This is a genomic window from Duganella aquatilis (assembly GCF_009674565.1).
Lineage (GTDB): Bacteria > Pseudomonadota > Gammaproteobacteria > Burkholderiales > Burkholderiaceae_D > Rugamonas > Rugamonas aquatilis.
This window is the reverse complement of the sequence record NZ_WKJL01000012.1, coordinates 1-115,343: the sequence shown is the minus strand read 5'-3', so window position 1 is coordinate 115,343 and position 115,343 is coordinate 1. Positions and strand designations below refer to the sequence as shown.

Sequence of the window (115,343 nt, the reverse complement as noted above, 5' to 3'; positions counted from 1 at the left end):
CCTTGTCGCCGGCCTTGAAAGTTGTCACATCGTCAGCGACCGAGCGGATCACGCCGGCCACTTCGCTGCCCGGCACGAACGGCAGTTCCGGCTTGAATTGATACTTTCCTTGCACGATCAGCACGTCCGGAAAGTTGACGCCGGCGGCTTGCACATCGATCACCACCTGCCCCGGACCCGGTTGCGGGTCTGGTAATTCTTGCACCGTCAGGGTGTCCGGCACACCCCAGGCCTGGCATACGACTGCTTTCATTCTGGTCTCCTCGATTATAAAAAAGAACGCTCGTTATATTTTTATCTTACCTGAAAGCGCCAGCCGTTTGCGCAAAGTTCGGCCTGCCGCGCGTTTGTTCTGGCTCAAAGTGTCTGCTGAAAGGATTGTTAGAGTTGGTTAAACGTAGGGGGGATATCATGACTATCCGTCACGGCTGTTTTTTCAGTTATGCACACGGCCAGCATACTTATATGAGCAAGTTCAAGGACGACCTGGTGGACGCCCTGAAATGCTATCTGGAACCGCACTTCGACAACGAGAACGAATTGTTTGTTGATAGTGAGCAACTTGGGGGCGGTGACGACCTCGATAGCAAGATCGCGCGCGCCTTGTGCGAGAGCGTTTGCATGATTGTCATTTATACACCCAAATACGAAGCGCACGGCTACACCCGCCGTGAGTTTGCAGCAATGCAACTTATCGAAATGGAACGCCGGCAGTGGTACACGCTGCCCAGCCATTTGATCATCCCCGTCATCATGACCCGCCACCCGGTCGGCCTGCCGCCGCAAATCACCGGGCTGGGCATGTACGTGGACTTTTCCCGCTACACGCTGGCCAGCGGGGAGTTGAAAACCAATCCAGATTTCATCCCGGACATCGAAAAAATCGTCCACCGCATCGCCGAGCATTACCACTGTCTAAAACGAAGCACGCCGCCGGGGCACGACTGCAGCCGTTTCGTCCTGCCGGAGATCCCGCCTGAATGGCGTGCCATTCCTCCTCCACATTTTCCACGCTAAAGGGTTGCCATGGAACTCACGTCCCTGCCACTACCGCCGCTGAGCGCCGGCGGCGAAGTCATCACTTTCTATTCTTACAAAGGCGGTACGGGCCGCACCATGGCGCTGGCGAATATCGCGGTGCTGCTGGCGCGGCAGCAAAACGCCACCGCGCCGGTGCTGATGATCGACTGGGACCTGGAAGCGCCGGGGCTGCACCATTATTTTGCGCACCAGCAGGAGAACAAGCCGGGCGTGCTGGAATTCTTCGAGGCCTGCCGCGAGCAGCTGCTGCGCCGCCGCAGCACCGGCCTGAGCATCGATGACGACGAGCTGGCGCACGAGGTGCTGGCCGCCGTCGGCTGGGAACAATACGTCACCCGCGTCGACGAAAGCAGCCAGTTGTACATGATGCGCGCCGGCCGCTTCGACGACAGCTATCCCGACCGGCTGGCCTCGATGCAGTGGGAGGAGCTGTTTTATGCCTGTCCGGCGCTGTTCCGCTGCTTCGCCGACCGTCTGTCGCGCCATTTCCGCTACGTGCTGGTGGATTCGCGCACAGGCCGCACCGACAGCGCCGGCGTCTGCACCACCTTGCTGCCCCGCAAGCTGGTGCTGATGTTCACGCCCAACCGCCAGAGCCTGGAAGGCTTGCAGGCGCTGGTCACGCGCGCCACCACTTACCGGCGCAGCCACGAAGACGAGCAGCGGCCGCTGCTGATCTATCCCTTGCCGTCGCGCGTGGACACCGGCGACGGCGGCGAACGCGCCCAGTGGCGGCGCGGCGACGCCGCCCAGCACATTCCCGGCTACCAGCCCGGCTTCGAGGAGCTGATACGCGAGTGCTACGGCTTGCAGCAGGTGTCGCTGGAGAGTTATTTCGATGAAGTCCAGCTGCAGCAGAACCGCTCGGTGGCCTACGGCGAGCAGCTGGCGGTGCGGCTGGATCAGGGCGGCGACCGTTTTTCCATGACGCGCACCTTCGAAGCCTTCCTCGCCTGGCTGGCGCCGGGCTATTTTCCGTGGCAGTCCAGCGGCGAAATCGCGCTGCTGGGTTCGATCGGCGCCGCGCGCCACGCCTTGGAGGCGGGCGGCAGCGCGGCGCGCGCGGCCGTGCAGCCGCTGGCGCACGATCTCAACCTGCTGGGCGAGTTGTACTGGCGCGAAGGCAAGCTGCGTCAGGCGCTGGCCGCGCTGGAGGAAAGCCTGTCGCTGCGCCAGCGCAGCCTGGGCGAAGACCATGCCGACACGCTGGCCAGCAAGACCAATCTGGCCGGCGCGCTGCGCCAGCAGGGCCGGCTGGACGAAGCGCAATTCCTCGACGAATGCATCGTCGAAGCGCGCGAGCGCATGCTGGGCACGGAACATTTCGACACGCTCACGGCGCGCGCCAACCTGGCCGCCACGCTGGGGCTGCAAGGGCGGGTGGCCGAAGCGCTGGTGTTGCAGGACCATGTGCTGGATACCTACAGCCGCCTGTTCGGCCCCGACCACCTGCAAACCCTGGGCGCCAAGGCGGCGCGCGCCGAGCTGCTGTTGCAGCGGGGCGACCTGCAGCATGCCCGCGCGGTGCAGGAGCAGGTGCTGGCGGCGCGCAGGCGCTTGCTTGGCGCCGAGCATGCCGACACGCTGCGCAGCAAGACGTCGCTGGCGTATACCTTGCTTCAAATGCAAGAACTGGATGCGGCGCGCAGCCTGCTGGACGCCGTGCTGCAAGCCCATCTTCGCCGCCTGGGGCCGGAGCATCCGGATACCCGCCGCGCGCGCGAGCAGCTGATTGATGTTCAATTGCAACTCGGCGTGCCGACCGACGAAGCGCCGCTGGTGCCGGAATTGCATCAGGACGCCGCCATGGACGACTACGGCGATGCGCTGGTGCGGCCGTTGCGGCGCCCCGTGCAGGCCACCGCCAGCAGCGCCTGGTCAAGGGCGGCGGATGAACTGCTGGCGCTCGACGGGCATCTGTACGGCGGCCGTAACCCGCCGCGTTGACGAAAATTTATACGCAAAGGGGGCGGCCGGCATGCGCAGTGCGGCCATTGCTTCAGGTAAAATCCTTTGAATGAGAATCCTGATTAGCAATGACGACGGCTATCTGGCGCCGGGCATCAATGCGCTGGCCAACGCGCTTGCCCCCATCGCCGAGATCGTGGTGGTGGCGCCGGACAGCAACCGCTCGGGCGCGTCGAACTCCCTGTCGCTGGACCGGCCTTTGTCGGTGCAGCAGGCGAGCAATGGTTTTTATTTTGTCAACGGCACGCCCAGCGATTGCGTGCACGTGGCGCTGACGGCGCTGCTCGATTACCGGCCGGACCTGGTCGTCTCCGGGATCAACAATGGTCCCAATATGGGGGACGACACGCTGTATTCCGGCACCGTGGCCGCCGCCACTGAGGGCTATCTGTTCGGCATCCCGGCCATCGCCTTCTCGCAGGGCGCTTACGGCTGGGAGCATATCGACGATGCCGCCCGTCATGCGCGCGACATTGTCCAGCGTTACTATGAAGCGTTGCCGCAGCCGTATCTGCTGAACGTGAATATACCCAACCGTCCTTATGATCAGCTTAATCAGGTGGTCGCCACCCGCCTGGGCCGGCGCCACCAGTCCGAGCCGGTGATCAAGGCCAAGGACCCGCGCGGCCGGGATATCTACTGGATCGGCCCGCCGGGCGCCTGCAAGGACGCCGGCGAAGGCACGGACTTCCACGCCTGCGCCAACGGCCGCACGTCGATCACCCCGCTGCAGATCGACCTGACGCACACCTCCCAACTCAATGCATTGGCAAAGGCCTTGGCATGAACGAAAAAAACCGTACCTTCCCTTTGCCGCTGTCCTCGGTAGTCGACCAGGGGGCCAGGAAGGCAACGGTATTCAAGCCGGTGGCGACACCGCAAACCGCCACCCAGAACGCTGCGCGCCATGCGCCGCCCCAATATCCGGCGCCGCGCGCGGTGGCCACACCGTCCAAGTCGCACAGCTACGCCATGGAGCGCGCGCAGCCGGCGCCGGCCCAGGCGCCGCGCCAGAATCCGCTGGTGTCGGACGCGGTGCGCCGCGCCATGGTGCAGCGCATCGCCAAGCAGGGCGTCAAGGACCCGCTGGTGCTGGGCGCGATGGAAACCGTGCCGCGCCATCTGTTCATGGACGAGGGCCTGGCGCCGCAAGCCTATGTCGACGCCTCGCTGCCGATCGGCCATCACCAGACCATTTCCCAGCCCTACATCGTGGCGCGCATGATCGAGGTGCTGCGCAACGGCGGCCAGCTGAAGCGCGTGCTGGAGATCGGCACCGGCTGCGGCTACCAGGCGGCGGTGCTGTCCTGCGTGGCGCAGGAGGTGTATTCGATCGAGCGCATCAAACCGCTGCACGAGCTGGCCAAGGCCAATCTGCGGCCCCTGCGCGTGCCGAACCTGCGTCTGCATTACGGAGATGGTATGCTTGGCCTGCCGCAAGCGGCGCCGTTTGACGGTATCATTCTGGCCGCGGCCGGAATGGAGGTGCCGCAAGCCTTGCTGGAGCAGCTGGCCGTCGGCGGCCGCCTGGTCGCGCCGGTAGGCGTCCGTACCCAGCATTTGGAACTGATTACGCGCATCGGCAAGACGGAATGGACCAGCGAAACGCTGGAAGATTGCCACTTCGTGCCCCTGCGTCCGGGCGTGGTCTAGCCCGAACCACTAGATGAAAATGAGAATGACGAATAAAAGCAATTTGCTCGCCCTGGGCTTTGTGCTCGTATTATTGAGCGCCTGCCAAAGCCCCCCTAATCAAGCCCCGGTTGTAGACCGCACGATTCCGCCCGCCGTCAAACCCGCCACGCCAAGCGAAACAGCGCAGATCGCCCGCGACGAGCGCGGCCTGTACACCGTCAAAAAAGGCGACACCCTGATCCGCATCGCGCTGGAATACGGCCAGAACTACCGCGACCTGGTGACCTGGAACAACTTGAGCAACCCGAACGACATCAAGGTCGACCAGGTGCTGCGCGTGCTGCCGCCGGACAGCGCGCCAAACGGCCCGGGCGTGGAAACCGCCGCCGTCATCATGCCGCCGTCCGACAAGACGCCGCCGCCGGCGCCGGTGGTCAAGAAAACCGGGCCGAAGGGCGACAAGAAGCCGTATTCGGAAGCCAATCTGGCCGAGCTGCAACGTAGCGACAATGGCAAGGAAGGGGCCGTTGCATCGTCGTCAACCCCTGCGCCGGCCGCCGCCGCGGCCGCCCCGCGCGCCTCGGCGCCGCCTGTGGCGCCGGCCGCACCGGCGCTGGCCGCCGACGACGCCAGCGTCAGCTGGATCTGGCCGGCCGAAGGCAAGGTGGTGGCCACCTTCGACGAAGGCAAGAACAAGGGCGTCGACATCGCCGGCAAGGCCGGCCAGCAAGTCGTGGCGGCCGGCGCAGGAAAAGTGATGTATGCCGGCAGCGGCATCCGTGGTTATGGTAATCTCGTTATTGTGAAGCACAGTACTAATTTGTTGTCCGCCTATGCGCACAACCGGACCATCCTGGTCAAGGAAGGTCAGAGCGTGAACAAGGGACAAATGATTGCGGAAATGGGCGACTCCGATACCGACTCCGTCAAGCTGCACTTTGAAATCCGGCAGCAGGGCAAACCGGTGGACCCGTCGCGCTTCCTGCCTAACCGCTAGCTGAGCCATGTAAAGCCATGACCTCGACGCCGCACGATCAGATGGATGACGATTCGCTCCCGGACGATTTTCGCGACGAGGAGGCTGCGGTCGACGATGCCGAGGAAGGCGACGCGCCGGAAACCGGCGCGGTGCTGGAAAGCGTCGACGAACTGAAAAAAGTGCTGGCCGCCGAACTGTCCACCGACACCACCCAGCACTACCTGAACCAGATCGGCACCCGGCCGCTGCTGACGGCGCCGCAGGAAGTCCACTACGCCACGCTGGCCAAGGCCGGCGACTTCAGCGCGCGCCAGACCATGATCGAGCACAACCTGCGGCTGGTGGTGTCGATCGCCAAGCACTACATCAACCGCGGCGTGGTGCTGCTCGACATGATCGAAGAAGGCAATATCGGCCTGATGCGCGCCATCGACAAGTTCGAGCCCGAGCGCGGCTTCCGTTTCTCGACCTATGCGACCTGGTGGATACGCCAGAGCATCGAACGCGCCATCATGAACCAGGCGCGCACGGTGCGGCTGCCGGTGCACATGGTGCGCGAGCTGAACCAGATCCTGCGCGGCAAATACCACCTCGAAGCCCAGCACCACAACGGTAAGGACGCCACCGCCGAGGACATCGCCGAACTGGTCGGCCGCCCGGTGGAAGAGGTGCAGGATATCCTGGCGCTGTCCGAGCACGCCACCTCGCTCGATGCGCCGCTGGACAACGACCCGCAGTCGTCGCTGATGGACATGCTGCCCGGCGACAGCGACGACAGTCCCGACGCCCGCGCCGAGCACCACGAAATGACGGTGCTGGTGCGCGACTGGCTGACCAAGCTGCCGGACAAGCAGCGCATCGTCATCATGCGCCGCTTCGGCCTCGATAACGACGACCCGGCCACGCTGGAAACCCTGGCCGAGGAGATGGGCGTGACGCGCGAGCGGGTGCGCCAGATCCAGCAGGAAGCGCTGGTCAAACTCAAGCGCGCCATGGCCGCGCGCGGCGTGGTCCGCGATTCGCTGCTGTAGTCACTTCCCATTCTGCTATCATATTGGCCCCGGCGCATCCGCCGGCGCCTATCTTTTGTCATTCAAACTTAAACGTTATGCAAGAAAATACCATCGACATCAAATCGCTCGACATGGACGCCCGCGGCGTCGGCCACATTGAGAATGAAGACGGCTCGCCGGGCAAGGTGGTGTTTGTGGAAGGCGCGCTGCCGGGCGAGCGCGTCAGCTTCGAGACGTTCAAGAAGAAGAAAAACTGGGAAGCGGCGCGCATGACCGTGCTGCACCGCGAATCGTCGATGCGCGTGGCGCCGAAGTGCGAACACTTCGACTACTGCGGTGGCTGCTCGATGCAGCACCTGGAAGCGACCGCGCAGGTGGCGATCAAGCAGCGCGTGCTGGAAGATAACCTGTGGCACATCGGCAAGGTCCACGCCGACAACATCATGCGGCCGATGTACGGCCCGACCTGGGGCTATCGCTACCGCGCGCGCCTGTCGGTGCGCTGGGTCGAGAAGAAGGGCACGGTGCTGGTCGGCTTCAAGGAAAAGCGTTCGGTGTTCGTGGCCGACATCAAGAGCTGCCAGATCCTGCCCAAGCACGTGTCGGACATGCTGCTGCCGCTGCGCGCGCTGATCGGCTCGCTGACGCTGTTCAACCAGATTCCGCAGATCGAACTGGCGATCGGCGAAGATGTCACCGCCATGGTGCTGCGCATCATGGCGCCGATGACGGCCGACGACGAAACCAAGGTCAAGGCCTTCGCCGACCAGTACGGCGTGCAGTTCTGGCTGCAGACCAAGGGCCCGGAAACGGCCGCGCCGTTCTACCCGCTGGCGCCGCAGCTGCACTACCTGCTGCCGGAATTCGGCGTGCGCATGCCGTTCAAGCCGGTCGACTTCACGCAGGTCAACCACCACATCAACCGCGTGCTGGTGCACAAGGCGCTGCGCCTGCTGGACGTGCAGCCGCAAGACCGCGTGGCCGACCTGTTCTGCGGCCTGGGCAACTTCACGCTGCCGCTGGCGACGCTGGCGCGCGAAGTGGTCGGCATCGAAGGCAGCGAGACGCTGACCGAGCGTTCGCTGAGCAACGCCAAGGCCAACGGCCTGGATGGCAAGACCACCTTCTACAACCGCAACCTGTTCGAAGTGACGGCGGCGGACCTGGTCGCGCTGGGCAAGTTCGACCGCATGCTGATCGACCCGCCGCGCGACGGCGCCATGGCGCTGGCTTTGGCGCTGGGCGAGCTGCGCAACACCAATCCGGAGCTGCTGCCGACGCGCATCGTCTACGTCTCGTGCAGCCCGTCGACCCTGGCGCGCGACGCCAACGCGCTGGTCAACCTGGCCGGTTACAAGCTGGACAAGGCTGGCGTGGTCAATATGTTCCCGCACACCTCGCACGTCGAATCGATGGCGGTGTTCGACCTGACGTAACCCAAACCGGGGTCAGTGCCGACATTCGGACACAAGCACAGCCGTAGCAGTCGCTACGGCTGTGCTTGTGTCCGAATGTCGGCACTGACCCCGGTTTTCATGTTTTTCTTCTAAGATTATTGACTTTGCAGGAGGCGTGCGCAACACTGGGCTGATTGTTAATCAGCGCCTGGAGTTGGCATGCGCCTCCTGTCCCGCATCATCGCGCTGGCTGCCTTGTGCAGCCTGCCGCTGGCCGTTCTGGCCGATACTTCCGTCAGCGCTTTTTCACCGTCGGGCACCGTCAAGGGCGTGCGCCAGGTGGCGGCGCGCTTCAGCGGCCAGATGGTGCCGCTGGGCGATATGCGCCTTGGCGACCCGTTCAGCGTCGACTGTCCGGAAGAGGGCAAGGGCCGCTGGATCGATGGCCAGAACTGGAGCTACGACTTCGCGCGCGACCTGCCGGCCGGCGTGGCCTGCCGCTTCACGCTCAAGGACGACCTCAAGGACATCGCCGGCAAGCCGCTGAGCGGCGAACGCCATTTCGCCTTCGACACCGGCGGCCCGGCGGTGGTGGAAGCCGCGCCGCGCGAAGGCGCCAGTTCCATCGACGACCAGCAGATCTTCGTGCTGGGCCTGGACGCGCCGGCCAGCGAGGCGACGGTGGCCGCGCATGCCTGGTGCCAGGCCGAAGGCATCAACGAAAAAATCGGCGTACGCGTGCTGCAAGGCGCGGAACGCCAGCGCGTGCTCGACCTGCGCAAATCCTTCACCGAGCGCTATCTGTCGCTGTACTTCAAGGCGCGCGGCGTGGTGTGGCGCGCCACCGCAAAGCTGAACAACCAGCGGCTCGACAAGCTGCCGATCGTGGTGCTGCAATGCCAGCGCGCGCTGCCGGCCGAGGCGCAGGTGACGCTGGTGTGGGGCGCCGGCATCGCGGCCGACAGCGGCATCGCCACCACGCAGGATCAGACGCTGAGCTACAAGACACGTCCCGACTTCAACGCGCGCTTCAGCTGCGACAGATTGTCCGCCGACGGCGGCTGCATCCCCTTCCTGCCGATGCGCGTGCAGTTCTCGGCGCCGGTCAAACGCGCCGACGCGCTGGCCGTGAAAATCGCCGCGCCGGGCGGCAAGGTGTTCAAGCCGGTGCTGAGCAAGGAAGAGGAAAACAGCGAATACCTGCAATGGCTGAACATCAACGGCCCGTTCCCGGAACAGACGAAACTGACGCTGTCGCTGCCGGCGGGCCTGAAGGACGACGCCGGCCGCACGCTGGTCAACCAGGCCAGCTTCCCGATGGCGATCCGCACCGATGCGCAACCGCCGCTGGTCAAGTTCCCGGCGCGCTTCGGCATCATCGAGGCGAAGGGCGACAAGCTGCTGCCGGTCACGGTGCGCAATGTGGAGGCGCGGCTGGCGGCCGGCAAGGTCGATGGCGGCGCGCTGCGCGTCAACGACGGCGAGGCCTCCGCCGATCAGCAGGACCAGCAGGTCATCGCCTGGCTCAAGCGCATGGGCAGCAGCTACAGCTGGCAGCCGCAGGAACTATGGGGCGATAACCTGTACAAGCAGCTGCTGGACGCCAGGGCCGGCAAGGTGGAGCGCTTCGCCATGCCCAAGCCGAACGGCGGCAAGGCGTTTGAAGTGGTCGGCATCCCGCTGCGCAAGCCGGGCTTCTACGTGGTGGAGCTGGCGAGTCCCCGGCTGGGCGCCGGCCTTGGCCTGCGGCGCGGCACGGCGTATGTCGGCACCGCCGCGCTGGTGACCAATATGGTGGCGCACTTCAAGCACGGCGCGGAATCGTCGGTGGTGTGGGTGACGTCGCTGGACAAGGGCAAGCCGGTGCCGCAGGCGCAGGTGGCGGTGCGCGACTACGACGGCAATGTGCTGTGGCAGGGCATCACCGATGGCGGCGGTCTGGCGCACATCCGCAAGGAGCTGCCGGTGTCGCGCCGTTCCAAGGACGGCCGCTACTTCATCAGCGCGCGGCTGGGCAACGACATGACGTTCACCCTGTCGGACTGGGATCGCGGCATCGAGACCTGGCGTTTCAATCTGCCGAGCGGCGAGGGCGGCGCCGACAACGTCATTGCCACCACGGTATTCGACCGCACGCTGCTGCGCGCCGGCGAGACGGTGCACATGAAGCACTTCCTGCGCCGCCACGTCGAGCAGGGCATCGTGCAGGCGACCAAGGAACAGGATGGCACGCTGCACATCATCCACGAGGGCAGCGGCCAGCAGTACGAGCAGCCGCTGAAGTGGAACGCCAACGGCTCGGCCGAAAGCACCTGGACCATTCCGGCCGACGCCAAGCAGGGCTGGTATGAGCTGATGCTGAGCGGCCGCAGCGCCGGGCGTTTCCGCGTCGAGCAGTTCCGCGTGCCGACCATGAAGGCGCTGCTGCAAGGGCCGAAGACGCCGGCGATCCAGGCTGCGGCGGTGGATCTGGATGTGCAACTGAGCTACCTGTCCGGCGGCGGCGCGGGCGATGCGCCGGTGCAGCTGCGCACCGTGGTGCAGGACAAGAGCATCAGCTTTGCCGACTACGCGGACTTCAGCTTCAGCAACGGCGACGTCAAGGTCGGCGCCGAGCGCACGGCAGGCAGCTTCGATGACGACGAAGGCATGTACGACGGCGAAGGCGAAGGCGAGGACGGCGCTGTCGCCGGCCCGGCCGCCGTCAAGACCCGCAGCCTGACGCTGGACAAGGCCGGCGGCGCGCGCATCACGCTCGATCAGCTGCCGACCGTGCAAACGCCGCACGAGCTGATGGCCGAGATGACCTACCAGGACGCCAACGGCGAAACGCTGTCCGCCGCCACCCGCATTCCGCTGTGGCCATCGGGCTATGTGATCGGCATCCAGCCGGATGGCTGGGTACTGAGCAAGGACGCGCTGAAGTTCACCGTGGCAGTGCTGGACCTGGAAGGCAAGCCGGTGGCCGATGCGCCGGTGGCGGTGGACTTCTTCCAGCGCCTGTCGTACTCGCACCGCCGGCGCTTGATCGGCGGCTTCTACGCCTACGAGAACAGCAGCGAGGTGAAAGCGCTGGGCGCGGCCTGCGAAGGCAAGACCGACAACAAGGGACTGCTGATCTGCCAGGTGAAGGCGCCGGCATCGGGCAATTTGATCCTGCGCGCGAAAACACAGGATGCGCAGCAGCGCGTGGCCGTCGCCAACCGCGAAACCTGGGTGGCCGACGGCGCCGACTGGTGGTTCGCCGCCACCGACAACGATCGCATCGACGTGCTGCCGGAGAAAAAACGCTACGAGCCAGGCGAGACGGCCAGCTTCCAGGTGCGCATGCCGTTCCGGGAAGCCACCGCGCTGATCACCGTGGAACGGGAGGGCGTGATCGACACCTATATCCGCCCGCTCAGCGGCAGCGAGCCGGTATTCACCATCCCGGTCAAGAAGCAGTACGCACCGAATGTCTACGTCTCGGCGCTGGTGGTGCGCGGACGCGTGAACAGCGTGCAGCCGACGGCGCTGGTCGATCTGGGCAAGCCGGCCTACAAGCTGGGCATCGCGCCGCTGCGGGTCGGCTGGTCGGCCAATGAACTGAAGGTGCAGGTCACGGCGGACAAGCCGGTGTACAAGGTGCGCGACAAGGCCACGGTGGCGGTCAAGGTCGCGCTGCCGGATGGCTCGGCGCCGCCGGCCGGCGCGGAAGTGGCGCTGGCGGCGGTGGATGTCGGCCTGCTGGAGCTGATGCCGAACACCAGCTGGGATCTGCTGGAAGCGATGATGGCGCAGCGCAGCCTGCAAGTGACGACATCCACCGCGCAGATGCAGGTGGTCGGCAAGCGTCACTTCGGCCGCAAGGCGGTGCCGGCCGGCGGTGGCGGCGGCAAGGGCGCGGGGCGTGAGTTGTTCGATACGCTGCTGTTCTGGAAGGCGCGCGTGACGCTGGACGCCAACGGCGAGGCCACGGTGCAGGTGCCGATTAACGATTCGCTGACGGCGTTCCGCATCGTCGCCATCGCCAGCGCGCAGGCCGATCTGTTCGGCACCGGCCGCACGGAGGTGCGCAGCTCGCAGGATCTGATCCTGCTTTCCGGCCTGCCGGCGCTGGTGCGCGAGGGCGACCGCCTGCGCGCCAGTTTCACGCTGCGCAATACCACCGATGCGGCGGTCAATGCCACGCTGACCGCCAATGCCGGCGGCAAGGCCCTGGCGCCGCAGTCGGTGGCGCTGGAACCTGGGCAGGCGCGCGAGATAGGCTGGGATGTGCAGGTGCCACTGTCGGTCAGCACGCTGGCGTGGGATGTCAGTGCGGCGGTGGAGGGCGGTGGCGCGGCGTCGACGGATCGCATCAAGATCAAGCAGAAGGTGGTGCCGGCGGTGCCGGTAACGGTGATGCAGGCGACCTTGCTGCAACTGGATCGCAAGCAGTCGATGCAGGTCAGGATGCCGGAGGACGCGGTGCCGGGACGCGGCGGCGTGCGGGTGCAGTTTACCCCTGCGCTGGGCGGCGATCTGCCGGGCGTGCAGGACTATATGCAGAAGTATCCCTACCGCTGCTTCGAGCAGGTGACCTCGCGTTCGATCGCGCTGCATGACAGGGCAATGTGGCAGGCGGCCATCGACACCTTGCCGGCGCATCTGGATGCGGATGGCCTGGTCAAATACTTCGCGCCGATGTACGAGGGCAGCGATACCCTGACGGCGTATGTGCTGTCGGCGGCGGCCGAAGCGGGCTACGAGATTCCGGATGCGCTGAAGGGCCGCATGGAGTCCGGGCTGCTGGCTTTCGTGCAGGGCAAGGTGATGCGCTACTCGGCCTTGCCGACCACCGATCTGGCGGTGCGCAAGATCGCCGCGCTGGAAGCCTTGTCGCGTTCGCGGCCGGTGCAGGCGGCCGATCTGGAATCGTTCACGGTGCAGCCGAATCTGTGGCCGACGTCCGCTGTCATCGACTGGTATCAGATTCTGGAACGTTCGAAGGCGCTGCCGCAGCATGCGCAGCGTATCAAGGAGGCGGAGCAGATCCTGCGTTCGCGCCTGAATCTGCAAGGCACCACCATGACCTTCTCCACCGAGCGTACCGATGACTGGTGGTGGCTGATGTCCTCCGTCGACAGCAACGCCAACCGCCTGCTGCTGGTCATGGCCGACAATCCGGCGTGGAAGGATGACATCGGCCGCCTGGCGCGCGGCGCGCTGGGACGCCAGCAAAAGGGCCGCTGGGGCACGACCGTCGCCAATGCCTGGGGCGTGCTGGCGATCGACAAGTTCTCGCGCCTGTTCGAGAAAGAGAAAGTGGATGGTACCGCCGGCGCCACGCTGGCCAACGCCAGCAAGAGCATCGCCTTTGGCGGCGATCCGGCTGGCGGCACGGTGATGCTGCCATGGCCACGCGGTGGCGGCGGCCAGCTGGCACTGGAGCACGCGGGGGCCGGCAAGCCGTGGGCGACGGTGCAGGCCTTGTCGGCTGTGCCGCTCAAGGCGCCGCTGTCGAGCGGCTATCACGTCGCCAAGACCATCACGCCGGTGGAGCAGAAAGTGAAAGGCGTGTGGTCGCGCGGCGATGTCTACCGCGTGCATCTGGACCTGGAGGCGCAGTCGGACATGACCTGGGTGGTGGTTGACGATCCGATTCCGGCCAGCGCCACGGTGCTCGGCTCCGGCCTGGGCGGCGATTCGCAGCTCATGAGCGGCGACGAGCGCGCCAGGGGCTGGGCGACGCCGGCCTTCCAGGAACGCACCTTTGAGGGCTTCCGCGCGTTCTATCAGTTCGTACCGAAAGGGAAGTGGAGTGTCGAATACACGGTGCGCCTGAATAATCCGGGCCAGTTCAATCTGCCGCCGACGCGGGTCGAGGCGATGTACAGTCCCGAGATGTTCGGCGCCTGGCCGAATGTTGCCATCACAGTCAAATGAAGACTATCATTTTTACCATTGCGCTGGCGCTGGCCGGCGCCGTCCACGCCGCTCCGACCTTTGATGAGGTGCGGGCGGCGTATCGCTCGTCGGATGCGGAACTGCTGGACCGTCACGGCGAGGCGATCCAGTCGCTGCGCATCGACATGCAGGTGCGGCGTTTACCCTGGGTGGCGCTGAACGATATCTCGCCCGCGCTGCCTGCGGCGGTGCTGCAGGCGGAAGACCAGCGCTTCTACCAGCACGATGGCGTGGACTGGAATGCGGCGGCCAAGGCGGCGTGGGACAACCTGTTCCGCACGCGGCCGCGCGGCGCCTCGACCATCACCATGCAACTGGCGGCGCTGCTCGATCCGGCCTTGCAGTCATCGGCCCAGGGCCGCAGCTGGGGCCAGAAGTGGGATCAGGTGAAGGCCGCGCGCGAACTGGATGCGCAGTGGTCCAAGCAGCAGATCATGGAAGCTTACCTCAACATGGTGTCGTATCGCGGCGAGCTGCAAGGCGTGGGCGCGGCGGCGCGCGGCATGTTCGCCAAGGCGCCGTCCGGATTGGATGCGAGCGAGGCGGTGATATTGGCCAGCCTGTTGCGTGGACCGGCGGCGGGGCAGAAGGTGGTGTCGCAGCGGGCCTGCGCGCTGTCGCAGGAATTGCGCCTGCCGTCGACGTGCAGCGAGATCCAGCTGCGCATCGTCGTTGCGATGGGACGTCCGCAACTGGCGGCGAACCTGCCGCCGGCGCCGCAGGTGGCGCAGCAGCTGCTCACGCGCAGCGGGCAGGCGGTGCGCAGTACGCTGGATGCGGGCTTGCAGCGTTATGCGCAGGGTGTGCTGCGCCAGCAGCTGGCGGCGCTGCAGGGGCGGAATGTCAACGATGGCGCGGTGGTGGTGCTGGATAACGCCACCGGCGAGATTCTGGCCTACGTCGGCAATGCCGGCGGCGGCGAGGTCGATGGCGTGGCGGCGCTGCGGCAGGCCGGCTCCACCCTGAAACCGTTCCTGTACGAGCTGGCGCTGGAGCGCAAACAGCTGACGGCGGCGTCGCTGATGGACGACACGGCGATCGATATCTCCACGCCGTCCGGCATGTACATCCCGCAGAATTACGACAAGAATTTCAAAGGCTATGTCAGCGTGCGCACCAGCCTTGCCAGTTCGCTCAACGTGCCGGCGGTGCGCACGCTGGTCATGTCCGGCATGGAGCGCTTCCATGAGCGTTTGCGCGCCGTGGGACTGAGCAGCCTGACGCAGCCGGCGGAATACTACGGCTATTCGCTGGCGCTGGGTTCCGCCGAGGTCTCGCTGCTGGAGTTGAGCAACGCCTATCGCACGCTGGCCAACGGCGGCATGTATGGCGCGGTGACGCTGGCGCAGGTGCAGCAAGCGGCTGGTGCGCCGCATCGCGTGCTCGATGCGCGCGCCAGTTTCATCATCAGCGACATCCTGGCCGACCGCGCGGCGCGCAGCATCACCTTCGGCTTGAAGAACGAGCTGGCGACCACGTTCTGGGCCGCCGTTAAAACCGGCACCAGCAAGGACATGCGCGACAACTGGTGCGTGGGCTATTCGGACAGGTACACGGTGGGCGTCTGGGTCGGCAACTTCGACGGGCAATCGATGTGGGACGTGTCCGGCGTCAGCGGCGCCGCGCCGGTGTGGCGCGACGTGATGGACTACCTGCATCGCGGCCAGCCGAGCCGCGCACCGAAGCCGCCGGCCGGCGTGGTGCGGCAGCAGATCGCCTACGAACCGGCGCTGGAAGCGGCGCGCGGCGAGTGGTTCATCGTCGGAACCGAAAGCCCGGTGATCGCGCTGGCCCAGGACCAGCACCGCGGGCCCAAGATCCTGTATCCGGGCGAAGCCAGCACCATCGCCATCGATCCCGACATACCGGACGCCATCCAGCGCGTCTTCTTCCAGGCTCGCGCCGGGCAGGGCCTGAACTGGCAGCTGGACGGCGAAGCGCTGGGCCAGGCCAACACCAGCTACGCCTGGCGCCCCACGCCCGGCCCCCATCAGCTGGCCCTGATCGACGCCCACGACAAGCCCATCGCCACCACCAACTTCCAGGTCCGCGGCGCCAGCGACGCCCAGCACCGCGAATGACGATAATTAAGGCAGGCGCAGGCGTGTGACGACCGGGAAGTGGTCGGACGGATAGCGCGCGTCGACCGAGTCGGTGAGCACCGCATAGCGTAGCACCTGCCATTGCGGGCTCAGGAACACGTAGTCGATCCGCTCCAGCGCCGGCTTGCTCACGTTGAAGTCGTTGAAGGTGCCGGACGGTCCGTAAGGCGGCGTCTGGCTGATGGTCCTGGCGTCACGCAGCCCGGCGCTGACAGTGGCATAGGCTTCGCTGTCGGGCGTGCTGTTGAAATCGCCCGTAACGATCAGCGGCAGATCGCCGGCCAGCGTCCGCCCGCGCGCCAATAGCAGACGCGCCGACTCGCGCCGCGCGACGTCGCCCTCATGATCGAAGTGGGCGTTCAGCACCACGAACACGCGGCCGCTCGGCTTGTCGCGCAGGCGCGCCCAGGTGGCGAGACGCTTGCAGCAGCGCGCGTCCCAGCCCATCGACGGCTTCTCGGGCGTGGTGCTGAGCCAAAAGTCGCCATGGTCTTCCAGGGTAAAACGCTCGCGGCGGTAGAAGATGGCCGAGTGCTCGCCGGCCTCCTTGCCGTCGTCACGACCGACGCCGACGTGGGCATAGTCGCCCGTCGCATCCAGATCGGCCAGCTGGTTGGACAGGCCTTCCTGCGTGCCCCACAGGTCGAACTCATGGTAGCGCACCAGCGCGCGCATGGCGTCGCGGCGGGCGGTCCAGACGTTCTGGCCATCCTTGGGATTGTCGAAGCGGAGGTTGTAGGAGGCGACGTTCAGGTCGACCTGGGCCAAGGCGAAGGGGGCGAGCAGCAGAAGTGAAAGCAGGGCAAATCGGCGCATGGGAATGATCGGAGAGTTGAACCGAAATCCACTGTAGCACGCCCTTGGCGGGAATGAAAAAAGCCGGCGCGAAGGCCGGCTTTTTTAGTGCTGCGCGCTAAACACGCATCCAGCACTTAGTCGCGGTTGCCGCCGAAGATGCCCAGCAGCGACAGCAGGTTGGCGAAGATGTTGTACACGTCCAGGTACAGGCTCAACGTGGCGCGGATGTAATTGGTCTCGCCGCCGTTGATGATCTGCTGCACGTCATACAGGATGTAGGCCGAGAAGATGGCGATCGCCACCACCGACACCACGATCGCCAGCGCCGGGATGTGCAGGAAGATATTCGCCACCGAAGCCAGCAGCAGAATGATCACGCCGGCGAACAGCCAGGTGCCCATGCCCGAGAAATCACGCTTGGAAACGGTGGCCACCGACGCCAGCACCGCGAACACCGCCGCCGTGCCGCCGAACGCGGTCATGATCAGGAAGCCGCCGTTGGAGAAGCCGAGGATGCGCGACAGCAGCGGCGTCAGCCACAGGCCCATGAAGAAGGTGAAGCCCAGCAGCAGGGCGACGCCGACGCCGGAATCCTTGTTCTTCTCGATACCCCAGATGAAGCCGAAGGCGATTGCCAGGAAGGCCAGCGCCATCAGGCCGCCGTGCAGCGGCAGGTGCAGGGCCACGCCCAGCACGGCGCCGAAGACGGTCGGCACCATCGACAGGGCCAGCAGCCAGTAGGTGTTGCGCAGCACCCGGTGCTGCACCGCCTGGCGGCTACCCGACAGGTCGTAGGTGTTTTGCATATTGTTCATAGTGCCTCCATTAAAGGATGAAAGTTTACAGCTTTGATAAAAGCATAGCACGTCAGGATCGCCCAAGTCTTAAAACATGCCTTAATTGCACTTAAATCGGGCTTAAACTGCTTTCATTGCCGTTTCTGCGCCCTAAAAACGGGCAATTTATAGCTGTATTGCAAGCTTATCTACCACCGGTTCTCGGAATATGGGGTGTTCTATGGTAAAATCAAAGGTTGATTGGATTATCAATTTCGTTTTAAACCTTTCTTTTTATTGGAGTTTTTCAAATGGCAATCGAACGCACCCTGTCGATCATCAAACCAGACGCAGTTGCAAAAAACGTGATCGGCCAAATCTACAGCCGCTTCGAGAACGCTGGTCTGAAGATCGTCGCTGCTCAAATGAAGCAGCTGTCGCGTGAAGAGGCTGAAGGTTTCTACGCTGCGCACAAAGAGCGCGGTTTCTTCAAAGATCTGGTGGACTTCATGGTTTCGGGTCCAGTCATGATCCAGGCTCTGGAAGGCGAAAACGCCGTCCTGAAAAACCGCGAACTGATGGGCGCTACCGATCCTAAGAAGGCTGACAAAGGCACCATCCGTGCTGACTTCGCCGACTCGATCGACGCCAACGCTGTTCACGGCTCCGACGCTGTGGAAGCTGCTGCAGTGGAAATCGCTTACTTCTTCGGTAAGTAATTTGATGTAATTCCGCTTCCGCGTATCGCGCGGAAGCGGTATCTTTTTTGTACTGTTTTGAACCTTAAATGAATACGCCCGTGAACGCACCCCTGACCAACTTGCTGGACTTCGATCCCGCGCAGCTCATCGCTTATTGCGCCGAGTTGGGGGAGAAGCCGTTCCGCGCCAAACAGCTGCAGCGTTGGATCCACCAATTCGGCGCGTCGGATTTCGACAGCATGACCGACCTGGCCAAATCGCTGCGCGACAAACTGAAAACCCGCGCCCACATCGTGGCGCCGCAAATCATCAGCGACCACACGTCCACCGACGGCACCCGCAAATGGCTGGTCGACGTCGGCAACGGCAACGCGGTCGAAACCGTGTACATCCCGGAAGAGAACCGAGGCACGCTGTGCATCTCGACCCAGGCCGGCTGCGCCGTCAACTGCCGCTTCTGCTCGACCGGCAAGCAGGGCTTCAGCCGCAACCTGAGCGTCGGCGAGATCATCGGCCAGCTGTGGATGGCGGAGTTCGAACTGCGCCGCACCAAGGGCATCGAGCCGGGGCCGAAAGGCGAACGCCAGATCACCAACGTGGTCATGATGGGCATGGGCGAGCCGCTGCTGAACTTCGATCCGACCGCCACCGCGCTGAAGATGATGCTGGACGATAACGCCTACGGCCTGTCGCGCCGCCGCGTGACCCTGTCCACCTCGGGCGTGGTGCCGATGATCGACAAGCTGTCGCAGGAAGTGCCGGTGGCGCTGGCCGTCTCGCTGCACGCCTCCAACGACGAGCTGCGCAACGGCCTGATCCCGCTGAACAAGAAATACCCGCTCAAGGAGCTGATGGCCGCCTGCAAGCGCTACCTGGAATTTGCGCCGCGCGACTTCATCACCTTCGAGTACTGCATGCTCGACGGCGTCAACGACAGCGACGAGCACGCGCGCGAACTGGTGGCGCTGGTGCAGCACCCCGAGTTCGGCGTCAACTGCAAATTCAACCTGATTCCGTTCAACCCGTTCCCGGAATCGGGTCTGCTGCGCTCGAAGAATCCGCGCATCAAGGCCTTCTCGCAAGTGCTGCTGGACGCCGGCATCGTCACCACCATCCGCAAGACGCGCGGCGACGACATCGACGCCGCCTGCGGCCAGTTGGCCGGCGAAGTGCAGGACCGCACCAAGGTCCAGCAGCGCATGGAGAAAATGGCCGAGTACCAGCAAAAATTCGGCGCCAACTTCGGCAAGATCGTGGAGATCCACTCCTGATGACCTTCCTGGCGCAGCGTAGCCGGCTCAGTCTCCTCGCGCTCTGCGCGGCAGGGATGCTGGCCGGCTGCGCCTCGTCGGGGCCGGAAAAAGGCAACAGCGGCAAGGCCGAGCTGACCACCGCGTCGGACCAGACCGCCGCGCAGCGCAAGGTCGAGATCCGCATGCAGCTGGCGATCGGCTACTTCCAGCAGGGCCAGTACCCGGTGGCGCTGGACGAGGTCAAGCTGGCGCTGGCGGCCGATCCGAACAATGCCGACGCCTACGGCATGCGCGGCCTGATTTACCAGCAGATGGGCGAGAACGCGCTGGCCGAAGACAACTTCGTACGCGCCCGCAAGCTGGCGCCGGCCAGTCCGGACCTGGCCAACAACTACGGTTCCTTCCTGTGCCAGGAGAACCGGGTGAAAGAAGCGTTGCCGCTGTTTGATGCGGCCCTGGGCAACCGCAGCTACCGTTCGCCGGCCAGCGCCGCGAACAACGCCGGTTCCTGCGCCCTGAAGATCAAGGATTACGCCAGCGCGGAGCGTTATCTGCTGCAAGCCTTGCAGTTGACGCCTGACCTGCCGGCCACCAACGCCAATCTGGCGCGGGTATATTTTGAAAAAGGCGATTATGTGCGCGCCAATTTCTTCATCACCCGTTTGAACAAGGTGGCAAAGATGGAGAGTCTCACGGCCGATGTGCTGTGGCTCGCGATTAAGGTGCAGCATAAGCTGGGCGATACGGATGCGGAGACCGGCTGGGCGACGCAATTGCGCCGCCACCACTCCGGCTCGGCCGAATATGCTGCTTATCAACGTGGGGCGTTTGATGAGTGAAACAGGGGTACCAATGAATTCTGAGTGGGCAGAACCGCCGCAAGAGCAGGGCAGCACCAGTACCGGCAAGGCGACGCCAGGCGCCTTGCTGGCGGCCCAGCGCGAGGCCATGGGCTGGACGGTCGAACAGATTGCGGAACAACTGAAGCTGGCCGTGCGCCAGGTGAAGGCATTGGAAGCCGGCGATTACGCCGCGCTGCCCAACATGGCGGTCACGCGCGGCTTTGTGCGCGCCTACGCCAAGGTATTGAAGATGGACGCGGCGCCGCTGGTGGCGATGATCGACGCGGTCGCGCCGCCTGCCCCCGAGGTGGTGGTGCCGCGCAAGGATTTGTCGGCCTCGTTCTCGGAATCGCGCTTCCCGTCGATGACCAGCCGTTCATCGGCGCCGGCCGGCTGGCTGGTGGGCCTGGCGGTGGTTGTGGTGGTCGGCGCCGCCGGCGCCTATGCCTACCAGAGCGGCATGATCCCGGCCTCGCTGTTCCAGCGCAAGGACGCCGCGCCGGAAGAGGCCAAGCCGGCCGACGTTACGCCGCCGATCGAGACCACGCTGGTCAAGCAGGATCAGGAAACGACCGTGCAGTCGCCGAACGTGCCGCTGGTTTCGGTGCCGCCGCAAGGCGAGCAGACCGCAGCCGCACCGGCCGCTGAAACGCCGGCCACCGCGGCTGTCGCGCCGCCTGCCGCCGCGCCAACGCCGGCGCCAGCGCCGGCACCAGCGCCGGTCGCCGCCGCGCCGGTTGCCGCGCCGACGCCAGCTCAGGCTCCAGCCGCGGCGCCTGTCGCCGCCGGCGTGGGCCATCAGCTGGTACTGAAGATGAACGAGGATTCGTGGGTCGAGATCCGCCGTCCGGGCACCACGTCGCTGATTTCGCGCGTGGTGAAGGCCGGCAGCACCGAGACCTTCGACATCAAGGATCCGGCGCTGCTGATCGTCGGCAAGCCGGGCGGCGTGGAAGCGACGCTGGGCGGCGCGCCGCTGGCGCTGCCGACCATCCCTGGCGGCACGATTTCGCGCGTGAATATCAAATAAGATCAAGTAAGAACGAGTTAACAGCCATGACGCAAACTGCTATTCCATCGGGACCGACCGACCGCCGCGCCAGCCGCCGGGTGTTGATCTCGCACGGCGAACGCAAGATCTGGGTGGGCGGCGACGCCCCGGTGGTGGTGCAGTCGATGACCAACACCGACACCGCCAACGCGATCGAAACCGCGATCCAGATCCGCGACCTGGCGCGCGCCGGTTCGGAACTGGTGCGCCTGACCGTGGACCGTCCGGAAGCCGCCGAAGCGGTGCCGTACATCCGCGAACAGCTGGACAAGATGGAGGTCGACGTGCCGCTGGTCGGCGACTTCCACTATAACGGCCACACGCTGCTGAACGATTATCCGGAGTGCGCCAAGGCGCTGTCGAAGTACCGCATCAATCCGGGCAACGTCGGCAAGGGCGCCAAGCGCGACACGCAGTTCGCGCAGATGATCGAAGTGGCGGCGCGCTACGACAAGCCGGTGCGCATCGGCGTCAACTGGGGCAGCCTGGATCAGGCGCTGCTGGCGCGCATCATGGACGAAAACGCCGGCCGCGCAAATCCGTGGACCGCGCAGCAGGTGATGTACGAAGCGCTGATCACCTCGGCCATCGAGAACGCCGTGCGCGCCGAAGAACTGGGCCTGGGCCGCGACAAGATCATCCTGTCGTGCAAGGTCTCGGGCGTGCAGGATCTGATCGCCGTGTACCGCGAACTGGCCAAGCGCTGCGACTATCCGCTGCACCTGGGCCTGACCGAAGCGGGCATGGGCAGCAAGGGCATCGTCGCCTCGACCGCCGCGCTGTCGGTGCTGCTGCAAGAGGGCATCGGCGACACCATCCGCATTTCGCTGACGCCGGAACCGGGCGGCGACCGCACCAAGGAAGTGGTGGTGGGGCAGGAGATCCTGCAGACCATGGGCCTGCGCAAGTTCACGCCGATGGTGATCGCGTGCCCAGGCTGCGGCCGCACCACGTCGACCACCTTCCAGGAGCTGGCCGACAACATCCAGACCTTCCTGCGCGACCAGATGCCGGAATGGAAAAAGACCTATCCGGGCGTGGAGGCGATGAACGTGGCCGTGATGGGCTGCATCGTCAACGGCCCCGGCGAATCGAAGCACGCCAACATCGGCATCAGCCTGCCGGGCACCGGCGAATCGCCGGCCGCGCCGGTGTTTGTCGACGGCGCCAAATTCGCCACCCTGCGCGGCGAGCGCATCGTCGAGGAATTCCAGGAAATCGTACTGAATTACGTCCAAAAGAACTACAGCAAAGAACATGTCCAAAACTGAAAAAATCGTCGCCGTCAAAGGCATGAACGACATCCTGCCGGCGGACTCGCATCTGTGGCAGCTGTTCGAGAACACCGCGCAGTCGGTGGTGCAAAGCTACGGCTTCCAGCAGATCCGCACGCCGATCCTGGAAGACACCGCGCTGTTCGCGCGCGCCATCGGCGCCGTCACCGACATCGTCGAGAAGGAGATGTACTCCTTCGAAGACTCGATGAACGGCGACAAGCTGACGCTGCGTCCTGAAGGCACGGCCGGCGCGGTGCGCGCGGTGATCGAACACAATCTGGTCTACGAAGGCCCGAAACGCCTGTGGTACACCGGTCCGATGTTCCGCCACGAGCGTCCGCAGCGCGGCCGCTACCGCCAGTTCTACCAGTTCGGCTGCGAAGCGGTCGGCTTCAGCGGCCCGGACGTGGACGCGGAAATGATCATCATGTGCCGCCGCCTGTGGGATGACCTGGGCATCGTCGACGACGTGCGCCTGGAGCTGAACTCGATCGGCGACGCCGAAGAGCGCGCGCGCCACCGCGTCGACCTGATCGCCTACCTGGAAAGGCACGAGGACATCCTCGACGCCGAGGCCAAGCGCCGCCTGCACAGCAACCCGCTGCGCATCCTCGACACCAAGAATCCTGCGATGCAGGAGATGGTCAACGGCGCGCCGAAGCTGCTGGACTACCTGGGCGAGGAATCGCTGGCGCACTTCAACGGCGTGCGCAAGATCCTCGATCACAACAACATCCCGTACACCATCAACACCCGCCTGGTGCGCGGCCTGGATTACTACAACCGCACCGTGTTCGAATGGGTCACCGATTCGCTCGGTTCGCAGGGCACCGTGTGCGCCGGCGGCCGTTACGATCCGCTGATCGCCTCGTTCGGCGGCAAGCCGACGCCGGCCGTCGGTTTCGCCATGGGCATCGAGCGTCTGCTGGAGCTGCTGAAGGCGGCCGGCGAACCGGAGGCGCCTAACCAGTGCGACGTCTACCTGGTGCACCAGGGCGAAGCGGCGCAGCTGCAAGCCTTCGTGCTGGGCGAGCGCCTGCGCGATGCGGGTCTGGACGTGGTCATGCACGGCGCCACCGCAGCCGGCGCCGGCAGCTTCAAGTCGCAGATGAAGAAGGCCGACGGCAGCGGCGCCGCCTACGCCGTCATCATCGGCGAAGATGAAGTCGCCAACAACACCGCCGCCGTCAAGTCGATGCGCGCGGCCGAAGGCGAACCGCAGCAAACCACGGTGCCGTTCGACGAAGTCGTGAACTTCGTGGTCGACCAGATCACCGACAGCGGCGACCATCATCACCACGTGCACGACGAGCACTGCAACCACTAAGCATCCCATTTAACTACAACGGCAGACGAATACCATGGCATACGATCTTGAAGAACAAGAACAAATCGCGTCCCTCAAAGCTTGGTGGGACAAATACGGCAACGCCACGACCTGGGTGCTGATCGCGGCGCTGGCGTCGTACTCCGGCTGGACTTACTGGAAGTACCACCAGCGTAACGAAGCCTCGCAGGCGTCGGCGCTGTACGAAGAGCTGCAGTCGGCGGTGGAAGCCAAGGACAACGCCAAGGTGCTGCGCGCCGCCGGCGACATGGAAGCAAAATTCGGCAGCACCGCCTACGCGCCGATGGCCGCGCTGGTCGCCGCCAAAAGCTCGTTCGAAGCCAACGACCTGAAATCGGCCAAGGCCCAGCTGCAATGGGCGGCCGACCACGGCGCCGACGAGTTCAAGGCCGTCGCCAAGATCCGCCTGGCCGGCGTGCTGCTGGACGAGAAAGCCTACCCTGAAGCGCTGAAGGCGCTGGAAGGCGACGTGCCTGCGCAATTCGCCGGCGCTGTCGCCGACCGCAAGGGCGACATCCTGGCCGCGCAGAACAAACTGGCCGAAGCCCGCACCGCCTACCAGGCAGCGCTGGACGCGACCGACAAGAAGAATCCTGGCCGTCAACTGATCCAGATGAAACTGGAAGCGATCGGCGGCACCGTGCCGGCCGACAAAGGCGCTGCGTAACTCATCCGCACCACGTAACGATCAAGGTTTATAAATTATGCGTATTACCGAAAAAGTAGTTGCAGCAAGCGTGTTTGCGATGTTGGCCGGTTGTTCCTTGTTCGGATCCAAAGATACCAAGAACCAGCCGGCGCCGCTGGTGGAACTGAAAAATCCATCGCTGACGCCGAAGGTGATGTGGAAGTACTCGGCCGGCAAGGCCGGCAACGCGGTGTTCACGCCGGCGACGGCGGGCGACAGCGTCTACGTGGCCGATGCCGGCGGCGCGCTGGTGCGACTGAATGCCGCCACCGGCAAGGAAATCTGGCGCACCAAGACCGGCGTCGACCTGACGGCCGGCGTCGGCACCGACGGTGAAGTGGTCGTGGTCGGCGGCGCCAAGGGCCAGGTGCTGGCCTACGACATCAACGGCAAGCAGCTGTGGAAGGCGCAAGCCACCAGCGAAGTGCTGTCGTCGCCGGAAGCGGGCGGCGGCGTGGTCATCGTGCGCAGCGTCGACAACATGATCACCGCCTACGACGCCAAGACCGGCGACAAGAAATGGAACGTGGCGCGCACCACGCCGGCCCTGACCCTGCGCAACGCGCCGGGCATGGTGATCAGCGGCCCGAACGCCTACATCGCCCAGCCGGGCGGCAAGCTGCTGGCGCTGGCCCTGGCCGGTGGCCTGAACCGCTTTGAAGTGGTGGTCGGCGAACCGCGCGGCGCCACCGAGCTGGAACGCGTGACCGATATCGCCGGCACCCCGGTGATCTTCGAAAAAGATGTGTGCGCGGTGTCGTACCAGGGCCGCGTGGCGTGCTTTGACGCCACCACCGGCGCACCGCACTGGAGCAAGGCCACTTCGTCCGACAAGGGCGTGGCCGTGGACCAGCGTTTTGTATTCGTCTCGGACGAGAATGGCGCCGTGGCCGCCTATAGCCGTGAAAACGGCGCCAACGCCTGGAAGAACGACAAACTGTTGTACCGTGTGCTGTCCACTCCCGTGTCCTATGGACGCGCGGTGGCGGTGGGCGACTACCAGGGCTATATCCACTTCCTGTCGCGGGAAGATGGCGCATTTATTGGTCGTGTGGCGACCGACGGCAGCCCTATCCAGGCTGATCCCGTCATCGCTGGCACGAATTTGATTTTCCAAACCCAATCAGGGACAGTGACCGCTCTCGCGGTCGAGTAATAAAATGAAGCCGGTAATCGCACTAGTGGGTCGACCCAATGTAGGGAAATCGACCTTGTTCAATCGTCTGACCCGCTCGCGCGATGCGCTGGTGGCGGACTTGCCTGGGTTGACGCGCGATCGTCACTATGGCGAGGGCCGTGTCGGCGAACGTCCCTTCCTCGTTATCGACACCGGCGGCTTTGAGCCGGTGGCCAAGGAAGGCATCCTCCACCAGATGGCCAAGCAGACCAAGCAGGCCGTGGCCGAAGCTGACGTCGTCATCTTCCTGGTCGACGGCCGTCAGGGCCTGACGCCGCACGACAAGACCATCACCGACTTCCTGCGTAAAAGCGGCCGTCCGGTGCTGCTGGTCGTGAACAAGGCGGAGGGCATGCGCTACAACGCAGTGGTGGCGGACTTCTATGAACTGGGACTGGGCGAACCGGCGGTCATCTCGTCGGCCCACGGCGACGGCGTGCACGACCTGGTCGAGCTGGCGCTGGACACGGCGTTCGAAAAGCGTCCGGAAGATCCGGAAGAGCTGGAGCCGGCCGACCGCGGCATCAAGATCGCCCTGGTGGGCCGTCCCAACGTCGGCAAGTCGACCCTGATCAACACCCTGGTCGGCGAAGAGCGCGTGATCGCCTTCGACATGCCGGGCACCACCCGCGACTCGATCGAGATTCCGTTCGAACGCGACGGCAAGCAGTACACGCTGATCGACACCGCCGGCATCCGCCGCCGCGGCAAGGTGTTCGAAGCCATCGAGAAGTTTTCGGTGGTGAAGACGCTGCAATCGATCTCGGAAGCCAACGTCGTCGTGCTGATGCTCGACGCCCAGCAGGACATCTCCGAGCAGGACGCCCACATCGCCGGCTTCGTGCTAGAGACCGGCCGCGCGCTGGTCATCGCCGTCAACAAGTGGGACGGCCTGCGCACCGACGAGCGCGACGAGATCAAGATCGACATCGACCGCAAGCTGGACTTCCTGTCCTTCGCCAAGATGCACTTCATCTCGGCGCTGAAGGCGCAGGGCATCGGCCCGCTGATGAAGTCGCTGGACCAGGCCTACGCCGCCGCCTTCGCCGACCTCTCGACGCCGAAGCTGACCCGCGCGCTGATCGAAGCGGTGGAAAAGCAGGAGCCGCGCCGCAAAGGCTCGATCCGTCCGAAGCTGCGCTATGCGCACCAGGGCGGCATGAACCCGCCGGTGATCGTCATCCACGGCAACGCCCTGGACGCGGTGGCCGAGCCCTACAAGCGCTATCTGGAAAAGCATTTCCGCGAGACGTTCAACCTGGTCGGCACGCCATTGCGGATCGAGCTGCGCACCGGTAAGAATCCGTTCGCAAAAACTTCCGGAAAATAACGTGTTTTTTTGCAGGAACTGCCTGCAAAAAAAACCAAAACAAGGTACAGTGGCTTAGAAGCACCACTTTTGACGTGGCGAGCGGTGTTTCAGCGAAAATTATTTGACTTTTGTAAGAGTTTTCGCTGGGCCACGACCTTGAAATCAAGCGTTTCGCCTCCACTTCCAACACAACAACATAAAATGGAGCTGTTATGAGCAACAAAGGGCAACTGTTACAAGACCCATTCCTCAATGCCTTGCGCAAGGAACACGTTCCTGTATCGATCTATCTGGTCAACGGCATCAAGCTGCAAGGCCATATCGAATCGTTCGACCAATACGTCGTCTTGCTGCGTAACACCGTGACCCAGATGGTGTACAAACACGCCATCTCCACCGTGGTGCCGGCACGCGCCGTCAACCTCAATATTGAAAACGAAGCGGAATAAGCATTTGCAGCATCGCTTCTTCCCACATAGCCTGACCGTCGTATGCGCGCAGCTCTAGTCGGTATCGATTTTGGTCAGGGCGACTTTGCCGCCAGCGTCGAGGAACTGAACCTGCTGGCCCGTTCAGCAGGTGCGGAACCGGTGACGACCATCACGGCAAAGCGGTCCTCCCCGGACGCGGCTTATTTCGTCGGCAGCGGCAAGGCCGACGAAATCGGCCAGGCCGTGCTGGCCGATCGCATCGAGATCGTCATCTTCAACCACGCGCTGTCGCCGGCGCAGCAACGCAATCTGGAAAAGCGCCTGAACATCCGCGTGCTGGACCGGACCAGCCTGATTCTTGATATCTTCGCCCAGCGTGCCAAGAGCCACGAGGGCAAGCTGCAGGTCGAGCTGGCGCAGTTGCAGCACCTGGCCACGCGCCTGATCCGCGGCTGGACTCACCTTGAGCGCCAGAAGGGCGGTATCGGCCTGCGCGGTCCCGGTGAAACGCAGCTGGAGACCGACCGCCGTCTGATCGGCGAGCGGGTCAAGGCGCTGCGCGCGCGGCTGGCCAAGCTGCGCAAGCAGCACGAGACGCAACGCCGTTCGCGCAACCGTACCCAGACTTTCTCGATCTCGCTGGTCGGCTACACCAATGCCGGCAAGTCGACGCTGTTCAACGCCGTCACCAAGGCCGGCGTGTATGCGGCCGACCAGCTGTTCGCCACGCTGGACACGACCTCGCGCCGCGTCTACATGGGCGAGGAGGTCGGCAACGTGGTGCTGTCCGATACCGTCGGTTTCGTGCGCGAGCTGCCGCACCAGCTGGTGGCGGCGTTCCGCGCCACGCTGGAGGAGACCATCCACGCCGATCTGCTGCTGCACGTGGTCGACGCCGCGTCGCCGGTGCGCATGGAGCAGATCGAGCAGGTCAACCTGGTGCTCAAGGAAATCGGCGCCGATCACATTCCGCAGATTCTGGTGTGGAACAAGATCGACGCGGCCGACCTCGAACCATCGGTTGAGCGAGATGAATATGATAAGATTTCTCGCGTCTTCCTCAGTGCCCGCACCGGCGAGGGACTCGATCTGCTGCGCGAGGCCATCACCGAATGGGCCAAGGCGGCGCCGGGCGCGCGCCTGAACGAGACCTATGAGTCTCAACAGGACCTAGAACAAGAATTAGAAGAAGTAGAGAGCAGTCCCACCCTCACTGACGTTGGATCACACTAATGCGTGTCTCCTCACTTATGAAACGACTTGGCATCAAGCTGTCGCTGAACGACCCTCGCTGGGGGAAGGACGACAAGCCGCAAGCCAATGAAGGCAAGAAGCCGGGCGACGGCGGCCCGCCGGACATGGAGCAACTGTGGCGCGATTTCAATCAGCGCCTGAACGGCTTGTTCGGCCAGAAGCGCCCGCCCAACAACAATAACAACGACAACAACAGCGGCGGCGACGGCGGCGGCAATCGCCCCGACATCAGCGGCGGCGTGCGCGCCACGGCCGGCGCCATCGGCGCGGTGGTCGCGCTGATCTGGCTCGCCAGCGGTTCGTTCATCGTGCAGGAGGGCCAGACCGGCGTGGTCTACACCTTCGGTAAAGTCAGCCACACCACCGGCTCCGGTTTCAACTGGCGCTGGCCGTACCCGTTCCAGAGCGACGAGACGGTGAAGGTGTCGCAGATGCGCATGGTGGAAATCGGCTACCGTGGCAATATCAAGAACAAGCAGGCGCGCGAATCGCTGATGCTGACCGACGATGAAAACATCATCGACATCCAGTTCGCCGTGCAGTTCAAGCTGAAGGATCCGGTTGCGTGGCTGATGAACAACCGCGACGAGGAAGACACCGTGCGTCAGGTGGCAGAAACCTCGATCCGCGAAATCGTCGGCAAGAACAAGATGGACTTCGTGCTGTATGAAGGCCGCGACAAGGTCGCCTTTGAAACCCAGCAGCTGATGCAGCAGATCCTCGACCGCTACGCTTCGGGCGTGCTGGTGTCCAGCGTCACGCTGCAGGCGGTGCAGCCGCCGGAGCAGGTGCAGATCGCCTTCGACGACGCGGTGAAAGCAGGGCAGGACCGCGAGCGTCAGAAAAACGAAGGCCAGGCCTACGCCAATGAAGTCATTCCGAAGGCGCACGGCTACGCTTCGCGCCTGATGCAGGAAGCCGAGGGCTATCGCTCGATGGTGGTGGAAAACGCCACCGGTAACGCCTCGCGCTTCAAGCAGGTGCTGGTCGAGTACCAGAAGGCGCCGGGCGTGACGCGCGACCGCATGTACCTCGACACCATGCAGCAGATCTTCTCCAGCGCCAGCAAGGTGATGGTGGACGCCAAGTCCGGCAGCAACCTGCTGTACCTGCCGCTCGACAAGCTGATCGCCCAGGCGGCGGCCACCGATGCACAGGCCGCCGCGGCCCGCGCCGCGGCGCAGGCTGCGGCCAATCCGCCGGCCGCCAGCGCCACGCTGCCGTCCGACCTGATGCCGTCGGTGGAAGTGAACCGCCAGCGCGATCCGCGTTCGCGCGAAGCCTTACGTGACCGGGAGAGCCGTTAATGAATCGCATAGCTAGTACCGTTGTCCTGGCGTTTATCGCGCTGATGCTGCTGTCGTCGACCGTGTTCGTGGTCGACCAGCGCAAGTACGCGATCGTCTTCGCGCTGGGCCAGATCAAGGAAGTCATCCGCGAGCCTGGCCTGCACTTCAAGCTGCCGCCGCCGTTCCAGAACGTGCTGCTGCTGGATAACCGCATCATGACCATCGAATCGCCGGACGCCGAGCGCTTCATCACCGCCGAGAAGATGAACATCCTGGTGGACAGCTTCGTCAAATGGCGTATCGGCCGCGGCGAAGCGCAGCCGAAGCTGTACTACGTCACCTTTGGCGGCGACGAAAGCCGCGCGCGCGACCGCATGTCGCAGATCATCAAGGCGGCGCTGAACGAGGAAATCACCAAGCGCACCGTGTCGGAAGTGATCTCCGGCCAGCGCGGCAAGGTGATGGAAGGCATCCGCGCCAAGGTGGTGCAGGAAGCCGCGCAGATCGGCGTCGAGATCATCGACGTGCGCCTGAAGCGCGTGGAATACGTCGAGCAGATCAACAACTCGGTGTACGACCGCATGAAGGCCGAGCGCATGCGTGTGGCCAACGAGCTGCGTTCGACCGGTTCGGCGGAATCTGAAAAGATCCGCGCCGACGCCGACCGCCAGCGCGCCGTGATCCTGGCCGAAGCCTACCGCGACGCCGAGGAAATCCGCGGCGAGGGCGACGCCAAGGCGTCGGCCATCTACGCCGATGCGTTTGGCCGCAATCCGGAGTTCTACAAGTTCTACCGCAGCCTGGAGGCCTACCGCGCCACCTTCAAGAACCATGGCGACGTGATGGTGATGGATTCCAGCTCGGACTTCTTCAAGTACTTCAAAGGCTCGGGCGCCGGCGGCGCCGCCCCGGCTCCGGCCAAAAAGTAAGGCCGTACCTGCACCGGGAAGCCGCGCTGGCTTCCCGGATCGCATCTTTTTCCCCTCCGTAGGCGCATTTTCGCGTAAAATATCAGGTTCGGCTGTCCAGTTCGCGGCCGTGGGCCTGCGCGCCCCATTGTTCATTTCTTAATTAAATAGTCCCATGCCAAATTGGCTGCTGCCCGAGAATATCGCCGACGTTTTGCCGTCGGAAGCACGCAAGATTGAAGAGTTGCGTCGCCTGATGCTGGATAATTTCCGCCTGTACGGCTACGAGCTCGTCATGCCGCCGCTGCTGGAGTATCTGGAATCGCTGCTGACCGGCGCCGGCGCCGACACCGATCTGCGCACCTTCAAGCTGGTCGACCAGCTGTCGGGCCGCATGCTGGGCCTGCGTCCGGACATGACCACCCAGGTCGCCCGCATCGACGCCCACCTGCTGAACCGTGCCTCCGTCACCCGCCTGTGCTACGCCGGCAGCGTGCTGCATACCCGTCCGTCGGGCCTGCATGCCACCCGCGAGCCGCTGCAGATCGGCTGCGAGATGTACGGCCACGCCGGCCTCGAAGCCGACGCCGAGATCCAGGAACTGGCGCTGGCGTCGCTGGCCCTGGCCGGCTTCACCGCCGTGCGGCTGGACCTGACCCACGTCGGCGTGCTGCGCGCGCTGCTGGAAAACTGCCCGGCCGCCAAGCGCGACGAGGCCAAGCTGTATGCGGCGCTGCGCGCCAAGGACGTGCCGGACCTGCAGGCCCTGACCCACGACTACGCGCCGCTGGTGCGCGATGCGTTGCTGGCCCTGCCGAGCCTGTACGGCGACATCGACGTCTTGAACAAGGCGCGCGAAGTGCTGCCGGACCTGCCGGGCATCGCCAAGGCGCTGGCCGAACTGGCCGCGCTGGCGGCGTCGGCCATCGGCCGCGCCCAGGTCGCCATCGACCTGGCCGACCTGCGCGGCTACCAATACGAAAGCGGCGCGATGTTCGCGCTGTATGTGCCAGGCTTGCCGAACGCGGTGGCGCGCGGCGGCCGATACGATCACGTAGGCGAGGCCTTCGGCCGGGCGCGTCCCGCCACCGGCTTCTCGCTCGACCTGCGCGAACTGGCGCGCCTGTTGCCCACTGCGGAACGCAAGCATTCGATCCGCGCGCCGTGGGGCAATGCGCCGGAATTGAAGGAAAAAATCGCCGAGCTGCGCAAGTCCGGCGAAGTGGTGATCCAGAGTATGCCGGGTCACAGCCACGAACTGGACGAGTTCGAGTGCGATCGCGCGCTGGTCCTCGAAGAGCATGGTAGTAACTGGATTCTTAAAAACTTAGGTTAATGTGATGTCAAACAAAAACGCAAAAAACGTCGTCGTCATCGGTACCCAATGGGGCGATGAAGGTAAAGGCAAAATCGTCGACTGGCTGACCGACCACGCCCAGGGTGTGGTGCGCTTCCAGGGCGGCCACAACGCCGGCCATACGCTGGTCATCGGCGGCGTCAAAACTGCGCTGCAACTGATCCCGTCGGGCATCATGCGCCCAGGCGTGGCCTGCTACATCGGCAACGGTGTGGTGGTGTCGGTGCCGGACGTGCTGCGCGAAATCGACAAGCTGGAAGCCGTGGGCGTCGAAGTCGCCTCGCGCCTGAAAGTGTCGGACGCCGCCCCGGTGATCCTGCCGTACCACGCTGCCCTGGACCACGCGCGCGAAGCCGCCCGCGGCGACGCCAAGATCGGCACCACCGGCAAGGGCATCGGCCCGGCCTACGAAGACAAGGTGGCCCGCCGCGCCATCCGTATCGCCGACCTGCTGAACGAAAAGCGTTTCGCCGAGAAGCTGGAAGCCAACCTGGACTACCATAACTTCGTGCTGGAAAACTATCTGAAGGCGCCGAAGGTCGACTACCAGAAGACCCTGGACGACGCGCTGGCCTACGTGCCGCGCCTGCGCCCGATGGTCACCGACGTGTCGAGCGCGCTGTACAAGGCGCACAAGGCCGGCGCCAACCTGCTGTTTGAAGGCGCGCAAGGCTCGCTGCTGGACGTCGACCACGGCACCTATCCGTTCGTCACCTCGTCGAACTGCGTGGCCGGCAATGCCGCCGCCGGCACCGGCGTCGGTCCGAACATGCTGCACTACATCATGGGCATCACCAAGGCCTACACCACCCGCGTGGGTTCCGGTCCGTTCCCGTCGGAACTGCCAACCGACGCCGGCGTGGGCCACCACCTGGCGCAAGTGGGCCACGAGTTCGGCACCGTGACGGGCCGCGCCCGCCGCTGCGGCTGGTTCGACGCCGCGCTGCTGCGCCGCTCGGTGCAAATCAACGGCGTGACCGGCATGTGCCTGACCAAGCTGGACGTGCTGGACGGCCTGGAATCGCTGAAGCTGTGCACCGGCTACACCATCGACGGCGAAGCGGTCGACATCTTCCCGTCGGGCGCCGAGGAAGCCGCGCGCTGCGTGCCGGTGTACGAAGAAATGCCGGGCTGGAAGGAAAGCACCGTGGGCGCCAAGACCATGGAAGCCCTGCCGGTTGCCGCGCGCAACTACATCAAGCGCATCGAAGAACTGGTCGGCGTGCCGATCGACATGGTATCGACCGGTCCGGATCGTGAAGAAACGATCGTGCTGCGTCATCCGTTCGCCTAATCAAGGAAATTTATGACCACTCCACAATCGAACGAAAAACACCTCTGGGTCTCCTGGGACGAGTACCACCGCCTGATCGAGCGCCTGGCGCTCAAGGTGCACGAGTCGGGCTGGAAATTTGACATGGTGCTGTGCCTGGCGCGCGGCGGCGTGCGTCCGGGCGACGTGTTCTCGCGCATCTTCGACGTGCCGCTGGCGATCCTGTCGACCAGCTCGTACCGCGAAGACAAGGGCACCACCCAGGGCGACCTGGACATCGCCAAGTACATGACGATGACCAAAGGCCCGCTGAGCGGCAAGATCCTGCTGGTCGACGACCTGGCCGATTCCGGCGTCACCCTGACCAAGGTCATGCAGCACCTGAAGGACAACTTCGAAGGCGTGACCGAAGTCAAGTCGGCGGTGATCTGGACCAAGGGCAGCTCGGCTTTCCGTCCGGACTACCAGATGGAAGAACTGCCGCACAACCCATGGATCCACCAGCCGTTCGAAGACTACGACGGCCTGCGTCCGCACCAGCTGGCGGCGTGGATCAAGAAAGGCGAAACGGCCGCCTAAGCCGTTGTAACAAGGGAGCTGCGGCTCCCTTTTTTCTTTCGAGAGCTTATGACCCAGGACTTCTTCCAGACTTTCATCCTGCTGGTGCTGGTGACCGACCCGTTCGGCAACGTGCCGCTGTTTGCCAGCGTGCTCAATCCGGTGCCGGTGGCGCGCCGGCCGCGCATCGTCATCCGCGAATGCGCGATCGCCTTTGTGCTGCTGCTGATCTTCATGTTCTTCGGCCGCCATTTCTTGAGCGCGCTGCACCTGTCGGAAGTGGCGCTGCGCATCGGCGGCGCCGTGATCCTGTTGCTGATCTCGATCCGCATGATCTTCCCGCATCCCGATGGCGTGCTGGGCCGCACCGACGGCGCCGAGCCCTTCATCGTGCCGCTGGCGATCCCGGCGCTGGCCGGGCCGTCGGCGCTGGCCACGGTGCTGCTGTTCTCGCGCGAGAGCACGGGGGAGGTGCTGGTGCACGTGGCGGCGCTGTCGGCGGTGGGCGTGGTGTGGCTGGCGGTGTTCCTCAGTGCCGAGAAGCTGCAGAAAGTCCTCGGCCCGCAAGTGATGACGGCCTTCGAGCGCCTGATGGGATTGATCTTGACGGCGATGTCGGTCGAGATGCTGCTGGGCGGGATACGCGAGTTTGTCAAATCGCTGTAAAGTGGTGCTTTTGCGGAGGTATGCATGCATCAGGTAACGCAATGGGACATGATCGGCCGTTTGGCGCTGTCGGCTTTGCTGGGCAGTTTTATCGGCTATGAGCGCGAGCGCCTGGCATGGGCTGCCGGGCTGCGCACGCACATGCTGGTGTGTGTCGGCTCGACCCTGATCATGATCGTGTCGGCCTACGGTTTCGCCGACGTCACGGCGCCGGGCGTTGGACTCGATCCTTCGCGGATGGCGGCGCAGGTGGTGTCCGGCATCGGCTTCCTTGGCGCCGGCGCCATCATGGCGCGCGGCGAGATCGTGCGCGGCCTGACGACGGCGGCCAGCGTCTGGTCGGTGGCCGGCATCGGGCTTGCGGTCGGTGGCGGCCTGTATATTCCGGCGGTGGCGGCAACCGTCATCATTCTGATCATCCTGGCCGGCATCAAGCCGCTGGAGCGGCGCTTCATCGCCAGCCGCCAGCTGCGGGCGATCGTTATCTTCACCGAACGCGATGCGCTGTCGTTGCCAAGGCTGCACGAAGCCCTCGGTCCTGGCAGCGCCCGCGTCAAGACTTTCGTCATGCGCCACAAGGCTGGCGCACCCGATATCGACGAAATCCAGATCACGCTGTCGCGCCTGACGCAAGGGCAGTTCAGCGCCGTCAGCAAGCGCCTCGGCGAACTACCCGGCGTGCTCGAAATCAAAGAAGGCGAAGTCTCCACCTGACATTGCAAAGTGGCGACGCCAGCTGATATGCACAATCTTGTAAAAAAAGCTTTGGTGCGCGCTGAAATTGCGAGTAGACTTTATTAGGTATTGATGTAACCGGTTACATTCGTTGTCTGGATAGCCGGTTTTATTTTTTGATATCAATGTAACCGGTTACATTTTCAAAAAGGCGGAACATGGCAGTGACGATCAAGGATGTGGCGCAGGCAGCCGGCGTGTCGGTGGCGTCGGTGTCGCGCGCGCTCAACGGCCATGCCAGCATCACCGACGACACCCGCAAGCATGTGCTGGACGTGGTCAAGCGCATGCGCTACATGCCGCACGTGGGCGCGCGCAGCCTGACCACCAGCACCACCAACACCATCGGCGTGCTGCTGCCGGACCTGTACGGCGAATTCTTCTCGGAAATGATCCGCGGCATCGACGGCGCCGCACGCCAGCGCGGCCTGCACCTGATGGTCTCCAGCCTGCACGGCGACGCCGACGAGGCGGCGCTGGCCCTGCGCGCCATGCGCGGCCGCGTCGACGGCCTGCTGGTGATGTCGCCGCACGTCGACGCCGCCTTCTTGTCGGACAACCTGCCGGACGAGCTGCCCATCGTGCTGATGAACACCGCCGGTGGCGACGGCCATTATCCGTCGCTGTCGGTCGACAACTACAGCGCCGCCCACGCCATGGTGGCACACCTGGTCGCATGCGGCTATCACGAGATCGCCTTCGTCGCTGGACCGGCCGGCAACTACGAGGCGCAGGAACGCCTGCGCGGCTACCGCGCGGCGCTGGCGCGGCTGGCGCCCGGCGCGCAGCCGCGCGTGTTCGACGGCGACTTCTCGGAGCAGTCCGGCGAAGCGGTGGGCCGTGCGCTGCTGGCGATGCCGGCTGAACAGCGTCCCGCCGCGCTGTTTGCCGCCAACGACATGATGGCCATCGGCGCGCTGCTCACCCTGACCCAGGGCGGCGTGCAGGTGCCGCGCGACATGGCGCTGGCCGGCTTCGATGATATTCCCATCGCGCGCTATGTCAGCCCGGCGCTGACCACGGTGCGCGTCCCCATCGCCGATCTCGGCGTGCAGTCGCTGGAGCGCCTGCTGTCGGCCATCGGCCATGCCGGGCGCGGCGCGGCCAGCACCGAAACGCTGGCCGCCGAGCTGGTGCTGCGCGCCTCCACGGGAGAGTCCAGTTCACCTTAAGCACGTCTGTACCACCACAGCTTCATGACCTAGATACATACAAAAAAATCAGGAGACAAGCATGAAAACAGCGACACACCGCAGCCCCGCATTACGTCTTTCCGTCATGGCCGCCGCCCTGGCGGCCGCCTTGCTGGCCACGCCCTACGCCAGCGCGCAACTGAGCAGCGCCACCATCCAGGGCCAGATCACGCGCGGCAGCACCGCCGCCGCCGGCACCGCCGTGGTGGCGGTCAACCAGCTCAATGGCTACGCCTACAACGCCGTCACCCATGCCGACGGCAGCTATGTGCTGACCGGTGTGGCGCCGGGCACCTACCAGATCAAGGTCGGCGACCAGGCGTCGGAACTGGTGACGGTCAGCGTCGGCCAGACCAGCCAGGTCGACCTGCAATTGCAGGAAGGCGTGACGCAGGTGGTGATCACCGGTTCGGCCACGCGCCGCGATGTGGCAGGCTCGGAAGTCGGCACCTCGGTGTCGCGCCAGCAGATCGAGAAGCTGCCGCAGGTGACGCGCAACTTCCTGTCGTTCGCCGACCTGGCGCCGGGCGTGCGCTTCAACGTCGACCAGAGCGGCAACGTCAAGCTGCAGAGCGGGGCGCAGAACCAGGACAACGTCAACGTCTTCATCGACGGCGTCAGCCAGAAGAACAACATCCTGCGCGGCGGCGTGTCAGGCATCGATTCGAGCCGAGGCAATCCCTTCCCGCAGTCGGCGGTGGCCGAGTACAAGGTGATCTCGCAGAACTACAAGGCGGAGTATGACCAGGTGTCCAGCGCCGCCATCACGGCCGTCACCAAGTCCGGCGGCAACGAGCTGCATGGCGACGCCTTCTGGGACCACACCGGCACCAACCTGACCGCGCTCGATCCGTTCCAGAAGGACGCCGAGAAGCAGGGCATTGCGCGGCCGGCGTCGTCGCAGGACCAGTATGGCGTCACGCTCGGCGGCCCGATCAAGAAGGACGTGGCGCACTACTTCTTCGCCTACGAGGGCAAGAAGATCGACAGCCCGCGCCAGGTGATCGCACAGCGCACCGACCTGCTGCCGAACGCCGGCATCGTGCCGTCGCTGCTGGCGCAGCAGGGCGCCACCGTGTCGTCGTTCAAGGAAGACCTGTTCCTGCTGAAACTCGACGCGCAGATCAACAACGAACAGCGGGTCGAGGCCACCGCGCGCATCCGCCGCGAGACCGACCTGATCCCCGAAGACATGAAGCTCAGCGTGGCGGAGAATACGCTCAACCGCAGCAACGACGAAGACCGCTTCGACTTCAAGCACGAGTGGAGCAGCAATGGCTGGCTGAACGAAGCGCGGCTGGGCTACGAGAAGTACACCTGGAATCCGCATTCGACCGCCGTCAATCCCTACATCCGTTACCAGGTCTCACCCAGCAACACCGACAACAACGTGGTGGACGTGCTGATCACCGGCGGCTCGCCGAACAACCAGTTCCGCCAGCAGAGCGGCCAGCTGTTCCAGGATGACCTGACCTACACCGGCCTGAAAGGCCACACGATGAAGGGCGGCTTCAAGGTCAAGCACATCAGCTACAACCTGTCCGGCACCGCGCGCGCGGTGGACCAGTTGTACGAACGGATCGACACCGTCACCGGCCTGGCCAGCATCATCCGCACCGATCCGGCGATTCCGGCGGCCGGCGTCGACTTCGACAACAACCAGTACGGCATCTACTTCCAGGACGACTGGCAGGTCAACGACAAGCTGCTGCTGAATCTCGGCCTGCGCTACGACTACGAAGACAATATGCTGAACGACAGCTATGTCACGCCAGCCGACCGCGTCGCCATCTTCAACAAGCAGGATCCGCGTGACGGCGCGCCGGCCGGCCAGACCTATGCGCAGTCGCTGGCCAAGGGCGGCATCAACATCAACGACTACATCAGCACCGGCAACAGCCGCAAGCCGTTCAAGAACGCCTGGGCGCCGCGCCTCGGCATGTCCTACGATATCAAGGGCGACCGCGCGTCGGTGCTGTTCGCGGGCTGGGGCCGCGCCTACGACCGCACCATCGCCAACCACGCGCTGGACGAAACGCAGAAAAATGCACAGGCCGGCGGCGAGATCTGGATGATCAAGAACGATCACAAGATGGCCTACACCGACCAGTACAGCCTTGGCCTGCGCCAGGCGCTGGGCGTGTGGAACGGCGAGGTGGGCTACACCAACTCGCGCAGCCACAACCAGTTCAACTGGTTCGGCGGCAACCGCGATCCGCAGGGCGGCTGGGCGCAGCAAAGCCCGATCGATCCGCTGTGGGGTTCGGTGCCGGGCTACTCGACGCTGGTGCTGGGCGACTTCATCACCGAGGCCAAGACCGATGCGGTCTACCTGAAGGCGGACAAGCCTTACACCAAGGCCTCCACCTGGAGCCTGGGCGCGACCTATACCTACAGCCGCGGCGAGACCACCAACAAGGAGTGGACCAACGATATCTTCAACTGGACCTACGGCCGCTTCGCGCGCGCGTGGAATCCGTCGACCGACGTCGAACGTCACCGGCTGGTGGTGGCCGGCGTGTCGGACGGCTGGCTGCCGTGGGGCCTGATGATGTCCGGGAAGCTGACGCTCGGCTCCGGCCTGCCATACCGCATCACCGACTGCTCCAAGGGCTTCGACCAGTGCGTGTCGGCCAAGGGCGACGGCGCCGCTTTCCACCAGGTGGACGTGGGCCTGTCGAAGGACGTCGTGTTCCGCTTCGGCCGCGTGTCGCTGCGCGCCGACGTGCTCAATCTGTTCAACAGCATCAACTACGGCGGCTATGACGGCTGGGTCGGTGGTCCGGGCAATCCGCAGAACCGCTTCGGCGGCGACAACAAGAACCTGGGCACGCCGAATTCCGTCGGCGGTCCGATGCGCACCGTGAAGTTCAGCGCCCGTTATGCTTTCTGAGTCCCTTATGCGAAACCGTACCGTCCTCAATTTGCTGGTGGCCTCCTGCGCGCTGTTGGGCGCAGGCCAGGCGTTGGCCCGCGATGCTTCCTTGCCGCCGGTGTTCGACGACATCGAACAGCGCACCTTCCGGTTTTTCTGGGAGACCACCAACCCCGCCAATGGCCTGGTGCCGGACCGCCATCCGACGCCGTCGTTCTCCAGCGTGGCGGCGGTGGGCTTCGGCCTGACCGCCTATCCGATCGGCGTTGAACGCGGCTACATCACGCGCCAGCAGGCGCGCGACCGCGTGCTGGCCACGCTGCGCTTCTTCCGCAATGCGCCCCAGGGGCCGGACAAGGGCACGGTCACCAGCGGCTACAAGGGTTTCTTCTACCACTTCCTCGACATGAAAACCGGCTTGCGCTACAACGACAAGGTGGAACTGTCGACCGTCGATACCGCGCTGTTCCTGGCCGGTGCGCTGTTCTGCGAATCCTACTTCGACGGCAGCGACGCCGGCGAACAGGAAATCCGCAAGCTGGCCAAGGAGATCTACGAGCGGGTCGACTGGACCTGGGCGCAGACGCGCAAACCGTCCATCGCGCTGGGATGGGAGCCGGAATCCGGCTTCCACGGCTACGACTGGAAGGGCTACAACGAAGCGATGCTGATCTACGTGCTGGCCCTCGGCTCGCCGACGCATGCGGTGCAGCCGGACGCGTGGAAAGCCTGGACCAGCACCTACGACAAAAGCCTGGAGGGCAAGCGCGGCGAAGAACATCTCGGCTTCCCGTCGCTGTTCGTGCACCAGTACAGCCATGTGTGGATCGACTTCCGTGGCATCCGCGACGAGTACATGCGCGGACGTGGCTACGACTATTTCGAGAACAGCCGCCGCGCCACTTATGCCCAGCAAGCCTACGCGGTGGCCAATCCGCTGCGCTGCAAGGGGTATGGCCTGAACGTCTGGGGTATCACCGCCAGCGACGGTCCGGTCGACCAGGTGCTGGAGTACAACGGCACGCAACTGCCGTTCCGCACCTACTCGGCGCGCGGCATCGGCGGCCTGAAAACCTACGACGACTGCACGCTGGCGCCGACAGCCGCCGCCTCTTCGCTGCCGTTCGCGCCGGAGATCGTGGTGCCGGCGGTGCTGGAGATGAAGCAGCGCTACGGTGACTTCATCTACGGCGAATACGGCTTCTACGACGCCTTCAATCCCAGCTTCACCTACAACCTGCCGGTGTCGCAAGGACAGGTGGTGGCGGGCAAAGGCTGGGTGGACAAGGACTACCTGGGCATCGACCAGGGACCGATCATCGCCATGACGGAGAACTATCGCAGCGAGCTGGTATGGCGCGTGATGCGCAAGCATCCGGCGATTCGCCTTGGACTGCAACGCGCCGGCTTTACCGGCGGCTGGCTGGAAAAATGACGCGACGCTTTTCCATTGCATTGCTGCTGTCGCTGGCCACGCTGCTGTCGTCCTGCACGCAGCGGCAGGAGCAGGGCGTGGTGCTGAAGTTCTGGGCCATGGGCCGCGAGGGCGAAGTGGTGACGGCGCTGATTCCGGAGTTCGAACGCACGCATCCCGGCGTGCGGGTCGAAGTCCAGCAGCTGCCGTGGACCGCCGCTCACGAAAAGCTGCTGACTGCCTTTGCCGGCGAAGTGATGCCGGATGTTTTCCAACTTGGGAATACCTGGATACCGGAGTTCGAAGTGCTCAACGCGCTGGCGCCGCTGGATCGTCACGTCGCCGCATCGGCGGTGGTTAAACAGGACGATTATTTTCCCGGCATCTGGGATACCAATATGGTCGACGGCAAGCTGTGGGGGCTGCCGTGGTACGTCGATACGCGCGTGATGTTCTACCGCCAGGATATGCTGAAACGCGCCGGCTTCGCGACGCCGCCGCAAACCTGGACCGACTGGATGAAGGCGATGACCGCGATCAAACGCATCGTCGGTCCGGACAACTACGCCATCCTGCTGCCCAGCGATGAATTCGAACCGCTGCTGGCGCTGGCGCTGCAGCAGAACGAACCGCTGCTGCGCGACGGCGACCGCTATGGCAATTTCCGCAGCGCCGGCTTCCAGCGCAGCCTGCAGCTGTATGCCGACATGTATGCGCAGAAGCTGGCGCCGCTCAACCGCATCACCAACGTCTATCATGAATTCGGCATGGGCTATGTGTCGTTTTATATTTCCGGCCCGTGGAATATGGGCGAGTTCAAACGCCGCCTGCCGCCGGAGCAGCAGGACAAGTGGATGACCGCCATCCTGCCGGGTCCTGCGGGACCGGCCGCCTCGGTGGCCGGCGGTTCCAGCCTGGTGATGGCGTCGTCGTCCCATCACCAGACCGAGGCCTGGCAGTTGATCGAGTACCTGTCGCGCACCGAAGTCATGGCGCGCTTCAACGAACTTACCGGCGACCTGCCGCCGCGTCGCAGCAACTGGACCATGCCCAAGCTGGCGCAGGACGTCTATGCGCGCGCCTTCGCGCAGCAGTTCGAACGCGTGCGGCCGACGCCCAAGGTGCCGGAGTGGGAGCAGATCGCCACCGAGATGCGGCTGGTCGCCGAGCGCGTCACGCACGGCGAGCTGACCGTCGCGCAGGCGGCCGCGCTGCTGGACGCCAAGGCCGATCACATCCTCGAAAAGCGCCGCTGGATGCTGGCGCGGAAGGAGGCGCGATGAATTCGCAACGCGCCGCCTGGTGTTTCGTCGCACCGGCGCTTCTCGTCATCACCGTGTTCTTCTTCCTGCCGGTGCTGGCCGCGCTGGTCATGAGCCTGACCGATTTCGACATCTACGCGCTGTCCGACTTGCGCAACCTGCGCTTTGTCGGTCTACGCAACTACATCGAGCTGCTGCAAACGCCGCTGTTCTGGCAGGCCCTCGGCAATACGCTGTACTTCGTGGTGGTTGGCGTGCCGCTGTCGATCGCGGCGTCGCTGGGCGCCGCGCTGCTGCTGCATTCGCGGCTGACGTGGTTCAAGGGCCTGTTCCGCACGGCGTTCTTTGCACCGGTAGTGACCTCGCTGGTGGCGGTAGCTGTGATCTGGCGCTACCTGCTGCACACGCGCTACGGCATGATCAACTACGGCTTGCAGGGACTGGGTCTGCCGGCGATCGACTGGCTCAATGATCCGCAGTGGTCCATGCCGGCGATCATCCTGTTCGCGGTGTGGAAGAACTTCGGCTACAACATGATCATCTTCCTGGCCGGGCTGCAGAGCATTCCCGAGGATCTGTACGAGGCCGCTGGCCTGGACGGCGCCGGCACCTGGCAGCAGTTCCGCTTTGTGACCTGGCCGATGCTCGGGCCGACGCTGCTGATGGTCAGCATCCTCAGCATGACCGGTTACTTCCAGCTGTTCGCCGAGCCGTATGTGATGACGCAGGGCGGTCCGGTGCAAAGCACGGTCAGCGTGCTGTATTTCATGTATGAGCAGGGCTTCAAGTGGTGGAACCTGGGCGCGGCGTCGGCGGTGGCCTTCGTGCTGTTCGCGATCATGTTTGTCGTCACGCTGCTGCAGCTGCGCTTTGCGAAAGGAGGCGAGGTATGAAGCCGCGTGCCTTGCTGCTGAATGGCCTGATGCTGGGCGCAGGTCTCCTGACGCTGTTCCCGCTGCTGTGGATGTTGTCCGCGTCGCTGATGGCGCCGGGCGAGTCGAGCGGATTCCCGCTGCGGGTGCTGCCGCAGTCGCCAACGCTGTTCAACTACCGCGAGCTGTTCACCCATGCCGGCATTGGGCAGTATCTGCTGAACAGCGTGCTGCTGTCGTGCGCGGCCACGGTGCTGTCGCTGCTGTTCAACGTCAGCGCCGGCTATGCGTTCGCCAAGCTGCGCTTCCAGGGCCGCGAGCGGATCTTCAAGGTGATGCTGGGCGCGCTGGTGATTCCAAGCCAGGTGGCGATGTTGCCGCTGTTCCTGCTGCTGAAATATATGGGGCTGGTGAACAACTACGGCGCCGTGCTGGTGCCGGCAATGGCGGGCATCTTCGGCATCTTCCTGGTGCGCCAGTACGCGCTGACGATACCGGACGCTTTGCTGGAAGCGGCGCGCATGGATGGCGCCAGCGAATTCCAGATCTTCCGCATCATTGTGCTGCCGCTGCTGACACCCATTCTGGTCACGCTGGGGATCTTCACCTTCCTCGGCACGTGGAACGATTTCATGTGGCCGCTGATCGTGTTGACCGACAAGGAGCTTTACACGCTGCCGGTGGCGCTGGCGTCGCTGTCGCGCGAGCATGTGCAGGACAATGAGCTGATGATGGCCGGCTCTGTGTTGACCGTGCTGCCGGTGCTGCTGCTGTTCCTCGGCCTGCAACGCTATTACATCCAGGGCTTGCTGGTGGGGAGTGTCAAGGGATGAAGCAGTTGCGCATATTCCTGGCACTGATGCTGACCTCTGCCGTCGCCCTGGCCGCGCCATCGCGCATGCTGGACGACTTCTCCAATGTCGCCGCATGGCAGGCGCAGGCTTCCGACGGCGTGCAGTCGCGCGCCAGCGCCGCCGATGGCGGTCTGCGGCTGGATTTCGATTTCGCCGGCAGGGGAGGCTACGCCTTCGTGCGCCGCGGCCTGCCGCTGGACCTGCCCGACAATTACGAGATATCGTTCTACTTGCGGGCGGACGCGCCGGTCAATCATTTCGAATTCAAGCTGACCGACGCCAGCGGCGACAACGTCTGGTGGTTCCAGCAGCAGAACTATGCGTTCCCGAAGCAGTGGCAACTGGTGCGCATCAAGAAGCGCCAGATTGCCTTTGCCTGGGGACCGACCAAGGACCGCAACCTGACGCACGCCGACAAGCTGGAATTCGTGGTCAGCGCCGGCAGCGGTGGCGGCAAAGGTTCGGTCTATCTGCGGCAGCTGACGATCCGCGAATTGCCGCCAGTGCCGGCGACATGGCCGCAACCGGTGGCGCGCGCATCGTCCGCATTGCCGGGCGCTGGCGCCGCACTGGCGGTGGATGGCAAGCCCGCCAGCGCATGGATCAGCGCCGGCGGAGAGCGGCAGCTCATCATCGATCTTGGCGCGCAGCGCGAATTCGGCGGCCTGGTGCTCCACTGGCAGGGACGCCGTCATGCGAACCGCTACGACATTGAGTTTTCCGACGACGCCCGGCACTGGCGCACGGTGCGTCGCGTTAGCGCAGGCAATGGCGGCGACGATCCGCTGCGCCTGCCGGAATCGGAAACACGCTACATCCGTCTGGCGCTGCACGCCGGGCCAGCCAATGGCTATGCGCTGGCGGAGGTGGTGCTGAAAGACCTGGACTACGGCGCGACGCCGAACCAGTTCCTGTCGGCGGTAGCCGCCACCGCGCCACGCGGCCTGTATCCGCGCGGCTTCAGCGGCGAGCAGCCTTACTGGACGCTGGTCGGCGTCGATGGCGGCGGCGATCATAGCGCGCTGATTTCCGAGGACGGCGCGCTGGAAGCGAAGCAGGGCGGCTTCTCGCTGGAGCCTTTCGTGCGCGATGGCGGAAGGCTGTTCAGCTGGGCCGATGTGCAGGTCAGCCAAAGCCTCAAGGATGGCTATTTGCCGATGCCCACGGTGACGTGGCAGCATCCATCGTGGACGCTGAGCGTCACCGCTGCCGCCGCCGGATCGCCCGCTTCGTCGCAACTGCTGGCGCGTTATGAGTTGAGCAATCTGGAAGCGACGACGAAAAAACTGACGCTGGTGCTGGCCGCGCGCCCCTTCCAGGTCAACGCGCCGCGCCAGTTCCTCAACACGCCGGGCGGCTACAGCGCGATCAACGATCTGCAATGGGATGGCAAGGCGCTGACGATCAACGGCAGCGGCAAGGTCTATCCGCTGCGGCAGCCGGCCGGTGTGACGCTGGCGTCGTTCGACGCGGGTCTGCTGCCGGCCGCGCAGCCATCGCCGGGCGGCGGGCGCGCTCAGAAAGTACATGACGATGCAGGCATGGCATCCGCCGCACTCAGTTACGACATCACCTTGCCCCCGCACGGCAGCGTGGTGCTGGGCGCCATATTGCCGATGGCCGGCGCGGCCGCCAGCCCGGCGCCACAGGGCGATCCGGCCATCTGGCTCTCGGTCCAGCAGGAGCAGGTGGCAGCCGACTGGCGCGCCAAACTCAATCACGTCACGCTGACGCTGCCGCCAGCAGGGCAGCACATGGCCGACACCTTGCGTTCGTCGCTCGCCCACATCCTGATGACGCGCGAAGGCCATGCACTGCAGCCGGGAACGCGTTCCTATCGCCGCTCGTGGATACGCGACGGCGCCATGATGTCCGAAGCCCTGCTGCGCCTGGGGCAAGCCGAAACAGCCGCCAGCTATCTGCGCTGGTACGCGCCTTACCAGTTCGACAACGGCAAGGTGCCATGCTGCGTGGACCTGCGCGGCGCCGATCCGGTGCCGGAAAACGACAGCCACGGCGAACTGATATTCCTCGCCGCTGAACTCTACCGCTACACGCAGGACAAGGCGGCATTGGCTGCCGTGTGGCCGCGCGTCGAAGCCGCCGCCAGCTACATGGAAACACTGCGCCAATCGGAACGCACGGCGGCTAACCGCGCCGCCGGCCGAGAGTCCCTGTTTGGCCTGATGCCAGCGTCGATCAGCCACGAAGGCTACTCGGAAAAGCCCATGCATTCCTACTGGGACGACTTCTGGGCCATGCGCGGCTACAAGGATGCCGCCGACATCGCCGCCATTCTTGGCCACGGCGATGCGGCCCGGCGCCTGGACGCGCAGCGCGACGAATTCCGCGGCGACCTCTACGCATCGCTGGCGGCCAGTACGCGCGCACATGGCATCGACTATATGCCCGGCGCGGCTGAACTGGGCGATTTCGACCCGACATCGTCCACCATCGCCCTGACGCCGGGCGGCGAACAGCAGCATCTGCCGCCGGCGATGCTGCAGGCCACCTATGAAAAATACTGGGACTTCTTCCGCGCGCGCCGCGATGGCAGCAAAGCGTGGGAAGACTACACGCCCTATGAACTGCGCAATGTCAGCGCCTTCATCCGCCTGGGCTGGCGCGAGCGCGCGGCCGATCTGCTGGACTACTTCTACGCCGACCAGCGCCCACGCGCCTGGAACCAGTGGGCCGAGGTAGTGGGCCGCGATGCGCGCGCGTCACGCTTCCTGGGCGACATGCCGCACGGCTGGATCTCGTCCGACTATATCCGCGCCACCCTCGACTCCTTTGCCTACGAGCGCGAAGCCGATCACGCGCTGCTGCTGGCCGAAGGCGTGCCCACCGCATGGCTGGCCGGCGACGGCGTCGGCCTGCACGGCCTGCTCACACCATACGGGCCGCTCAGCTACACGCTGGCGCAGCAGGGCGGTAGCGTCACGCTGCGCATTGAGGCGATGCCGCACATGCCGCCGGGCGGCTTGGCCTACACCTGGCCATGGCCGACCGCTCCTGGCGCGGCAAGCCTCGATGGCCGGCCGGTGGCGTGGCAAGGACGCCAGATCACCATTACCAGTCTGCCAGCGGTACTGCACATCGACGGCGCACCGCTTTAACTTTCAGGGATATCGACACCATGAGCCAAACCATTCAATTTCCGCCTGACTTCCTGTGGGGCAGCGCCACCTCCGCCTACCAGATCGAAGGCTCGCCGCTGGCCGACGGCGCGGGACCGAGCATCTGGCAGCGCTTCTGCGCGGTGCCCGGCAATATGCGCGACGGCGATACCGGTGACATCGCCTGCGATCACTACAAGCGCTACAAGGACGATGTGGCGCTGATGGCCAAGCTGGGGCTGAAAGCCTACCGCTTCAGCGTATCGTGGAGCCGCATCCTGCCGCAAGGGCGTGGCGCGGTGAATCAGGCCGGCCTGGATTTCTACGGCAAGCTGATTGACGAGCTGCTGGCTCATGGCATCGAGCCGATGGTGACCTTGTACCATTGGGATCTGCCGGCGGCGCTGGACGATCGCGGCGGCTGGCTCAATCCCGACATCGCCGACTGGTTCACCGACTATGCACGCATCCTGTTCCAGGCCTTCGATGGCCGCGTCAAATCCTGGGCCACGCTGAACGAACCGTGGGTGGTGACGGACGGCGGCTACATGCACGGCACGCTGGCACCGGGCCACCGCAACCTGCATGAGGCGGCGCTGGCCAGCCATAACCTGATGCGTGCGCACGGCAGCGCGGTCAAGGCCTACCGCGAAATCGGCCGCCATCAGATCGGCATCGTTGTCAACATCGAGCCGAAATACCCGGCCAGCCAGTTCCAGGAAGATCTGGATGCGACACGGCGTGCCGACGCCTACATGAATCGCCAGTATCTGGATCCGATCTTCCTCGGCAGCTATCCGCCGGAACTGAAGCAGATGTTCGGCGACGCCTGGCCCGAATGGCCTGCCGCCGACTTTGAGCTGATCGGCCAGAAGCTGGACTTCGTCGGCATCAACTACTACACCCGCAGTGTGGTGCGCAACGAGCCGTCCAACTGGCCGCTGAAGGTGGCGCCGGTTCGCCAGCCGCAGGCGACCTACACCGAAACCGGCTGGGAAGTCTTCCCGCAGGGCCTGACCGATACGCTGACCAGCTTCAAGCAGCGCTACGGCGATACACCGCTGTACATCATGGAGAACGGCTCGGCGTTTTACGATCCGCCGAATGCGGAGAACGGCCGTGTGCACGATCCGCTGCGTGTCGATTGCCTGCGCAAGAACATGCAGGCCCTGAGCAACGCGCTGGCGCAGGGCGTCAATGTACGCGGCTACATGGTGTGGTCGCTGCTGGATAACCTTGAATGGTCGCTGGGCTTTTCCAAGCGCTTCGGCATCATCCACGTGAACTTTGCAACGCAGCAGCGGACGCTGAAGGACAGTGCCTACCTGTATGCCGATATCGTCGCCAGCAATGGCGCCTGTTTGAACCCAACCGTATAACCACCATGACCAATCCACTGATGCGCCACGCGCAATTGCTGTCGAACGGCAGCTTCACCACCTTGCTGACCGGCGCCGGTACGGGCTTCAGCCGTGTTGGCGACACCATGCTGTCGCGCTGGAACGGCGACCGCATTGAAGATGCGGAAGGCTACTTCTTCTACCTGCGTGACGCGGAAAGCGGCCATTATTGGTCGCTGGGCGCGCAGCCCTGCGGCGCGGATGGCACGCAACGCAACGCCGGCGGCGATGCCGGCAGCTGCTGGATCAGCGTCACCGCTGATGGCATCGAGGCGCGCCTGGAAGCGGCGGTCGATCCGCAGCGGGATGTGGAAGTACGCAGCATCCTGCTGAGTAACCTGTCGGACCACGCGCGCCGCATCGAAGTCACCAGCTATCTGGAAGTGGTGCTGAACCGCCAGGCCGAGGAGGCTGGGCATCCGGCATTCTCAAAACTGTTCGTGCAGACCGAGCACGATACCGGCAGTGACGCGCTGCTGGCGCACCGCCGCCCACGCGGCGAGGGCGAGGCCGGATTGTGGATGGTGCACGCCGCCAGCGGTGGCGATGCCGCCGGCTTTGAAACGGACCGCACGCGCTTTGTCGGCCGTGGCCGCGATTTGCGCGCGCCTGCCGGCATGGACGGCGCCTTGTCCGGCTCGGCCGGCAATGTGCTGGATCCGGCGTTCAGCCTGCGCCGCATCGTCACGCTGGCGCCGGGAGGGCAGGCGCGCGTGGTGTTCGCGCTCGGTGCGGCGTCCAGCCGCGAGCAGGCGTTGGCGCTGGTCAGCGCTGCGCAAGGAGATGGGCTGCCGCTGCTGACCGCCGCGCGCGCCGCCGGCGAAGCGCTGCGCCAGCAGATCGGCTTGAGCGTGGCGCAGGCGGAGTACTGCCAGCGCCTGGCCGGCGCGCTGCTGTACGGCCAATCCATGCTGCGCATGCCGGCTGCTGCGGCCGCCGTCGCCAGCGCCATGATCGCCGGACGCACCGATGTCGCCGACATGGTCGGCGCGGCGGCCCACGGCCTGCCGGTGATTCACGTACTGTTGTGGGCCACGCGGCCCGGCGATCCGGATATTGAACTGATGCTGCACGCGCGCCGCTACTGGGCTGCGCTGGGCGTGCGGCTCAACGTGCTGCTGTTGGGCGCTCAAGGCGCCTGGACCACCGACGACGGCTTGTACATACGCGACCCGGCCGATTTCGCGACAGCGGATCTGGCGCACATCGAACTGAATGCGCTGCTGGTGGTGCGCGATGGCTTGCCGGCGCTGGACGCGTCCGATGGTTCGGCGTCGTCTGCGCCAACGGCATCGGATGCAGCGAAAGCCGCCGGCCCGGCCGCGGTGGGCGGCGATGTAAGGCTGCGCTTCTTTAACGGCAACGGCGGCTTCACCGACGCGGGCGATGAATATGTGATCCGCATGGACTGGGACGCGCAACGCGGCCTGCACCGGCCGCCGCTGGCGTGGACCAACGCCGTCTCCAACGAGCACTTCGGCTTCCTGGTCGGCGACAGCGGCGCCGGATATACCTGGAGCCGCAACAGCCGCGTGCATCGCCTCACGCCGTGGTACAACGATCCGGTGCGCGATCCGCATGGCGAGGCGCTCTATCTGCGCGACGAGGACAGCGGCGAATTCTGGTCGCCGGTGCCGGGGCCAGCGCCGGCGACGGCCGGCTACGAGGCGGCGCACGGCTTTGGTTACACGCGCTTCCGCCACATCAGCCATGAACTGGAACAGGAAACCACCATGTTCGTGCCGCGCCACGATCCGGTCAAACTGGTGCGCGTGCGGGTGACCAATCGCGGTGCCGCAACGCGCCGCCTGTCGCTGTTCTCGTATCAGCGGCTGGTGCTGGGCGGAACGCCGGCCGACAGCAGCCGCTTTGTCGTCACCGAGCATGATCCGGCCGGCGTGCTGCTGGCGTCCAATCCGCTGGCCGGCGTGTTTGCCGACGGCGTAACCTTCGCCGCCGCCCTGGCCGCCGATGGCGCCACCGTGCATCACAGCGCCGACCGCGCCGCGTTTATCGGCCTGCATGGCAGCACGGCGCAACCGGCCGCGCTGGCCGCGCCCCGGCTTGATGGTGTCAGCGGCGCGGGACTCGATCCCTGCGCGGCTTTGCAGGTGGTGCAGGAGCTGGTGCCGGGCGCCACGCTGGCATGCGTGTTCCTGCTGGGCGAAACGGTGGAGCGCCAGGCCGCGCTGGATCTGGTGCGCCGTTATGCGATGCCGGGCGCGGTGCAGCAGGCTTACGATGAGATTACCGCATTCTGGCGCAGCACTGTCGGCTCGGTGCAGGTCAGCACGCCCGTGAAGGCGGTGGACCTGATGCTGAATGGGTGGCTGGCCTATCAGAATCTGAGTTGCCGCATCTGGGGCCGTTCGGCCTTCTACCAGTCCGGCGGCGCGCTGGGTTACCGCGACCAGTTGCAGGATTCCAGCGCCATGATTTATGCGCGGCCGGACCTGACTCGCCAGCAGATCCGCATTCACGCCGCCCATCAATTCGTCGAAGGCGATGTGCTGCACTGGTGGCACACCGCGCCGATGGAGCAGGGCCTGCGCACACGCTTCTCGGATGACCTGCTTTGGCTGCCATACATCACCGCGTTCTACGTCCACACTACCGGCGACCGCAGCGTGCTCGATGAAGTGGAACCGTTCCTGAAGGCGCGGCTGCTGGAGGACGGCGAGGACGAGGTGTATCTGAAGCCGGAGCTGTCCGGCGCCAGTGCCGACATCTATGAACATTGCTGCCGTGCGCTGGATCGCTCGCTGACGCAGGGCGCGCATGGCCTGCCGCTGATGGGCACCGGCGACTGGAACGACGGCATGAACCGCGTCGGCCGCGAAGGGCGCGGCGAAAGCGTGTGGATGGGCTTTTTCCTGTCCCGCATCATCAAGGACTTCCTGCCGATTTGCGAACAGCGCGGCGACCATACCCGCATCGCCATCTACCGCGCCTATCACGATCATCTCGACCAGGCGCTGAACGCGGATGGCTGGGATGGCGACTGGTATCGCCGCGCCTTCTACGACAATGGCGCGGTGATCGGCTCCAAGGACAGCGACGAATGCCAGATCGATGCGCTGGCCCAGGCCTGGGCCGTGATCTCCGGCGCGGCGCCGGCGCAACGCGCCAGCCAGGCGCTTGATGCGATGGAGCGGCGCCTGATCTCCGAAGACGATGGCCTGATCCGGCTGCTGACGCCCGCGTTTGTCAACACGCCCAATGATCCTGGCTACATCAAGGGCTACGTCGCGGGCGTGCGCGAGAATGGCGGCCAGTACACGCATGCCGCCTGCTGGGCGGTGCGCGCCATGGCCGAAGCGGGCCGCCGCGACCGCGCCGCGCGGCTGCTGGAGATGATCAGCCCTGTCAGCCATGCGCTCGATCCGGCCGCTGTAGCGGTCTATCAGGTGGAGCCGTATGTGATCGCGGCGGACGTCTACGGCGAAGCGCCGCACGTCGGGCGTGGCGGCTGGACGTGGTACACCGGATCTTCCGGCTGGATGTTCCGCGTCGGACTGGAGTCGGTGCTCGGCTTCAGTATCGAGGATGGCAAGCATATCGTGCTGGCGCCGCGTGTGCCGGACGACTGGCCGGAGTTCAGCATTCGCTATAACGCGCCGAACGGCGGCAGCTATGAGATTGTGGTGCGCAATCCGCAGGGCAGCGCGGGGCAGGTGGTTGGCGTCACGCTGGATGGCGCGGCGCTGGCGCTGCAGGCCGGCGCGGCGCGCATCCCGCTGGCGCGAGACGGCGCCTTGCATCGTATCGAAGTGCTGTTGGGCTAAGGGGAAACGCATGGCAGGATTGGAGATTCAGGGCATCCGCAAAGGCTTCGGCCAGCAGCAGATCTTGCGCGGCATCGATCTGAGCATCGCTGACGGCGAGTTCGTGGTGTTTGTCGGACCGTCCGGCTGCGGCAAGTCGACGCTGCTGCGTACGATCTGCGGTCTGGAGGCCAGCGACGAAGGCGCGGTGCTGATTGGCGGAAAGGACATGACGCATGTACCGCCCGCGCAGCGCGGCATCGCCATGGTGTTCCAGAGTTACGCGCTGTATCCGCATATGACGGTGTTCGACAACATGGGCTTTGCGTTGAAGCTGGCGGGTTTGACGCCCGAGGCCATCAACGCAAAAGTCATGCAGGCGGCGGCCATCCTGCGCATTGAGCCGCTGTTACAGCGCAAGCCCAAAGAACTCTCTGGCGGCCAGAGGCAGCGGGTGGCGATCGGCCGCGCCATCGTGCGCCAGCCCGAGGTATTCCTGTTCGATGAACCGCTGTCCAATCTGGACGCAGCCTTGCGGGTACAGATGCGCATCGAGTTGAAGAATCTGCACCGCACGCTGCGCAGCACGATGATTTATGTAACCCACGATCAGGTTGAGGCGATGACGCTGGCCGACCGCATTGTGGTGCTGCGCGGTGGCGTGGTGGAACAGGTGGGGGCGCCGCTGGAGTTGTACCAGAAGCCGGCCAATCTGTTTGTCGCCGGCTTTCTCGGTTCGCCGGCCATGAACCTGATCACCGGGCAAGTGGAAGCGGTGGCGGCAGGGAAGATGGCGGTGCGGGTGGCCGGCGGCGCCGTGGTGCAGGTGACCGCGCGCGCGGGGCTGGCGGCCGGCGCCAGCATCACCCTGGGTGTGCGGGCCGAACACATGGCGCTGGAACCGGTGGCTGATGCCGGCGGCATCCACGTCGTGGTGCAGGCGGCCGAACTGCTGGGCGATGCCAGCTACGTCTACCTGACGCCGGATGGCGGCACGACGCAGTTCATCGCCCGGGTCGATGCCGAGGCGCTTTGGCAGAATGGCCAGGTGGCGCGGGTGCAGGTGGCGTCGGAGCGCTGGCATGTCTTCGACGCCGACGGTACGGCACTGGCGTGATTCATGCATGAAGCCGGGCCTTGACCCGGCTTTTAAAACGACCTATAGTTAGATCAATGTCTAATTAGATGCTTGCCTAATGAATGTTCCGAACAGCGCCTTCAAAGCCATCGCCGATCCCGCGCGGCGCGAGATTCTGCGCCTGCTGCGCGGCGGCGAGATGACGGCCGGCGATCTGGCGCAGCATTTCGACATGAGCAAGCCGACCATGTCGCACCACTTCGCGGTGCTGGCGGAGGCGGACCTGATCACGCGCCGGCGCGACGGCCAGACCATCTGGTATGGCCTCAACACCACGGTGCTGCAAGACGTGCTGGCCTGGGTGATGGACCTGGCCGGCGCTGACAACCAAGGGAGGACGAAATGAAGAAGTGGTATCCCGTGCTTTGCCTGCTGCTGATCGCCATGGCCTGCGCGGCCACCGTGCACTACTGGCCGTCGCTGCCGGAGCGCGTGCCGGTGCACTGGAATGCGGCCGGCGAGGTGAATGGCTATGGTCCGCGCGCGAGCTTCTGGCTGCTGGGCCCTGGCATGATGGCGCTGGTCGCCGTGCTTGGCGCGCTGATGCCGCATATCTCGCCGCGCCGTTTTGAAATCACCGACTTCGAGCCTACCTATTACTACGTCTGCACAGTGCTGGTGGTGATGCTGGCGTATATCTACGCGATGGTGCTGCTGCAAGTGGTGCATGGCGGCGTGGCGATGCAGCGCGCCGTGCCGGCCGGCGTGTTTATCCTGCTGGTGTTGATCGGTAATCCGATGGGCAAGGTGCGTCGCAACTTCTTCATGGGCATCCGCACGCCGTGGACGCTGGCCAGCGAAGCGGTCTGGTATGCGACGCATAGGCTGGCGGCGCGGCTGATGGTGGCCAGCGGCCTGCTTGGATTGCTGGCGCTGTGGCTGGACGCTGGGCACTGGCTGCTGCTGGTGCTGATGGTGGCGTGGGCGCCGCTGGCTGCCGGCTATTCGCTGTTGATGTACAAACGTCTTCCTCATTAAAACTGGAGAAAAGAATGCGCTTCAAATTATTGCTGTCGTTGTTGATGGTGTCGTTGTCGGCTGCCGCTGCGCAGCGTCCCGTGTCGCTGGATGTGGGCGGCGGCACGGTTTACGGCACCGAGCTGACGCCGGACGGCGTGACCGGCAAGATGCCGGTGGTGCTGCTGCACTCCGGCTCCGGTCCGACCGACCGCGATGGCAACAGCACCATGCTGCCTGGCCCGAACGATTCGCTGAAGATGGTGGCCGAAGGCTTGGCGCGGCACGGCATCGCCTCGATCCGCTACGACAAGCGCGCGATCGGCGCCAGCGCGCTGCCGGTGTGGAAGGAAGAGAATCTGCGGCTGGATGATTACGTCAGCGATGCCGCCGCCTGGCTGCACAAGCTGCGCGCCGATCCGCGCTTCTCGCGCGTGGTGATGGCGGGACATAGCGAAGGCGCGCAGATCGCGTCCGAAGCGTGCGCGCAGGGCCGGGCGGATGCCTGCGTGCTGATCGCCGGCGCCGGCCACACGCTGGACGAAATCCTGCACGATCAACTGAAAGACAAGCTGCCGCCGCCGCTGATGGCCGAAAGCGACCGCATTCTGGCTTCGCTCAAGGACGGCAAGACGGTCGACAAAGTACCGCCACCATTGATGTCGCTGTACCATCCGTCGGTGCAGCCCTACCTGATCTCGTCTTTCCAGCATGACCCGCGCAAGTCCATCGCGGCGCTGAACATGCCGGTGCTGATCCTGCAAGGCACGGCGGACATCCAGGTATCGCAGGACGAAGCCAAGGCATTGTCGGCCGCCGCGCCGAAGGCCAAACTGGTCATCATCGAAGGCATGAACCACGTGCTGAAAATCGTCGGCAGCGACGAAGCGCTGCAGCAGAAATCCTATGCCAGCCCGGACCTGCCAGTGGCTCCGCAACTGATCGACGCCTTGAGCAGCTTCGTCAAGGCGCCGTAACCGTCAACGCGGGTCAGGCGATATTGTCGGCGCCCGGTGCGCCGAACAGTTGCTGCTTGAGGACGTGGAGCTGGTCGCGCACTTGCGCGGCCTTTTCGAATTCCAGGTTTTTGGCGTGATCCAGCATGGCTTTCTCCAGGCGCTTGATCTCCTTGCTGATCTGCTTCTCGCTCATGGATTCGTACTTGGCCGTCTCCTGCGCCACCGCCAGGTCTTCCTTCGCCTCGCGTTCGCTGTAAACGCCGTCGATCATGTCCTTGATGATCTTCTTCACGCCGCGCGGCACGATGCCGTTGGCTTCGTTGAAGGCGATCTGCTTGGCGCGGCGGCGCTCGGTTTCGCCGATCGCGCGTTCCATCGAGTCGGTCATGCGGTCCGCGTACAGAATGGCGACGCCGTTCAGGTTACGCGCGGCGCGGCCGATGGTCTGGATCAGTGAACGGTCGGAACGCAGGAAGCCTTCCTTGTCGGCGTCCAGAATCGCCACCAGCGACACCTCCGGCAAGTCCAGGCCCTCGCGCAGCAGGTTGATCCCGACCAGCACATCGAAGGTGCCGATGCGCAGGTCGCGCAGCAATTCGACGCGCTCCACGGTTTCGATATCGCTATGCAGGTAGCGCACCTTGACGCCGTGATCGCTCAGGTATTCGGTCAGCTGTTCGGACATGCGCTTGGTCAGCGTGGTCACCAGCACGCGCTCGTTCTTGGCGACGCGGTCGGTGATCTCGGACATCAGGTCGTCCACCTGCGACAGGGCAGGGCGCACGATCACCAGCGGGTCCACCAGGCCGGTCGGACGCACCACCTGTTCCACCACCTGGTCGGCGTGGGTCTTCTCGTATTCGGCCGGCGTGGCGGAGACGAAGATGGTCTGCCGCATCTTGGCCTCGAACTCCTCGAATTTCAGCGGACGGTTGTCCAGCGCCGACGGCAGGCGGAAGCCGTAGTCCACCAGGTTGGTCTTGCGCGAACGGTCGCCGTTGTACATGGCGCTCAACTGGCCCACCAGCACGTGCGACTCGTCCATGAACATCAGCGCGTCCTTCGGCAGGTAGTCCACCAGCGTCGGCGGCGGTTCGCCCGGCATGGCGCCGCTCAGGTGGCGCGAGTAGTTTTCGATGCCCTTGGTGAAGCCGATTTCCGCCATCATCTCCAGGTCGAAGCGGGTGCGCTGTTCCAGGCGCTGCTCTTCAATCAGCTTGTTCTCCTTGCGGAAAAACTCCAGCCGCTCGCGCAGTTCCAGCTTGATGGTCTCGATCGCGCGCAGCACTGTGGAGCGCGGCGTCACGTAGTGCGAGCCGGGATAGACGGTGAAGCGCGGGATCTTCTGCTTGACGCGGCCGGTCAGCGGATCGAACAGCTGGATCGATTCCAGCTCGTCGTCCCACAGTTCCAGGCGCACCGCCAGGTCCGCATTCTCGGCCGGGAAGATGTCCAGCGTATCGCCGCGCACGCGGAAGGTGCCGCGGCCGAAGTCCACTTCATTGCGGTTGTACTGCATCTGGATCAGGCGCGCGATGATGTCGCGCTGCGACACGCGGTCCTTCTGGCGCAGCGTCAGGATCATCTGGTGGTATTCGTTCGGATTACCGATACCGTAGATGGCCGACACGGTGGCCACGATCACCACGTCGCGCCGTTCCATCAGCGACTTGGTGCACGACAGGCGCATCTGCTCGATGTGCTCATTGATGGACGAATCCTTTTCGATGAACAGGTCGCGCTGCGGCACGTAGGCTTCCGGCTGGTAGTAATCGTAGTAGGAGACGAAGTACTCGACCGCGTTCTCGGGGAAGAATTCGCGGAACTCGGAATACAGCTGCGCCGCCAGCGTCTTGTTCGGCGCGAACACGATGGCCGGCCGGCCCTTGCGGGCGATCACGTTGGCCATGGTGTAGGTCTTGCCGGAACCGGTCACGCCGAGCAGCGTCTGGAAGAACAGGCCGTCGTCGATGCCCTCGCACAGCTGGTCGATCGCCACCGGCTGGTCGCCGGCGGGCGGGAAGGGCTGGTGCAATTTGAACGGCGAATCCGGGAAGGTGACCACGGTTGCCTTGGGGGTTTCTGCTACAGGTAAATCAGCCATCTTGCTCAGACCTTTGTTAGAATAATGGCCTGCCAGCGGCCTGAAGACGTTATGTTAAGGGCGCTGTCTATACATCTCTGCTGCGAACCGCTTCCAATCGAATCCAATCTTATCATGACGAATCCTAGCTTGTTCAGCGCCATCGACATGGCACCACGCGACCCTATCCTGGGTATTACCGAAGCTTTTAACGCCGACCAGAATCCAGCGAAAATCAATCTGGGCGTCGGTGTTTATTATGACGACAACGGTAAAGTGCCGCTGCTATCGTGCGTACAGAAAGCGGAGGAAATCCTGATCGCCGCGCCAGCGCCGCGCACCTACCTGCCGATCGAAGGTCTGGCAGCCTACGACAAGGCAGTGCAGGAGCTGGTATTTGGTGCCGACAGCGCGGTAATTCAAGAGAAGCGCGCAGTCACCGTGCAAGCCATCGGCGGCACCGGCGCCCTGAAGATCGGCGCCGACTTCCTGAAGCGCTTCGCTCCGGACGCGGAAGTCTACATCAGCGACCCAAGCTGGGAAAACCACCGCGCGCTGTTCGAGAGCGCTGGTTTTAAAGTCAACAATTACGCCTACTTCGACGCGGCCACCCACGGTGTCAACTTCGCCGGCATGCTGGCCGACCTGAAAGCCATGCCGCGCGGCTCGATCGTGCTGCTGCACGCCTGCTGCCACAACCCGACCGGCGCCGACCTGACCTCGGCCCAGTGGACCGAGGTGATCGCCGCGGTCATCGCCGGCGGCCTGGTGCCGTTCCTGGACATGGCTTACCAGGGCTTCGGCGCGGGCATCGCCGAAGACGGCGCCGTGGTGCGCCGCTTTGCCGAAGCCGGCGGCCCTCTGCTGGTGTCGAACTCGTTCTCGAAGTCGTTCTCGCTGTACGGCGAGCGCGTCGGCGCGCTGAGCGTGGTGGCGGCCTCCGGCGAAGAAGCGGCACGTCTGATGTCGCAACTGAAGCGCGTGGTGCGCACCAACTACTCGAACCCGCCGGTGCACGGCGGCAAAGTGGTGGCCACCGTGCTGACCACGCCTGAGCTGCGCCAGCTGTGGGAAGACGAGCTGGCCGGCATGCGCGTGCGCATCAAGGAAATGCGCGAAGCCTTCGTGACCAAGCTGCAAGCCAAGGGCCACGATTTCGCCTTCGTGCGCGACCAGATCGGCATGTTCTCGTACTCGGGCCTGAGCAAGGCGCAGGTGGAAGAGCTGCGCGCGCAGTCGATCTACGCGGTGGATACCGGCCGCATCTGCGTGGCGGCGTTGAATTCGCGCAATATCGATATCGTTATTGACGCCATCGCCAAAGTGCTCTAAACTCTTGTTTCTTCGCATTGCGCTGCAAAGCTTGATGCGAAAGGCAACACGAAATACCGCAGTAAATCGCATCTTGCTGATGTGAAAGAAACAGTATAAAATGTTGCCTCTAATCCCTGATAGCTCAGTCGGTAGAGCGACGGACTGTTAATCCGCAGGTCCCTGGTTCGAGTCCAGGTCGGGGAGCCAGAATACAGAAAAGCCCAACCTTAACCGGTTGGGCTTTTTGCATTCTATTGCTCGTTTATTTGCGCGTTTTGTGGTTAAGTGATGAGGTTGTAAAAATGTCATTCAGTTTTTATAAAACCATCCCTCTTCACTTAGGAGCATTTCATGAGACAGTTGTTGCGATCCGCGCTTGCTGTGGTGTCGGCGTTGTTATTTGCTGGCGCCGCCCATGCCTATGTTATCGATTTTGAGAACGTAGTCCTCGCGAGCGCGCCGTTCGCACCACTGTTGGCCGACGGCGATTATGTCACCCAAGGCGCTTATTTTATCAATATGCAGGACCTCAACCATGGTGGCGGACTGGTGGGCGCGCTTTCGTCCGGCCTCGACTCCGGTAGTTGCGTGAACGGCGCATGCCCTAAAGGTAATACCACAAATTTTCTCAGTGTTGTGAATGACGGCCTCGCCCATGTCGGGCTGCAAAGCGGAATGCCGGTGGTGTTCGGCGGGGTGTCCGCGGCCTACATTCCGGTTCAGGATGCTCCCGCAGGCAGCACCGTTTACCTGGCGGTAGAGGCTGACCGGGCCGATGGCAGCTATGCGTCCTTCTACTATCCGCTGACCAGCAATGGCGTCTTCATGAATCTCGGCGCGACGGGCGGCACCTATCTGGGCGGCACCGGCAAGCTGACTGACGCAAACGTCACCGACCTGTTTTTCTACGGCTACTTCTGCAATGGCAAAACCGGAAGCTGCTCCGCCTTCAATACCAACCAAGGCCAGTTCGCGCTGGACAATATTATCCTGACGGCGGCGGCTGTGCCTGAGCCGGAAACCTACGCCCTGCTATTGGCCGGCCTGTTTCTTACCGGCGTGGCTGTCCGGCGAAAAAAAACGGCGTAAAAGCGAGGGCGTAGGTCGGGTCATTACGAACCGTTGCCCAGCAAGTCGAACAGCACGGCGGTTTCCGCCGAAATCGCTGCGCGGATGGTGCGCTGGTATTGCGGCGCCCATTGCGGCGAATGCGGGCCGGGCAGGGCGACGCCTTGCTGGCGCGCCTGCTCCAGGCGGGCCGGGTCGACCGCGCCGATGTGCAGCAGCACCGCTTTCACGCCGGCCTGGCCGTAGCTGGCGAAATCTTCCGACGTCATCTTGGCCGGCATTTCCGCCACGTTTTCCTTGCCCAGCACGGCGCGCACCGCGTCCGTCATGCGCGCCGTCAGCGCCGGCTCGTTGTAGACCGCGTCGGTGCTGGGCGTGATTTCGATCAGCGGCTCGCGCGGCGCGCCGGCCGCCATGGCCTCGCCTTTGACTTCGCGGGCGATGCTGGCCAGCACGCGCTTGCGCACGGCGTCGCGGAAGGTGCGCACCGTCAGTTGCAGCTGCACCTGGTCGGGAATCACGTTGGCCTGCGCGCCGCCGTGAATGCTGCCGACGGTGATGACCACCGGGTCCATCGGATTATTTTCGCGCGAAACCAGCGTCTGCAAGGCCATGACGACGCGCGCCGCCATCACCACCGGATCGCGGGTGTCGTGCGGCGCCGCGCCGTGGCCGCCCTGGCCGTAGATGGTGATGCCGACGGTGTCGGCGGCGGCACGGAAGTAGCCGGCGTGGTAGCCGATCTGGCCGGTTGGCAGCGTGCCGTCGTCATGCATCGACAGCGCGTAGTCCGGTTTCGGGAAGCGGGTGAACAGGCCGTCCTTCAGCATGGCGCGGGCGCCCTGCAGCGGTTCTTCGGCCGGCTGGCCGACCAGCATCAGCGTGCCGCGCCAGTGCGCGCGGTTGTCGGCCATCAGCTTGGCCGTGCCGTACCAGGCCGACATGTGCAGGTCGTGGCCGCAGGCATGCATCACCGGCACCTCGACGCCGGCGGCGTTCTTGGTGGTGACCGTGCTGGCGAAGGACAGGCCGGTTTTTTCCTGCACCGGCAGGGCGTCGATTTCGGTGCGCAGCATGACGGTCGGGCCGTCGCCGTTGCGCAGCAGCGCGACCAGGCCGGTGCCGCCGACGCCGGTGGTCACTTCATAACCCAGCTCCTTGACCCGCGCAGCCAGCTTGGCGGCGGTCTCTTTTTCCTGGAACGCCAGTTCCGGATGGCGGTGTAGATCGATGTACAGGGACTCGACCGCCGGGTACATGGTTTCCAGCTGTTTCGGCAGGTCGGCGGGCACCGGCGCGGCGTGCGACAGGTTGATGGTGGCGATCAAGCCGGCCAGAAGGCCGACGATGGGGGTTCGTTTCATGGGGTTGGTTCCAGTCTAAAACTACAGTAATAAAAATTCCATTGGGAAATTATTGTACAATAAAGGAATAAATATTTCCCAAAGCAAATTTTTTTTTACCGAACGCCACCCCTTGCCGGCGTTCACTGAAAGGACATAAAGATGTTTTCGATCGCCAATTTAAAAATTGGACAACGGCTGACCCTGGGGTTCGGACTAACGCTGGCCATGACGATTCTGATTGCCGTGGTGGGTATCCTGCGCCTGGACAGTGTGGCCTCGTCCACCCGGGCGATGATGGCCGCACCGCTGACCAAGGAACGCCTGATTACCGACTGGTACGGACTGAACTACGCATCGATCCGCCGCACCGCCGCCATCGTCAAGAGCACCGACCCGGCGCTGGGCCCGTATTTCAAGGATGATGCCGCCGCTTCCGTCAAGCGCGCCGCCGAACTGCTGAAGCAGATCGAACCGCTGATCGAGGATGGCGCGGAAAAAACGCTGTTCGACAAAATCCTGCAGCAGCGCAAGCTGTACAGCGCCTCGCGCGACGGCGCCGTCAAGGCCAAGGCGGCCGGCGACGCCGAAGGCGCAGCCCGCATCCTGGACCAGGAATTCACGCCGTCCGCCAATGTCTACCAGGACCTGCTGCAGAACCTGGTAACCATGCAGCGCGACCACATCGACGCGACCGCCAAGGTGATCGATGGCGACACCCTGGGCAGCAGCCGCATCATCGTGGTGCTGACCACGGCCGCGCTGGCCTTCGGCGCGCTGTGCGCCTGGTGGCTGACGGTGGGCATCACCCGTCCGATCAGCGCCGCCGTGGTGGTGGCCGAGCGTGTCGCCAGTGGCGACCTGAGCGGCGATATCCGCGCCGAGAGCCGTGATGAAACCGGCGCCCTGCTGACCGCGCTGCGCCACATGAACGAGCGCCTGATCCGCATCGTCAGCGAAGTGCGCACCGGCACCGACAGCATCGCCACCGCCTCGGCGCAGATCGCCGCCGGCAACCTGGACCTGTCGGCCCGTACCGAGCAGCAGGCCGCCGCGCTGGAAGAAACCGCCTCGTCGATGGAAGCGCTGACCGCGACCGTGCGCCGCAACGCCGGCAGCGCGCGCCTGGCCAACGAACTGGCCGTGTCCGCGTCGGACGTGGCCGGCAAGGGCGGCGCCGAAGTGGGCGAAGTGGTGCACACCATGGGCTCCATCCACAGCTCGGCGCGCAAGATCGTCGACATCATCGCCGTCATCGACGGCATCGCCTTCCAGACCAACATCCTGGCCCTGAATGCCGCCGTGGAAGCCGCCCGTGCAGGCGAGCAGGGCCGCGGCTTTGCGGTGGTGGCTTCCGAGGTGCGCAACCTGGCGCAACGCTCGGCCGGCGCCGCCAAGGAAATCAAGGAACTGATCGGCGACGCGGTGGCCAAGGTCGACACCGGCACCGGCCTGGTCAACTCGGCCGGCACCACCATGGACGGCGTGGTGTCGAGCGTGCGCCGCGTGACCGATATCATGGGCGAGATCAGCGTCGCCAGCCAGGAGCAGAGCAGCGGCATCGAGCAGGTCAACCAGGCCATCAGCCAGATGGATGAAATGACGCAGCAAAATGCGGCCTTGGTGGAAGAGGCTGCCGCCGCCGCCAACTCCATGCAGGACCAGGCGCACCGCCTGGCGCAGGCCGTCGGCCTGTTCAAACTGGGCGCCGCCGCGCCGGCGAGCTCCCGTTCGCTGACGCTGCGCTAAGCTTTTTTAAAAAAGCCCTAGGCAAATCGAATTCTGGCCGATATAATTCTGGCCTCAATTCCCTGATAGCTCAGTCGGTAGAGCGACGGACTGTTAATCCGCAGGTCCCTGGTTCGAGTCCAGGTCGGGGAGCCAAAATACTGAAAAGCCCAGCCTTCACCGGTTGGGCTTTTTGCTTTTTGGCACGCCAAATTCACAAAAATGCATGATTCAGTGGACGAGAATCTTGCACCTCGGTATTCTGGGGCAGCAGTCGATGCATCTTTTAAAAGTAAACAGAGGTAGAGATTATGAGCAGCGAAAACGAAGCGATTGTCTACGGCACGGAAGACTTGTTGTCGAGTCTGTGCAACTCGGTGACCCGGGTGCTGAACGTGGCAACGCAAAGCAAGGTGAACTACTCCGGCATGGTGCAGCGCATTACCAAGGTCGGCCTGAAGCCGGACATCGGCTGTTTCGTGCTGTTTGACGGCGGCTTCACCGGCCTGGTGGTGCTGAACTTCGCGGCCGACACGGCGATGGAAATCTACGAGCGCTACATGCTGCACATGGGCATGCCGAAGTCGGAACTGGCCGGCTCCCACACTTCGGACGAGGTGTCCAACATCCTCGGCGAGCTGATGAACCAGATCGTCGGCGACTTCACCGGCAAGATCCGCCGCGAGTTGCAGACCAACATCACCCAGAATCAGCCGAAAATGCTGGTGCTGAACAAGCAGATCGTGCTCAGCGTCGACACCCCCCTGGACCGCCCGGAAATGCGCCGCGTCAGCTTCTACACCGAGAAGAGCAACATCTTCTACCTGGAACTGGCGATCGACCGCACCGAGTTCATCCGCCTGCACGATTTCGACTCCAGCGAAATCAGCGATCCCGACGCCTTGCTGGAACAGCAGCGCGACGCCCACCAGGCCAGCAGTGCGCCGGCCGTCTCGGCCACCGACGCCGACGCCGACGAACTGCTCAAATCGCTGGGCATGTAACATTTTCACCACGGCCAGCCTTTGCTGGCCGTGCGTCTTTTGCGCAACACGCGCGCCCGATGCCGCTCCCATAAGCTTATCAACCTCACCACACTGTGGGTGACTGGACACGCCTAAACCACTGAATATTCAGTCTTTGCATATGCTTAGCCGAATTTCTAACAGTTAATTGAGATTCAGATATATTCAGCTTGCAATACATGGTATCAATCAAAGAAAATATCGCCTTTCAAAAAAGTCAGTGCAATATTGCTAGCTACCGCGACGGCGTAGAGGCCTTTGCGCTACCACGATCACGACAGATGACCGGGTAGTGACCAAAATAAGAGAAAGCAGGAGACAACTGTTTCTAACTCTTTGCACTACATTTAAATCGGGAAATTGAATGATCAAACTGTCGAAGATGCACAAGCGCCTGCTGGCGCTGAGCGCCGTATTGCCTATCGGTTCCGCCATGGCGCAAACCGAGGCCGCAGCAACCCAGCCACAGCTGGAAACCGTCACCGTGACCGCCCAGCGCCGCGCTGAGAACATCAAGGACGTGCCGGTCTCCGTCACCCTGCTGAAAGATGAAAAACTGGACGTGCTGCTGTCCGGCGGCCAGGACATCCGCTTCCTGGCAGGCAAAGTGCCTTCGCTGAACGTGGAATCGTCGAACGGCCGTACCTTCCCGCGCTTCTACATCCGCGGCTACGGCAACACCGACTTCTCGACTTTCGCCTCGCAGCCTGTGTCGTTGATCTATGACGACGTGGTGCAGGAAAACGGCATCCTGAAAGGCTTCCCGGTGTTCGACGTCGCTGGCGTCGAGGTGCTGCGCGGCCCGCAAGGCACGCTGTTCGGCCGCAACACCCCGGCCGGTGTGGTCAAGTTTGATTCGGCCAAGCCGAACCTGGACAAGGTCGAGGGCTACTACAGCGCTTCGCTGGCCACCCACAAGACCTCCAGCGTTGAAGCCGCCGCCAACATTCCGCTGTCGAGCGAATGGGCGATGCGCGTGTCGACCCTGCGCCAGCACCGCGACGATTTCGTCGACAACACCTACACCAAGCAGAACGATTCGCTGGAAGGCTACAACGAACACGCCGAGCGCGTGCAGTTCCTGTACAAGCCGAGCACCACCTTCAACGCCCTGTTCAACGTGCACTCGCGCACCACCGACGGCAGCGCCCGTCTGTTCCGCGCCAACATCATCAAGAAGGGCACCAACGATCTGGTCGACGACTACGACTTCACCAAGATCAACACCAACGGCCTGAACATGCAGAACCTGCGCACCAACGGCGCCAACGTTCGCCTGACCTGGGATCTGGGTTCGGTCAAGCTGTTCTCGATCACCGGTTACGAAGGCGTGGACAACTACTACAGCCGCGGCGACATCGACGGCGGCACGCCGACCGGTCCAGGCTTCATCCCGTTCCAGGTGCAGACCGGTGGCGGACTGAGCGGCCTGAAGCAGTACACCCAGGAATTCCGTGTTGAGTCGAAAAACCCAGGTCCGCTGAACTGGCAGACCGGCGTCTACTATTTCAAGGAAAGCGGCGACGGCTACAGCGACAACTTCGACAGCACCACCCAGCTGCAGACCTCGCACCTGGCCAGCCATCAGAACAACGAAGCCTACGCGGCCTTCGGCTCGGTATCGTATGACGTGTCGAGCGACTTCACCGTGCGCGGCGGCCTGCGTTACACCCACGACCAGAAAGACTTCCGCACCGTGTCGGCAGTCAATGTGGTCCAGGTTGGCGCCACCTCGGTGGACGAGAGCAAGAACAAGGCGAACTGGGATCTGAGCGGCACCTACAAGCTGAACCAGGACGTCAGCGCCTACGCCCGCGTGGCGACCGGCTTCCGCGCGCCATCGATCGCTGCGGCCTCGTCGTCGGTACCGATCACCGTGGCCGATGCCGAAACCATCACCTCGTATGAAGCCGGCATCAAGGCCGACCTGTTCAACCGTCGCGCCCGCGCGTCGCTGAGCGTGTTCGACTTTGAAGTCAAGAACCAGCAGCTGACCGTGGTCGGTGGTAACTCCAACGTCACCAAGCTGATCAACGCGGCCAAGACCAAGGGCCGTGGTCTGGAAGGCGAGATCGAAGGTTTCATCACCCCGGACTTCAAAGCCAGCTTGAGCGGTTCGTACAACTTCACCAAGATCGAAGATCCGAACCTGTACGTGGCGAAATGCGCACAGTGCACGATCACCGATCCGATCGGTACGAACGGCCTGGTGTCGATCAACGGCAACCCGCTGCCGCAAGCGGCCAAGTGGATCTTCAACGCCACCGCGCGTTACAACTGGCCACTGGCGAACGGCAACCTGTTCGTGCTGACCGACTGGTCGTACCGCAGCAAGGTCAACTTCTTCCTGTATGAAGCGAAGGAGTTCACCGGCAAGGCGCTGACCGAAGGCGGCCTGCGCGCGGGTTACAACTGGGATGGCGGCAAGTATGAAGTCGCTGGCTTCGTGCGCAACATCACCGACAAGCAGCAAGTCATCGGCGCCATCGACTTTAACAACCTGACCGGCTTCGTCAACGAGCCACGTCAGTTTGGCGTGCAGTTCCGCGGCGGCTTTTAATTAATCGCCGCATCAGCCTAGACAGCTGAAAAAGGGCCGTATATAATGCGGCCTCTTTTCCCTGATAGCTCAGTCGGTAGAGCGACGGACTGTTAATCCGCAGGTCCCTGGTTCGAGTCCAGGTCGGGGAGCCAGAATACAGTAGCATGCCAAGAACCCAGCCCTAACCCGGTTGGGTTTTTGCGTTTTAGGGCCCGTTTATTTGCGCATAGTGGCCCGAGGTGAGGCCATTGGTGTGGGGATCAGGTCCCCCCTTGGGTTGGGCTCGCGCTGCACAGGCGGGCACTCTGTTGGCCGGTCGATGGAGGACTGGGAAGCTAGTGCAGGACGACCGAACTCATGCTGCGGCCGGACTCGCTGACCGCGAGGGCTAGGAGGTCGCCTGTTTGCGCATAGTGGACTTTGGTGGGAGCGTTGGGGGGGGGGGAGGGGATGGCTACCTCTACGACGGTCGTGCGTGGCACAGGCGGCTACGCTGGGCCAGTGCATGAGGGGATTATCTGGCCTCTTTGCGTTTGCTCATAAATTGAATAAGGTCATGGACTACTGCATCTGCTTCTTTATCTGAATTCAATTCCGCCGCACGAATCCTACGAACCTCAGCGCCTTCGTAGGTCAATTGAATAAGCCGTTTGTCGGCCTCTGCCGGGAGTTCTCGGTGGTATGTGTCCCCGTCAACTTCAACTACAAATGTGAGCCCCTTGTGTGTTCGTTTGCGCGCCGAATTGACCCACTCGGTTTGACCCTCCCTCCATTGCCTGGCGAACGCCGCCACGCGGTCGTAAGACCTTTTGAATCCCAATTCGGATAAGTCCTCGTGAAGCTGTTTTAAGCTGCGCCGCTGCTTACGGGATTTGGCCGCCTCGGTCTTTAGGCAGCCTGAGAGCTGGAAGGCGTATGGGTCGATTGCGCTTGCCGATTGGCGCTCCGCATAGGCGGGCTCCGTCGTTTCCGAGCGTAGGTAGCTCCGGACAGTATTTCTTGAGATGCCAAGACGCTTGGCAATTTCCCTCAGAGGGACTTGGTCGCGAAGGTGCCAGCGCCTAATAATTCCTAGTAATGCCACGTCAATCACTCCGATCCCCTACTCATTCAGATAAGTAAGATTGTGTGCTAAACGTGGGTCAATTTTCGATGCAAATTATGCGGCTTGGTGGTCAGTTTGCGGTGCAAATCAACAAATGTCGAACAGACGGTCGATATTGGGGTGTTTGCCTGGATTGGCGCGGGCATCCTGCGTGTGTTCGGCATAAATCTTCAGGCCGAGCTCCGCGGCCTCGGGAGTGATGGCGCCGAGCGTGTCGGCCAGCCAGCCGTACACGCGCAGCGATCCCGCCTGGCCTGGCTTGTTTTCGATTTTGGCCACGGGCATGCCGGACTGGTCGACCAGTTCGATTGCCGCGACGGCGTCCATTGCTGGCAGCAGGGACAGGTTGTCCGAAAATTTATCGGTGAAGCTCGGTAGTTGCATGGTGACGCTCATCTGGTTAAAAACCGTATTGTCATATGCGACGGATAGAAAGTAAAAGGCCCGTGAGCATTCACGGGCCTTTTTACGTTGCAGCCGATTACTTCGCCAGGCGGGCGGCGATGTCGGCGACGCGCTTGCCGTAGGCTTTGGCGGTGTCCAGGTCGCCTTGCGGGATTTCGTCGACGCTGGCGTCCGATGGCGATTGCACCAGCAGGCCAACCGAGCCGCCCAGGTTGTTCACGTCGGTGCGCTGGGCTGCCTTGGTGTTCGCCGGCGGCAGGCCGAGGCTGACCCAGATGCCGCCGTGTTGCGAGGCCAGGGTTTGCAGGGCGATCAGCGAGACCTGCTTGTCGCCGTTCAGGCTGGCGCTGTTGCTAAAGCCGCCGAAGACCTTGTCTTGCCAGGCGCGCGCGAACCAAGGCTTGGAACTGGCATCGGCAAACTTCTTGAACTGCCAGCTCGGGCTGCCCATATAGGTTGGCGTGCCGAAGATGATGGCGTCCGCCGCCGCCAGTTTGTCCCAGCCGCCTTCCGGCAGATTGCCTTCCGCATCGATGGCCAGCAATTCACCGCCGGCGCCTTCGCCCACGTATTCCGCAACGCGCTTGGTGTGGCCGTAGCCCGAATGATAGACAACAATAATCTTGCTCATATACACCTCTGTTGAATAATGGAATTTGTAGTGTAAAGCAAGGGATGGCGGGCTGATAAGTACGTACCTAAAGGTAAGGGCCGCCGACTACCTGATCGGGGCATTCATCGCGATTGTTGGTGGCGTCAGCAGGTTTGGCGCGCTTCGTGGATAATTGGCCGACCAATTATTTTGAGAGCATGTATCCATGGCAAATCTGTCCGCATTCCCCATCACCGGCAAATGGCCGGCCCAGCATCCTGAGCGCATTCAGCTGTACTCGCTGCCGACGCCGAACGGCGTGAAGGTGTCGATCGCGCTGGAGGAAACCGGCCTGGCGTATGAGCCGCATCTGGTCAGCTTTGAGACCAACGATCAGATGTCGCCGGAATTCCTGTCGCTGAATCCAAACAACAAGATTCCGGCCATCCTCGATCCGAACGGCCCGGATGGTAAGCCGTTGGCGCTGTTTGAATCCGGCGCGATTCTGCTGTACATCGCCGACAAGACCGGGCAGCTGATTCCGCAAGATGCGGCCGGCCGCTATGAAACCATCCAGTGGCTGATGTTCCAGATGGGCGGCGTGGGCCCGATGTTCGGCCAGGTGGGCTTCTTCCACAAGTTCGCCGGCAAGGAGTACGAGGACAAGCGCCCGCGCGACCGCTACATCAATGAATCCAAGCGCCTGCTGGGCGTGCTGGAACAGCGTCTGGAAGGCCGCCAGTGGCTGATGGGCGATATCTATACCATCGCCGATATCGCCATCTTCCCCTGGATACGCAACCTGGTCGGCTTCTACGGCGCCGGCGATCTGGTCGAATTCAGCAAGTTCACCAATGTGCAGCGCGTGCTGGACGCCTTCGTGGCGCGCCCGGCTGTGGCCAAGGGCCTGGAGATTCCAAAGCGCGGTTGATTAGTGGCTGGGCGCGCGGCAGGCGGCGTCGCTTTCCCAGCGGCCGGAGCAGATGCGTGAGCGGCACAGCATGCCTTCGATCAGGCCCAACTGCTTGCAGCGCGCCAGCAGTTGGGTAGTGGTATCGCCTTCCTGGCGTTCGATGACGTCGCGGCTGCGTTCGGGCGCGACGGTGCTTGGCTTGTTTGCGTGGGCGACCAGCGCGGTGAGCAGGGTGACGTCGGTGTCGCCGGCCGGCTGGGCCTGTGCCGTTGCGCTTGCTGACGATGGGACTGGCCGCGCTGGCGCTGCAGGCCTGTGCTGCGCGACCGCCACGCGCACCGACTGGCTGGCGGCTGTATTGGCGACTGCGGCGGTGGCGGCGGTCGGCGTCTGAGCCGTTGCGCCGACCAGGTCTGCGGCCGCTGACGGACTTTCCGGGGCCGCAGTTGCCATATTGATGATGGCGGCGGCTTCTTCAGCGGCTGGCGCCCCGTCCGGCGCGGAGGCCGGGCTGGCCGGTGTTGCGGTGCTGTGCTCGACGGCGGGGCTTGCGGTGCTGCGGAAGGTCTCCGGCGTAATCCGCTTGTCGTGCATCAACCAGGCCACGCTGCACATCAAAAGCAGCAGCGCAAACAATCCTATCGTCCATCCATCAATGCTCCAGCCCGTTGTGCTTGCCGGGCGTGCCGGTGCTTTGACGCCATGTTCCAGCTGCGCCAGGATGCGCTTGTCCTGCGCCGGACGGCGCGTGCTGGAACAAGCGGCCAGCAGGTCGGGTTTCAGTTTCGATGTTTCCACAATATCCCCCTCGCATTTGATCTGGCCGACATCGCTGTGCGGCGAACGGCCTACGATGCAGTGTCCGGTCTGTGGCATCGGCCCGTTTTGATGGAGCGCACCATGTTTCTCTTTTCCATGCTGTTGTTCTTCGTGGTGACGTGTTTTTGCGCCTGGCTGTTGCTATTTCCCGCCGGACGCGAGGTGGTGGTGCAGTCGATCGACGCCGTCGGCCGCCGCATCGGCCAGCATTTGCGCGGCGGCGTGCGGCAGGGCGCGCAGCAGGCTGCTGCATGGGGACGCGGGACTGGCGCCGCACTCCGCCGCACGGCGCAACTCACCAGAATGAAGTGGCAGCTGCTGTTGGCCGCCTCGGTGCTGCTGACCGTGCCGCCGTTGCTGGCGCTGATGCTCAGCGGCCGGAGCATGCTGTCCGGCTATGACAGCGACACGCACGCCATCAACGACCAGATCGCCGGCCTGCTGCAAGGCGAACAGCTGACCGCGCCCGAGCCGCCACCGCCGCTGGTGTTCACTACGGCCGAGGTGACGCTGGTGCGTCCCATGCTCGACAGCGCCAACCGCAACTGGCAACTGCTCGATCCGGCGTTCGCGCAGCGGCTGCTGCTGGTGTTCCGCATCATGAAAGAGCGGCACGGTTACGACATGGCGATTCTGGAAGGCTACCGTAGCCCGGAACGGCAGAATGCGCTGGCCGCCGTCGGTCCCAGCGTGACCAACGCCAAGGCCTTCCAGAGCTACCACCAGTTCGGCCTGGCCGCCGACTGCGCCTTCCTGCGCGACGGCAAGCTGGTCATTTCCGAAAAAGATCCGTGGGCGATGCGTGACTACCAGCTCTACGGCGCCGCCGCCGAGGCCGCCGGTCTGACCTGGGGCGGCCGCTGGACCATGATGGATTTCGGCCACACCGAACTGCGCACACCCGGCACGGTGAAGAAGTAAGCGCCATTGTTCTGGCGCAAGAAATGCCCGCTTTGTTGGTGGCACCATTGATCGGTCCGCCTGTCGCCTGGGCGTCGCCGTCTTCGCCGGACACTCGTTATGATGCGCAGAATCTGGAGCTTCCTGACCGATAGCCGCAACCTCACCATCATTGGCCTGACGGCGGTGGCGGCGCTGTTCTACCTCGGCGCGCAAGTGCTGGAACTGGCGCTGATCTGGGCGCTGGCGGCAACCGCCGTGATGCTGGCGCTGGCAGGCGCCGCGTGGTGGTGGCGCCGCTGGCGTGCCAAGCGCGAGTCCGACCAGCTGGGCGAGGCGATCGGCCGCCAGGAGCCGTCCGCCGATCCTTCCGCCGCAGAGGTCAAGGCCATCCGCGAGAGCATGCTGAAGGCGATCGACACCATCAAGGGATCCAAGCTGGGCATCGTCTCCGGCACGCGCGCCTTGTATGAGCTGCCCTGGTGAGCGATGTACTGAACAACACCGACAAGCTGGCCAGCCTCAAAACCTCCAAGGGGAACTGACCATGTCCGCACAATTCAATCATGCGCAGGAAGCTGCGCCGGCACTGGATGGCGACAATCTGCTGGACCAGATTGTCGAACAAAGCAAGGTGGCCAAGTCCAGCGTGGAGCATGAGCGCGCGAAGGACATCATCTCCGAGTTGGTTAATCAAGTGCTGGAAGGGACGGTGGTCGTCTCCAACAACCTGTCCGCGACGCTGGACGCGCGCGTGGCGGAACTGGACCGGCTGATTTCCACCCAGCTGAGCGCCATCATGCATGCGCCGGCGTTCCAGAAGCTGGAGCAAAGCTGGACCGGTTTGCACTACCTGGTGAAGAACTCCGCCACCGGCCAGGGACTGAAGATTCGCATGCTCAACGCCACCAAGCGCGAGCTGGTGAAGGACTTCCAGTCGGCGCTGGAATTCGACCAGAGCACGATGTTCAAGAAAATCTATGAAGAAGAATTCGGCACCTTCGGCGGCGCGCCATATGCCGCGTTGCTGGGCGACTTTGAAATCTCGCGCCAGCCGGAAGACATGTATTTCATCGAGCAGATGTCGCACGTGGCGGCGGCTTCGCATGCGCCGTTCATCGCTTCCGCCGCACCCGAGCTGTTTGGCCTGGAAACCTATGGCGACCTGGCCAAGCCGCGCGACCTGTCGAAAGTGTTCGACACGGTGGAATACGCCAAGTGGAAGGCCTTCCGCGAGTCAGAGGATTCGCGCTACGTCGGCCTGACGCTGCCGCGCTTCCTCGGTCGCCTGCCATTCAATCCGGTCGACGGCACCACGGTCGAAGGCTTCAACTTTGTCGAGGAAGTGGACGGCACCGACCATCAGAAATACCTGTGGTGTAACGCCGCCTATGCCTTCGGCGCCAAGCTGACCAAGGCCTTCGGCGATTACGGTTGGTGCGCGGCGATACGCGGCGTGGAGGGCGGTGGCCTGGTGGACGACCTGCCGACCCATACCTTCAAGACCGGCGAAGGCGAAGTCGCGCTCAAGTGTCCGACCGAAGTTGCCATCACCGACCGTCGCGAGAAGGAACTGAGCGACCTGGGATTCATCTCGCTGGTCCACTGCAAGAACACCGCCTATGCCGCCTTCTTCGGCGCGCAGTCGGCGCAGAAGGCGAAGAAGTACAACAGCGAGGCGGCCAACGCCAACGCGGTGCTGTCGTCGCAACTGCAATACATCTTTGCCGTCTCGCGCATCGCCCATTACATGAAGGCCATGATGCGCGACAAAGTGGGCAGCTTTGCCGCCGCGTCCAACGTCGAAGATTTCCTCAACCGCTGGCTGATGAAATACGTTCTGCTGGACGATAACGCCAGCCAGGAACAGAAGGCGCAGTTCCCGCTGCGCGAAGCGTCGGTGCAGGTGCATGAAGTGGCGGGTCGGCCCGGCGTGTACCGCGCCGTGTCGTTCCTGCGCCCGCACTTCCAGCTCGATGAATTGTCCGTTTCACTCCGTCTGGTCGCGGAGCTGCCGCAGTCGACCAACTACTAACCCCCCCAACAACCTAGAGGAGCATGCAATGGCAATCGACGTTTATCTGTACATTGATGGCATCAAGGGCTAGTCCAACGATGACCGCCACAAGGACTGGATCGAGTGCAAATCGGTCAGTTTCGGCGTGGAGCAGCCCAAGTCCGCCACCGCCTCCACCGGCGGCGGCCACACGGCGGAACGCTGCGAGCATCGCGACATCGTCATCTCCAAGCTGGCCGATTTGTCCTCGCCGATCCTGCTGCAAACCTGCGCGGCCGGCCGCACCATCCCCAAGGCCAAGTTCGAGTTTATGCGCGCAGACGCCCAGGGCGAACGCGTCAAGTACTACGAGATCGAAATCGAGAATGTGCTGATCGGCGCCGTGGCGCCGGCGGTGGAAGAGGGTGACATTCTGACCGAGGACGTGGCGCTCAAATTCTCGAAGATCAAGTGGAAGTACACGCAACAGAAAATCAGCGGCGGCGCCGGTGGCAACACCTCCGGCGGCTGGGATCTCTCCGCCAACCGCATTGTGTGATCGCTCCCCCCCGCGCCCGCGACGGGCATATCTCGGCGAATCATCGCGGTGCGCTTTTCGGCCAGGCCGCCCCGGCCTGGCTTCTTTTCGAAAGCATGCAATGAACGGCTTTACTCCCGGGCTGCTGGACCGCCTGTTCGGCGAGCATGACCGGCCCATGACATTGGAGCAGTACAAGGACAGCGTGGCGCGCGACCTGGAAGACCTGCTCAACACCCGCTGCGCGGTGCCGGAAGAACTGATGCACGCCTACCCCGAATGCACGCGCTCCATCGCCAACTACGGCCTGATCGACTTCGCCGGCATGTGCCTGAGCAGCAGCGAAGATCGCGCCCGCGTCTGCGCGGCGCTGAAATCGACCATCGAACGTCACGAACCGCGCCTGCGCAACGTACAGGCGCGCATGGAGCGCGAGGCCGGCTCCATCAACCGCGTCAGCTTCGCCATCTTCGGCACGCTGGCCGGGCTGCCTTACACCGAAGCCGTCAGCTTTGACGCGGTGCTGCAACCGTCATCGCTGCATTATTCCATCAACCGTAGCGCACGCGGAGGCCGGACATGAACCTGAACTTGAAAACGCTGATCGGCAAACTGAATGACACCACCCGCCTTGCCGCCACCCGCGCCGCCAGCATCTGCGTGGCGCTGGGGCAGTACGAAGTGGAAGTCGAGCACCTGTTGCTCGCCCTGCTGGAGCAGGAACATTGCGATGTGTCGCTGATTGCGCGCCATTGCGGCGTGAACGTGGCGGCGCTGGAAGCGGACCTGCACAAGGAAATTAGCCAGTTCAAGATCGGCAGCACGCGCACGCCGGTGTTCTCGCATCATCTGCCGCTGCTGCTGGAGCATGCGTGGCTGATCGCTTCGCTGGCAACGCCGCCGGCGCAGATTCGCAGCGCGCACCTGTTGGTGGCCCTGCTCACCGAGTCGGAACTGGAGCAATTGGCGCATCGCGCCTCGCCGCAGTTCGCCAAGATTCCAATCGACGAAGTCAAACACAAACTGGAGAAGTACACGCATGGCTCGCAGGAAGAAACGACCGCAGCCCCGGAATCCGCCGCCGACCCGCTTGCCAGCCTGGCGCAGGCAGGCAACGCGCGCACGCCGTCGCTGGACCAGTACACCACCAGCCTGACGCGCCAGGCGCGTGACGGCAAGCTCGATCCCGTCATCGGCCGCGAAGCCGAAGTGCGACAGGTGGTGGACATCCTGCTGCGCCGCCGCCAGAACAATCCCATCCTGACCGGCGAGGCTGGTGTCGGCAAGACCGCCGTGGTGGAAGGGCTGGCGCTGCGCGTGGCCGCAGGCGACGTGCCGTCGACGTTGAAAGACGTGGAGATCCGCACGCTGGACATGGGCTTGTTGCAGGCCGGCGCCAGCGTCAAGGGCGAGTTTGAGAATCGCCTGAAGAACGTCATCGACGAAGTGAAGCAAAGCCCGCACGCCATCATCCTGTTCATCGACGAGGCGCACACGATGATCGGCGCCGGCGGCACGGCCGGCCAGAACGACGCGGCCAACCTGCTCAAGCCGGCCCTGGCGCGCGGCGAACTGCGCACCATCGCCGCCACCACCTGGAGCGAATACAAAAAATACTTCGAGAAGGACGCCGCGCTGGCGCGCCGCTTCCAGGTGGTGAAGGTGGAGGAGCCGGATGAAAACATCGCCAGCGCCATGCTGCGCGCCATGGCGCCGTTGATGGAGCGTCACTTCGGCGTGCGCATCCGCGACGAAGCGGTGATGGAAGCCGTGCGGCTGTCGCACCGCTACATCAGTGGCCGTCAGCTGCCGGACAAGGCGGTGAGCGTGCTCGATACCGCCTGCGCCCGTGTCGCGCTGGCGCAAAGCGGCACGCCGGCCTTGCTGGAAGACTCGGCAAGACAGATGGACCGCATCGCCGCCGAAATCGCCGCGCTGCAGCGCGAAGAGGGCGGCACGGCGCTGCGCCAGCGCATGGAACAACTGCAGTCCGATCACGATGCGCTGAAGGAGGAATACGCCCGCCATACGGCGCGCTGGCAACGCGAGCAATCCGTCGTCGCCGCCATCGTGCGGCAGCGGGCCGAGGGCAACGGCGAGAGCGAAGTCCGCGCGCTGAAGGAAGAACTCACCGCCCTGCAAGGTGAAACGCCGATGGTGCCGCTGGACGTGGATGGCGCCACCGTGGCAGCCATTGTCTCCGGCTGGACCGGCATCCCGCTCGGCAAAATGGTGAAGGACGAAATCCGCATGGTGCTCAACCTGCAGGACGCGCTGCAAGCCCGCATCCTCGGCCAGCCGCATGCCATCGCCGCCGTTGCGCAGCGCGTGCGCACGGCGCGCGCCAATCTGGATGATTCCAACAAGCCGAAAGGCGTGTTCCTGTTTGTCGGTCCGTCCGGCGTCGGCAAGACCGAGACCGCGCTGGCCCTGGCCGACTTGCTGTACGGCGGCGAACGGAAACTCATCACCATCAACATGAGCGAGTACCAGGAAGCCCACAGCGTCTCCGGCCTGAAAGGCTCGCCGCCCGGCTACGTCGGCTACGGCCAGGGTGGCGTGCTGACCGAAGCCGTGCGCCGCAATCCCTACAGCGTGGTGCTGCTGGATGAAATCGAAAAAGCCCACCCGGATGTCCTCGAACTATTCTTCCAGGTATTCGACAAAGGCGTGATGGACGATGCGGAAGGCCGCGAGATCGACTTCCGCAATACCATCATCATCGCCACGGCGAACGCCGGCTCGGCCACCATCATGCAGGCTTGCCTGAACCAGGAGGCGCCGCCGCAGCCGGAAGCACTGGAAGACCTGCTGCGTCCACAACTGGTCAAGCACTTCAAGCCGGCCTTCATCGGCCGCGTGAAGGTGGTTCCGTACTATCCGATTCCCGATGCGGTGCTGACCGAGATCATCGCGCTCAAGCTGGCGCGCATCGCCCAGCGCATCCGCGAGCAGCACCACGCGGAGTTCAGTTACGAGGCCTCGCTGCTGGACGCGGTGCTGGCGCGCTGCACCGAGGTCGATTCCGGCGCGCGCAATGTGGACCACATCCTCAACGGCACGCTGCTGCCCGAAATCGCGCAGGCCGTGCTGGAGAAGATGGCGCAGGAAGAGCGCATCACGCGCATCAAGGTCGGCGCCAACAGCAAGGGCCAGTTCAAATACATCGTCAAATAGGAGGCAACCATGTTCAACGTAGCGCAACTGCTGCAACCGGTGAGCGCGGAGCAGCGCTGCGGCGAAGACCTGTCCTTCGGTCCCGAGGTGGACGCCATCGCGCAGGCGCGCGTCTACGACGACCCCACCCTGGAGCAGGGCGAATGGGAGACCGCACTGAAGGAAGCCGACTGGCCGCTGGTTGCCAGCCGTTGCGCCGACATGATCGCCACGCGCAGCAAGGATCTGCGACTGGCGGTCTGGCTGGCCGAGGCGCTGACCAAAACACGGGGACTGCGCGGCCTTGGGGACGGCTATGCAGTGCTGGCCGGCTTGTGCGAACTGTATTGGACAGATTTGTATCCGTTGGTCGATGACGGCGACTACGACCAGCGCATCGGCAACCTGTTCTGGCTGCTGGCGCGCACCCCGTTCCTGGTGCAGGAGTGCGCGGCTGCGGCGCCCGAATTGGCCGATGCCGAATACTGCCTGGCGTCGCTGATCGCACTGGAGCGCGTGGTAGATACGCAACTAGGCGCCGATGGGCCCGGCTTCAGTCCGGCCAGGGACGCGGTGCAGTCGGTGGTGCGCGATCTGGCGCCGTATGGCAGTTCCGTCATGGTTGCCGAAACTGGCCAGGCCACTGATGGTAACGTTGTCATGGCGTCCGCCGGCGGCTTGCAGAATCGATCCCAGGCGCTGCAACAGCTGCGTCTCGTAGCGGATTTCTTCCGGCGCACCGAGCCGCACAGCCCGGTCGCCTACTTGGCCGAACGCGCGGCGAATTGGGGCGAAATGCCCTTGCACGTCTGGCTGCGCGCGGTGATCAAGGACCCGGCCGCCATCGCCGGCGTGGAGGAATTGCTGGGGGCGTCGCCTGCCACTGAATAATGCTGCGCCGCAATGTCGAATCTTTCTTTTATGCTACATAACGCGGGAGGTTTAGTGCTAGCATGACCTGGACAATCCAGACTTTTAGCCAGGGAGTGAGCTATGCATAACCTCAAGATCGGTACCCGCCTGGGCTTCGGTTTCTCGCTGATTTTGTTACTGCTGGTTGCGATGACCTCGATCGGCATTCTGCGCTTGAGCAGCGCCAGCGCCAAGACCGACGAGATGATCAACGTGAAGATACGCGATGAGCGCCTGATCGCCGAATGGGGCAAGATCATCGAAGTCAACGCCGCCCGCACCACGGGCGCCTTCATGGTGCGCGACGCCGCCGATCAGAAAAAGCTGGAAGCGCTGATGGCCGCATCGTCCGGCCGCGCCACGCAGATCCAGGAGCAGATAGGCGCCAATCTGGATGACGACGCGCTCAAGCCGCTGTTCAAGGAGGTGCTTGATACGCGCAAGAGTTACACCGATTTCCGCAAGTCCGTCTTCACCGCCAAGAACGCCGGCGACCTGGATGCCGCCGCCAAGATCTACGAAGGCGACATGACCCAGAGCCGCATCCGCTACCTGGCGGCGCTGAAGGCCTTCGCCGACAAGCAGGGCGCGCTGCTGGACGCTTCCGCCGTTGAGATTCAACATCAATACCAGAGCGGCCGTACGCTGCTGATCATGCTAGGCCTGGCCGCGATTGTGATGGGCGTGTTCGCCGCATGGTGGATCACGCGCACCATCACGCAGCCGATCAACGCGGCGGTGAGGGTGGCGGAGACCGTGTCGTCGGGCGATCTGACCAGCGATATTCAGGTTAACAGCAACGACGAAACCGGCCAGTTGATGCATGCGCTGAAGACCATGAACACCAATCTGGTCAACATCGTCGGCCAGGTGCGCAATGGCACCGAGCTGATTGCGACGGCGTCGACGGAGATCGCCGCCGGCAATCAGGACCTGTCCTCGCGCACCGAGGAGCAGGCCAGCTCGCTGGAGGAAACCGCGTCGTCGATGGAGGAGCTTACGTCCACCGTGCGCTTCAATGCGGAGAATGCGCGGCAGGCCAATGAGCTGGCGATCAGCGCCTCGGAAATCGCCAGCCGTGGCGGTTCGGTGGTGGGCGAGGTGGTCAACACCATGGGATCGATCAACGATTCGTCGCGCAAGATCGTGGACATTATTTCGGTCATTGACGGCATCGCGTTCCAGACCAATATCCTGGCCTTGAATGCGGCGGTGGAAGCGGCGCGCGCGGGCGAGCAGGGACGCGGCTTTGCGGTGGTGGCGTCGGAAGTACGCAATCTGGCGCAGCGCTCCGCCTCGGCCGCCAAGGACATCAAGGGTCTGATCGACGATTCGGTGCAGAAGGTGCAGATCGGTTCCGAGCTGGTGGACAAGGCCGGGCAGACGATGGAGGAGATTGTCCAGAGCATCGGCCGCGTCACGCAGATCATGACGCAGATTAGCAATGCCAGCGAAGAGCAGAGCCAGGGCATCGCGCAGGTGAACGATGCGATCACGCAGATGGACCAGGTGACGCAGCAGAATGCCGCGCTGGTCGAGGAAGCCGCAGCGGCGGCGGAATCGATGCAGGAGCAGTCGGCCAAGCTGGCGGATGTGGTGAGCGTGTTCAAGCTCGATGCGTCTTACGCCAGTCCGGCGCCGACCTTGCCGCGCGCGCCGGCACGCGTGGCGGTGGCTCCGCGTCGTACGCCCGCCGTCACGGCGTCGGTTCAACGTGCGACGCCGGTTGCCACGCCGCGCAAGGCTGTTACGGCCAGCGAAACGGACTGGGAAGAGTTCTGAGCCGGTACAATGGCGGTCTATGAATACCGCCAGTCCCGAACCGCCCGCGCGGCGCGCCGTATGCGCCGTGTGTCTCCGTCCGCAGCAGACCTGCATCTGCCGCTGGGTGACGGCCCTAGCCAGTCAGGTGCAGGTGCTGATCCTCCAACATCCCATGGAAGTGAACAACGCCAAGGGCAGCGCGCGGCTGCTGCATCTGAGCTTGTCCAATAGCCGGCTGGAAGTGGGGGAGACATTCGATCCGGCGCAATTGCAGGCGATGCTGTCGCCGGAGCGTCGCAATGTGCTGCTGTATCCCGATACCGAAGATGCGTCGCTCGGCCTGGCGAAGCCGCAGCCGTTCGATCCGGCGTGGCTGGAGCAGCCGCTGCGCCTCGTGGTATTGGACGGCACCTGGCGCAAGAGCCGCAAGATGCTGTATCTGAATCCGCTGCTGCAAACCTTGCCGCGCCTGCCGCTGCGCGACACGCCGCCATCGCACTACCTGATCCGCAAGGCGCATTTGCCGGATCAGTTATCGACGCTGGAAGCCACCGTGTACGCGCTGGCGCAACTGGAAAATGATATAAACAAATTCAATCCGCTGATCTACGCCTTCGACGGCTTCGTCGCCCAGCAGGCCAGCTATGTGAACATTCGTGAGAATTGACGGAGCATCATCGTTTAAAATGCCTTGTGGCAATATTTTAATGAACTGCTCCAATGAAAAAGCTGTTTTGTCTTTTCTTCCCATTCTTGCTGGCAGCCTGCGCATCTGGCGCTCCGCCGCTACCTCCCGATAATCTGCTTGCACCTTCGTATCAGGCGCCCGCGCCAGGCGCGGTGATTGTGCTGTTGCCGCCAAAGTTTGAGGCAATCGACCTGGAAGAGGGACGCAACATGCTGATGGATCAGTTGCATCGCCAACTGCAGGCTGCCGGCTATAAGGTGGTGGCACTTGATCAAGCCAACTACGAGACCCTTTGGGCGCAGGAAGTAGACGCCGTTGGTGGAATCTTTGATGCAGTAACCGGGGGGGCTGAAGCGTTTTCAGTTCGCGCAGGCATGCGGCCGGCTCGCGCAACGGGTCAACAGCGGCGCCCATGCCGCCATGGTACTTGAGCCGCAATTGCTGATGCGGATGGCTGAATTATCCGGCTCATCGGCACGATGGGACGGTCAGGAGCGTCGCTTGATTGTAAACAGGACGGGCGGCGATGATTTCAGACATGACGGCACCACGCTGGCGTTGTCGGTTGGCGTGGACCTGTTTGCCGATAGCGGCGAGCAGGTCGCCAGCACGCACGGCGGGGCATCGCTGATCTATGCCGTGAATATCGATGCAAAACGAAACGAAGTCCGTCGCAATCTGTTCGCGACCGATAAAGAAATCGGCGAGGGCGTGGCACTGGCGCTGTCGCCGTTGTTTAAGAAATCAGCTCAGTAATTTCAGGCCCGGCGGCAGGGCGTCGCCGAGCATGCGTTTTTCGTCGGCTTGATCGAGCTGCGTCACTTCGCGCACCATGCTGCTCCAGTTGGCCGGCGCGCCGATGCCGTTCAGGCGGCGCAGCACTTCGGTGCGCAGCGTTTCGTTGATGTCGCGCGAGCGGTCGCCGGTCATGCGCGCCAGGTGGGCGGCGGCGAAGCCGGCTGGTTCCACTTTTTTCCAGTCCAGTGCCAGCACGGCGTCCAGCCATTGTTCGACGACTGACGTCTCCACCACATCATGCGCGCTGCCGTGGAAGGGCTGGCGCGCGCCGACGCGGCTCAGGCCCCACAGGAAGCGGCCCTGCGCCGCTTCGGCCTTGGCCAGGTCGGCCGCGCCGCTGCGGCTCTTGTTGGCGGCGGCTTTGCCGGCGGCCTTGGTGGAGACCTGCAACTGGCCCAGCATCCACGCGCCGATTTCGGCCTTGTAGCTGCCGGGGATGCGTTCCAGCGATGCGCCGAGGCGCAGCATGTCTTCTTCGCTGCCGTTGACCAGTGTGACCGGACGGCGGCCTCGCTCCGCAGCGTCGGCCTGCACGTTGAAAGCGAAATCGTCCAGCACGCGCAGTTGCATCTCCACGCTCAAACCGCCGGAGACGCGGCGCCACAGCGTCCACCATTCGGCGCAGACCTGGCTGTCCTTGTGGTGCTGGACGCCGGTTTCAAACATCGCCCACAGCTGGCCGATGCGCCATTCGTCCAGCGCGTGGCCGAAGCCGGGACGCAGGCAGTAGCCGCTCAGGTTGAGCCACGCGCGTTCGTGTTCGGACGAGCGGCGGCGGCCCTTGGCGCGTTCCATCAGCCCGTCGAACAGGCGGCGCAGCAGCGGCGTGTGCCAGCTTTCGCGACTGCCCAGCAGGTGTTCCAGTTGCGCGCGCAACTGCTTCACTTCTTTCAGGTCGACTTGCTGCGCGCGGCTGCCGAAGATGCGGTCGATCTTGTCGATAGCGGCTGCCAGGCCGGCGGGCATTGGTGTTTCATCTGGCGCGCTGGCTTCGGCGGTGGTGTCGCCGCGCAGCTGGAATTCCAGAAGCCAGCGTTGCGCGCTGTCCTTGGCGACGCAGTGGACTTCCAGCGTGCCGACTTCGCTCAGTGAGGTTGCCAGCTGCACCGGGATTTCCTTGCGCGCGTCGCTTGCGCTGCTGTCGCGCAGCACGGTGGCGATGGGCGGCAGCTGGACGTATTCGTCTGGCTGGAGTTCGACCACGTCGCCGGCTTGCGGCGCGTCCGAGGTGGAGGAGGCCAGGTGGAACCGTACCGGTCTTCCTAGACGCAGCGCGAAGGTGCGGTCGGCCAGCAGGAGTTCGCGGTTCTCTGCGGCGCCGCGCGGCAGGATACAGACGGCGCGGCGCGGCTGGTCGGCGTGCGTGGTGTCGTCGAGCAGCAGGAAGTAGCTGCGCGCGGAGCCGCCGCCGATGACCGGCGCCTGGCCGGCCTGGCCTAATGCGTAGGCGACGCCGCCGCGTGCGACGGCGACGTCGGGATTGTCGTTGTGCAGAACGCGCAGCGGTTGCTGGCGCCAGCCTGTCAGCGCGGCCTCCAGGCGGCGCGCCAGTGCGTCGGCGCGGAAGACGCCACCGTTGAGCAGCAGCGTATCGGGAATCGGGATAGCGCTGCTGTCTGCGGGCAGGCCGAGGGCTTCGCGTGCGGCGGCGGCGTGCTGGCGCAGGAAGTCTGCAAGGTGACGCGTGATGGCGGCGTCGCTGGCGTAGGGCAGGCCGAATTCTACGATGGCGCCGCGTCCGCGCTTGGCCGGTTCCTGTGCTGCGTTAAGCGGGAAGAAGCCATCCACCACCAGCGTGGCCACTTCGTCGCGCGTCAGCTCGGCGGAGCGCGAGCCGCCGATCAGGCGCGAGCCGGCGCCGAGCAGCGTGACCGTGGTGCGCTCCGGCGCATCGGCCGCCAGCAGCAGCTCTTTAGCAGCCCGGCAGCGCTCCGCCAGTTGCGACAGGCGGCTGGCGGACAGGCGTGCTGGCGGTTCGCCTCCGGTCAAGCGTGATTCGACAAGGTGGGCGAGCGCCAGGTCCATATTGTCGCCGCCGAGGATCAGGTGGTTGCCGACGCCGATGCGGCTGATCTGCGGCTGCGCGCCGCCGCCGTCCACTTTCATCAGACTGAAGTCGGTGGTGCCGCCGCCGACGTCGCACACCAATACGAGGCGCGTATCGGCCAGCTCTGTTTCCAGCGTTGCGCGCTGACGGAACAGCCAGTCGTAGAAGGCGGCCTGTGGCTCCTCCAGCAAACGCAGCGAAGGCAGGCCCGCCATGCGCGCCGCCTCCAGCGTCAACGCCCGCGCACCTTCATCAAAGGACGCGGGTATCGTCAGGACCATCCGCTGCGCTTGCAGCGGATGCGCCGGAAAGCGCGCATTCCACGCACTGCGCAAATGCGCCAGATAAGACGCGCTGGCGGCCACCGGCGACACCTTGGCCACATCGGCCTCCGCGCCCCACGGCAGAATCGGCGCCGTGCGGTCAACCTGCGGATGCGACAACCAGCTCTTGGCGCTGGACACCAGCCGTCCAGGCACCTGCGCCCCGAGCTTGCGCGCCAGCTGGCCAAGCACCACCGGCGACACCCCGGCCACATCGTCCGAGCGCCAAGGCAGCTGCACATCGCCCTCCGCCAGCTCGCCCTGCGCCGGGTGATAGCGCAAGGACGGCAGCAACGCCGCAGCACCCACCTCGCCGGGCGCCGTCAGCTGCTCGATATCGAACAACTGGATCTGCGCGCTACCGGCTTCCGCATAGGCCATCACCGTATTGGTGGTGCCCAGGTCGATGCTGACGACGTATTGATTCATACTCAGGCAGCGGAACGAACGTCGAACTCCACTTTCCAGCGCTGGCCATCATTGGCCACGGCGGCCAGTTCCAGCGTGCCCGATTCGGTCGCCATCGCATGCAGACGCACCTGCACCACGTCGCCGGCCTGACGGCCTTCCGGTGACAGATTGGCCTGAATCTCGTTCATCTCGATCAGTTCATCCGGACCCCAGAAGTCCAGCAGATCGCCGATCTGGTCCTGACGACGCACCGAGGAACCGAAGAAGCGGAACTGCACCGGCTCACCGACCACCAGGCCAAACTCCTGATTCGGCAATTCGATCTCGCTGCCTTCCTCCATGCCGAACGGCGCCACGCACAGCGCCTGAATCGGCGGCTCCATGCCGGGAATCGCCGGCATCGCCGACTCGATCGCCACGTAATAGGAACGCGCCGTGCCGCCGCGAATGCGCACGCCGCTGCCACGCCGCACGTAGCTGTAGTAAGCCGCGCCGCGCGCCACCGCCAGATCCAGATCGGCGCCAGCCAGCATGCGCGCAGGCTCCGCGCCTTCCATGTACAGCCAGTCGTTGAGCGTGGCCATGATGCGTTGCGCCAGCAGCTCCGACTTGAACACGCCGCCGTTGAACAGCACCGCGGTCGGGTGCAGGAAGGTCGCGTCGGCGCTTTGCTTGCCGGCGTAGCCTTCCAGCTCCGAGGTGGCGCCGACCTGGCGCGCCAGGAACGCCGCCAGATGGCGCGTGATGCCGGCATCCTGCGCGTATGGCAGGCCAAGCTGCGTCAGGCCCGCGCGGGTGCGCACGGCCGGCCGCGCGGCCGCATCCACCTGCGGGAAGAAGCCGTCGAGAATAAACGTCGTCACTTCATCGCGCGTCAGTTCGGTGCGCACCGAACCGCCGATCAGTTTCGAGCCGCGGCTCGGCACCACGATCGGCCAGGTGGCGATGGTTTCGTCGGCCAGCAGCTTTTCCTTGGCGGTACGGCAGCCGTAGGTCAGCGCGCGCATCTGCCACGCGTCCAGCTGCGTGCCGTTGGCCGCCAGCTTGCGCGCCACCAGATGGGCCAGCGCCAGGTCCATATTGTCGCCGCCGAGCAGAATGTGGTCGCCCACCGCAATGCGGTGCGGCTCCAGCACGCCGTCGCGTTCCAGCACGGCGATCAGCGAGAAGTCGCTGGTTCCGCCGCCCACGTCGACCACCAGGATGATGTCGCCCGGCTTGACTTCCTTGCGCCAGCGGCCTTCGCTGCCCTGAATCCAGCTGTACAGCGCGGCCTGCGGTTCTTCCAGCAGCGTGAGATTGGTGTAGCCGGCGGCGCGTGCCGCGTCGGCGGTCAGTTCGCGCGCGCCCGGATCGAAGGAGGCGGGAATCGTCACCGTCACCGCCTGCTCGCCGAATGGCGCGTCGGGGTGGGCCTGTTCCCACGCCTTGCGCAGGTGGCTCAGGTAGCGGGTCGATGCTTCCAGCGGCGAGACGCGCGTCACTTCTTCCGGCGCATCGTTCGGCAGCAGCGCGGAGCGACGGTCCACGCCGGGATGGCTCAACCAGCTCTTGGCGCTCGACACCAGGCGGATTGGCGTGGTGGCGCCACGGCTGCGCGCCATTTCGCCGGCCACGCCGGTTTGTTCCTCGGCGCTTTGCTGCCATGGCAGATTGTTCTCACCGGGCGCCAGTTCGTCGGCGTGCGGCAGGTACAGGAAGGACGGCAGCAGCGGCAGTTCTTCGATGGTGCCCGGTGCGGTCAGCTGAGGAATCGCCAGCACACCGTGCTGGGTTTTTTCGCCTTCGCTGGCTTGCAGGTTCACATACGACAGCGCGCTGTGCGTGGTGCCCAGGTCGATGCCGATGGCGTAACGGGGATCGCTCACAGTTCCACCTCCGCAGGCGCCAGGATGGCCGCGTCATGGGCTTCAGCCAGTTTCGGCAGGCGCACGTCGGTCGAGCGCCAGCCGCGATGGCTCAGCGTGCCGCGGAACGGCGCCTTGCCGACCACATTGCCGGTCAGGCGCACGGCGGCGGCGTCGAAGCCTTCCGGCAGTTCGATGCGGCTGCCTTCGGCTTCGCTGCGCACCGGTGCGATGGTGAAGTGTTCTTTCAGTACCTTGGCGCAGCCTTCGTGGACCACGCGCGCGGCGGCGCCGATGTCGGCGTCGGAGTAGGCGCTCAGGTTTTCCTGGGTGAAGTCGATCAGGCGCGCTTCGCGCTGGAACAGCGACAGCAGTTGCAGGGCGGCGTCCGGCGTGGCGACGCGCAGCGTCACCGGGGCCGGCGCTGGTGCGGGCGCAGGGGCAGGCGGTGCCACCGGCGCGGCGGTTGGCTGTGGCGCGTCATCAATGCCGTGCAGGCGCGCAGCGTATTCAGCGTCGGACAGGGCGCGGAAGAAAGCGCCGATGGCGATGGAAATCCGGCTGAAGAAAGACGGCAAAGGTTGGCTGGAATTGTTCATTATGTACTCACTGTGTTGGTGCCGAGCGCTGCGGCGAACGCGCGCTGGGGCGAAGCCCGGCATGATACCAGCTTGCCCCGGCGCTCCCCAAGGCCGCGCGGCCGCGCCATTGATATTTCGCTTGATATGGCGCGATCGAGCGACTAAGATACTGTATATGCATACAGTATCTGGATAAGAGATGGCCTTCGACGAAAACAATCAGGAGCATGTGATGCTGCCGCCGCCCTCGCTCAAGGCGCAGAAGGGCCGTGGCGCGGTATCCAATATGCAGGGCCGTTACGAACTCAACGCCCGCGAAGCCTATGACGACGGCTGGGAACGGGAGGAAGAAGAGCTCAAGCCATGGAAAACGCAAGTCACCGACGAAATCTGCAAGTCCATCCTGAGCCGCAACGCCTCGCCGGATTTGCCGTTCAGCGTCTCGCTCAATCCCTATCGGGGCTGCGAGCATGGCTGCATTTATTGCTTCGCGCGGCCCACGCACAGCTATCTCGGGCTGTCGCCCGGCATGGAATTCGAGAGCAAGATTTTCGCCAAGGTCAATGCGCCGGAAATGCTGCGGCGCGAACTGGCCAAGGCCAGCTACGAACCGCAATCGATCGCGCTGGGCGTCAACACGGACGCCTACCAGCCCTGCGAGCGCGAATACAAGCTCACCCGGCGCATCCTGGAAGTGCTGCAGGAATGCCAGCATCCGGTCGGCCTGATCACCAAGTCCTCGCTGATCGAGCGCGACATCGATATCCTGGCGCCGATGGCGGCCAAACAGCAGGCCGCTGTCGCCATCACGCTGACCACGCTGGACCCGGCCATTGCCCGCACGCTGGAGCCGCGCGCGGCCGCGCCCGCGCGCCGCCTGCGCACCATCCGCACGCTGACGGACGCCGGCATTCCGGTGGCGGTCAGCATCGCGCCCATCATCCCCTTCATTACGGAGCCGGATATCGAGCGGATCATGGAGGCGGTCAAGGAGGCGGGCGCGGTCAGCGCGCACTACACCGTGCTGCGGCTGCCGTGGGAAGTGGCGCCGCTGTTCAAGGAATGGCTGCAGGCGCATTTCCCCGAGCGGGCACAGCGGGTGATGAACCGCGTGCGTGAAATGCGCGGCGGCAAAGACTACGACAGCAATTTCGACACGCGCATGAAGGGCGAGGGCGTGTGGGCCGAGCTGATACGCCAGCGCGTAAAAATCGCTGCCGAGCGACTGGGGCTGACCGGGCAGGGCAGCCGCTTCAACCGCATGGATGCCTCGCAGTTCACCCGTCCGCTGGTGGTGCCGCCGCTGGGCGCGCGCGCCAAGGCGGCGGCCGATGCGGGGCAGCTGGATTTATTCTGACGGCGAAGTGCGCAGCGCGGCCAGGTGGCGCTCGATGTCGAACACGTGCTGGTCGTGGCGGCCCAGTTCGCGCAGGGCGCTGGCCAGGTGGTTGAGGTAATCGCTGTTGGGGCCGCTTGGTCCGGTGGAGCGGGCGATGTGGGCGGCGATTTCCTGTTCGGAGGCGGCGCCGAGGAAGGCGACGTTGTCCGGCGTGGCGATGTACACCAGGCCTTCGACCTCGCTGTCTTCAAAGACGATGGGGATGGCCAGCCGCAGGTAGCCGTTCTTTTCGCGGTGGTCCAGGTGGGCGAACACTTCCGGCGTGATCAAATAGGCCATGCCGTGGCAGATGGCGCCGGGTTCCTCGATCAGCGTCACCACGCGTCCCGGCGCTTCCGGCGTGCCGCGGTGGTCGTGCGAGCCTTGCCAGAACCGCCGCGTCCAGCCGGCGATGCTGGCCGGGCGGCGTTGCAGGTAGGGGAAGTCCGCCTTGTAAATCAAGGAGCCATAGCCAAACAGCCAGACGCTGTGGTGGCCGTCAAACTTGTCCATCAGTTGATTGATGGCGATGGTATTCGCAGTCATGCCGCATTATAAAACAGCGATCGCGCCAGCATCGGTCAGCAGGAATCAGTCGGCGGGATTCAGCGCCAGTGCCTGCTGAAGATCGGCCAGGTCACGGACCATGTGCAGGCGGCGCACGCCCATGAAGCTGAAGGCGGCCTTGAGCATCAATTCATGGTTTTCCATCAATTGCTGTTCGGACTCGGGGCCCATCACGGCGCAGCCGGAGGTGACCAGTACCAGATCCAGGTCGGCGCGGCGCTCGCCGGCGGCGATTTGCATTTCCAGCAGGCGGTCCAGCCACGCTTTCAGCGTCGATGGCACCGAGAAGTTATGCATGGGCGCGCCCAGCACGACCAGATCCGCGTCCTGGAATTCCTGCAGCAGCGACGCGCTTTGCAGCGCTTCGGCGCGCACTTCGGCATTCATGGGGATGTCGGCGTCCCAACGCTGGCTGATGACTTGCAGCAGCGGTCCGCTGGCGTGGGACAGGGGAGAGGCCGCCAGGTCGCGGTAGAGGACGGTGGCGTGTTCGTTGGCGGCGGTCAGCGCGGTGATCGCCGCGGCTGTGATCTGGCGTGAAGTGGAATGGTCGCCGAGGGCGCACGAATCTATATGCAAAATGTTCATCAATGAAGGATACACAGACAGAAACCGCTTCCACAATGGATTTATGGCAATTAGCCTTTCCAAATTGTAATAAATTGCAAAAACGATGATGAAATGCTGTCAAACCTGCCACTGATGTGCGGCAACAAATTCGTGCAAAAAGGCGGTGAAACTTTCGGTGGCGGGCGATGGCGCGCGGGCGCTGCGGCGGTAGACGAAGAAGCGCCGGGTCAGCGCCGGCGCCTCCAGCGACCGCATTTTCAGGCCATACAGCTGCACCATTTTTTCCGCATAAGGCAGGCACACGGTAATGCCCTGGCGCGCATGGACCATGGCCAGCGCGGTGGTCATGAAGGTCACCTCGTTGTGCGGCCGGAGCGACAGCTCACGGAAGGAAACGTGTACATCGCGCAACAGCCGCTCGGTGAACTGCCCTTGCAGCGAGATGAAGGGATAGCGGTTGACGTCGCTCCAGGTGATGCGCTTGCGCTGGTCCAGTTCGTGGCCAGGCGGGTAGACCACCACGAAGGGCATTTCAAACAGCGGCTGGGCTTCGATTTCGGCGGTGGCGTCGCGTTCCGGGCCGATGCCGAAATCGACCTCGCCGCTGAACACGCGGGCCGATACCTGTTCCAGCGGGCAGTCGGTCAGCCGCACCTGCACCTCGGGATGGCGTTCGCGGTAAGCGGCGATCACCTCCGGCAACAAGGTGCAGGACAGCATCTGCGGCGCCGCCACCCGCACTGAACCCTGTTTCAGCGCCTTGCGGTTGGCGATGTCGGCCATGGCGCGGTCGAGGTCGTGCAGCATCTTGTCGAACAGCGGATACAGTTCACGGCCCAGCTCGGACAGCTGGCTCTTGCGCGTGGTACGTTCGACCACGCGCATGCCCAGCAGCTGTTCCAGCTCCTTGATTTGTCCGCTGAGCGCCGATTGCGTCACGCTCAGGTGGTCAGCGGCTGCCGTGAAGCTGCCGGTCTTGGCCAGCGCCACCAGGGCGCGCATTTGCCGCAGGCTGGGATTCATGGGAAATTCTGATAAATGACAGGATAAATTCGATTTGCATGATATCTGAATCTGGCATCTAATGCGGACATCAAGATGGAGACAGCCATGAAAATCAAACAGATACACCACGTCGCCTACCGCTGCAAAGACGCCAAAGAAACCGTCGAGTGGTACGTCAAACACCTGAATATGGACTTCGTGCTGGCGATTGCCGAAAACGAAGTGCCGTCCACCAAGGCGCCGGACCCGTACATGCACGTGTTCCTGGACGCCGGTCACGGCAACGTGCTGGCCTTCTTCGAACTGCCGACGCAGCCGGAGATGGGCCGCGACCAGAACACGCCGGCCTGGGTACAGCACCTGGCGATGGAAGTCGACACCATGGACGAACTGATCGCCGCCAAGGAGCGCCTGGTCGCCGCCGGCATCGACGTCATCGGCCCGGTCAACCACACCATCTTCAAGTCGATCTATTTCTTCGATCCTAACGGTCACCGCCTGGAACTGGCGTGCAACACCGCCACGCAGGACATGATGCAGAAGCTGGATGCGGTCAAGTGGGACATGCTGGAAGAATGGTCGCAGACCAAAAAAGCGCCAAAACACGCGGCCTGGATGCATGCGCCTGCCGGAGACCACGAATGAAGCTCGCCACCCTGAAAGACGGCAGCCGCGACGGCCGCCTGGTGGTGGTCAGCCGTGACCTGTCGCACTACCAGCATGTGCCGAAAATTGCCGCCACCATGCAGCACGCGCTGGACAACTGGGCGCTGGTCGCGCCGCGGCTGCAGCAGGTCTACGCCGCGCTGAACGCCGGCGATGCCGTCGACGCCAAGCCCTTCGACCAGCAATATTGCCATTCGCCGCTGCCGCGCGCCTACCAATGGGCGGACGGTTCGGCCTATATCAACCACGTCGAACTGGTGCGCAAGGCGCGCAATGCCGAAGTGCCTGCTTCGTTCTACACCGATCCGCTGATGTACCAGGGCGGCTCGGACAGCTTCGTCGGCCCGCGCGATGCGATCTATGCACTGTCGGAAGCGTGGGGCATCGACCTGGAAGCGGAAGTGGCCGTCATCACCGGCGACGTGCGCATGGGCGCCACGCCGGCCGATGCGGCGGAAGCGATCCGCCTGGTCATGCTGGTCAACGACGTCTCGCTGCGCAACCTGATTCCCAATGAACTGGCGAAAGGCTTCGGCTTCTTCCAGTCCAAGCCGGCCAGCGCATTTTCGCCGGTGGCGGTCACGCCGGACGAGCTGGGCGCGCACTGGGCCGACAGCAAGCTGCACCTGCCGCTGCTGGTCGAGCTGAACCGCCAGCCGTTCGGCAAGCCGAACGCCGGCGAAGACATGACCTTCAACTTCGCCCAACTGGTGGCGCATGCGGCCGGCACGCGCGAACTGGCGGCCGGCACCATCATCGGTTCCGGCACCGTGTCGAACAAGCAGGGCAACCTGCACGGATCGAGCATCGCCAATGGCGGCGTCGGCTATTGCTGCCTGGCGGAAGTGCGCATGTACGAAACCATCGAAACCGGCAAGCCGCAAACCGCCTTCCTGAAATTCGGCGATACCGTACGCATCGAGATGAAGGATGATGCCGGCCACAGCATCTTCGGCGCCATCGAGCAGACCGTCACGCACTACGAGGAGCGCGGCTGATGAAGCTCTACACGTATTTCCGCAGTTCCGCCGCCTACCGCGTGCGCATCGCGCTCAACCTGAAGGGCATCGGCTACGACGCCGTGCCGGTGCACCTGCTGCGCAATGGCGGCGAGCAACTGAGCGACGCGTATCGCGCCGTCAATCCGGCCATGTTGCTGCCGGCGCTGGAGGATGACGGCAACGTGATCGGCCAGTCGCTGGCCATCATCGAATACCTGGAAGAGACGCAGCCGCAAGCGCCGCTGCTGCCCGCCGATCCCGCCAGCCGCGCCCGCGTGCGTGCGCTGGCGCTGACGGTGGCGGCGGACACGCATCCGCTCGGCAACCTGCGGGTGCTGAAATACCTGACCGGCGAACTGAAGGTGACGGACGACGTCAAGCTGGCGTGGCAGCAGCACTGGCTGCGTACCGGCCTGTCCGCGCTGGAAGCATTGCTGGCCGGCGATCCGCGCAGTGGCCGCTACAGCCATGGCGACACGCCGACACTGGCCGATTGCTGCCTGGTGCCGCAGGTGTTCAGCGCCCTGCGTTTCGGCGTCGACATGGCGCCGTATCCGACCGTCATGCGCATCCACGCCGCCTGCGCCGAACTGCCAGCTTTCCAGCAAGCACATCCAGCCCAGCAGCCGGACGCTGAATAGCCATCTTGGTCCCGGTCCGTGCGCTGAGGCACATACCGGGACCGAGTGCTGTGCGAGTATGCAAGCTTCCGTACCACGCAGATCTCACCATGACTTCCGGCGACTCGCAGGCTCTGCTGCACAAATTGCAAAAAGACTCGTTTGATTATTTCATCAACGAGGTCAATCCACTCAACGGCCTGATCCGCGACAAGACCGCCGATGACTGGCCCGCCAGCATCGCCGCCGTCGGCATGGCGCTGACCGTCTATCCCATTGGCGTCGAACGCGGCTGCATGGCGCGGGAAGACGCCATCGCCCGCACCCTGGCCACGCTGCGCTTCTTCGCCGCCAGCGAACAGAGCGACGCGCCGACCGCCACCGGCTACAAGGGCTTCTACTACCACTTCCTCGACATGAACAGCGGCCAGCGCGTGATGGACTGCGAACTGTCCAGCATCGACACCGCCTTGCTAATCGCCGGCATGCTCACCGCCGCCGGCTACTTCTGCGCCGACACGCCCGAGGAAGCGGAGATACGCGAACTGGCCGACATGCTGTATCGCCGCGTCGACTGGCAATGGATGCGCGGCCGCAAGCGCCTGATGTGCCATGGCTGGAAGCCGGGCAAGGGCTTCCTGCGCTGGTACTGGGAAGGCTACGATGAAGCGTTGATCCTGTACGTGCTGGCGCTCGGCTCGCCCACGTTCCCGGTCGAGCGCGACAGCTATGACGCCTGGGCCAGCACCTACGAATGGAAATCGGTCTACGGCATCGACTACCTGTACGCCGGGCCGCTGTTCATTCACCAGATGTCGCACATCTGGCTGGACCTGCGCGGCATCCGCGACGACTTCATGCGCGCGCACGACCTCGATTATTTCGAGAACAGCCGCCGCGCCACGCACGTGCAGCAGCGCTACGCGATCGAAAATCCTCTCGGTTTTCCCGAATACGGCGAACTGTGCTGGGGCATCACGGCCAGCGACGGTCCCGGCCCGGCTACCCGCAAGATCGAAGGTGTGCAGCGCAAGTTCTACGATTACGTGGGACGCGGCGCGCCATACGGTCCGGACGACGGCACGCTGGCGCCGTGGGCGGTGGCGGCCTCGCTGCCGTTCGCGCCGGAGATCGTCCTGCCGAGCATCGAGCACTACCAGGGGCTGCATCTGTGCGAGCAGAACCAGTATGGCTTCAAGGCCTCGTTTTCAACGGTATTCCACCACGGCCGGGGAGGCCGGCGCTGGGTGTCGCCCTACCACTTCGGCATCAACGAAGGACCGACCGTCATCATGGTCGAAAACCACCTGCATGACTTTCCGTGGCGGCTGACGCGCCAGAATACCGCGCTACAGAATGGCCTGCGCCGCGCGGGCTTTGCTGGCGGCTGGCTGGATACTTGAGGTCGCTCAGGGACGGCTGGCGTCGCGCACCATGGCTTGCCGCGCCATCGCCAGTGCGGTCTCCTGCGCCAGTCCCGATGCAACCATGCGGTCCGGCTGCACGCCCATGCCTTCCCAGTTGGCGCGGGTGATCACGTTGCTGGCGCGCGTGATGGCGATCGAGGTTTGCAGCTGGCGCGAAATGCGCTGCTTGGCGCCGACCCGTGCATCGCCCAGCGTTGGCGAGCCGACCACCACCGCGCGCTTCACGTACTGCTGCAAATCGTAGGCGAAGGCTTCGGCCGCGTCGCCGGTGCGTTCGTTGACCAGCACGTATAGCGGCTTGCGGCCGCCGAAGCGCTTGCCGGCCACATCCGCCGTGGTCCAGAACTCCGCAGCCACCTTGCCGTTGCGGTCGATCTGGTCGTGCAGGTGCAGCTGCTTGTCGGGGATGAGGTAGCTGCGGCGGTCGGACAGCACATAGCTCGACAGCAGCGCCGCCATGGCCTGGCCGTCTCCGCCGGCATCGCGCACGTCGATGATCAGGGCAGGGCAGTCGGCCGCCTGCGACATGAAGCGTCCGGCCGCCTCGATGGCGGCGCGGTCCAGCGGCGCAAAGCGGGTGATCTTCAGGTAGCCGACGTTGTCGGCCAGGGTTTCAAAGCGGCGCAGGCCGAAGTTGTCGGCCGACTGCACTGGCGGCGCGGGACGCTGGCGCTCGTTGCCCAGGTCGTAGGGCACCCATTCCAGATAGGTATGCCGGTCCGGCGAGATGGCGGCCACGTCGCGCGTCACGCGCGCGGCCAGCGCACGCGCCGTCAGCTGGTCGTCATACTCGCCGCGCGCCAGGCGCTGGCGCAGATCGTCCGCCGCCGCCTTGGCGCGGGCCGGATCGACGTGCAGCTCGGTCAGCCGCCGCGCGAATTCGTTGACCACATGGGCGCGTGTCGGCGCGTCCAGCGCTTCGTCCAGCGCGGGCGGCGCGGCGGTCTGCGCGCCGGCGCCGGTCATCAGCAACAGCACAGCAGCGGCAATCCAGCTTTTACGGCCCATTTATTCCTCAAAGTGAATCATTTATTTGAAAATTATATCAACACTTTCCTCTCAGAAAATGCCGCTGGCGCTGCGTGGCGCGTTACAATCTCACCTTTCCCCGAAAGCTTTTTCTTCATGACGATTCCAAGCACCATCCTGGAGGCGCTGCAACGCGCCGATGTTTCCTGGCGCCCACTGCTGATCCAGGGGCTGGAAGCCATGATGAAGGCCACGCCCGACTATCTGCCGCAACTGGCGGCCGACCAGTACCTGCCGACCGAGCAGCGCCTGTTCGCCGCGTTCGCATTGCCGCTCAATAAAGTGAAGTATGTACTGGTGGGCGAAGGACCATATCCGCGAGCAGAGAGCGCCACCGGGGTCTGTTTCATGGATGGGGCGGTTGGCAGCCTGTGGTCGTCGGACGTGGGCGGCGGTTTGTCCAAGCCGGTCAACAAGGCGACCTCGCTGCGCAACTTCATGAAGATGCTGCTGGTGGCGGACGGCCAGCTGCAACTGGACAACACCGCCGGCGAGGCCATGGCGGCAGTTTCGGCCCGGGCGCGCAGCGGCGCCGGCAGCCACATCCTGACCCTGGCCGACATGCAGCACAAGCTGACCGGGCAGGGCTTTCTGCTGCTGAACGCCTCGCTGGTGTTCCGCAGCCACGTGCCGCCGGTCAAGGACGCCAAGGCCTGGCTGCCGTTCTTCGAGACGGTGATGGCCGGCCTGGCCAAGCAGGCTGAACAGGTGCCGACGATGGTGCTGTGGGGAAAAATCGCTGAACTGCTGAGTAAGTTGCCTGTAATGAAAGATTTCCCGCAGATCGCTGCGGAGCATCCTTACAACCTGAGTTTCATCGGCAACCCGGCCATGCATCAGCTGTTCCGGCCGATGCAGCTGCTCAAGGGCTGAAACCGAGGGCCGGCCAGCAAGCTTTATTAAAGTTTGGTATACTTGACTAATTCGATCAACTAATCAGGCTTTGTGATTAGTGACAAGGGTCGATATTTTAACCCAACCGAGGTAGTGATGCGTCTGACCACCAAAGGCCGTTTTGCTGTGACTGCGATGATTGATTTGGCATTGCGCCAAGGCAAGGGCCCAGTCACGCTGTCCGGCATCAGCCAGCGTCAGGCGATTTCGCTGTCTTACCTGGAGCAGCTGTTCGGCAAGCTGCGCCGCCACGAGATCGTTGAATCGATCCGCGGTCCCGGCGGCGGCTACAGTCTGGCGCGCCGCGCCGACAAGGTCACTGTCGCCGACATCATCATCGCTGTCGATGAGCCGCTGGACGCAACCCAGTGCGGCGGCAAGGAAAACTGTCACGGCGCCGACGCTGCCAGCGGCGTGCGCTGCATGACCCACGAACTGTGGGCCACGCTGAACGAAAAGATGGTTGATTATCTGGATTCCGTATCGCTGCAGGATCTGGTCGATCAACAAAAGCAGAAGGATGCGGCGCAAAACGTGGTGCACATGCACCGCAACGGCAACCACGCCGCGCTGTAAGCCCCTGCACATACGGATAGATAACGGAGTAACCAGATGAACGCCCCAGAAAAAAACATCGCTGACGTGAAATTCCAGACCGCGCCGCATTTCCCGATCTACATGGACTATTCGGCCACCACGCCGATCGATCCGCGCGTCGCCGATGCGATGATTCCGTACCTGCGCGAGCAGTTCGGCAATCCGGCATCGCGCAGCCACATGTACGGCTGGACCGCTGAAAAAGCGGTGGAAGAGGCGCGCGCCAACGTCGCCGCCCTGGTCAACGCCGACCCGCGCGAAATCATCTGGACCTCCGGCGCCACCGAATCGAACAACCTGGCCATCAAGGGCGCGGCGCAGTTCTACAAAACCAAGGGCAAGCACATCATCACCGTGAAAACCGAGCACAAAGCCGTGCTGGACACCGTGCGTGAACTGGAACGCCAGGGCTTTGAAGCGACCTACCTGGAACCGCAGGACAACGGCCTGATCACCATCGAGCAACTGACCGCCGCCATCCGCCCGGACACCATCCTGATCTCGGTCATGCTGGTCAACAACGAGATCGGCGTGATCCAGCCGATCGACCAGATCGGCGAACTGTGCCGCTCGAAAGGCATCATCTTCCACTGCGACGCCGCGCAAGCGACCGGCAAAGTGGTCATCGACCTGCAAAAAACCAAGGTCGACCTGATGACCTTCACCGCGCACAAAACCTACGGCCCGAAAGGCGTGGGCGCGCTGTACGTCTGCCGCAAGCCGCGCGTGCGCATCGAAGCGCAAATGCACGGTGGCGGCCACGAGCGCGGCCTGCGTTCGGGCACGCTGCCAACCCACCAGATCGTCGGCATGGGCGAAGCCTTCCGCCTGGCGAAAGTGGAAATGGACACCGAAATCGCCCGCATCAAGGCGCTGCGCGACCGTCTGGCCAAGGGCCTGCAGGAAATCGAGGAAACGTACATCAACGGCGACATGGAACACCGCGTGCCGCACAACCTGAACGTCAGCTTCAACTACGTCGAGGGCGAGTCGCTGATCATGGCCGTGAAAGACCTGGCCGTGTCGTCCGGTTCCGCTTGTACTTCGGCCTCGCTGGAACCATCTTATGTATTGCGCGCGCTGGGTCGTAGCGACGAACTGGCGCACAGCTCGATCCGTTTCACCATCGGCCGCTTCACCACCGAAGCCGATATCGATTTCGCGATCGACCTGATGAAGTCCAAGGTACACAAACTGCGTGAACTGTCGCCGCTGTGGGATATGTTCAAAGATGGCGTCGATATCAATTCGATCCAATGGGCAGCCCACTAATATTGTAGAAATAGGAGCATCAAAATGGCTTACTCGGAAAAAGTGTTGGACCACTACGAAAATCCACGCAACGTCGGCGCCTTCGAAAAGGGCGATGACTCGGTCGGTACCGGCATGGTCGGCGCACCTGCCTGCGGCGACGTCATGAAACTGCAAATCAAGGTCGGCGCCGATGGCCTGATCGAAGATGCGAAGTTCAAGACCTACGGCTGCGGCTCGGCGATCGCTTCCAGCTCGCTGGTGACCGAATGGGTCAAGGGCAAAACCCTGGACCAGGCACTGGCCATCAAGAACACCCAGATCGCGGAAGAACTGGCGCTGCCGCCAGTGAAGATCCACTGCTCGATCCTGGCGGAAGACGCCATCAAGGCCGCAGTGCTGGACTACCAGAACAAGCACGCCACCGTAGCAGCGTAATTACGACACGACGCCCCGGCACGCCGGGGCGCGGGAGAATCAAATGGCAATCACCCTGACCGAAAAAGCAGCGAAACACATCAACCGCTACATCGAGCGCCGCGGCAAGGGCATCGGTCTGCGCTTCGGCGTGCGCACCACCGGTTGCTCGGGCATGGCCTACAAGCTGGAATACGTGGACGACGTGACCGACGAAGACAGCGTCTTCGAATCGCACGGCGTGAAGGTGTTCGTCGATCCGAAAAGCCTGCCGTACATCGACGGCACGGAGCTGGACTTCGCGCGCGAAGGCCTGAACGAAGGCTTCAAGTTCAACAACCCGAACGAAAAAGACGCTTGCGGTTGCGGTGAAAGCTTCCGCGTCTAAGCCGTCATGCAGAACCACTTTGAGCTATTCAACCTGCCGCAGCAGTTTGCCGTAGACGCGGGAGCGCTGGATAGCGCTTACCGCGACGTGCAAAGCCGCGTCCATCCCGACAAATTCGTCAACGCCACCGACGCCGAAAAGCGCGTCGCCATGCAGTGGGCCACCCGCGCCAACGAAGCCTATCAGACCCTGAAAAATCCGCAGAAGCGCGCGCAATACATGTGCGAGCTGGCTGGCGTCGATTTGCAGACCGAGTCGAACACTTCGATGCCGATGGCCTTCCTGATGCAGCAGATGGAGTGGCGCGAAGAGCTGGGCGACGCCCGCGCCGGCAAGGACAGCGACGCGCTGGAATCGCTCGACAAGCAGCTGCGCACCGCGCGCAAGGAGCAGCTGGCGCAGATCGAACAACAGATCAACGCCGCTGATTTCGCCGCCGCCGCACAAGGCGTGCGTGCGCTGATGTTCCTCGAAAAATTCGGCGAAGAAGTCCGCTTCGCCTTTGAAGCAATCGAAGCCTGATGCGTGCGCGCCGACCGCGCGCACTTCCAGGCAATATAAAAATACAGGTCTCGTCCCATGGCACTTCTGCAAATTTCCGAACCAGGCATGTCCACCGCACCGCACCAGCATCGGCTGGCGGTGGGGATAGATCTGGGCACCACCAATTCGCTGGTGGCGACTGTGCGCAACAGCATTCCAGAAGTGCTGAACGACGAAGACGGCCGCGCGCTGCTGCCGTCCGTGGTGCGCTATCTGCCCAACGGCCACGCCAACATCGGCTTCAAGGCGCAGGCCGCGCAGACCACCGATCCGAAGAACACCATCGTGTCCGTGAAGCGCTTCATGGGCCGCGGCCTGGCCGACATCGCCTACGCGGAAAACCTGCCCTACGATTTTCAGGACACGCCCGGCATGGTGCAGCTGAAGACCGTCGCCGGCGTGAAAAGCCCGGTGGAAGTGTCGGCGCAGATCCTGGCCACGCTGCGCCAGCGCGCCGAAGATTCGCTGGGCGACGATCTAGTGGGTGCGGTGATCACCGTGCCAGCCTATTTCGACGACGCGCAGCGCCAGGCGACCAAGGACGCGGCCCAACTGGCCGGCCTGAACGTGCTGCGCCTGCTGAGCGAGCCGACCGCCGCCGCCATCGCCTATGGCCTGGATAACGCGTCGGAAGGCATTTACGCCGTCTACGATCTGGGCGGCGGTACCTTCGATATCTCGATTCTGAAACTGAGCAAGGGCGTGTTCGAAGTGCTGGCCACCGGCGGCGATTCCGCGCTGGGCGGCGACGATTTCGATCACCGCCTGTTCTGCCACATTCACCAGCAGGAAAAGCTGGCGCCGCTGTCGGACGAAGACACCGCCGTGCTGATGGTGAAGTCGCGCGAAGCCAAGGAACTGCTGTCGACCAAGGACGAAGTGACGGTGGACGCCGCGCTGAAGTCGGGCGAGCAGGTACACCTGACCGTCACCGCCGATACCTTCCAGGAGATTACCAAGCACCTGATCGACAAGACCATGAAGGCCATCAAGAAGGCCCTGCGCGACGCCAATGTCGATGCGGATGATGTCGATGGCGTGGTCATGGTTGGCGGCGCCACGCGCATGCCCCACGTGCACCGCGCGGTAAGCGAATACTTCCACACCACGCCGCACGCGAATATCGATCCGGACAAGGTGGTGGCGCTGGGAGCGGCCGTGCAGGCCAATCTGCTGGCCGGCAACCGCGCCGCCGGCGACGACTGGCTGCTGCTGGATGTGATTCCGCTGTCGCTGGGTATCGAGACCATGGGCGGCCTGGTGGAGAAGATCATTCCACGCAACTCGACCATTCCTTGCGCCCGCGCGCAGGAGTTCACCACGTTTAAGGACGGCCAGACCGCGCTGGCGGTGCACGTGCTGCAAGGCGAACGTGAGCTGGTGGCGGATTGCCGTTCGCTGGCGCGCTTCGAGCTGCGCGGCATTCCGCCGATGGCGGCTGGCGCGGCGCGTATCCGCATCACGTACCAGGTGGATGCGGACGGCTTGCTGTCGGTGTCGGCGCGCGAGCTGCGTTCGGGCGTTGAAGCTTCGATCACCGTCAAGCCGTCGTATGGCCTGGGCGATGACGATGTGGCGCGCATGCTGCAAGAGTCGCACACGTCGGCCGATGTCGACATGAAGGCGCGTGCGCTGCGTGAAGAACAGGTGGAAGCGGAACGCATCCTGCTGGCGACGCAAGCGGCGCTGGACGAAGATGCGGGCCTGCTGTCGGCTGAAGAGCGCGTGGCGGTGGATGCGCTGATGGCGAGCACGCGCGACATCGTGGCGCAGTCGCAGACCGGCGCGGTGGATCACCAGGCGGTGAAGGCAGCCGTCGAAGCGCTGGCCCAAGGCACCGAAGAATTCGCATCGCGCCGCATGGACCGCAGCGTGCGCAGCGCGCTGGCCGGCAAGGCGCTGGATCAAGTAGTCTGATTATTAGAAAAGAGCTTTCACATGCCACAAATCGTATTCCTGCCTCACCCAAAACTGTGCCCGGACGGCGCCGTCGTTGACGCGCCTGCCGGCAAAACCCTGTGCGACGTCATGCTCGACAATGACATCCACATCGAGCACGCCTGCGAAAAATCCTGCGCCTGCACCACCTGCCACGTGCTGGTGCGCGAAGGCTTCAACTCGCTGAACGAAGCCAGCGAAACCGAAGAAGACCTGCTGGACAAAGCCTGGGGCCTGGAAGCCGTGTCGCGCCTGTCGTGCCAGGCCGTGGTGGCGGAAGAAGACCTGGTCATCGAAATTCCGAAGTACACCATCAACCACGCCAGCGAAGGCGGTCACTGATATGAAATGGACTGACATCACCGCGATCGCGGAAGCGCTGTACGACAAGTATCCGGACATCGATCCGCTTACCATCCGCTTCACCGATCTGCACAACTGGATCGTCGGACTCGAAGAGTTTGACGACGACCACACGCGCGGCGGTGAGAAAGTCCTCGAAGCAGTTCAGCAGGCGTGGATCGATGAAGCAGCCTAAGAAACCCGTACAAAAGATCGGCGCCACCGTCACCAGCGCCGACAACATGCCGGAAATCCGCGAAGGCCAGACCGTGGCGCTGCTGCAGGAACTGCACATCCTCACGCGCGACGGCAAGATGAACCAGGACAGCCGCCGCAAGCTGAAACAGGTCTACCACCTGTACCAGTTCATCGAGCCGCTGCTCAAGCAGGTGCTGGGCGAGAAGGACAATGTGTCGCTGGTCGACCACGGCGCCGGCAAGTCCTACCTCGGCTTCATCATCTACGACCTGTTCTTCAAGGCGCTGCAGAACGACTCGCACATCTACGGCATCGAGACCCGCGAAGAGCTGGTCGTGCGCTCGCAGGAACTGGCCAGGCAGTTCAACTTCCCCGGCATGTCCTTCCTGCCGCTGTCGGTGGCCGAGTCCACCGAATCGAAGCTGCTGCCGGAGCAGATCGACGTCGTCACCGCGCTCCACGCCTGCAACACGGCGACCGATGACGCCATCCAGTTCGCGCTGAAGAAGAAGGCCAGGCACATCGTGCTGGTACCGTGCTGCCAGGCCGAAGTGGCTTCGGTCCTGAAGAAGAACAAAGGCCAGTCGCTGGGCAAATCCGCGCTGACCGAAATCTGGCGCCATCCGATCCACACCCGTGAATTCGGCAGTCAGATCACCAACGTGCTGCGTTGCCTGCAACTGGAAGCGCACGGCTACGACGTCACCGTGACCGAACTGGTAGGCTGGGAACACTCGATGAAGAATGAACTGATCATCGCCACCTACAAGAACCTGCCGCGCAAGCGTCCGTCCGAGCGCCTGAAAGAGGTGCTGGAGACCGTCGGCCTGCAAGAGATGAACACCCGTTTCTTTAGCGAAGAGGTAGCGTAATGGAGCAATGGCTCGACCTGCGCAGTGACACCGTCACGCGCCCCAGCGCCGCCATGCGCGCTGCGATGAATGCGGCGGAAGTCGGCGACGACGTCTACGGCGACGACCCGACCGTCAACCGCCTGCAGGAATACGCGGCCGACCTGTTCGGCTTTGAAGACGCGGTATTCGCGCCATCCGGCACGCAGAGCAATCTGCTCGCGCTGCTGGCGCATTGCGGCCGTGGCGACGAATACCTGGTCGGCCAGGAAGCGCACACCTACCGCTACGAAGGTGGCGGTGCCGCGGTGCTGGGCAGTATCCAGCCGCAGCCGATCATCAATCAGGCCGACGGCAGCATCGCGCTGGCCGATATCGAGTCCTACATCAAGCCGGACGATTTCCATTTCGCGCGCACCAAACTGCTGGCGCTGGAAAACACCATCAACGGCCGCGTGCTGCCGATGGACTACGTGCAGCAGGCGACCGCGCTGGCGCATCAGCGCGGCCTGGCGACCCACCTCGACGGCGCGCGCGTCTGCAATGCAGCCGTCAAGCTGGGCGTGAGCCCGCGCGAGATCGTCAAGGGTTTCGATTCCGTGTCGGTGTGCCTGTCCAAAGGCCTCGGCGCGCCGGTCGGCTCGGTCCTGCTGGGTACCAGGCCGCTGATCAAGGAAGCCAAGCGCTGGCGCAAGATGCTGGGCGGCGGCATGCGCCAGGCTGGCGTCATCGCGGCCGGTGGCCTGTACGCGCTGGAACACAATATTCAGCGCCTGGCGGAAGACCACGACAACGCCGCCTACTTCGCCGGTGAACTGGCGAAGATGAAGGGCATCAAAGTCAGCACGCCGCAGACCAACATCTTCTACGTCGACATCCCGCAGTTTGTTCAGCAGGGCCTGAGCGACGTGCTGGAACTGACGCGCATCCGCGTCTCCATGTCGTCTCGCCTGCGCATCGTCACCCACATGGACGCCTCGCGCGATGATATCGACCGCGCCATCACCGTCTTTGGAGACTTCTTTGGATAATGACGACAACACCGTTCGCCTGTCCAAGCGCGTAGCGGACGAACGCCCATGCTCGCGCCGCGAGGCGGAGCTGTACATCGAGGGCGGCTTCGTCAGCGTTGACGGTCAACTGGTGGAAGAGGTGGGTGCGCGCGTCGCGCCGCATCAGAAAGTCACCGTCGCGGAAGATGCGACGCTGCTGGAGATCGTGCCGGTCACCATCCTGCTGCACAAGCCTGCGGGCACGACGCAGCCGCTGCACCTGCTGAACGGCGACACGCTGACGCGCTCCGCGCCCGGCCAGCGTTTCCTCAAGCGCCACATCACGGGCCAGCAGGAGCTACTGGCGCTGGACGCGAAGGTCAGCGGCCTGGCCGTGTTCACGCAGGACTTCCGCGTCAACCGCAAGCTGAGCGACGAGGCGGCGAAGATCGAGCAGGAGATCATCGTCGAAGTCACCGGCCAGATCATCGAAGGCGGCTTGCAGCAACTGAACCAGATCAACGGCAAAGTCAGCTGGCAGAATGAAACGCGCCTGCGCTTCGCCATCAAGAACGCCAAGCCTGGCCTGATCGAAAAGCTGTGCAAGGAAGTCGGCCTGAAAGTGGTGGCCATGAAGCGCATCCGCATCGGACGCATCTCCATGGCCAGCCTGCCGTCAGGCGAATGGCGCTACCTGCAAAACTACGAGCGCTTCTGATTCGTTTCTGATTATTTCGCGGCGGCGCCCGCCGTCTGCGACAGAATGAAGGCATAGGTATCCGCAGCTTCCGCATCCTGCTGCGCGCGGGTTGAACCCATGCCGTGGCCCGCATCAAAATCCACCCGCAGCAGCACCGGCTTGCCGCTGGCGGTTGCCGCCTGCAGGCGCGCCGCCATCTTTGCCGGATGGAAGGGCGCCACGCGCGGATCGGTCACGCCGGTGGTCAGCAGCACGGCCGGATACTTGGTCCCATCCACCACCTGCTGATAGCTGTCGATGCTCTTCAGCGCCTTGAAGCCTGCCGGATCGGCAATCGCGCCCCATTCAGGTTCTTCGCCGTAGCCGTTCTGCTCCGCCACGTAGCGCAGCGGATTGTGCCAGCCGACGCCGGAGATCACGGCCGCAAACAGGTCCGGACGTTCTTCCAGCGCGCGGCCCATAGTGATGCCGCCGGCCGAACGTCCGCCGATGGTTTGATACGCCGGCGAAGTGTAGCCCTTGGCCTGAATCTCTTCGCACACGGCGATCAGGTCGCGCCAGGTATTCGGCTTGTTTTCCAGTTGGCCGGCGCGATGCCATTCGCGGCCAAACTCGCCGCCGCCGCGCACATTCGCATAACCGACAATCGTGCCCTGGTCCACCAACGCCAGCGTGCGGCCGGCAAACGCCGGCGAGTAGGCCGCCGCGCCGTAGCTGCCATAAGCCGAGATGAAGGCTGGATTTTTGCCGTCCATCTTCAGCCCCTTTTTGTAGATCAGGCTATACGGGATCCTGGTGCCGTCCTTGGCGGTGGCGAAGCGGCGCTCGGTGGTGTAGGCGCTGGTGTCGATGGCCGGCTTGGGCGTGATGCCGGTATCGGCCAGCTTGCCGTCCGCGCTGACGGACCAGATGCCGGTCGGCTGCAACCAGCCGGACAGAATCACCAGCGCGCCCGGCGCATCGGCGTCCGCATCGACAGCGCCCAGCGTGCCGTCGAAGGGCAGGGCGATGCTGGTGACCTTGCCGTCCGTGCCGAGGCGTTGCAGCTTGCTGATGCCGCCGTCCATGGCGCGGATGTACAAGCCATCCTTGGCGCGCGCCAGGCCTTGCAGCACCAGATCCGATTCAGGTGCCACTTCCTGCGCGCTGGCCAGTGCTGGCGCCTTGGCCGAGGTTTTCAGCAGGCGTCCGCGCGGATGGCCGCGCGTCGACAGCAGGTACAGGTCGTCGCCGTGCAGGTCGACGGCGATGACTTCATCGGCGAAGTCGGCGACCAACTGCCACCTGGCCTTGCCGGCCAGCGCATCCTTCAACGGCGCGGTGTAGATGCGCTTTTCCTGGCGCACGTCGGACAGCAGCAGCAAGGCGCTGTCGGAGTGCGGAAAGACTTCGATGTACGGCGACTGGATTTTTTCATACTGGACGCCGGCGTCCAGGCCGCGCTTCATCAACACCGGATCTTTGGCCGCATCCGTGCCCACCTTGTGGAAGCGCGCCTGCGCGTCGAGATAGCGCTCCGGCGTGTTCACCTTGCCGGTCAGCTGGTTGTAGAAGAAGCCGGAGCTGTCGGCCAGCCAGCTGGGTTCAGCGCCCTCGGTGTTGGCGATGCGCTCCTTCAGCACCGCGCCGCTGCGCACGTCCATGATGTAGAGCACCGAGTCTTCGCTGCCGTCTTTCGACAGGCCGTAGGCCAGCCTGCTGCCGTCCGGCGACGGATGCCACCAGTCCAGCGAGACGTGGCTGGTCTTGGTATCGAGCTTGGTCGGATCGACCAGCACGCGGTCCTTGCCGCCTTCGCGCACGAACAGTTTGAAGTTGTTGGAGCCGGCGGGGCGCTGCTGGTAGAACAGGCGCGCGCCGGTCTTCTGCACGCGCGCCGGCGCGGCGATGTCGCCGGACAGTTGCTGGATGCGCTTCAGCAGCTCGTCGCGCCTGGGCAGCGTGTCGAGGATGGCGCGGGTGTGGGCGTTCTGTTGTTTGAGAAAGGGCAGCCAGTCCGGATCCTTGTCGTTCTCCATCCAGCGATAGCGGTCGGTGATGGTTTCGCCGAAATAGGTGTCGGCGACGGGGGCGATGCGGGCGACCGGGGCCGGCGGGATGTCGGCGGCAAACGAGGCGGAGGCGGCGAGGGCAAGCAGCGCTCCGTAGACGGCTGGTTTCATTTTCTGTCCTTCGTGGCGGAAAAATCCTATTCTGCCACGAAAGATTAAAAAAATTACACCGGCGCGGCGGCCTTCTTTTTCTTCGGCAGCGGCGGCAGCTGCACCAGGCGGGTGCCGGCCAGCTTGTCGTGCAGGAACTGGCGGTCCTTGTCGAGGAAGGCGGTCAGCGACCACAGCAGGATGCCGGCGAACACTGCGCCCAGCGCCTGCCACTTGTGCAGATCGAACGCCAGCGCTGCCAGCAGCGCCGGCAGCACCCACATCCAGCTTGCCAGGTAGCGCACGGCGGCCGCGCGCGGCGACACCGTGCCGCCGTTCACGCCCACCAGCTTCATGCGCCAGGTTTTCATGGCCAGCGTCTGGCCGTCGCGCGTCCATTGGTGGATGAAGTAAAAGCCCAGCACCAGGAAGGCAAGCGCCTGGCGCATGTGCTCGATGAGCGGCGCGTGGCTGGCGTGGGTGGCGATCTCGAAGATCAGGAACGGCAGGAACAGCACGGCAAAGCCAAGCAGCGACTCGTACACCATCGAAATCAGGCGGCGCTTGACGGTCGGGAAGGTGGTGACCACGTTATTTGACATCGGCGGGCGTGCCTTGGGTAGGCGGAGTGGAGGTCGGTGGAATCGGCGTCACATTGGACGCGTTCGGCAGCGGCGCGTTCGGATCGGCGGGCGGCGTTGCCACTGGCGGCGCCACCGGCGCGGCAGGCGCCACCACCGGCTTGATCGGCGCCGGCGTGGCCATCTTGGCCTGGGCCGGCGTCGGCAGATTGACCACCTGTTTCTTGGTGGCGGCCTTGGCGGCCAGCTTTTGCTTCTGCTCGTCGGACAGCTGCTGGTACTCTTCCCAGGAAATCGACTTCTGCGCCGGATTCAGCTTTTGCGCGCGCGCATAGTTCTCGCGCACCTGGCGGCGTTCTTCCGGCGTCATGCGCACCCATTCGCGCATGCGTTCCTGCACCCGCACCTGCTCGTCGGCCTTCATGTGCGCATAGCGCCTGGCGATGCCCAGCCATTTCTGCTTGCGGATGGGTTCCATCTTGTCCCATTCGCCGGCGAGCGGTTCCAGCGCCTTCTGCTGCGCAGGCGACAGATCTTTCCAGAGTGTTTTTTCAGGCGCCACGGCAGCGTTCTTGCCGCCGGTGACGGCCGTCACCGGCGCCTTCACCAGCGCCGGCGCGTCCGGCTGGCTGCCCAGCCATGCCGCGCCGCCCAATGCGACCACTGCCACCGCTGCCCCTGCGCTCCACTTGGCGCGACCGCTCCATGCCATAGGCTTACTCGCTTTGCGTCAGGTAGGCGTTGAAGCCGTGGTCCAGGTAGGCGTCCAGCGGCAATTCGTCGGACAGCACAGCGGCGTCGATTTCGGCCAGGTCGGCGATGCGTTCCTGTTGCTCGTACTGGTAGATGCCGACCATGCCGACCACCAGGGCCAGCGCCGGCACGACCATGCCCCAGCGGCCCAGCCAGTTGAACTGCGACATGAAACCGCCGGCCGAGGCCAGCTCGGTCTTCAGCACGCGCACCGCCAGCGGCACTTCCACATGGGCTTTCTTGCGGGCGAGCGCCATCTTGCGCGCCTGCGCCAGGCGGTCCGTGGTCGAAGCGGGCAGCTCGTCCAGCCTTTCATTGAGCGCGTGGCGCACCTTGTAAGCGAAATTCAGATCGTCGGTGTTCATAATTTAATTCCCTTGGCTGCCAGCGCCTCGGCCAGCGCATGTGTTGCACGAGAGCAATGCGTTTTGACGCTGCCTTCCGAGCAGCCCATGGCCTCGGCGGTTTCGGCGACATCCATATCCTGCCAATAACGCAGAAGGAAGGCTTCTCGTTGACGTGCCGGAAGCTTTTGTACTTCGGCATCGATGATTTCCAGCGTTTGCTGGCGTTCGACCTTGTCCGCGCCCGATTCGGCGGCCTCGGAACCGGCCTCGGCGGCATAGGATTCGAGTATATCAAAGTCCTCGTGGTCCTCTCCCGAGGGCCCCATGCCGGAAAACAGGCTGACCCAGGTGTTGCGCACCTTTTCACGGCGGAAATAATCGAGGATGGTGGTCTGCAGGATGCGCTGGAACAGCATCGGCAGCTCCGCCGCCGGCTTGTCGCCGTATTTTTCGGCGAGCTTGATCATCGCGTCCTGCACGATGTCCAGGGCGGATTCGTCCTTGCGTACTGCGTAGACGGCTTGCTTGAAGGCCCGGCGTTCGACGTTTTCGAGGAAGTCGGATAATTCTTTGTCTGTGGCCATGCGTCGGGGAAAGGGGCTGCCGGGTTTTTTGAACTGAGGCGCATGCTAGCAAAAAACGTCGTGTTTTGCATGGTTTTACGTCAAAACTGATCAATTTCCGAATTATCCCTTGCCCAAACCGGGGCGGCGGGTGTACCGTATGGGACGCTTTGAACAACCCCGAAGCTCTATGGTCTGGTCGCCGCAGGCACACAACGCCGCAACGACACGACGCGCTTTCATATGTAGGCAGTTTGCTCTCGCCCGTACCACAAGTACGAGAGGTATGCATAACCACTACGGAAAACCCGGCCAAACGAGAGTTTGCGCTAGCGCCGCTTTGCACGTCACTACGGTTGACGGAAGAGGCAGTGCGACCGCATAAATAAAGGGAAGCTGGGCAGAGCTGTAGCGGTAGGCATACTTCGTCAGGACAGAGCATCCGATCAATCTCCAATGGACCTTGAAAGGAATGTTTCATGAACACCGAAGCATCGTCATCACAACTTACTGGCGCAGAAATACTGGTGCGCTGCCTGGCCGAAGAGGGCGTTGAGCACGTCTTTGGTTATCCGGGTGGAGCCGTCCTGTACATCTACGACGCCATCTTCAAGCAAGACAAATTCCAACACGTTCTGGTACGCCATGAGCAGGCTGCGGTCCACGCTGCCGATGCTTACTCGCGCTCGTCGAACAAGGTCGGCGTCGCGCTGGTCACGTCCGGTCCGGGCGTCACCAATGCCGTCACCGGTCTGTCCACCGCGTACATGGATTCCATCCCGATGGTGGTGATCTCCGGCCAGGTGCCGAGCCACGCCATTGGCCAGGATGCGTTCCAGGAATGCGACACGGTCGGTATCACCCGTCCGGTGGTCAAGCACAATTTCCTCGTCAAAGACGTCAAGGATTTGGCGGAAACCGTCAAGAAAGCCTTCTTCATCGCCCGCACCGGCCGTCCCGGCCCCGTGCTGGTCGATATTCCGAAGGACATCTCGATGCACAAGACGAGCTTCTCGTACCCGAAAGAGGTCGAGATGCGTTCGTACAAACCGGTCGACAAGGGCCACTCCGGCCAGATCCGCAAGGCAGTCCAGCTGCTGCTGCAAGCCGAACGTCCGATGATCTACACCGGCGGCGGCGTGATCCTGGCCAATGCGGCGCCGGAACTGAACAAGCTGGTCGACAAGCTCGGCTTCCCGGTCACCAACACGCTGATGGGTCTGGGCGCGTATAAAGCGTCGAGCGAGAACTTCGTCGGCATGCCCGGCATGCACGGCACCTACGAAGCCAACATGGCCATGCAGCACTGCGACGTGCTGATCGCCATCGGCGCGCGCTTCGACGACCGCGTGATCGGCAACCCCAAGCACTTCGCCTCCAATCCGCGCAAGATCATCCACGTGGACATCGATCCATCGTCGATCTCCAAGCGCGTGAAAGTGGACATTCCGATCGTCGGCAACGTCAAGGACGTGCTGATCGAATTCCTGGCCCAGCTCGACGCTGCGGACGCCAAGCCGAACGTGCCGGCGCTCAAGGACTGGTGGAAACAGGTCAACGAATGGCGCGGCCGCGACTGCCTGAAATACCCCACCTCGGACCTGGTGATCAAGCCGCAATCGGTGGTGGAAAAACTGTGGGAAGTGACCAAGGGCGACGCCTTCATTACCTCCGACGTCGGCCAGCACCAGATGTGGGCCGCGCAGTACTACCCGTTCGACAAGCCCAAGCGCTGGGTCAATTCGGGCGGCCTGGGCACCATGGGGGTCGGCCTGCCGTACGCCATGGGCGTGCAGATGGCCAATCCGGACGCCACCGTCGCCTGCATCACCGGCGAAGGCTCGATCCAGATGTGCATCCAGGAACTGGCGACCTGCAAGCAGTACCACCTGACGCCGAAGATCATCATGCTGAACAACCGCTTCCTCGGCATGGTCCGCCAGTGGCAGCAGATCGACTACGGTTCGCGCTACTCCGAGTCCTACATGGATTCGCTGCCGAACTTCGAGAAGCTGGCCGAGGCCTATGGCCACGTCGGCATGCGCATCGAGAATCCGAACGATGTGGACGGCGCGCTGCGCGACGCGTTTGCCATGAAAGACAAGCTGGTCTTCATGAACTTCATTACCGATCAATCGGAAAACGTGTGGCCGATGGTGAAGGCGGGCAAAGGCCTCTCCGAAATGCTGCTGGGTTCGGAGGATCTCTAACATGCGACACATTATCTCTGTATTGCTGGAAAACGAAGCCGGCGCGCTGTCCCGTGTGGTGGGCCTGTTCTCGGCACGCGGCTACAACATCGAAACGCTGACCGTGGCGCCGACCGAAGATCCGACGCTGTCGCGGATGACCATCGTCACCTCCGGTTCGGATGACATCATCGAGCAGATCACCAAGCACCTGAACCGCCTGATCGAGGTGGTGAAGGTGGTGGACCTGACCGAAGGGCATCACATCGAACGCGAGCTGATGCTGATTAAAGTGCGCGCGGTGGGCAAGGAGCGGGAAGAGATGAAGCGCACGGCGGACATCTTCCGCGGCCGCATTATCGACGTCACCGAAAAGAGCTACACGATCGAACTGACCGGCGCCAAGAGCAAGCTCGACGCGTTCATCGACTCGATCGACCGTGCCTCGATCCTCGAAACGGTACGTACCGGCGGTTCCGGCATCGGACGCGGCGAACGCATCCTGAAGGTCTGAGACCTTCACCCATAACAAACAATTTATAACGAATTTATTTAGGAATAATCATGAAAGTTTTCTACGACAAAGACGCTGACCTCTCCCTGATCAAAGGCAAAAACGTCGCCATCATCGGCTACGGCTCGCAGGGTCACGCCCACGCACAAAACCTGAGCGACTCCGGCGTCAACGTGACCGTCGGCCTGCGCAAGGGCGGCGCCTCGTGGACCAAGGTTGAGAAAGCCGGCCTGAAAGTCGCCGAAGTGAACGAAGCCGTCAAAGCCGCCGACGTCATCATGATCCTGCTGCCGGACGAAAACATCGCCCAGGTCTACAACGAAAACGTCGCACCGAACGCCAAGCAAGGCGCGGTACTGGCCTTCGCCCACGGCTTCAACGTGCACTACGGCCAAGTCGTGCCACGCACCGACCTGGACGTGATCATGGTCGCACCGAAGGCTCCAGGCCACACCGTGCGCGCCACCTACACCCAGGGCGGCGGCGTGCCACACCTGATCGCCGTGTACCAGGACAAGTCCGGCGTGGCCCGTGACATCGCCCTGTCGTACGCATCGGCCAACGGCGGCGGCAAGGCCGGCATCATCGAAACCAACTTCCGCGAAGAAACCGAGACCGACCTGTTCGGCGAACAAGCGGTGCTGTGCGGCGGCGCGGTCGAGCTGATCAAAGCCGGCTTCGAAACCCTGACCGAAGCGGGCTACGCGCCGGAAATGGCGTACTTCGAATGCCTGCACGAACTGAAACTGATCGTCGACCTGATCTACGAAGGCGGCATCGCCAACATGAACTACTCGATCTCGAACAACGCTGAATACGGCGAGTACGTGACCGGTCCTAAAGTTGTGACGTCGGCGACCAAGGACGCGATGCGCCAGTGCCTGAAAGACATCCAGACCGGCGAATACGCCAAGTCCTTCATCCTGGAAAACAAGGCAGGCGCACCGACCTTGATCTCGCGTCGTCGTCTGACCGCCGAGCACCAGATCGAAGAAGTCGGCGCCAAACTGCGCGCCATGATGCCTTGGATCGCCAAAAACAAAATGGTCGACCAGTCGAAGAACTAAGCGGTTTCTTCTTCAACAAAAAGCCGGCGTCATGCCGGCTTTTTTACGCCCATACGACGTGTGAGACTTCGCGCATTTTCGTCATTTTCAACATGCTATTCTTGACGGCATTACTGAACTGGCGAAAAATCCATGAAGAGTTTTACTAAAGTTGCGCTGCTCGGCACGTCAGCTTTTCTCATCTCAATCTGCTCCGCAAACGCGGAGGATCTCCCTGGCACGCCTGCGGCTGTACTCAACGCGCTGGTCGACCGCATCTATGTGTTGGGCGAAACGAGCGGCGGCGTGGCAGACATGATCGCGGCCGAAGCAAAGGCTGCCGATGACATCCGCAAATACATCGCAAGCGGCGCCACCACCGGACTGCTGGAAGAAGAAAAAGGCCAACAATCTCCGCTCGCCACCGCCGCGTACATGGGATATCCGAACGTCGTGTCAGCGCTGCTGACCTCCAAGCTTGTCAAGGCTCACATCAACGATGCCGACGAGATGGGCCTCACACCATGGATAGCCGCAGTTTTTTCGATGAAGCAGACTTTATGGACCTGTAACCCTGCGGTATTGGACAACCCGTTCAAGTTCGTGCCCATGTTTGTGACCCAACCGTATTACACCTCCAACCCGGTCCCGCCGTATAAAAAAGCGCGCGAGATCCTTGAGGCGGCCGGCGCAACCCACGACATGGCCCAAGCCAAAACCGTGTGGCTCACCGCCTGTACGGGGCAATCCGTCGCGACCAAAGCGAAAGTGCAAACGAGCACCGATCTGCAAAAGACCGTTCAAGAAATCGGCGCTGCAGATTTAAATACCCAGGTAACCAAACTTATGCAGAAAGCAGGGGTGGTAAAGTAAGCGACAGCCAGCTCCCGAGTGCCCTGAGCGTCCCAGCGGCTGTTCCCGTTACGCGCTTGCTCGGCTAAGGAATTGCTGAAGAAGACAAAGCTGGCGGGTTTTGCTGAATTCGGCCATGAGCGGACCTTGATGGAGAGTATTGCGCGTAATCAATGTATGAATAATTCACAGAATTTTACAGGATGGAGTTCACCTCGGCGGCTCTCAGAGCTTGGCGAGTTCTATGAGATTGTAAAAGCAAATCCTGAATCAGTAACCGACTCTGAATTTATCCAAAAGATAACTGGAGCTTTTTGGCCTACAAACTGCTCGGCTTTTGTCGAACAATCATTTTCCATCATTGCGCCCGGATGCGCAATGCGCCCGCACCTGATTCGGCAGCTTATCGCCTATCCAATTGAAGCTATGATTGCAGGCGGCCTATTGGATGAGAACGATGTTATCTCGCAAGGAATGGCATATGTAAACAATCCTCAACCGTATGTCCAGCCTACGCCGGATGGCAAACGATGGCTGTTAGAGCAATGGCCAAAGCTTGAGCTTTTAGCGGTCGAGGTATATCGACAGAAGTACTATGAGGCTTTAAATTGAAGATGCATGCCGCTCTCGGCCAATAGCAGACTGTTGCTTTGCACTGGAATCTGACCCGGTATTTGCATCGAATTATGACCCACTGCTTGGGTTCAAAAAATCACGCAGATGTTAAGTTCCTGGTATCCTTTCCCTTGATTTGAGTTGAGCTGTTTTTAAAACGATAGCTGTCATTACCAGTTTCGATTATATGGCAATGATGGGTGAGCCGATCAAGCAAAGCCGTCGTCATTTTCGCATCACCGAATACAGCCCCCCATTCCGAGAAGCCCAAATTGGTCGTAATGATAAGGCTCGTGCGCTCATAGAGCTTGCTGATCAGGTGGAAAAGCAGGGCTCCGCCAGTCTGGCTGAATGGAAGATATCCCAGCTCATCCAAAATCACCAAGTCGGTGTAGAGCAGCCTCATCGCAAGATGTCCCGCTTTGCCTTGCTGCTTTTCCTGCTCCAACAGATTCACCAGTTCCACCGTCGAGAAGTAGCGGACTCGGCAGTTGTTGCTCTCGATCGCGTGCGTGCCCAACGCGGTTGCCAGATGGGTCTTCCCCGTTCCCGGACCTCCAACCAGTACGACATTATGGCCAGCTTCCATGAATTCGCCTCGATGGAGTTGGCGCACAAGCGACTCGTCCACCTCGCTGCAACTAAAGTCGAAGCCGTTCAAGTCCCTGTATGCCGGGAACTTCGCTACTTTCATCTGATAGGCGAGAGACCGAACATCTCGCTCAGCCGTCTCCGCTTTGAGTAGTCCCGCCAGGACCGGCAGCGCCGCTTGGTAGGCCGGCGAGTCCTGGCTAGCGAGATCCTCTAAGGCTTGTGCCATTCCGCGTAGCTTCAATGATTTGAACATCTGTTGCATAGCTTCATGCTGCATTTTTCTCTATCCTTTTTCTCAGTTGATCGTAGCGCCCGATGTTGGCGATCGGCTCGATCTCCAGGGCAAGGGCCTGGGGCGCGTCGATGCGCGGCGGTGGGGCCGAATCCAATAGACGGCTCAGGATATTCAAAATGATTTGCTTGGAAGGCGCTCCGCCATCGAGAGCCTGTCTGACGGCCTCAAGCACCTTTGCTTCGTCGTGAAACATTACCAAGGCCAGGATATCGACCATCTCACGATCGCCGCCCTGACGCTTCATCAGGATGGTCTGTAGGCGCTTGAACTCCTCTGGGAATTCCTGAAATGGCGCACCGTTGCGCAATGCGCCTGGCTTGCGCTGCAAAACGGCCAGGTAGTGGCGCCAGTTGAAGATGGTCCGGCCAGGCCCATGGTCGCGAGTAATGTCTCGCTCGTGCTCGGCGACGACTTTGCCCTCAGCAACGAAGACGAGCTTGTCGGCGTAGACCCGCAGGCTGATGGGCCGGTTGGCGAACGACGCCGGCACGCTGTATCGGTTGCGCTCGTGCGTGACCAAGCAGGTCGGCGACACGCGCTTGGCGTGTTCCACAAAGCCGTCGAAGGGCTTCCCGTAGCGCATGAGATGCGGCTGCTCGGCCTGCCAGGCCTCCCAGACGCTGATACCAGCCTCGGGGTGCTTCGCTTCCCGCCAAAGCCTCTCGCACTCGGCACCGAGCCAGGCGTTGAGCTCGTCCAAAGAGCCGAACGGCTGGATCTTCTGCCAAATGCGGTGGCGGCTGTCGCGGACGTTCTTTTCGATCTGTCCTTTTTCCCAGCCGGAGGCGGGATTGCAGAACTCTGCGTCGAACAGATAGTGGCTGACCATTGCCTCGAAGCGCGCGTTGACGTCGCGGTCCTTGCCGCTTCTGACCTTGTCCACGGCCGTCTGTTCGTTTGCGCGCCGAATTGCCCCACTCCGTTTGACCCTCCCTCCATTGCCTGGCGAATGCCGCCACGCGATCGTAAGATCCCTTAAATCCCAATTCGGATAGGTCCTCGTGAAGCTGTTTTAAG

General features: G+C 63.5%; 99 protein-coding genes, 3 tRNA genes and 3 pseudogenes (1 of these 105 running past the window's edge). 82 read left to right on the top strand and 23 right to left on the bottom strand.

The features are described from left to right. Window positions 1–253: the 5' end (the start) of an NADPH:quinone oxidoreductase family protein gene (locus GJ698_RS17075; protein WP_154359063.1), read on the bottom strand. The gene continues 725 nt to the left of window position 1, outside the view; the window shows 253 of its 978 coding nt (coding positions 1–253); the start codon lies at window positions 251–253; its stop codon lies beyond the left edge, outside the window. A gap of 158 nt (window positions 254–411) precedes the next feature. Between GJ698_RS17075 and GJ698_RS17070 the strand changes: the two genes are divergently transcribed. The 9 genes from GJ698_RS17070 to pbpC all read left to right on the top strand — a co-directional run bounded on the left by GJ698_RS17070 (window position 412) and on the right by pbpC (window position 16,042). Continuing rightward, window positions 412–1,017, top strand: a complete 606-nt coding sequence (locus GJ698_RS17070; protein WP_154359062.1) for a TIR domain-containing protein — start codon at window positions 412–414, stop codon at window positions 1,015–1,017. A 9-nt stretch (window positions 1,018–1,026) separates the two neighbouring features. Beyond that, window positions 1,027–2,988 carry a KGGVGR-motif variant AAA ATPase gene (locus GJ698_RS17065; protein WP_154359061.1) on the top strand — a complete coding sequence of 654 codons (1,962 nt, stop codon included), beginning with the start codon at window positions 1,027–1,029 and terminating at the stop codon, window positions 2,986–2,988. A gap of 70 nt (window positions 2,989–3,058) precedes the next feature. Further along, window positions 3,059–3,796, top strand: coding sequence for a 5'/3'-nucleotidase SurE (surE, locus tag GJ698_RS17060; RefSeq protein WP_154359060.1), 738 nt, complete (start codon window positions 3,059–3,061; stop codon window positions 3,794–3,796). Beyond that, window positions 3,793–4,662, top strand: a complete 870-nt coding sequence (locus GJ698_RS17055) for a protein-L-isoaspartate(D-aspartate) O-methyltransferase (RefSeq protein ID WP_154359059.1) — start codon at window positions 3,793–3,795, stop codon at window positions 4,660–4,662. The genes surE and GJ698_RS17055 overlap by 4 nt, the downstream gene beginning before the upstream one ends. A 25-nt stretch (window positions 4,663–4,687) precedes the next feature. Beyond that, entirely contained in the window at window positions 4,688–5,641 is a 954-nt protein-coding gene (locus GJ698_RS17050) for a peptidoglycan DD-metalloendopeptidase family protein (protein ID WP_154359058.1), read from the top strand. A gap of 17 nt (window positions 5,642–5,658) precedes the next feature. Continuing rightward, the gene (rpoS, locus tag GJ698_RS17045; protein WP_154359057.1) at window positions 5,659–6,654 is read left to right on the top strand and encodes an RNA polymerase sigma factor RpoS; all 996 of its coding nucleotides are present in this window, start codon (window positions 5,659–5,661) and stop codon (window positions 6,652–6,654) included. 77 nt (window positions 6,655–6,731) lie between these two features. Continuing rightward, window positions 6,732–8,072, top strand: a complete 1,341-nt coding sequence (gene rlmD, locus GJ698_RS17040; RefSeq protein ID WP_154359056.1) for a 23S rRNA (uracil(1939)-C(5))-methyltransferase RlmD — start codon at window positions 6,732–6,734, stop codon at window positions 8,070–8,072. A 180-nt stretch (window positions 8,073–8,252) separates the two neighbouring features. Continuing rightward, window positions 8,253–13,940, top strand: coding sequence for an alpha-2-macroglobulin family protein (locus GJ698_RS17035; protein ID WP_154359055.1), 5,688 nt, complete (start codon window positions 8,253–8,255; stop codon window positions 13,938–13,940). Further along, on the top strand, window positions 13,937–16,042 hold the full coding sequence (pbpC, locus tag GJ698_RS17030) for a penicillin-binding protein 1C (protein WP_154359054.1): 2,106 nt from the start codon (window positions 13,937–13,939) through the stop codon (window positions 16,040–16,042). The genes GJ698_RS17035 and pbpC overlap by 4 nt, the downstream gene beginning before the upstream one ends. A 6-nt stretch (window positions 16,043–16,048) precedes the next feature. On the opposite strand, the gene GJ698_RS17025 is transcribed toward pbpC, so the two are convergent. Together GJ698_RS17025 and GJ698_RS17020 are read right to left on the bottom strand one after the other, a co-directional pair. Further along, window positions 16,049–16,879 (bottom strand): endonuclease/exonuclease/phosphatase family protein, encoded by an 831-nt coding sequence (locus GJ698_RS17025; RefSeq protein ID WP_154359053.1) that lies wholly within the window; start codon window positions 16,877–16,879, stop codon window positions 16,049–16,051. A gap of 116 nt (window positions 16,880–16,995) precedes the next feature. Then, complete coding sequence (locus GJ698_RS17020) at window positions 16,996–17,676, bottom strand: Bax inhibitor-1/YccA family protein (RefSeq protein ID WP_154359052.1); 681 nt, start codon at window positions 17,674–17,676, stop codon at window positions 16,996–16,998. Window positions 17,677–17,948: 272 nt separating this feature from the next. Between GJ698_RS17020 and ndk the strand changes: the two genes are divergently transcribed. The 31 genes from ndk (at window position 17,949) to GJ698_RS16865 (ending at window position 55,582) form a co-directional block, all read left to right on the top strand. Then, window positions 17,949–18,356 (top strand): nucleoside-diphosphate kinase, encoded by a 408-nt coding sequence (gene ndk, locus GJ698_RS17015; RefSeq protein ID WP_154359051.1) that lies wholly within the window; start codon window positions 17,949–17,951, stop codon window positions 18,354–18,356. A gap of 80 nt (window positions 18,357–18,436) precedes the next feature. Then, window positions 18,437–19,609 (top strand): dual-specificity RNA methyltransferase RlmN, encoded by a 1,173-nt coding sequence (gene rlmN / locus GJ698_RS17010; protein WP_503826446.1) that lies wholly within the window; start codon window positions 18,437–18,439, stop codon window positions 19,607–19,609. Next, on the top strand, window positions 19,609–20,430 hold the full coding sequence (pilW, locus tag GJ698_RS17005; RefSeq protein WP_154359049.1) for a type IV pilus biogenesis/stability protein PilW: 822 nt from the start codon (window positions 19,609–19,611) through the stop codon (window positions 20,428–20,430). The genes rlmN and pilW overlap by 1 nt, the downstream gene beginning before the upstream one ends. A 13-nt stretch (window positions 20,431–20,443) precedes the next feature. After that, window positions 20,444–21,463 carry a RodZ domain-containing protein gene (locus tag GJ698_RS17000; RefSeq protein WP_154359048.1) on the top strand — a complete coding sequence of 340 codons (1,020 nt, stop codon included), beginning with the start codon at window positions 20,444–20,446 and terminating at the stop codon, window positions 21,461–21,463. Window positions 21,464–21,489: 26 nt separating this feature from the next. After that, window positions 21,490–22,755: a flavodoxin-dependent (E)-4-hydroxy-3-methylbut-2-enyl-diphosphate synthase gene (ispG, locus tag GJ698_RS16995; protein ID WP_154359047.1), complete on the top strand. Its 1,266-nt coding sequence runs from the start codon at window positions 21,490–21,492 to the stop codon at window positions 22,753–22,755. Next, window positions 22,742–24,088, top strand: coding sequence for a histidine--tRNA ligase (gene hisS / locus GJ698_RS16990; RefSeq protein ID WP_154359046.1), 1,347 nt, complete (start codon window positions 22,742–22,744; stop codon window positions 24,086–24,088). The genes ispG and hisS overlap by 14 nt, the downstream gene beginning before the upstream one ends. A 34-nt stretch (window positions 24,089–24,122) precedes the next feature. After that, window positions 24,123–24,776 (top strand): YfgM family protein, encoded by a 654-nt coding sequence (locus GJ698_RS16985; protein WP_154359045.1) that lies wholly within the window; start codon window positions 24,123–24,125, stop codon window positions 24,774–24,776. A gap of 37 nt (window positions 24,777–24,813) precedes the next feature. Beyond that, the gene (gene bamB, locus GJ698_RS16980; protein ID WP_154359044.1) at window positions 24,814–25,953 is read left to right on the top strand and encodes an outer membrane protein assembly factor BamB; all 1,140 of its coding nucleotides are present in this window, start codon (window positions 24,814–24,816) and stop codon (window positions 25,951–25,953) included. 4 nt (window positions 25,954–25,957) lie between these two features. Next, window positions 25,958–27,304: a ribosome biogenesis GTPase Der gene (gene der / locus GJ698_RS16975; RefSeq protein ID WP_154359043.1), complete on the top strand. Its 1,347-nt coding sequence runs from the start codon at window positions 25,958–25,960 to the stop codon at window positions 27,302–27,304. 194 nt (window positions 27,305–27,498) lie between these two features. Further along, entirely contained in the window at window positions 27,499–27,735 is a 237-nt protein-coding gene (gene hfq, locus GJ698_RS16970) for an RNA chaperone Hfq (RefSeq protein WP_072780809.1), read from the top strand. A 42-nt stretch (window positions 27,736–27,777) separates the two neighbouring features. Then, window positions 27,778–28,950, top strand: coding sequence for a GTPase HflX (hflX, locus tag GJ698_RS16965; protein WP_154359042.1), 1,173 nt, complete (start codon window positions 27,778–27,780; stop codon window positions 28,948–28,950). A gap of 17 nt (window positions 28,951–28,967) precedes the next feature. Next, window positions 28,968–30,278, top strand: coding sequence for an FtsH protease activity modulator HflK (gene hflK, locus GJ698_RS16960; RefSeq protein ID WP_229260031.1), 1,311 nt, complete (start codon window positions 28,968–28,970; stop codon window positions 30,276–30,278). Further along, window positions 30,278–31,189 carry a protease modulator HflC gene (gene hflC, locus GJ698_RS16955; protein WP_154359040.1) on the top strand — a complete coding sequence of 304 codons (912 nt, stop codon included), beginning with the start codon at window positions 30,278–30,280 and terminating at the stop codon, window positions 31,187–31,189. The genes hflK and hflC overlap by 1 nt, the downstream gene beginning before the upstream one ends. A gap of 154 nt (window positions 31,190–31,343) precedes the next feature. Continuing rightward, window positions 31,344–32,504 carry an ATP phosphoribosyltransferase regulatory subunit gene (locus tag GJ698_RS16950; RefSeq protein WP_154359039.1) on the top strand — a complete coding sequence of 387 codons (1,161 nt, stop codon included), beginning with the start codon at window positions 31,344–31,346 and terminating at the stop codon, window positions 32,502–32,504. Between the two features lie 4 nt (window positions 32,505–32,508). Then, a complete protein-coding gene (locus GJ698_RS16945; protein ID WP_154359038.1) occupies window positions 32,509–33,819 on the top strand; it encodes an adenylosuccinate synthase in 1,311 nt (436 codons plus the stop codon). 12 nt (window positions 33,820–33,831) lie between these two features. Continuing rightward, window positions 33,832–34,377, top strand: coding sequence for a phosphoribosyltransferase (locus tag GJ698_RS16940; RefSeq protein WP_154359037.1), 546 nt, complete (start codon window positions 33,832–33,834; stop codon window positions 34,375–34,377). 48 nt (window positions 34,378–34,425) lie between these two features. Next, window positions 34,426–35,022 (top strand): MarC family protein, encoded by a 597-nt coding sequence (locus GJ698_RS16935; protein WP_154359036.1) that lies wholly within the window; start codon window positions 34,426–34,428, stop codon window positions 35,020–35,022. A 24-nt stretch (window positions 35,023–35,046) separates the two neighbouring features. After that, a complete protein-coding gene (locus tag GJ698_RS16930) occupies window positions 35,047–35,736 on the top strand; it encodes an MgtC/SapB family protein (protein ID WP_154359035.1) in 690 nt (229 codons plus the stop codon). Between the two features lie 179 nt (window positions 35,737–35,915). Beyond that, window positions 35,916–36,929 carry a LacI family DNA-binding transcriptional regulator gene (locus tag GJ698_RS16925; RefSeq protein WP_154359034.1) on the top strand — a complete coding sequence of 338 codons (1,014 nt, stop codon included), beginning with the start codon at window positions 35,916–35,918 and terminating at the stop codon, window positions 36,927–36,929. Window positions 36,930–36,990: 61 nt separating this feature from the next. Further along, a complete protein-coding gene (locus GJ698_RS16920; RefSeq protein ID WP_154359033.1) occupies window positions 36,991–39,843 on the top strand; it encodes a TonB-dependent receptor in 2,853 nt (950 codons plus the stop codon). A 7-nt stretch (window positions 39,844–39,850) separates the two neighbouring features. After that, window positions 39,851–41,260, top strand: a complete 1,410-nt coding sequence (locus GJ698_RS16915; protein WP_154359032.1) for a glucoamylase family protein — start codon at window positions 39,851–39,853, stop codon at window positions 41,258–41,260. Continuing rightward, a complete protein-coding gene (locus tag GJ698_RS16910; RefSeq protein WP_208023839.1) occupies window positions 41,257–42,522 on the top strand; it encodes a sugar ABC transporter substrate-binding protein in 1,266 nt (421 codons plus the stop codon). Before GJ698_RS16915 ends, GJ698_RS16910 begins: the two co-directional genes overlap by 4 nt. Continuing rightward, window positions 42,519–43,394, top strand: a complete 876-nt coding sequence (locus GJ698_RS16905; protein WP_154359031.1) for a carbohydrate ABC transporter permease — start codon at window positions 42,519–42,521, stop codon at window positions 43,392–43,394. The genes GJ698_RS16910 and GJ698_RS16905 overlap by 4 nt, the downstream gene beginning before the upstream one ends. Then, on the top strand, window positions 43,391–44,206 hold the full coding sequence (locus GJ698_RS16900; RefSeq protein WP_154359030.1) for a carbohydrate ABC transporter permease: 816 nt from the start codon (window positions 43,391–43,393) through the stop codon (window positions 44,204–44,206). The genes GJ698_RS16905 and GJ698_RS16900 overlap by 4 nt, the downstream gene beginning before the upstream one ends. After that, entirely contained in the window at window positions 44,203–47,346 is a 3,144-nt protein-coding gene (locus tag GJ698_RS16895) for a discoidin domain-containing protein (RefSeq protein WP_154359029.1), read from the top strand. Before GJ698_RS16900 ends, GJ698_RS16895 begins: the two co-directional genes overlap by 4 nt. Window positions 47,347–47,366: 20 nt before the next feature. After that, complete coding sequence (locus tag GJ698_RS16890; RefSeq protein WP_154359028.1) at window positions 47,367–48,725, top strand: GH1 family beta-glucosidase; 1,359 nt, start codon at window positions 47,367–47,369, stop codon at window positions 48,723–48,725. A gap of 5 nt (window positions 48,726–48,730) precedes the next feature. Then, the gene (locus tag GJ698_RS16885) at window positions 48,731–52,531 is read left to right on the top strand and encodes a GH36-type glycosyl hydrolase domain-containing protein (protein ID WP_154359027.1); all 3,801 of its coding nucleotides are present in this window, start codon (window positions 48,731–48,733) and stop codon (window positions 52,529–52,531) included. Between the two features lie 10 nt (window positions 52,532–52,541). After that, the gene (locus GJ698_RS16880) at window positions 52,542–53,627 is read left to right on the top strand and encodes an ABC transporter ATP-binding protein (protein ID WP_154359026.1); all 1,086 of its coding nucleotides are present in this window, start codon (window positions 52,542–52,544) and stop codon (window positions 53,625–53,627) included. Between the two features lie 79 nt (window positions 53,628–53,706). Further along, window positions 53,707–53,994 (top strand): autorepressor SdpR family transcription factor, encoded by a 288-nt coding sequence (locus GJ698_RS16875; protein ID WP_154359025.1) that lies wholly within the window; start codon window positions 53,707–53,709, stop codon window positions 53,992–53,994. Beyond that, the gene (locus GJ698_RS16870) at window positions 53,991–54,626 is read left to right on the top strand and encodes an SdpI family protein (RefSeq protein WP_154359024.1); all 636 of its coding nucleotides are present in this window, start codon (window positions 53,991–53,993) and stop codon (window positions 54,624–54,626) included. The genes GJ698_RS16875 and GJ698_RS16870 overlap by 4 nt, the downstream gene beginning before the upstream one ends. 14 nt (window positions 54,627–54,640) lie before the next feature. Then, complete coding sequence (locus tag GJ698_RS16865; RefSeq protein WP_154359023.1) at window positions 54,641–55,582, top strand: alpha/beta hydrolase; 942 nt, start codon at window positions 54,641–54,643, stop codon at window positions 55,580–55,582. Window positions 55,583–55,595: 13 nt separating this feature from the next. Here GJ698_RS16865 and uvrB read toward each other — a convergent pair whose 3' ends face one another. Further along, window positions 55,596–57,668: an excinuclease ABC subunit UvrB gene (gene uvrB / locus GJ698_RS16860; protein ID WP_154359022.1), complete on the bottom strand. Its 2,073-nt coding sequence runs from the start codon at window positions 57,666–57,668 to the stop codon at window positions 55,596–55,598. Between the two features lie 114 nt (window positions 57,669–57,782). Here uvrB and GJ698_RS16855 point away from each other — a divergent pair, with 114 nt between their 5' ends. From GJ698_RS16855 to GJ698_RS30670, 3 genes are all read left to right on the top strand, one after another. Continuing rightward, window positions 57,783–58,979, top strand: a complete 1,197-nt coding sequence (locus tag GJ698_RS16855) for an amino acid aminotransferase (protein WP_208023838.1) — start codon at window positions 57,783–57,785, stop codon at window positions 58,977–58,979. Window positions 58,980–59,092: 113 nt separating this feature from the next. After that, window positions 59,093–59,168, top strand: a tRNA-Asn gene (locus GJ698_RS16850). Window positions 59,169–59,312: 144 nt separating this feature from the next. Next, window positions 59,313–60,050, top strand: a complete 738-nt coding sequence (locus GJ698_RS30670) for an NF038120 family PEP-CTERM protein (RefSeq protein WP_208023837.1) — start codon at window positions 59,313–59,315, stop codon at window positions 60,048–60,050. A 23-nt stretch (window positions 60,051–60,073) separates the two neighbouring features. On the opposite strand, the gene GJ698_RS16840 is transcribed toward GJ698_RS30670, so the two are convergent. Next, window positions 60,074–61,393 carry an amidohydrolase gene (locus tag GJ698_RS16840; protein ID WP_154359021.1) on the bottom strand — a complete coding sequence of 440 codons (1,320 nt, stop codon included), beginning with the start codon at window positions 61,391–61,393 and terminating at the stop codon, window positions 60,074–60,076. A 141-nt stretch (window positions 61,394–61,534) separates the two neighbouring features. Between GJ698_RS16840 and GJ698_RS16835 the strand changes: the two genes are divergently transcribed. From GJ698_RS16835 to GJ698_RS16815, 5 genes are all read left to right on the top strand, one after another. Further along, a complete protein-coding gene (locus tag GJ698_RS16835) occupies window positions 61,535–63,121 on the top strand; it encodes a methyl-accepting chemotaxis protein (RefSeq protein ID WP_154359020.1) in 1,587 nt (528 codons plus the stop codon). A gap of 59 nt (window positions 63,122–63,180) precedes the next feature. Then, a tRNA-Asn gene (locus GJ698_RS16830) sits at window positions 63,181–63,256 on the top strand. 155 nt (window positions 63,257–63,411) lie between these two features. After that, window positions 63,412–64,104, top strand: coding sequence for a DUF3334 family protein (locus GJ698_RS16825; protein WP_154359019.1), 693 nt, complete (start codon window positions 63,412–63,414; stop codon window positions 64,102–64,104). Window positions 64,105–64,489: 385 nt separating this feature from the next. Then, window positions 64,490–66,685 carry a TonB-dependent receptor gene (locus GJ698_RS16820; protein WP_154359018.1) on the top strand — a complete coding sequence of 732 codons (2,196 nt, stop codon included), beginning with the start codon at window positions 64,490–64,492 and terminating at the stop codon, window positions 66,683–66,685. 58 nt (window positions 66,686–66,743) lie between these two features. Then, window positions 66,744–66,819 (top strand) — tRNA-Asn (locus GJ698_RS16815). Between the two features lie 554 nt (window positions 66,820–67,373). On the opposite strand, the pseudogene GJ698_RS30985 reads toward GJ698_RS16815, so the two are convergent. The 3 genes and pseudogenes from GJ698_RS30985 to GJ698_RS16800 all read right to left on the bottom strand — a co-directional run. Then, window positions 67,374–67,760, bottom strand: a pseudogene (locus tag GJ698_RS30985) (IS21 family transposase); the annotation flags it as partial. Between the two features lie 99 nt (window positions 67,761–67,859). Continuing rightward, on the bottom strand, window positions 67,860–68,156 hold the full coding sequence (locus GJ698_RS16805; protein ID WP_154359017.1) for a DUF2322 family protein: 297 nt from the start codon (window positions 68,154–68,156) through the stop codon (window positions 67,860–67,862). A gap of 97 nt (window positions 68,157–68,253) precedes the next feature. Continuing rightward, the gene (locus GJ698_RS16800; RefSeq protein WP_154359016.1) at window positions 68,254–68,808 is read right to left on the bottom strand and encodes a flavodoxin family protein; all 555 of its coding nucleotides are present in this window, start codon (window positions 68,806–68,808) and stop codon (window positions 68,254–68,256) included. Between the two features lie 187 nt (window positions 68,809–68,995). Between GJ698_RS16800 and GJ698_RS16795 the strand changes: the two genes are divergently transcribed. After that, on the top strand, window positions 68,996–69,700 hold the full coding sequence (locus GJ698_RS16795) for a glutathione S-transferase N-terminal domain-containing protein (protein ID WP_154359015.1): 705 nt from the start codon (window positions 68,996–68,998) through the stop codon (window positions 69,698–69,700). Here GJ698_RS16795 and GJ698_RS16790 read toward each other — a convergent pair whose 3' ends face one another. Then, window positions 69,701–70,480 carry a hypothetical protein gene (locus tag GJ698_RS16790; protein ID WP_371865348.1) on the bottom strand — a complete coding sequence of 260 codons (780 nt, stop codon included), beginning with the start codon at window positions 70,478–70,480 and terminating at the stop codon, window positions 69,701–69,703. Between the two features lie 102 nt (window positions 70,481–70,582). Here GJ698_RS16790 and GJ698_RS16785 point away from each other — a divergent pair, with 102 nt between their 5' ends. The 11 genes and pseudogenes from GJ698_RS16785 to GJ698_RS16735 all read left to right on the top strand — a co-directional run bounded on the left by GJ698_RS16785 (window position 70,583) and on the right by GJ698_RS16735 (window position 81,211). Beyond that, complete coding sequence (locus tag GJ698_RS16785; protein WP_154359014.1) at window positions 70,583–71,422, top strand: M15 family metallopeptidase; 840 nt, start codon at window positions 70,583–70,585, stop codon at window positions 71,420–71,422. A 99-nt stretch (window positions 71,423–71,521) separates the two neighbouring features. Further along, complete coding sequence (locus tag GJ698_RS16780; protein WP_208023835.1) at window positions 71,522–71,887, top strand: hypothetical protein; 366 nt, start codon at window positions 71,522–71,524, stop codon at window positions 71,885–71,887. Window positions 71,888–71,948: 61 nt separating this feature from the next. After that, on the top strand, window positions 71,949–73,436 hold the full coding sequence (gene tssC / locus GJ698_RS16775) for a type VI secretion system contractile sheath large subunit (protein WP_154359013.1): 1,488 nt from the start codon (window positions 71,949–71,951) through the stop codon (window positions 73,434–73,436). Window positions 73,437–73,464: 28 nt separating this feature from the next. Continuing rightward, a pseudogene (locus GJ698_RS16770) lies at window positions 73,465–73,956 on the top strand (Hcp family type VI secretion system effector). A gap of 100 nt (window positions 73,957–74,056) precedes the next feature. Further along, window positions 74,057–74,518 (top strand): type VI secretion system baseplate subunit TssE, encoded by a 462-nt coding sequence (gene tssE, locus GJ698_RS16765; protein WP_154359012.1) that lies wholly within the window; start codon window positions 74,057–74,059, stop codon window positions 74,516–74,518. Continuing rightward, window positions 74,515–77,112 carry a type VI secretion system ATPase TssH gene (gene tssH, locus GJ698_RS16760; RefSeq protein ID WP_154359011.1) on the top strand — a complete coding sequence of 866 codons (2,598 nt, stop codon included), beginning with the start codon at window positions 74,515–74,517 and terminating at the stop codon, window positions 77,110–77,112. Before tssE ends, tssH begins: the two co-directional genes overlap by 4 nt. A gap of 9 nt (window positions 77,113–77,121) precedes the next feature. Then, window positions 77,122–77,982 (top strand): type VI secretion system protein TssA, encoded by an 861-nt coding sequence (gene tssA / locus GJ698_RS16755; protein ID WP_154359010.1) that lies wholly within the window; start codon window positions 77,122–77,124, stop codon window positions 77,980–77,982. 102 nt (window positions 77,983–78,084) lie between these two features. Next, entirely contained in the window at window positions 78,085–79,785 is a 1,701-nt protein-coding gene (locus tag GJ698_RS16750; RefSeq protein ID WP_154359009.1) for a methyl-accepting chemotaxis protein, read from the top strand. A gap of 19 nt (window positions 79,786–79,804) precedes the next feature. Then, the gene (locus GJ698_RS16745; RefSeq protein ID WP_154359008.1) at window positions 79,805–80,434 is read left to right on the top strand and encodes a tRNA-uridine aminocarboxypropyltransferase; all 630 of its coding nucleotides are present in this window, start codon (window positions 79,805–79,807) and stop codon (window positions 80,432–80,434) included. 53 nt (window positions 80,435–80,487) lie between these two features. Continuing rightward, complete coding sequence (locus GJ698_RS16740; RefSeq protein ID WP_154359007.1) at window positions 80,488–80,886, top strand: hypothetical protein; 399 nt, start codon at window positions 80,488–80,490, stop codon at window positions 80,884–80,886. 19 nt (window positions 80,887–80,905) lie between these two features. Further along, window positions 80,906–81,211 carry a hypothetical protein gene (locus tag GJ698_RS16735; RefSeq protein ID WP_154359006.1) on the top strand — a complete coding sequence of 102 codons (306 nt, stop codon included), beginning with the start codon at window positions 80,906–80,908 and terminating at the stop codon, window positions 81,209–81,211. Here GJ698_RS16735 and GJ698_RS16730 read toward each other — a convergent pair. From GJ698_RS16730 to GJ698_RS16720, 3 genes are read right to left on the bottom strand one after another with little or no spacing between them, the layout of a single operon-like run. After that, entirely contained in the window at window positions 81,200–84,052 is a 2,853-nt protein-coding gene (locus GJ698_RS16730; RefSeq protein ID WP_154359005.1) for an Hsp70 family protein, read from the bottom strand. The genes GJ698_RS16735 and GJ698_RS16730 overlap by 12 nt on opposite strands. Before the next feature lie 2 nt (window positions 84,053–84,054). Further along, window positions 84,055–85,902: an Hsp70 family protein gene (locus GJ698_RS16725; protein WP_371865346.1), complete on the bottom strand. Its 1,848-nt coding sequence runs from the start codon at window positions 85,900–85,902 to the stop codon at window positions 84,055–84,057. Beyond that, the gene (locus GJ698_RS16720; RefSeq protein WP_154359004.1) at window positions 85,899–86,480 is read right to left on the bottom strand and encodes a DUF2760 domain-containing protein; all 582 of its coding nucleotides are present in this window, start codon (window positions 86,478–86,480) and stop codon (window positions 85,899–85,901) included. Before GJ698_RS16720 ends, GJ698_RS16725 begins: the two co-directional genes overlap by 4 nt. A 181-nt stretch (window positions 86,481–86,661) precedes the next feature. On the opposite strand from GJ698_RS16720, the gene GJ698_RS16715 reads away from it, so the two are divergent. Continuing rightward, the gene (locus GJ698_RS16715) at window positions 86,662–87,819 is read left to right on the top strand and encodes a PA0069 family radical SAM protein (protein ID WP_154359003.1); all 1,158 of its coding nucleotides are present in this window, start codon (window positions 86,662–86,664) and stop codon (window positions 87,817–87,819) included. On the opposite strand, the gene GJ698_RS16710 is transcribed toward GJ698_RS16715, so the two are convergent. From GJ698_RS16710 to GJ698_RS16700, 3 genes are all read right to left on the bottom strand, one after another. Beyond that, window positions 87,811–88,386 carry a gamma-glutamylcyclotransferase gene (locus tag GJ698_RS16710; protein ID WP_154359002.1) on the bottom strand — a complete coding sequence of 192 codons (576 nt, stop codon included), beginning with the start codon at window positions 88,384–88,386 and terminating at the stop codon, window positions 87,811–87,813. The genes GJ698_RS16715 and GJ698_RS16710 overlap by 9 nt on opposite strands. Before the next feature lie 45 nt (window positions 88,387–88,431). Then, a complete protein-coding gene (locus GJ698_RS16705) occupies window positions 88,432–88,986 on the bottom strand; it encodes an NAD(P)H-dependent oxidoreductase (protein ID WP_166454890.1) in 555 nt (184 codons plus the stop codon). A 108-nt stretch (window positions 88,987–89,094) separates the two neighbouring features. Then, window positions 89,095–90,000, bottom strand: a complete 906-nt coding sequence (locus GJ698_RS16700; RefSeq protein WP_154359000.1) for a LysR family transcriptional regulator — start codon at window positions 89,998–90,000, stop codon at window positions 89,095–89,097. Between the two features lie 87 nt (window positions 90,001–90,087). On the opposite strand from GJ698_RS16700, the gene GJ698_RS16695 reads away from it, so the two are divergent. The 4 genes from GJ698_RS16695 (at window position 90,088) to GJ698_RS16680 (ending at window position 93,672) form a co-directional block, all read left to right on the top strand. Further along, a complete protein-coding gene (locus GJ698_RS16695; protein ID WP_154358999.1) occupies window positions 90,088–90,627 on the top strand; it encodes a VOC family protein in 540 nt (179 codons plus the stop codon). After that, window positions 90,624–91,646: a fumarylacetoacetate hydrolase family protein gene (locus GJ698_RS16690; protein WP_154358998.1), complete on the top strand. Its 1,023-nt coding sequence runs from the start codon at window positions 90,624–90,626 to the stop codon at window positions 91,644–91,646. Before GJ698_RS16695 ends, GJ698_RS16690 begins: the two co-directional genes overlap by 4 nt. After that, window positions 91,646–92,290, top strand: coding sequence for a maleylacetoacetate isomerase (maiA, locus tag GJ698_RS16685; RefSeq protein ID WP_154358997.1), 645 nt, complete (start codon window positions 91,646–91,648; stop codon window positions 92,288–92,290). The genes GJ698_RS16690 and maiA overlap by 1 nt, the downstream gene beginning before the upstream one ends. 89 nt (window positions 92,291–92,379) lie before the next feature. Further along, a complete protein-coding gene (locus GJ698_RS16680; RefSeq protein ID WP_154358996.1) occupies window positions 92,380–93,672 on the top strand; it encodes a glucoamylase family protein in 1,293 nt (430 codons plus the stop codon). A 6-nt stretch (window positions 93,673–93,678) separates the two neighbouring features. On the opposite strand, the gene GJ698_RS16675 is transcribed toward GJ698_RS16680, so the two are convergent. Then, on the bottom strand, window positions 93,679–94,704 hold the full coding sequence (locus GJ698_RS16675) for a S41 family peptidase (protein ID WP_154358995.1): 1,026 nt from the start codon (window positions 94,702–94,704) through the stop codon (window positions 93,679–93,681). Window positions 94,705–94,821: 117 nt separating this feature from the next. Here GJ698_RS16675 and GJ698_RS16670 point away from each other — a divergent pair, with 117 nt between their 5' ends. The 12 genes from GJ698_RS16670 (at window position 94,822) to GJ698_RS16615 (ending at window position 103,854) form a co-directional block, all read left to right on the top strand. Continuing rightward, the gene (locus GJ698_RS16670) at window positions 94,822–95,598 is read left to right on the top strand and encodes a uracil-DNA glycosylase family protein (protein WP_154358994.1); all 777 of its coding nucleotides are present in this window, start codon (window positions 94,822–94,824) and stop codon (window positions 95,596–95,598) included. 117 nt (window positions 95,599–95,715) lie between these two features. Next, window positions 95,716–96,195, top strand: a complete 480-nt coding sequence (gene iscR / locus GJ698_RS16665; RefSeq protein ID WP_154358993.1) for a Fe-S cluster assembly transcriptional regulator IscR — start codon at window positions 95,716–95,718, stop codon at window positions 96,193–96,195. Window positions 96,196–96,231: 36 nt separating this feature from the next. Beyond that, window positions 96,232–97,488 (top strand): IscS subfamily cysteine desulfurase, encoded by a 1,257-nt coding sequence (locus tag GJ698_RS16660; protein ID WP_154358992.1) that lies wholly within the window; start codon window positions 96,232–96,234, stop codon window positions 97,486–97,488. Window positions 97,489–97,512: 24 nt separating this feature from the next. Then, entirely contained in the window at window positions 97,513–97,905 is a 393-nt protein-coding gene (gene iscU, locus GJ698_RS16655) for a Fe-S cluster assembly scaffold IscU (RefSeq protein WP_154358991.1), read from the top strand. A 43-nt stretch (window positions 97,906–97,948) separates the two neighbouring features. Then, window positions 97,949–98,272, top strand: coding sequence for an iron-sulfur cluster assembly protein IscA (gene iscA, locus GJ698_RS16650; protein ID WP_154358990.1), 324 nt, complete (start codon window positions 97,949–97,951; stop codon window positions 98,270–98,272). Between the two features lie 6 nt (window positions 98,273–98,278). After that, a complete protein-coding gene (hscB, locus tag GJ698_RS16645) occupies window positions 98,279–98,794 on the top strand; it encodes a Fe-S protein assembly co-chaperone HscB (protein WP_154358989.1) in 516 nt (171 codons plus the stop codon). 57 nt (window positions 98,795–98,851) lie between these two features. Beyond that, on the top strand, window positions 98,852–100,732 hold the full coding sequence (gene hscA / locus GJ698_RS16640) for a Fe-S protein assembly chaperone HscA (RefSeq protein ID WP_154358988.1): 1,881 nt from the start codon (window positions 98,852–98,854) through the stop codon (window positions 100,730–100,732). Between the two features lie 21 nt (window positions 100,733–100,753). After that, window positions 100,754–101,095 (top strand): ISC system 2Fe-2S type ferredoxin, encoded by a 342-nt coding sequence (gene fdx, locus GJ698_RS16635; RefSeq protein WP_154358987.1) that lies wholly within the window; start codon window positions 100,754–100,756, stop codon window positions 101,093–101,095. Between the two features lies 1 nt (window position 101,096). Then, window positions 101,097–101,291, top strand: coding sequence for a Fe-S cluster assembly protein IscX (gene iscX, locus GJ698_RS16630; RefSeq protein ID WP_154358986.1), 195 nt, complete (start codon window positions 101,097–101,099; stop codon window positions 101,289–101,291). After that, window positions 101,278–102,165 (top strand): class I SAM-dependent methyltransferase, encoded by an 888-nt coding sequence (locus GJ698_RS16625; protein WP_154358985.1) that lies wholly within the window; start codon window positions 101,278–101,280, stop codon window positions 102,163–102,165. The genes iscX and GJ698_RS16625 overlap by 14 nt, the downstream gene beginning before the upstream one ends. Then, window positions 102,165–103,175, top strand: a complete 1,011-nt coding sequence (gene ltaE / locus GJ698_RS16620) for a low-specificity L-threonine aldolase (protein WP_154358984.1) — start codon at window positions 102,165–102,167, stop codon at window positions 103,173–103,175. Before GJ698_RS16625 ends, ltaE begins: the two co-directional genes overlap by 1 nt. After that, entirely contained in the window at window positions 103,129–103,854 is a 726-nt protein-coding gene (locus GJ698_RS16615; protein WP_154358983.1) for an RNA pseudouridine synthase, read from the top strand. Before ltaE ends, GJ698_RS16615 begins: the two co-directional genes overlap by 47 nt. A gap of 11 nt (window positions 103,855–103,865) precedes the next feature. On the opposite strand, the gene GJ698_RS16610 is transcribed toward GJ698_RS16615, so the two are convergent. From GJ698_RS16610 to GJ698_RS16590, 5 genes are read right to left on the bottom strand one after another with little or no spacing between them, the layout of a single operon-like run. Continuing rightward, complete coding sequence (locus tag GJ698_RS16610) at window positions 103,866–105,998, bottom strand: prolyl oligopeptidase family serine peptidase (RefSeq protein WP_154358982.1); 2,133 nt, start codon at window positions 105,996–105,998, stop codon at window positions 103,866–103,868. 53 nt (window positions 105,999–106,051) lie between these two features. Next, window positions 106,052–106,579: an RDD family protein gene (locus tag GJ698_RS16605; RefSeq protein ID WP_154358981.1), complete on the bottom strand. Its 528-nt coding sequence runs from the start codon at window positions 106,577–106,579 to the stop codon at window positions 106,052–106,054. After that, window positions 106,569–107,270: a DUF3106 domain-containing protein gene (locus GJ698_RS16600; RefSeq protein WP_154358980.1), complete on the bottom strand. Its 702-nt coding sequence runs from the start codon at window positions 107,268–107,270 to the stop codon at window positions 106,569–106,571. Before GJ698_RS16600 ends, GJ698_RS16605 begins: the two co-directional genes overlap by 11 nt. 4 nt (window positions 107,271–107,274) lie before the next feature. Further along, the gene (locus GJ698_RS16595) at window positions 107,275–107,676 is read right to left on the bottom strand and encodes a DUF3619 family protein (protein ID WP_154358979.1); all 402 of its coding nucleotides are present in this window, start codon (window positions 107,674–107,676) and stop codon (window positions 107,275–107,277) included. Continuing rightward, window positions 107,673–108,242, bottom strand: coding sequence for an RNA polymerase sigma factor (locus GJ698_RS16590; RefSeq protein WP_154358978.1), 570 nt, complete (start codon window positions 108,240–108,242; stop codon window positions 107,673–107,675). The genes GJ698_RS16595 and GJ698_RS16590 overlap by 4 nt, the downstream gene beginning before the upstream one ends. Window positions 108,243–108,700: 458 nt before the next feature. Between GJ698_RS16590 and GJ698_RS16585 the strand changes: the two genes are divergently transcribed. The 5 genes from GJ698_RS16585 (at window position 108,701) to GJ698_RS16565 (ending at window position 113,434) form a co-directional block, all read left to right on the top strand. After that, window positions 108,701–110,431 (top strand): acetolactate synthase 3 catalytic subunit, encoded by a 1,731-nt coding sequence (locus GJ698_RS16585; RefSeq protein WP_154358977.1) that lies wholly within the window; start codon window positions 108,701–108,703, stop codon window positions 110,429–110,431. A gap of 1 nt (window position 110,432) precedes the next feature. After that, complete coding sequence (ilvN, locus tag GJ698_RS16580; protein WP_110849007.1) at window positions 110,433–110,924, top strand: acetolactate synthase small subunit; 492 nt, start codon at window positions 110,433–110,435, stop codon at window positions 110,922–110,924. A gap of 50 nt (window positions 110,925–110,974) precedes the next feature. Further along, window positions 110,975–111,991 (top strand): ketol-acid reductoisomerase, encoded by a 1,017-nt coding sequence (gene ilvC / locus GJ698_RS16575; protein WP_154358976.1) that lies wholly within the window; start codon window positions 110,975–110,977, stop codon window positions 111,989–111,991. A 132-nt stretch (window positions 111,992–112,123) separates the two neighbouring features. Continuing rightward, the gene (locus GJ698_RS16570; RefSeq protein WP_229260030.1) at window positions 112,124–112,843 is read left to right on the top strand and encodes an ankyrin repeat domain-containing protein; all 720 of its coding nucleotides are present in this window, start codon (window positions 112,124–112,126) and stop codon (window positions 112,841–112,843) included. Between the two features lie 72 nt (window positions 112,844–112,915). Then, window positions 112,916–113,434, top strand: a complete 519-nt coding sequence (locus GJ698_RS16565) for a hypothetical protein (RefSeq protein WP_154358975.1) — start codon at window positions 112,916–112,918, stop codon at window positions 113,432–113,434. A 100-nt stretch (window positions 113,435–113,534) separates the two neighbouring features. On the opposite strand, the gene istB is transcribed toward GJ698_RS16565, so the two are convergent. Beyond that, window positions 113,535–114,308, bottom strand: a complete 774-nt coding sequence (gene istB, locus GJ698_RS16560; RefSeq protein ID WP_154358974.1) for an IS21-like element helper ATPase IstB — start codon at window positions 114,306–114,308, stop codon at window positions 113,535–113,537. Then, window positions 114,298–115,260, bottom strand: a pseudogene (locus GJ698_RS16555) (Mu transposase domain-containing protein); the annotation flags it as partial. The gene istB and the pseudogene GJ698_RS16555, both read right to left, overlap by 11 nt. Between the last annotated feature and the right edge of the window lie 83 nt (window positions 115,261–115,343).

Coding starts and splice junctions, on each gene's coding strand:
- tssC (WP_154359013.1), top strand. CDS start 71,949: ATGTCCGCACAATTCAATCATGCGCAGGAAGCTGCGCCGGCACTGGAT.
- GJ698_RS16605 (WP_154358981.1), bottom strand. CDS start 106,579: ATGTCAAATAACGTGGTCACCACCTTCCCGACCGTCAAGCGCCGCCTG.
- GJ698_RS16935 (WP_154359036.1), top strand. CDS start 34,426: ATGACCCAGGACTTCTTCCAGACTTTCATCCTGCTGGTGCTGGTGACC.
- GJ698_RS17070 (WP_154359062.1), top strand. CDS start 412: ATGACTATCCGTCACGGCTGTTTTTTCAGTTATGCACACGGCCAGCAT.
- ilvN (WP_110849007.1), top strand. CDS start 110,433: ATGCGACACATTATCTCTGTATTGCTGGAAAACGAAGCCGGCGCGCTG.
- istB (WP_154358974.1), bottom strand. CDS start 114,308: ATGCAGCATGAAGCTATGCAACAGATGTTCAAATCATTGAAGCTACGC.
- ndk (WP_154359051.1), top strand. CDS start 17,949: ATGGCAATCGAACGCACCCTGTCGATCATCAAACCAGACGCAGTTGCA.
- iscU (WP_154358991.1), top strand. CDS start 97,513: ATGGCTTACTCGGAAAAAGTGTTGGACCACTACGAAAATCCACGCAAC.
- GJ698_RS16730 (WP_154359005.1), bottom strand. CDS start 84,052: ATGAATCAATACGTCGTCAGCATCGACCTGGGCACCACCAATACGGTG.
- GJ698_RS16795 (WP_154359015.1), top strand. CDS start 68,996: ATGGCAAATCTGTCCGCATTCCCCATCACCGGCAAATGGCCGGCCCAG.
- iscA (WP_154358990.1), top strand. CDS start 97,949: ATGGCAATCACCCTGACCGAAAAAGCAGCGAAACACATCAACCGCTAC.
- fdx (WP_154358987.1), top strand. CDS start 100,754: ATGCCACAAATCGTATTCCTGCCTCACCCAAAACTGTGCCCGGACGGC.
- pilW (WP_154359049.1), top strand. CDS start 19,609: ATGACCTTCCTGGCGCAGCGTAGCCGGCTCAGTCTCCTCGCGCTCTGC.
- GJ698_RS16900 (WP_154359030.1), top strand. CDS start 43,391: ATGAAGCCGCGTGCCTTGCTGCTGAATGGCCTGATGCTGGGCGCAGGT.
- GJ698_RS16660 (WP_154358992.1), top strand. CDS start 96,232: ATGAACGCCCCAGAAAAAAACATCGCTGACGTGAAATTCCAGACCGCG.
- GJ698_RS16890 (WP_154359028.1), top strand. CDS start 47,367: ATGAGCCAAACCATTCAATTTCCGCCTGACTTCCTGTGGGGCAGCGCC.
- GJ698_RS17055 (WP_154359059.1), top strand. CDS start 3,793: ATGAACGAAAAAAACCGTACCTTCCCTTTGCCGCTGTCCTCGGTAGTC.
- GJ698_RS16740 (WP_154359007.1), top strand. CDS start 80,488: ATGAAAAAGCTGTTTTGTCTTTTCTTCCCATTCTTGCTGGCAGCCTGC.
- GJ698_RS16840 (WP_154359021.1), bottom strand. CDS start 61,393: ATGAAACGAACCCCCATCGTCGGCCTTCTGGCCGGCTTGATCGCCACC.
- rlmD (WP_154359056.1), top strand. CDS start 6,732: ATGCAAGAAAATACCATCGACATCAAATCGCTCGACATGGACGCCCGC.
- GJ698_RS30670 (WP_208023837.1), top strand. CDS start 59,313: ATGAGACAGTTGTTGCGATCCGCGCTTGCTGTGGTGTCGGCGTTGTTA.
- GJ698_RS16610 (WP_154358982.1), bottom strand. CDS start 105,998: ATGAAACCAGCCGTCTACGGAGCGCTGCTTGCCCTCGCCGCCTCCGCC.
- GJ698_RS16950 (WP_154359039.1), top strand. CDS start 31,344: ATGCCAAATTGGCTGCTGCCCGAGAATATCGCCGACGTTTTGCCGTCG.
- GJ698_RS16910 (WP_208023839.1), top strand. CDS start 41,257: ATGACGCGACGCTTTTCCATTGCATTGCTGCTGTCGCTGGCCACGCTG.
- GJ698_RS16880 (WP_154359026.1), top strand. CDS start 52,542: ATGGCAGGATTGGAGATTCAGGGCATCCGCAAAGGCTTCGGCCAGCAG.
- GJ698_RS16570 (WP_229260030.1), top strand. CDS start 112,124: ATGAAGAGTTTTACTAAAGTTGCGCTGCTCGGCACGTCAGCTTTTCTC.
- hfq (WP_072780809.1), top strand. CDS start 27,499: ATGAGCAACAAAGGGCAACTGTTACAAGACCCATTCCTCAATGCCTTG.
- GJ698_RS16585 (WP_154358977.1), top strand. CDS start 108,701: ATGAACACCGAAGCATCGTCATCACAACTTACTGGCGCAGAAATACTG.
- GJ698_RS16930 (WP_154359035.1), top strand. CDS start 35,047: ATGCATCAGGTAACGCAATGGGACATGATCGGCCGTTTGGCGCTGTCG.
- iscR (WP_154358993.1), top strand. CDS start 95,716: ATGCGTCTGACCACCAAAGGCCGTTTTGCTGTGACTGCGATGATTGAT.
- GJ698_RS16820 (WP_154359018.1), top strand. CDS start 64,490: ATGATCAAACTGTCGAAGATGCACAAGCGCCTGCTGGCGCTGAGCGCC.
- GJ698_RS16615 (WP_154358983.1), top strand. CDS start 103,129: ATGATATCGACCGCGCCATCACCGTCTTTGGAGACTTCTTTGGATAAT.
- GJ698_RS16745 (WP_154359008.1), top strand. CDS start 79,805: ATGAATACCGCCAGTCCCGAACCGCCCGCGCGGCGCGCCGTATGCGCC.
- tssH (WP_154359011.1), top strand. CDS start 74,515: ATGAACCTGAACTTGAAAACGCTGATCGGCAAACTGAATGACACCACC.
- GJ698_RS16885 (WP_154359027.1), top strand. CDS start 48,731: ATGACCAATCCACTGATGCGCCACGCGCAATTGCTGTCGAACGGCAGC.
- hflX (WP_154359042.1), top strand. CDS start 27,778: ATGCGCGCAGCTCTAGTCGGTATCGATTTTGGTCAGGGCGACTTTGCC.
- GJ698_RS16600 (WP_154358980.1), bottom strand. CDS start 107,270: ATGGCATGGAGCGGTCGCGCCAAGTGGAGCGCAGGGGCAGCGGTGGCA.
- hflK (WP_229260031.1), top strand. CDS start 28,968: ATGAAACGACTTGGCATCAAGCTGTCGCTGAACGACCCTCGCTGGGGG.
- bamB (WP_154359044.1), top strand. CDS start 24,814: ATGCGTATTACCGAAAAAGTAGTTGCAGCAAGCGTGTTTGCGATGTTG.
- GJ698_RS16590 (WP_154358978.1), bottom strand. CDS start 108,242: ATGGCCACAGACAAAGAATTATCCGACTTCCTCGAAAACGTCGAACGC.
- ispG (WP_154359047.1), top strand. CDS start 21,490: ATGACGCAAACTGCTATTCCATCGGGACCGACCGACCGCCGCGCCAGC.
- hisS (WP_154359046.1), top strand. CDS start 22,742: ATGTCCAAAACTGAAAAAATCGTCGCCGTCAAAGGCATGAACGACATC.
- GJ698_RS16895 (WP_154359029.1), top strand. CDS start 44,203: ATGAAGCAGTTGCGCATATTCCTGGCACTGATGCTGACCTCTGCCGTC.
- GJ698_RS16920 (WP_154359033.1), top strand. CDS start 36,991: ATGAAAACAGCGACACACCGCAGCCCCGCATTACGTCTTTCCGTCATG.
- pbpC (WP_154359054.1), top strand. CDS start 13,937: ATGAAGACTATCATTTTTACCATTGCGCTGGCGCTGGCCGGCGCCGTC.
- GJ698_RS16915 (WP_154359032.1), top strand. CDS start 39,851: ATGCGAAACCGTACCGTCCTCAATTTGCTGGTGGCCTCCTGCGCGCTG.
- GJ698_RS16835 (WP_154359020.1), top strand. CDS start 61,535: ATGTTTTCGATCGCCAATTTAAAAATTGGACAACGGCTGACCCTGGGG.
- iscX (WP_154358986.1), top strand. CDS start 101,097: ATGAAATGGACTGACATCACCGCGATCGCGGAAGCGCTGTACGACAAG.
- ltaE (WP_154358984.1), top strand. CDS start 102,165: ATGGAGCAATGGCTCGACCTGCGCAGTGACACCGTCACGCGCCCCAGC.
- der (WP_154359043.1), top strand. CDS start 25,958: ATGAAGCCGGTAATCGCACTAGTGGGTCGACCCAATGTAGGGAAATCG.
- GJ698_RS16670 (WP_154358994.1), top strand. CDS start 94,822: ATGACGATTCCAAGCACCATCCTGGAGGCGCTGCAACGCGCCGATGTT.
- GJ698_RS16715 (WP_154359003.1), top strand. CDS start 86,662: ATGGCCTTCGACGAAAACAATCAGGAGCATGTGATGCTGCCGCCGCCC.
- GJ698_RS16945 (WP_154359038.1), top strand. CDS start 32,509: ATGTCAAACAAAAACGCAAAAAACGTCGTCGTCATCGGTACCCAATGG.
- GJ698_RS17025 (WP_154359053.1), bottom strand. CDS start 16,879: ATGCGCCGATTTGCCCTGCTTTCACTTCTGCTGCTCGCCCCCTTCGCC.
- GJ698_RS16825 (WP_154359019.1), top strand. CDS start 63,412: ATGAGCAGCGAAAACGAAGCGATTGTCTACGGCACGGAAGACTTGTTG.
- GJ698_RS16720 (WP_154359004.1), bottom strand. CDS start 86,480: ATGAACAATTCCAGCCAACCTTTGCCGTCTTTCTTCAGCCGGATTTCC.
- maiA (WP_154358997.1), top strand. CDS start 91,646: ATGAAGCTCTACACGTATTTCCGCAGTTCCGCCGCCTACCGCGTGCGC.
- GJ698_RS16680 (WP_154358996.1), top strand. CDS start 92,380: ATGACTTCCGGCGACTCGCAGGCTCTGCTGCACAAATTGCAAAAAGAC.
- GJ698_RS16805 (WP_154359017.1), bottom strand. CDS start 68,156: ATGCAACTACCGAGCTTCACCGATAAATTTTCGGACAACCTGTCCCTG.
- rpoS (WP_154359057.1), top strand. CDS start 5,659: ATGACCTCGACGCCGCACGATCAGATGGATGACGATTCGCTCCCGGAC.
- GJ698_RS16695 (WP_154358999.1), top strand. CDS start 90,088: ATGAAAATCAAACAGATACACCACGTCGCCTACCGCTGCAAAGACGCC.
- GJ698_RS17035 (WP_154359055.1), top strand. CDS start 8,253: ATGCGCCTCCTGTCCCGCATCATCGCGCTGGCTGCCTTGTGCAGCCTG.
- GJ698_RS17065 (WP_154359061.1), top strand. CDS start 1,027: ATGGAACTCACGTCCCTGCCACTACCGCCGCTGAGCGCCGGCGGCGAA.
- GJ698_RS16690 (WP_154358998.1), top strand. CDS start 90,624: ATGAAGCTCGCCACCCTGAAAGACGGCAGCCGCGACGGCCGCCTGGTG.
- GJ698_RS16865 (WP_154359023.1), top strand. CDS start 54,641: ATGCGCTTCAAATTATTGCTGTCGTTGTTGATGGTGTCGTTGTCGGCT.
- GJ698_RS16870 (WP_154359024.1), top strand. CDS start 53,991: ATGAAGAAGTGGTATCCCGTGCTTTGCCTGCTGCTGATCGCCATGGCC.
- uvrB (WP_154359022.1), bottom strand. CDS start 57,668: ATGGCTGATTTACCTGTAGCAGAAACCCCCAAGGCAACCGTGGTCACC.
- tssE (WP_154359012.1), top strand. CDS start 74,057: ATGAACGGCTTTACTCCCGGGCTGCTGGACCGCCTGTTCGGCGAGCAT.
- GJ698_RS16700 (WP_154359000.1), bottom strand. CDS start 90,000: ATGAATCCCAGCCTGCGGCAAATGCGCGCCCTGGTGGCGCTGGCCAAG.
- surE (WP_154359060.1), top strand. CDS start 3,059: ATGAGAATCCTGATTAGCAATGACGACGGCTATCTGGCGCCGGGCATC.
- GJ698_RS17020 (WP_154359052.1), bottom strand. CDS start 17,676: ATGAACAATATGCAAAACACCTACGACCTGTCGGGTAGCCGCCAGGCG.
- GJ698_RS16735 (WP_154359006.1), top strand. CDS start 80,906: ATGGCTGAATTATCCGGCTCATCGGCACGATGGGACGGTCAGGAGCGT.
- hscB (WP_154358989.1), top strand. CDS start 98,279: ATGCAGAACCACTTTGAGCTATTCAACCTGCCGCAGCAGTTTGCCGTA.
- hflC (WP_154359040.1), top strand. CDS start 30,278: ATGAATCGCATAGCTAGTACCGTTGTCCTGGCGTTTATCGCGCTGATG.
- GJ698_RS16625 (WP_154358985.1), top strand. CDS start 101,278: ATGAAGCAGCCTAAGAAACCCGTACAAAAGATCGGCGCCACCGTCACC.
- GJ698_RS16940 (WP_154359037.1), top strand. CDS start 33,832: ATGACCACTCCACAATCGAACGAAAAACACCTCTGGGTCTCCTGGGAC.
- GJ698_RS16905 (WP_154359031.1), top strand. CDS start 42,519: ATGAATTCGCAACGCGCCGCCTGGTGTTTCGTCGCACCGGCGCTTCTC.
- GJ698_RS16595 (WP_154358979.1), bottom strand. CDS start 107,676: ATGAACACCGACGATCTGAATTTCGCTTACAAGGTGCGCCACGCGCTC.
- GJ698_RS16925 (WP_154359034.1), top strand. CDS start 35,916: ATGGCAGTGACGATCAAGGATGTGGCGCAGGCAGCCGGCGTGTCGGTG.
- GJ698_RS16750 (WP_154359009.1), top strand. CDS start 78,085: ATGCATAACCTCAAGATCGGTACCCGCCTGGGCTTCGGTTTCTCGCTG.
- ilvC (WP_154358976.1), top strand. CDS start 110,975: ATGAAAGTTTTCTACGACAAAGACGCTGACCTCTCCCTGATCAAAGGC.
- hscA (WP_154358988.1), top strand. CDS start 98,852: ATGGCACTTCTGCAAATTTCCGAACCAGGCATGTCCACCGCACCGCAC.
- GJ698_RS16985 (WP_154359045.1), top strand. CDS start 24,123: ATGGCATACGATCTTGAAGAACAAGAACAAATCGCGTCCCTCAAAGCT.
- GJ698_RS17000 (WP_154359048.1), top strand. CDS start 20,444: ATGAATTCTGAGTGGGCAGAACCGCCGCAAGAGCAGGGCAGCACCAGT.
- GJ698_RS16875 (WP_154359025.1), top strand. CDS start 53,707: ATGAATGTTCCGAACAGCGCCTTCAAAGCCATCGCCGATCCCGCGCGG.
- GJ698_RS16855 (WP_208023838.1), top strand. CDS start 57,783: ATGACGAATCCTAGCTTGTTCAGCGCCATCGACATGGCACCACGCGAC.
- GJ698_RS16710 (WP_154359002.1), bottom strand. CDS start 88,386: ATGACTGCGAATACCATCGCCATCAATCAACTGATGGACAAGTTTGAC.
- GJ698_RS16675 (WP_154358995.1), bottom strand. CDS start 94,704: ATGGGCCGTAAAAGCTGGATTGCCGCTGCTGTGCTGTTGCTGATGACC.
- GJ698_RS16800 (WP_154359016.1), bottom strand. CDS start 68,808: ATGAGCAAGATTATTGTTGTCTATCATTCGGGCTACGGCCACACCAAG.
- GJ698_RS17050 (WP_154359058.1), top strand. CDS start 4,688: ATGACGAATAAAAGCAATTTGCTCGCCCTGGGCTTTGTGCTCGTATTA.
- tssA (WP_154359010.1), top strand. CDS start 77,122: ATGTTCAACGTAGCGCAACTGCTGCAACCGGTGAGCGCGGAGCAGCGC.
- GJ698_RS16780 (WP_208023835.1), top strand. CDS start 71,522: ATGATGCGCAGAATCTGGAGCTTCCTGACCGATAGCCGCAACCTCACC.
- GJ698_RS16785 (WP_154359014.1), top strand. CDS start 70,583: ATGTTTCTCTTTTCCATGCTGTTGTTCTTCGTGGTGACGTGTTTTTGC.